The following is an 83,406-nucleotide window of genomic DNA, read 5'->3' on the forward strand; positions in this document are numbered from 1 at the left end:
GTCGTTGAACACGACGCGGGCGCACCCGAACGCCTTCGCCAACGCCCTCTGCTGGCCGGTATCCGGGTACAGGCGAAAGCTGTACCGAAGCTGCACGACCGTCACCCTACGCACTTGGGTTATGGATGAGAGGCAGGAGATCAGAACTGGCCGGCACTGTGTTTTCGTGCGAATGAATTCTGGTAGCGCGGGTCGCCGCCCGCGGCGTAGCGCTCGTGCAGCACCTGGTTGAGAGTCGTCAGCGGCGAGACGGGGTCCGGGTCATGGAGGGCGGAGGCACGCAGGGTGTACCGGGTCAGCGAGGTGAGGGCTGCCGCCTGGGGCCCTTGCCGCAAACGTCGCCGAGGAAGAACCCGAACCGCTTGCCGTCCAGGGGGAAGACGTCGTAGAAGTCGCCGCCCAGCCGGTCCGGGGACGCAACAAACGGTGCCGACAGGGGATGTCTGCCGTGACGTCCGCGCGCGTGACAGTGCCCGGGTGACCAACCCGCGCGGACGTCAGGGTGTGCGCTGGAACCCGAACGGAAGTGAGCGCACTGGAGAGTGGTTCATGAGGGCGTCATCAGGTGGACAGCCCAAGAAGAGGCCCGACCGGGCCCTCACTTACAAAGAGCCAATTCGGGGCCCACTTTTGAAGCGATCCGCCGAGACTGAGAGGCAGGTCACCCGCAGGTCGGAGCGAACCCCTCTACTTACCGGTGGCAGCAAGCGGTCCGGATTCTGCGAGAGCTGCCGAGACCGCGATGCGGCTCACACGACTGTCAGACCCTCGGCCTACCGTGGACAACATGACCCCGCAGGAAGTGGGAGCCCGCTTCGGCGCGATGATCCTTGGGGCAGAACTGAGCGAGGAGCCGCCTCCCGCAGACTCGCCCCTCGGCCGGATCAGGGCATGGGGTGAGGAGTACGGCACGGAGAGGCTGACTCCCGAGCACGTACAGGCAGCCATCGAGGGTCAGCCTCTCCTGCCTCCCGAGTGAGGCCTGAACACGACAGAGCCCCTGCCTCCTCACCTTCGGGGGACAAGGGCTCTCAGCTTGCCGGGGTCAGCGCGTCTGGGTGCGCCGCAGGAACTCGGCCGTCTCCAGCGCCTCGGGGTCGACACCCAGCCGCTCGCCTCGCAGTCGCGCCACCTCGACCGCATCGGCCACGGCGTGCGCCAGGAAGCGAACGGCCATCTTCAGCTCGGCTCGGGATGAGCTCATTTCTTCGGCCACGGAGAGAGCTCGGGCCATGTCCACCTCGGCCGTGGTCAACATCCCCTCTTCCATCGTGTCCGCCATCCTGGCCAGGAAGGATGACCCTTCATCGGTCGACAGGTAGGCGGTCTTGCCGTCCTCGCGCCACGGCAGGCGTCGGAGCTGAGAGGGTGCCGGCTGGCTCTCGATCTCGCTCACGCGGCACGCTCCTCGACCCGGGCCTGTCGGGCTTGCTCCTCGAACGCCAGGAAGTACGGCCGGACGAGCGCCACCTGTTCCGCGTCCAAGACGTAGCGAGGGGACGGCTGTGCGCTCCTGTGGCGGACGATGCGGGCTCCGCGGACGATGGGGGCCAGGGGTGCTGAGAGCGCGACTGTGTGGGGTGCGTGTGCCTTCCTGTGTCTGCCTCTGCCACGGGCGATCAGGGCCAGTAGAGTCCGGAGCATCGTTGTTCGACTCCTTGCAGTCGATCGGCGTAGAGCCTCGGTCGGGTCGCTTCCGGCCGGGGCTCGCTTCGTGTTGGTGCCTGCCCACAGAGTAAATGCGTCATGCTGCGGCTGTCTGCGTCATACCGCAGCCTGCCCAAGCGGGCTCCTGTCTACCGCCGCAGCATGAGTGCATGACCGAGAGCGCAGGACTCCCCATGTACCGGTGGCAGGAGATCGCCCAGGACATCGAGGAGCAGATCAGGAGCGGACGTCTGCCGTTGGGTGGTCGACTCCCTGGCGAGCGGCTGCTCTGCGAGGAGTACGGGGCTGCGCTCGGGACTGTGCGCCGTGCCGTACGAGAGCTGAGGGAGCGCGGCCTCATCGGGGTGGTGCCAGCCAAGGGGACCTACGTCCTCAAGAAGCCGCAGGACAACGAAGAGATTCCGCCTGCCAGCGAGTGACAGACGGGGGCATGGTTACTGCGGGTCGACAGCCGGCCCGACTCTACGTAGTCGCCAGCGCTCGGCCCTTCGCCCACTCGCCGAGTAGCACGGGCCGTGTCAGGGCCACCCTGCCGACGTGCTTGGTCACATCGCCTTCCCTCTGCCCGATCTCCACCAGGGGCAGCACCGGGGGAAGGTCTTCGGCGTGGACGGTGACCCTCACGCCAGCCTCGACAAGTTCTCGGTAGCGCTCCGTCGAAGTCTCCAGCCTGGCCCACATCTCGGCGTAGGTCTCACCCGTAGGGATCTCCCGCCAGGTGTCTGGCACGGTGGGCACGCTGGCCAGCTTCTCCCGTCGCTCCTCCAGCCGGGCGTACCTCTCGCGGCAGTCGCGCTTGCCTCGCTCCGTCGAGAAGATGCCCGCTTCCCGGTCGTCCACCAGGTCGGCGACCGTCGGCGCCGTCGTCACCGCGTGGCGGGGGAGGCCGGCCGACCAGCCCGACGAGTCCGTCGGCGACTGGCGCTGGTGGCCCCTGGACGCGCTGCCGCCCGGCCTGTTCGAGTGCAGCGCGCAGATCCTCACCGCCTGGCGGCCCGGGCTGCCCATCGACCACGCCCCCGCCCACTTCACCCCGTTCGCGGTCGCGCCCTGAGGGGGCCGGCGTCAGGGACGCGGTCCGGCCGTGAGGGCGGTGACCTGCGAGCGGATCACGTCCCAGGCGGGGGCCGGGAGGTCGTCCAGGGCGGTGGACCGCAGCTCGTCCAGGGTCTGCCCGGGGTCGTCCGACGCGGTGGCCTCCGCGCCGACCACCTCGTAGCCGTCGCGGACGGCCACCCGCACGCCGGCCGGGCCGTCGTCCCCCGTGTGTACCGCCGTGGCCACGACCAGCGGCGGCTGCCCGCCCGGCACGCTGTCCAGTTTCTCGAACGTGCTGGCGAGCGGGGGGCGCCAGCTGAGGCTGAGCAGCAGCGGGCGCTTGGCCACCAGCTCGGACAGGTCCGTCTCACGGACCCCGTCGCTCTCCAGCACCGTCGCCCGGGCGTCCAGGACGAGGGCCGCGGGGAGCAGACAGCGCAGTGTGCTGCCGACGACGTTGCCGCCGACGGTGGCGCTGCGGCGGACCGCCCCGGTGCCCACGCCGGCGGCGGCCAGCCGCAGCACGTCCGGGACGCGGTCGTCCATCCTCGCGAGGATCACGGCGCCCCCGACGGCGTCGCGCTCGAGGACGTTGGCTTCGGGCACGTGCCGCAGCGACATGGCCGTCTCGGGGAACCCGTCCCGTTGCCAGGTGGCCCACAGCAGCGTGGCCCCGCCGATCGGCACCGCCCCCTCCGCCAGACACTCCCGCGCTTCGGCCACAGACGTGGGCAGACGCAACAGCACCGTGACCACCCTGCCTCTCTCGAGTTCCGGATCAGGACCGCGGACGGCTGCTTCCGGCCACCCGCCCCGCCGGTAAGACAATCTCCGGGAAGGGGGGCGCGTACAGGGCTCACACGCGCACGCGGTCCTGTCAGCTCCTCGCCTCGTCGGCCAGGAAGGCGCCGAGGCTGTCGAGGAGCATCGTGCTGCCCTGTTCGGACATGTCGCGCTCCTCGGCGGTGGGGCTGGTCTGGCGGACGACGAGGTCGGTGCGGTCGCCGTCCCGGGCCTCGAACTCGACCGTCATCACGGCCGGATCGGGTCGTCCGGGCACGTCCATGCCGACGACCAGCCGCCGGTCGGCGACGACGTCGAGGTAGGAGCCGGTGAGGGGGAACGTGCTGCCGTCGGGGGTGACCATCGTGGCCTTCCACGCCCCGCCCGGCCGGACGTCCATCTCGACCGAGCCGGGCTCGGCGCCCGCCCACCGGCCGTACTGGTCGGCGATGGTCCAGGCCTGCCAGACGGCCTTGACGGGCGCGTCCAGGGTGCGGGTGAGGGTGTAGGAGAAGCCGTCGGCCGGGGTGTTCTGCTGGGTGCTCATGTCCGTCTCCTCGGTACGTCGTGACGTGTGTCGCCCTGGTAGACGTCGGCCGGTCCGGAAACTCATCGGCGCACCGGGTCCTGTCGCTCGTGCGGGGCCGGCCTCACCGTTCGTCGTACACGTCCCCCTGCGCGGTGACGACGACGGCCTCGCGCGGCGGGAAGGCGCCGGGCGGGATGCCGGGAATGGGTCCCGTGGGGGCCGCGTGCTCGTGGGGTGCGGGCACGCCCAGGGTGAGCCGGGTGACGATGCGGTAGCGGTCGCCCCGGTAGAGGGAGTGGACGTACTCGACGGCCCGGCCGTCCGTGTCGTAGGTGAGGCGCTCGAAGAGGAGCGCGGGAGACAGGTGGGGGACGCCGAGGATCTTCGCCTCCGCCTGGCTGACCACGGTCGGCTCCATGGTCTGCACGGCCTCGCTCACCCGGACCCCGTGGCGGTCGTGCAGATGCTCGTACAGGTCGCCGGCCTCCAGTTCGCGCTCGGTGAGCGCGGGCACCAGGCCGGCCGGGATGTGCAGGTGCTCGATGGCCATGGGGGCGCCGTCGACCAGGCGCAGCCGAGCCACGTAGACGACCTCGGCGGCGGGTGACAGCCGCAGCTTGCGGCCGACGCGGGCGCCGGCGGCGATCGTGGTGAACTCCAGCAGGCGGCTGGTCCAGACACCGGGGGCGCGGGGGACGGCCATGGTGCGCTGGTCGGGCACCAGCTCCTGGGTGATCTTCTCCGGTGCCACGAACATGCCGCGCCCGTGCTCACGCACCAGCAGGCCGGCGGCGACGAGTTCGTCGACGGCGGCGCGCAGGGTCGGCCGGGACACCTGGAGCGCGGCGCACAGCGTCCGCTCCGAGGGGATGGCGTCGCCCGGGCGCAGCGACTCCATGAGCCCGAGGATGTGGTCGCGGACGCGCTCCCGCTTGAGCACCGCCCCCGGATCACCCGCTTTCATACCGCCGCCCCCACCCTCGCTCGCCCCGCACACCTGACCAGTTCACCCACTGGTCAGACGCAGTCTAGCCATCAAGTCACCGCCGAAGCAGGGCCGTACGAGATCCGGAACCGTCAACAAAGGCATGTGCGAGGAGGGTTGACGCCTCAATTGGTCTATGCCACCTTCATCGACCAGTGAGAGGTCACCTCACCAGTGGCCCAACTGGTCAAGTCGCTCGGCACAGGTCCACCGAGACGGGAGACATCCGTGCCCGCACCCACGCCTCCGGCGCTGCCGCTGGTCCCCCGCCCCACCCGGGCCCACGCCCGCGGCGGCCGCTTCACCCTGGACGCCGGTACCGGCGTACGCGTCGGCGACGGCGCCGAACCCGCCGCCCGAATGCTGCGCGAACTGCTCGCCCCCGCCACGGGACTCCCGCTGCCTCCCGCCGAGGACGGGGCCGTCGTGCTGACGCTCGACCCCGCGCTCACCGGGCTCGGCGACGAGGGCTACGGGCTGACGGTGGGGCCCCGCTCGGTGCTGCTGCGCGCGGCACAGCCCACCGGACTGCTGCACGGCGTCCAGACGATCCGTCAGCTCCTGCCCAGCGAGGCCCTGTCGGGGGCACCCCGGGCCGGGGTGCGGTGGTCGCTGCCGTGCGCCGAGATCACCGACGTCCCGCGCCACCACTGGCGCGGCGCGATGCTCGACGTGGCCCGCCACTTCCAGCCGGTGGAGTACCTCCGCCGCTACGTCGACCTGCTCGCCCTGCACAAGATCAACGTCTTCCATCTGCATCTCACCGACGACCAGGGCTGGCGGATGCCGGTGCCGGCGTACCCCAAGCTCACCGAGATCGGCGGCCACCGGTCCCGCTCCCCGGTCGGCGCCGAGGGCGATGCCTACGACGACGTGCCGCACGGCGGCGCCTACACCCGGGCCGAACTCACGGGCCTCGTGGCGTACGCGGCGGCCCGTGGCGTCACCGTGGTGCCCGAGATCGAGATGCCGGGCCACGCCCGGGCCGCCCTCGCCGCCTACCCGCACCTGGGCAACCGGCCCGGCCGGACCCTGGACGTATGGACCAGGTGGGGGGTCTGCGACACCGTCCTCGGCGTGCACGACGAGGTGTTCGACTTCTGCCGCACCGTGCTGGACGAGGTCATGGACGTCTTCCCCTCCCCGAGCATCCACATCGGCGGCGACGAGGTGCCCGTCACCGAGTGGGCCACGAGCCCCGAGGCCGCCGCCCGTGTGCGCGAGGCGGGCCTGGAAGGGCCCGGGGCGCTGCACGGCTGGTTCCTCTCCCGCGTCGGCGCGTTCCTGATCCGCAACGGGCGCCGCCCGGTCGCCTGGGCCGAGACCGGCGCCGACCTGCCGGACCACTTCGCGGTGATGGCCTGGCGGGACCCCGCGCACGCCCTCGCCGCCGCGCGGCGCGGCCTCGACGTGATCAACGCCGACCACCGCCGCACCTATCTCGACCACCCCCAGCGCGGCGGGGCGCAGGAACTGCCGGCCCAGCCCGGAGCCGTCGTCACGCTCCGGGACGTCCACGCCCACGACCCGGTCCCCGAGGGGGCGTCCCCGGAGGCCGCCGCCCATGTCCTCGGCGCGCAGGCCCAGGTGTGGACGGAGTACGCGACGACCCCCGCGCGCCTGGAGTACCTCACCTACCCCCGGTTGTGCGCCCTGGCGGACCGCGCCTGGAGCGGACCCACCCCCTGGCGCGACTTCCGCTCACGTCTCGACCGGCACCTCCCGCGCCTGGACGCGCTCGGCGTGCCCCGCCACCCCTGAAGCCGCACCCCCACGGCACGGCCCTGACCTCCCGAGCACGACGAACCCCACATCCCGTCCGGAAGGAATCAGCATGACGTCCCGAACCACTCCGAGCAGACTGCGGGTCGCCCTGGCCGCGGCCGTGGCCACCGCCCTCGGCACCGCCGGTCTCACCGCCCTGTCCGGCTCCGCGAGCGCCGCCGCCGCGGGCGTGACCGTCCAGTACCGGACCAGCGCCACGGGCGCCACGGCGGACCAGGCGGAGCCCTGGCTGAAGGTCAGGAACACCGGCAGCGGTGGCCTGCCGCTGAGCTCCGTCAAGGTGCGCTACTACTTCAAGGCCGACGCGGCCGGAACCGCCTACCGCTTCGCCTGTTCCTGGGCGGTGAAGGGGTGCGCCCACATCACCGGGACGTTCGGGACACCGGCCAACGCGACGGCCACCGCCGACCGTTATCTGGAGATCGGCTTCACCGCCAGGGCGGGCACGCTCGCCCCGGGCGCCGACACCGGGGACATGCAGCTGCGCTTCCACCGGGCGGACTGGCAGACGCTGCGGCAGAGCGACGACTACTCCTTCGGCGCCTCCCAGACCTCGTACGCGGACTGGACGAAGGTCACCGCCTCGGTGTCGGGCAGCACCGTATGGGGCACCTCTCCCGGCGGCGACGACCCGACCGATCCCCCGACCGACCCGCCCACCGACCCCCCGGCGGGCGGGCAGAGCCTGTTCGACGACTTCGACTACAGCACGTCCGGCGACCCGAGGATCTCGGCGAACGGCTGGAACGTGCGCTCCAACGCGGGCGGCCCCGGCGTGCCCGGCGCGACCTGGGCGCCGGAGAACGTCACGTTCGCCGCCTCCGGCGGCAACTCCGTGATGAACCTGCGGACCTCGACCGCGGGCACACCGGAGAGCACCAGGCAGACCGAAGTCCTCACCAAGGCGATGAAGTTCCGCAACGGCACGTACGCGGCACGCGTCCGTTTCTCCGACGCACCCGTGTCCGGGCCGGACGGGGACCGCCTGGTGCAGACGTTCTTCACCATCAACGACCTGAAGGCCCCCATGGCCGACGACTACGCCGAGTACGACTTCGAGTACCTGCCCAACGGCGGCTGGGGCGAGCCCGCCAACATCCTGTACACGACGTCCTGGGAGACGTACGACCCCGACCCCTGGCAGGCCGTCAACCAGCACAGCGAGGCGCGCACCAGCTTCGCCGGCTGGCACGACCTGGTGCTGACCATCGACGACAGCTCCATCAAGTACTACGTCGACGGGCAGCTGTCCGGCACCCACGACGCCGCCTACCTGCCCGAGCGGCCCATGTCGATCAACTTCAACCAGTGGCTCATCGACCTCGCCGGCCAGACCAGCACCACGCCCCGCTCCTACGACGAGCAGGTCGACTACGTCCTCCACGTCAAGGACCAGGTCCTCACCCCGGCACAAGTCACCGCCAAGGTCAGCGCCTACCGGGCGGCGGGCACGACCTTCGAGGACAAGGTGCCCGGCTGACGGCACGAAGCCGCCCGATCGGCGCGCTCCTCCGGGGGGCTCCGGGACGGCGGGACGTCAGGCGGCGAAGCCGATGTCGGTCACGTACTCGTACTGGCCGTTCAGGCGGGCGAGCAGGTGGCGGGCGACGTTGTGGCGGCGTACGGACCGGTACGCCGCCTCGATGTTCTCCAGGTTCCTTAGTGCAGCCGGGCGAGCAGACCCGCGCTGGGTGATCGGCGCGGTGACGAATCCGGCGAAAGCGTCGAGCCGGCGGGCCACCGCCTCGGATCTGCCCTCGGCCGTGAGCTGACCCACCGCGGCGGTGCGCACCGCCGGGGCCACCCGGGTCAGTCGCGGGCGGGACGCCACCCTTCGGGGCCGCCGCCCCGCCACTCGATCAGCGCGGACTGCCGTACCCAGTCGTCGTCCACGTCGTCCAGGCCCGCGAGGCGCAGGAACTCGACGATGTCCAGCAGGCCGTAGGCCATCCCCACGAACTGGTCGTTCACACGGACGCGCCGGCCGCCGTCCTCGGCGGCCGGGTAGATGACGATGGGCTGTGCGCTGACCATGGGACCAGCGTGCGGCCTGGGCCGGGTGCGCGCATGCGGGGCGGCCGGGTTGACCGAGCCGCTGACGACGGCCAAGCCGGTCGACGACATCACCGGCACCCGCTCCTCCAGGACGCGGAAGTCGTCGTGTCGCACGACCTCGCCCTCGGTGGCGTCGCCGGGTCCGTCTCCGCCACGGTCGTCTTCGCCCGGCGCGTCGCCCGTCCGGCCGACGTCCTGACGGCCGCGTGCGGTGCCCGGCGCCGCGCGCTCCGATCGCGCCCCTGCCGCGCCGCGGGTGAGGATGGCGGCAGGAGAGAGCCGGCGCGCCGTCCGCGCGCCGGTCGTCGTACGCCGTCCGTCCGCCGTGGGCCGTCCGCCTGCCGTCAGGGGCCGGACGGCCCGGCCGGTTCGGGAGGTGGCCACGCTGGGCACGGTGCTCCCCGTCGTCTTCGCGGTCTGTGCCGCCCTGAGCAACGCCGTGGCCACGGTGCTCCAGCGCAAGGCAGCGCTCACCGTGCCCAGCTCGCAGGGCCTGCGGGCCGGGCTGATCCTCGATCTGCTGCGCCGGCCGGTCTGGCTGCTCGGCATCCTCGCCGTCATCGGGGCCGCGGTCTGCCAGGCGGTCGCGCTGGCGACCGGGCCGCTGACGATCGTGCAGCCGCTGTTCGTGCTGGAGCTTCCGCTGACGCTGATCGTGGCGTCCCTGCTGATGCGGCGGCGGCTGCCGGGCTCGGGCTGGGTGGCCGTGGCGGTGGTGGTCGCGGGCCTGGCGATCGCGCTCGCCGCCGCCGCGCCCTCCGGCGGCCGCACCCGGGTGTCCCTGGATCGGTGGATCCCCGCGCTCGCCGTGTGTGCGGGCCTGGTCGGCGCCCTCACGGTGATGGCCCTGAGACGCCCGCGGGGGCCCGCCCGGGCGGCCTGTCTGGGGGCCGCCACCGCGATCAGCTACGCGATGACGGCGGCGCTGCTCAAGGCGTCCACGCACCTCCTCGACGAGGAGGGGATCGTCGCGTTCCTGACCGCCTGGCAGACGTACGCCTTCGCCGTGACCGGGGTGTGCGCGCTCTTCCTGCTGGAGAACGCCATGCAGGCCGGCCCTCTGGTCGCCTCCCAGCCCGCCCTCACCCTGGGCGACGCGGCGGTCAGCCTCGCCCTCGGCATCACCCTGTACGAGGAGACCGTCCGCTCCGGCTGGTGGCTCGTACCGCAGTTGCTCGGCGTGGCACTGATCGCGGCGGGGATCGTCGCCCTCTCCCGGACGGCACTCAACCAGTCGCTGGTGGCGGCGGACGAACAGGAACCGGTCGCGTAGGGGCGGGCCCGCTCACGTGGAGCGTGCCTGCCACAGGTCGCGGAGCAGGGCCATCTCCGCCATGTGGTGGATGAACTCCAGGTTGGCTCCCCAGAGCACGGCCGCGTACGGCTCGTCCGGGTCGGAGCCGTACGGGTACTGGGAGAAGCCGATCGTGTCGAGCTGTTCCTGGGTCACCGTGCCGACGTCACGGCGCCAGCGGTCGACCGACTCCCAGAACCGCTCCAGCGCCGTCGCGGCGGACGGGCTGAAGTCGACCATCCGCTTGGGGTCCTGGCGCCGTTCGCCGAAGGCCCACTCCCAGTGCCCGGCGAAGCCGTAGTGCAGATGGCCCAGCCGCCAGGCGATGGTGGTGACCGGCGTCCGGTCGGGCTCCACGGGGCCGGTGTGGGCCAGGACCTCCTCGACCCGCTCGACGGTGACGCTCCAGTCCTCGGCGACCTTCTCGACGCTCATGCCGTCGGCGACCTGCCGGGCGACCTCGGCGTACTCGCTCGCCGGGATGTCGGCGGCACCCAGGTCGAGCAGCCACTCCCCCGGCCCGAACGCCCTGGGGGTCGTCGCCTCGCCCCGGCGGCGGATCGACCAGCAGCCGGGGACGGGCTCCCACAGGTACTCCTCGTCGGTGAGCCCGGTCAGCCGGACCTCCGCCATCTCCCGGGCGCGGTCGAACTGGTCGAGCAGCAGTCCGAGCCGGTCCGTCCTCATGCCGCCGATCTCCATGCCTCGCCCCTTCGCCGGTACGCCGCCCCGCAGTCATGTCCCTCTGTGGGCACGCCACTTCACGGACGGACGGAGGCTAGTGGCCCGCCCCGCCCGGGCGCGAACGATTTCCGCGTCAGGGCACGTCCACCTCGGCGAGCAGCGGATGGTGGTCGGAGTACACGGTGGGCCGCACCCCGTGCTCGACCGGGTCGACGCCGCGCAGGAACACGTAGTCGAACTTGCTCTGCCAGTCCGTGGTCGGCTCGCACGGCCCGGTGGGCGTGGGACGGCACTCGGGGTCGACGTCGGTGGCGACCTTCCACATCGCCCCGAGTTCGGGTGCCTCCGGCACCGCGTTGAAGTCGCCCATCACTATGGCGCGGTCCTGGCGGGCGACCTCGCGGGCGAGCACGGGGACCTGTTCCGCCCGGACGGACTCCTGACGCCGTTGCGCGAGGTGGGTGTTGAAGACCCGGATCGAGTGGCCGTCCACGAGGGTGGTGACCGCCAGATAGCCGCGGTCCTCCGAGCCGCCGTCGGCATACTCCCGCCGCACCACGTCCGTCATCGGCGCGGCGGAGAGGATCGCCTGCCCGAATCCGCCGGGACTCCACGGCACTCCGCCGCAGCGGCTCAGGCTGTCGAGCACCGTCCCGTACGCCACGTGGTACTTGAGGCCGTAGTAGCCCTCCAGGAAGTCCCGGATCCGTGCGACGTCCCGGTCGCACGCCTCCTGCACGGCGATGACCTGAGGCGCGTACGTGGCGATCTCCGCCGCCCGGTCGACGTCGCTCACCCCGCAGGGATTGCAGAGGTTCCACGTCATCACCCGGTTCGGGACGACGGCCTCGGCCGCGTCCACGGGCAGCGTCCTGGCGAAGACGGCCCCGCTGGGCGCGCTGGGGCCGACGAGCACCACGCAGGCCACGATCATGGCGGCCACGAACAACCGCGTGCCCCGTCCCCGCACCCTCGCCTCCTCGCAGCGAACGGACGCGTCTTCGGCGTCCTCAAGGCACGAGGTTAGAAGACGGCCCTGTCAACGCCGCGTGAGAGCGGGGTGCGAGGGCGGGGAAAAGCACTGGCGTGACGCGGGGTACCGGCGCAGACTCCTGCCATGGGTGACATGGGGGCGTTCCAGGAGGCGGTGACCGCGTGGGCGGCCGGCGGGGACGGCGAGCCGGCGCGGGAGCTGGCCGCGCGGCTGCCCGTACGGGTGGCGGTGCTGCTGGAGGGGCCCAGTGACGCGGCGGCGGTCAACGCGCTGGCCGAGCGCCGCGGGCGGGATCTGGCGGCGGAGGGCGTCTGCGTCCTGCCGATGGGCGGCGCCATGAGCGTCGGCCGCTTCGCCGAACTGCTCGGGCCGTCCGGTCTGGGGCTCCGCCTGGCCGGGCTGTGCGACGAGCGCGAAAGCCCCTTCTACGCCCGCGGTTGGCAGCGGGCGGGTGCGGCGGCGCCCGGCTTCTTCGTCTGCGCGGCGGACCTGGAGGACGAGCTGATCCGTGCGCTGGGGGTCGGGCGCGTGGAGGAACTCGTCCGCGAGGAAGGGGACCTGCGTCCCCTGACGACGTTCCTGCGGCAGCCGGCCCAGCGGGACCGCACCGCGCAGCAGCGTCTGCGGCGCTTCTTCGGGACGACGAGCGGGCGCAAGATCCACTACGGCCGGGTGCTCGTGGAGGCCCTCGACACCGACCGTGTCCCGGCCCCGCTGGAGGAGCTGCTGGCCGTCGTCTGAACCGGGCGGCGCGGTTTCGCCATCGCCTCGCAGCGGGGCGGCCGGATCCTCGACAAGCAAGGGGCGCGCCCGGCCGCCAAGATGGGCGGCGTGCCGGGAGCGGTCGGGTTCACGCTGTGGGCCGGCGAGTCGACGGATCGGTCGACGCACGACCAGTGGCCGTACCCGCCCTCCTGTGCGCCCTGCGCCGTCCGGGCCGTGACGGCGGCGGAGCAGGAGGAGTCGGCGCCGGCGTCGCCCGGCGCGAAGCAGCCGGACCAGTGGACGGGTTCCTGAGCGGGGCCGGCTGACGGGTGGCGGGACCCGTGCGGGCGTCAGCCGTCGCCCGACAGCTCCTCCACCCGCCGGGTCGCCTTCTGCGCCTCGCGCTCGGCGTCGCGGACGCGGCGCTCGGCCGCCCTTGTCTCCTCGCGGGCCGTACGGTCGTCCGAGCGGGCCCGGGCGAGATCCGCCTCGGCACCCTTCAGCTCCTTCGACAGGGTCTCCACCCGGTCCCGCAGCTCGGCGACCTTCTCCTTGGCCTCCTCCGCCCGCTGGGCGGCCTCCTCGGCCTGCGCGGCCCGCACCGTCCGTTCCCGGTCGGTCTCCTCGGCCGCCTTCCGGGCCTCGGCGAGCTCCCGGCGGCGCCGCCGCTCCGCCGCGGACTTCCCGGCCTCGGCCGGGGCGGGCCGCTTCGCCCGGTCCGGCTCCACCGGGCGGCGGGGCGGCGCTTCGCCGCTCGTGGCGGGGAACCCCGCCGTGGGGGTCAAGGACTTGGTGAGGCGACCCGAGGCCCACTGCCGGGCGGCCTCGGCGTCGGCGAGGACCGCCTGAAGGGTGTCCTGCACCTCGCGCTGGGCGTCCTGGCCGAGCGGGTGCCCGGCGTCGGCGGCGAGCTGGGCGGCCTGCCGTGCCAGCGCGCCGATCAGCAGGCGCTGCTGGTGGACGAGGTCGCGCAACTGCGCCGCGTCCAGGTCGCGGTGGGCCTGCCGCAGGGCCTCGCCGAGCCCGACGAGGGGTTCGACCTGGTCACGTCGGGCGCGGACCAGGGTGTTGCTGGCCCAGGCGGACAGGCTGGGGCGGCGCAGCCGGCCGATCTCGTCGGCGAGCGCCCGGTTCCCGGCCGAGCGCGCCGCCGCGACACGCTCGTTGCGGGCGGCGGTGAACTGCTCGGGCCGCAGTCCGTACAGCTCGTCGGCCACGGCGTCCAGGTCCACGGGCTCCCTCTCGGCGAACCGACTGCTCACGCGGAGATTTTCCCACGTCACCCGCTGTCCGACAGCGCGGACTCCGGCACCGTGCGCCTTCGCGGGGAGTTTGCCGGACCGGCAAACGCGCTGGCCGCGCCGCCGGGGTGCTCCGCAGGATCGACAGGAGCGCAGGGGCGGAACCCGGCGGCCCCCACGGGGGCCGTACGGGCGAAGAAGCGACGTCCGCAGGAGGGCACATGGCACGGCAGGGCGGCTCGGAACGGCTCATCCATCGCACGGTCCTCGGCCCGGCCGGCCGTATCCACCTGGTGGAGCAGGGCACCGGCCCGCTCGTGCTGCTCGTGCACGGCTTCCCGGAGTCCTGGTACTCCTGGCGCCACCAGCTGCCCGCCCTCGCCGCGGCGGGGTACCGGGCCGTCGCGCTCGACGTCCGCGGCTACGGCAGGTCCGCCAAGCCGGCCGCGACGGAGGCGTACCGGATGCTGGACCTGGTCGACGACAACGTCGCGGTGGTGCACGCGCTCGGGGAGGAGTCCGCCGTGGTCGTCGGGCACGACTGGGGCGCGGCCGTCGCCTCCAGCTCCGGGCTGCTGCGGCCGGACGTCTTCCGGGCGGTGGGGCTGCTCTCCGTGCCGTACACGCCGCGCGGCGGTCCGCGTCCCCGTGACGTCTTCTCCCGGGTCGGCGGGGACGAGGAGTTCTACGTCTCGTACTTCCAGGAGCCGGGCCGCGCCGAGGCCGAGATCGAGCCCGACGTACGGGGCTGGCTCGCCGGCTTCTACGCGGCGCTGTCGGCCGACACCATGGCCGGGCCCGGCGCCCCCGATCCGCACTTCGTCGGCGCGGGCGGCACGCTGCGGGACCGGTTCCCCGAGGGCCGGCTGCCCGGCTGGCTCGGCGAGGCGGACCTCGACGTGTACGCCGGGGAGTTCGAGCGGACGGGCTTCACCGGCGCGCTCAACCGGTACCGGAACATGGACCGCGACTGGGAGGACCTGGCCGCGTACGACGGGGCGCCCCTGACTCAGCCGTCGCTGTTCGTGGGCGGGTCCCTGGACGCCTCCACGACATGGCTGGCCGACGCCATCGAGGCGTTCCCGGTCACGCTGCCGGGGCTCGTCTCCTCCCATGTGCTCGACGGCTGCGGCCACTGGGTGCAGCAGGAACGCCCCGAGGAGACGAACCGGCTCCTCGTCGACTGGCTCGCCGTGTGCCGGGAGCCGGGTGCCTGACCCGCGCCCGGGGCCGGGCGGTCACTGGGGCTGTGTCGCGATCTGGATGAGGTTCCCGCAGGTGTCGTCGAGGACGGCGGTGGTGACGGGCCCCATCTCCAGGGGTTCCTGGGTGAAGCGGACGCCGAGGGCACGCAGCCGCTCGTACTCGGCGCGGACGTCGTCCACGGCGAACTGGGCGAGCGGGATGCCGTCCTCCACGAGGGCGTCGCGGTAGGTGCGGGCGGCCGGGTGGCCGAGGGGCTCCAGCAGGAGTTCGGTGCCGTCGGGCTCCTCGGGCGAGACGACGGTCAGCCAGCGGTCCGTCTCGCCCATCGGGACGTCGTGCTTCGTCCGGAAGCCGAGGATCTCGGTGTAGAAGTGCTGGGCCGCGGCCTGGTCGTCGACGAAGACACTGGTCAGACGGATCTTCATGAGGTGTTCTCCTCGGGTGCGGAGGTATCGGGCAGGGGCCAGCGCTCGGTGATCTGCCGCAGCGGGGCCGTGTCGAGGTCGTGGAACTTGTAACGTCCCTCCCGCCTGGTCGCGACGAGACCCGCGGCCTCCAGCACGGCGAGGTGCTGGGAGACGCCCTGCCGGGAGATGCCGAGTCCGTGTTTCATGGCGAGGCGGCCGCAGATCTCGAACAGTGTCTGTCCGGACCGTTCCGTCAGCTCGTCGAGGATGATCCGGCGGGTCGGGTCGGCCAGGGCTTTGAAGAGGTCGTCGGCCACCCCGCCACCATAGGCAAGCACCTACTTGCCTATCAAGCCGAACCGCGGTGTTCCGTCACCGATCCGGGTCCGGGTCAGTCCTCTGCCGGGTAGACGCTGGCCACCTTGCCGTGGGGGTCGGCCACGAGGTAGCCGGTGCCGTAGTCGTCCGCGAGGTACACGGCCATACCGGCCGGGGTGCCGAAGGTCGTGCTGGGCGACTTGAGGATCACGTAGCGCCGAGTCGGCTTGTCGACGTTCAGCTTCTTCTCCGCCTGGTCGAACAGGGCGGGGACCTTCGTCCAGTCGAAGCCGTCGAGGCGGACGGGCCGGTCGCCGCCGATGATCGTGCCGCTGCTGATGCCCTTCTCGACCCCGCGCCCCGGCCGGTAGGTGTAGGAGTCGTACTTCTTGTCGCTGCCCTCGACCATCAGCTCGGCGGAGGCGTGATCCGGATAGACGGTGAAGTCGGCGTACCGGTCCCGGCCGGTCGCCTCCTCGAACGCCTTGATGGCCGCACGGATGCCGTCCGAGGTCAGCAGGCCGCCCGCCGGGACCGTGTCCGCCACCCTCGACCGGTCTGCGGCCGGGGTCCGCGCGCTGGACGTGGTGGTCCGGTCGGCAGGGGCGGACGTGGTGGTCCGGTCACCGGCGTCCGCCTTGTGGGCGCCGGCGCCGAGCGGCAGCAGCCACCACAGCAGCGCCAGCGCTCCGGCGAGCGAGGCGCCCGTGACACCGAGCAGGACGGCTCGGCCGCGCGGGCTCCCGGTGGCCGGACGCCGGGGCACGGTCATCGCCTGACCCGGCGGCTGCAGGACGGGCGGCGGCCCGAAGGCGCCGCGGGCGGCGGCGGTGACCGGCGGCGCCGGCGGGTACGACAGGGCCTGACCGAGGGGCGCGGGACCGGTGCGGCCCGACTCGACGGCGGCCAGCGCCCGGTCCAGCGCGTCGGCCGTGGGGCGTGCCGACGGGTCCCGTACGAGCACGCCCATCAGGACGTCACGGAGGGCGCCGGCCCGGACCGGCGGCGGCACGTTCTCGTGGAGGACGGCGGCGAGGGTGGCCAGCGTGGTGCCCCGGCGCAGCGGGTGGCGGCCCTCGACGGCGGTGTACAGCATCATCGCCGGCGACCAGAGGTCGGAGGCGGCTCCCGCCTCGTGGCCCGAGACGCGCTCGGGCGCCATGAAGTCGGCGGTGCCGACGAGGGATCCGGTGGCGGTCAGCGTGGTCGTGCCGCGGATCGCGGCGATGCCGAAGCCGGTGAGGACGGGGCGCCCGTCGGGCCGTATCAGGACGTTGGCGGGCTTGACGTCCCGGTGCTCGATGCCGGCGTCGTGCGCGGCGCGCAGCGCGGCCAGCACCCCCCGGCCGATCCGGGCGGCCTCCGGCGGCGTCATCGGGCCCTGTTCCAGCCGGTCGGCGAGTGAGCCGCCGGTGACCAGCTCCATGACGAGCCACGGGTACGTGCCCTCGCCGCCGTCGACGACGTGGTGGACGGTGACGACGTTCGGGTGGTCGAGCCGGGCCAGGGCCCTGGCCTCGCGCAGCACGCGCTCGCGAAGCCTTCGCGCGCCCTCGGGGTCGTACTCGGCGAGGTCCCGGTCGGGCGGACGCACCTCCTTGACGGCCACCAGCCGGTGCAGCACCAGGTCCCTGGCGCGCCACACCGTGCCCATTCCGCCCCCGCCGAGGCGGGCCTCCAGCTCGAAGCGCCCGTCGACCACGCGTCGCGCGGGGTCCGTGCCGTCCTCACTCATGGGCGGGAGCTCAATTGCCCGGCGGGACAGGGCTGTCAGGCGCCCGGTCTCTCATGCGGGGCGAGGCCGGTGCGCGCTTCGAGGGCGTGCAGGACGGCCACCATGTCCTCGGCGCCGTGCCCTTGGGCGACGGTCTCGCCGAACAGGGCGTAGCAGGCGTCGAGAAGGGGCGTGGCCACCTCGGCCTTGCGGGCGGCTTCGGCGATGAGGCGGTTGTTCTTCAGGACGTCGGTGGCGGCCGCCTGGACGCCGAAGTCGCGGGCGACCAGTTGGGCGCCCTTGCCGCGGGAGACGGCGCTGGCCATCGGGCCGGCGTCCAGGACGTCTCGCAGCAGGCCCTGGTCGAGTCCGTGCCGGCCGGCGAAGTGGAACGCCTCGGTCAGACCGGTGACCAGGGTGATCAGGAACAGGTTGACCGAGAACTTCATCAGCAGGGCGCCGGGGACGTCGCCGCATTCGAAGGTCTCGCCGCACATCGGAGCCAGCAGGGGCCGTACGGTCGCCACGGCGTCGCTCTCACCGGCCAGCATCGCCACCAGCCGACCCTGTTCCGCGGGGATCCGGGAGCCGGAGACGGGGGCCTCGACATAGCGTCCGCCCGCGGCCCGGACGGCGTCCCGCAGCCCGGCCGAGTACTCGGCCGAGGTCGTGCCCATGTGGACGACGGTGTGTTCCCCGACGCGGGCCGCGAAGTCGGGGGTGCCGCGCCCGAGGACGGCGTCCACGGCGGTGTCGTCCGCCAGCATGAGGATCACCGTCCCGGACCGCGCGAAGACCTCGGCGGGGCCCTCGGCGACGTGCGCGCCCGCTTCCCGCAGGGGGGCGCAGCGGTCGGGGGTGCGGTTCCAGACGACGAGGGGCGTCCCCGCACGGGCCAGGTTGAGCGCCATGGGCCGCCCCATGACCCCCAGCCCGATGAATCCGACGTTCATACCGCACCGCCGTTCCGCCGCGTCCGGGACCAGCCCGCACCCCGCCACTATGACAGTCGTCATAGTACGGGGCCCGTATGACGCCGGTCATAGGATGGGTGCCGTGAACCGGATCGGGACGGACGGAGGTCGACGATGACGGTGCCGCCCGTACGAGGGCCACGCGAGCGGATGGTCTTCAGCGCCGCCCAGCTCATACGGCGCGGCGGGGTCGCCGCCGCCGGCATGCGGGAGGTCGCCACCCACGCCGAGGCGCCGCGCGGCTCGCTCCAGCACTACTTCCCGGGCGGCAAGGAGCAACTGGTCAACGAGGCGGTGGGCTGGGCCGGGCGTTACGCCGCACGCCGGGTCTCGCGCTTCCTGGCCGCGCTTCCCGAGCCGACGCCCGGCCGGCTGTTCGCGGCGATGGTGCACCAGTGGACGCATGAGTACGAAGCCGCCGGCTTCGAGGGCGGCTGCCCGGTCGCCGCCGCCACCGTGGACTGCGCCCAGAGCACCGAGTCCACCCGGGAGGCGGTCACCGCCGCGTTCGAAGGGTGGACGGGGGCGGTCGCGGACGCGCTGACGGACATGGGGGTCCCACGCCGGCGCGCCGGCTCGCTCGCCACGCTCATGATCAGCTCGCTGGAGGGGGCCATCCTCATGGCCCGGGCCCGGCACGACGTCCGGCCGCTGACCACGGTGAGCGCGGAACTCGGGCCGCTGCTCGACGCGGCGGTGCAGCGGGACGGCTGACGGGGGTGACCCTGGGGCCTTTCGTTGGGATCGGCCCGGCTGTGGCCGACGGGAGATGGTGACGTGCCCGAGCGGGGTCTGGTGCGTGCAGCCGCAAGGCGGAGGAGGGAGTCGACGCGGAGCGTCGGCGAGTGACGACAACGCCGCAGATGCGCGTGCCAGACCCCGCAACGCTCGTGATCAATACACCTAGGCCCCGGAGCCGCCGGCCTGCGCGTGAGCGGCTTTGCGGATCTCTTCCTCGACGCCGCTCCGTGACACGCCCTGGGCCCGGGCGTACTCGGCCACCGCCGTCTGCAGGTCCCTGGCGAGGTCCCGCCAGGCCCGCAGGGCGGTGTTGTACGTTTCCGTCTGGCGGGCGCTCCAGCCGCCGACCTGCGTCGGTGGACCGTACATGCCGCGCAGCGCCTCCACGCGGCTGTGAGCCTGCTCCGCCGCACGCTGCTTCGCCACGAGCTCTTCGAAAATCGTCGTCACACAAATGGAGCATAGGCGGGTGAATGCCATGATGCGCGGCGAGCCGCGCGACGGCTCAGACCTGAGGCGCCGGCAGTGCGACCCACCCCGCCTCCGGAAGAGCGAGCAGCTCCTCCATCCGCTCCCGCTCGGGCAGGGGACCGGTGTGAGGGTGAGCGGCACGGGCTCACGGGAAGGCTGCGCAACCGGGACACGACCGTGGCGGCCATGGTGCGCGTGTCCCCGCGGACGGGAAGGGGCACCGATTGCTGCTCGCGCCGTACGGCGACCCCTACCTGCGGCTGCCGCCCTGCGAGTCCCGGTCGGTCACGCACGCCCGGCCCGCGTCCGCCCAGGGCCCCCGGTCGGCCGGTGATCGGGGTGGAGGGGTGCAACGTCCCGGCGGCGACCGCGAGCGGACGACGGGCGCGGACGGCGGCGGCCATTCAGAGACGGCGTCGCTGAATGCGATGAAAAGGATGCGTTGGACGCGAGAATCGGGCAGGAGCACAGTGAACAGGTCCCCCACCAGGACCGGACGACCCCGACTGCACCTTGCGGAGACCACTCGATGAACCATGTCGCCGACCCCGGGCGCTATGACGGAACCATGCGGTACCGGCGCTCCGGGCGCTCAGGACTCGACCTGCCCGTGCTGTCGCTGGGCTACTGGCACAACTTCGGTGACGACAAGCCCTTCGAGACCCAGCGCGAGATCGCGCTGCGCGCCTTCGACCTGGGCATCACCCACCACGACCTCGCCAACAACTACGGCCCGCCGTACGGCTCCGCCGAGATCAACTTCGGCCGGCTGATGCGGCAGGACCTGGCGCCGTACCGGGACGAGCTGGTGATCTCCACCAAGGCCGGCTGGGACATGTGGCCCGGCCCCTACGGCCAGGGCGGCGGCTCCCGGAAGTACATGCTGGCCTCGCTCGACCAGTCCCTGAAGCGGATGGGGCTGGACTACGTCGACATCTTCTACTCCCATCGGCTCGACCCCGGCACCCCGCTGGAGGAGACGATGGGCGCGCTCGACACCGCCGTCCGCCAGGGCAAGGCCCTGTACGTCGGCATCTCCTCCTACGACGCCGAGCGCTCCCGGCAGGCGGCCGCCATCCTGCGGGACCTGGGTACGCCGCTGCTCATCCACCAGCCGTCGTACAGCATGCTCAACCGCTGGATCGAGCGCGAGGGGCTGCTGGACGTCGCCGAGCAGGAGGGCTTCGGCGTCATCGGATTCACGGCGCTGGCCCAGGGGCTGCTGACGGGGCGGTATCTGGAGGGCGTGCCCGCCGGGTCGCGGGCCACCCAGGGCAAGTCGTTCGACCAGGGCTGGCTGTCGGACGAGATGCGGGGCCGGCTGCGCGCGCTCAACGACATCGCGGCCAGGCGCGGGCAGACCCTCGCCCAGATGGCGCTCGCCTGGGCGCTGCGGGACCCGAGGGTGACCTCTCTGGTGATCGGCGCCTCGCGCACCGAGCAGCTGGAGCAGAACGTGGCCGCGCTGGAGAACCTCGACTTCACGGACGAGGAGCTGGCCGAGATCGACAAGTACGCCACCGACGGCGGCGTCGACCTGTGGCGGGAGGCCAGGACCGGCCAACTCGGCTGACACCTCCGGACAGACGGCACCGCGCGCACCCGGACCTCCGGGTGCGCGCGGTGCCGTATGCGCGCCGGAACGGCATTCTGCGCATGATATGGACCTGACAGGCCGCCCTGGCTATGCTCTGCCCGACCCGATGAGAGCGCTCTCAGATTGCGGTTGTTCCACCCCCACCTTGCTGGAACGACGGAAGGGCAACTCCCTTGAGACGCAGCAGACTCACCTATGCCTGTCTCTCCGCGCTCCTGGTGCTCGGCGGCTGGACCGCGGCCGGCACCGGACAGGCCACGGCGGACGACTCCCCCACCGCGGCGCGCCCGGCACCCGCCTCCGACGGACTGCTCCGGGCCATGCAGCGCGACCTCGGCCTGTCGGAGGAGCGGGCCGCGGCGCGGCTCGCGGCCGAGCGCACGGCGACGGCCGTCGCACCGAAGGCACGCAAGGCGGCCGGATCCGCCTACGGCGGCTCGTGGTTCGACGCGCGCCGCGAGCGGCTCACCGTCGGCGTCACCGAGGACGCCTCCCCCGCGACCGTGCGCCGCGTCGAGGCGACCGGCGCCACCGTCCGCACCGTCGAGCACACCGCACGGGAACTCGACGCGGCCAAGGCCCGCATCGACCGCCTGCGCGCCCCCTCCGGGGTGAGCAGCTGGCACGTCGACCCGGCGGCCGGCACCGTGGTCGTGAACGTCGTCCGGGGCGAGCGAGCTGACAACGATGTCCGCCGCTTCGTGTCCCGCGCCCGGGCGGCCGGTCCGGTCACCGTCCGTACGGTCGCGTCCGCGCCCGCCACCTTCGCGGCCGGCACCGTCGGCGGCGACCCCTACTACACGGGCAACGTCCGCTGCTCCATAGGCTTCTCGGTGCACGGCGGCTTCATCACCGCGGGGCACTGCGGACAGCCGGGCGCCGGCGTCCGGGGCTGGGACGGCAGCTACATCGGCACCTTCCAGGGCTCCTCGTTCCCGGACAACGACTACGCCTGGGTCAGCGTCGGCAGCGGCTGGTGGACCGTGCCGGTCGTGCTCGGATGGGGCACCGTCCCGGACCAACTGGTGCGGGGATCGGGCGAAGCACCCGTCGGCGCCTCCGTCTGCCGCTCCGGCTCCACCACGCACTGGCACTGCGGCACGGTGCTGGCGAAGAACGAGACGGTCAACTACAGCCAGGGCGCGGTGCGCCAGATGACGAAGACCAGCGTCTGCGCCGAACCCGGCGACTCCGGCGGCTCCTTCATCAGCGGCGACCAGGCCCAGGGCGTCACCTCGGGCGGCTGGGGCAACTGCTCCGGCGGCGGCGAGACCTGGTTCCAGCCGGTCAACGAGATCCTGGGCCGCTACGGCCTGACCCTGCACACCGCCTGATCCGGGTCCCGTGCCCGGCCCCGGCTCCGGCCGGGCACGGGACCTGCTCCCGGACACCATCCCATCGGAGTGAGTGCTCACTCATTGACGGAGTGAGCACTCACTCCGTAGTCTGTCCGCATGACTCCCCAAGAGAACCGGACCGCCCGTCGCCGCGCGCCCGCCATGTCGCCGGAGCAGCGCCGCGAGATGATCGTCCGGACCGCGATCCCGCTGATCGCCGAGTACGGCTCCGCGGTGACGACCGCGAAGATCGCCCGCGCGGCGGGCATCGGAGAGGGCACGATCTTCCGGGTCTTCGCCGACAAGGAGGAACTGATCCAGTCCTGTGTCGCCGAGGCGCTCTCCCCCGACCACGCGATCCGCGAACTCGACGCGATCGACATGGCCCAGCCGCTCGCCGACCGGCTCGCCGAGGCAGCCGAGGCACTGCAGGCGCACCTGGCCAGGATGGGCGCCGTGATGGGCTCGCTGGGGCACCGCGGCGGCAAGCACCCCGGTACCGTGCGGGGCGCGGGCCGCGAGGAGTCGATGTCCCGCCTCCGCGCGGCCCTCGCGGATCTCCTGGAGCCCGACCGCGCCACCCTGCGCCGGCCGCCGGAGCAGATCGCGGCCCTGTTCTTCGGCCTGCTGTTCACCCAGCCGCGCACGGACGACGAGCCGGATCTGACGCCGAGTGAGCTGGTGGAGGTCTTCCTGCACGGGGCCCTCGCGGGTGAGGGCCGGTGAGGGCGCGGGGAAGCCGCGCCGTGGTGTGCGGGGCGGCCGTCGCCGCTCCCGTCCTGGTGTGGCTGGTGTCCGACCCGCTGCTGGGCCATCGGCTGAGGATCACCGACGGGGACCGGACCCTCGACCTCGGTGCCGGGCCCGTGGCGTTCGCCGCCCTGGTCGCCTCGCTCGCCGGCTGGGCGCTGCTGGCCGCGCTGGAACGGTTCGGCGTACGGCGCGCCCGTGCCGTCTGGAGCGGGGTGGCCACCGCCGTACTGGCCGTGTCCTTCCTGCCGTTGACCGGGGACGGGATGGACGGCGGCACCCGCGCGTCCCTCGCCCTGATGCACGTGGCGGTGGCGGCGGTGCTGATCCCGGGGCTGGCCGGGCGGGCGACGGGGGCCGCGGTTCCCACCCCCGGCGCCGGCCGGGCCGGAGCCCGGTGACCACGGTCAGGACGCGCTGAAGGTCCGCCCGGCGTGCGCGAGGAAGGCCCGCACCGCCGGGCTCCGGGCAGGCCGCCAGATCAGGGCGAGCAGCGCCGGGGTCTCGACGTCGGCGAGGGTGCGGGCGGTGAGGACGTCGTCGTGGCCGGCGGCCATCGAGGCGCTGAGGACGGCGACACCGAGCCCCCGGGCGGCGAGGTCGGCCAGGGCGTCCGCGGCACTGGCCTGCAGTGCGATCGTGGGCCGCAGACCCAGCGCCGCGCACGCCTGGTCGAACACCGCGCGCAGGCCGGTGCCGGGAGGCATGCACACGATCGGGTGGTCCATCAGATCGCTCAGGACGACCCGGCGCCGCAGCGCCAGCGGATGCCCGGGTGGCACCGCCGCCACGAGCCGTTCACTGACGACCGTGAGGGCGTCCAGCCCTTCGGGTGTCCCGGCGGCGGCGCCGATCAGCGCCGCGTCCAGGGTGCCGTTCCGCACCCCTTCCGTGAGCCGGTCCGAGCTGTCCTCCAACAGGGACAACTCCACTCCGGGGTGCGCCTGGTGGAAGGCGGCCAGGGCGTCGAAGAGCGGTGGCAGCGTGCAGCCGATGACCATGCCGACGGTGAGCCGGCCCCGGATCAGGCCGGTCACCTCGCCGACGGCCTGGCCGACCGCACCGGCCGCGGCGAGCGCCGCCCGGGCGTGTTCCAGGGCGGCCTTCCCGGCGACGGTGAGGGTGACGGTGCGGGTCGACCGGTCGAACAGCTCGGCACCCAGCTCGCGTTCGAGCTGGCGGATCTGGGCGCTGACCCCGGACTGGCTGATGTGCACCCGCTCGGCCGCACGGGTGAAGCTCCGCTCGTCGGCCACCGCCACGAAGTACTCCAACTGCCTCAGCTCCATGACTGTGGATTCTAGGATCCAGAAGATCCATCTGTTGGATTTCTGCTCCCCGGGCGGACAGGCTGGAGGGCGTAGGAGCTTCACCTCGGCCCTCAGGGAGGAAACCGTGCCGGAGTACGAGAAGGCCATGCGGCCGGAGGACATCACACGCCTGTTCGTCGAGCGGTCCAACGCCGGGGACGCGGCCGGGGTCGCCGCGCTCTACGAGGAGGACGCGGTGCTCGCCTATCCGCCCGGCGAGCGGACGGTGGGGCGTGAGGCGATCCGCGCCCTGTGGGAGAAGGTGCTGGCGAACCGGCCCCGCTTCGAGCCGGAGGCGCCGCTGCCGACCCTGGTCAGCGGGGACCTCGCCCTCACCTCCACCCCGCCGAAGGACGGCGCCGGCGCGCGGGCGCAGGTGGTCAGGCGTCAGGCCGACGGGAGCTGGCTGCGTGTGCTCGACCAGCCGGAGTTCGTCGCGCCCGCCCGCTGAGCCGCACCGCGCAGCGCGCCGGAACGGGGCGAAGGCGGCCTTTCACAGCCGGATGTAGGACACTGCGCCCCATGGTCAGGGGTGGGACTCGTCCGGGTCCCCGTTCGACGGAAGGTGTGCTGTGCCCAGTATCGTCAAGATCAACGTGTTGACCGTCCCGCCGGAGCAGCGCGAGACGCTGGAGAAGCGGTTCGCCTCGCGGGCGCACACCGTGGAGAACTCCGACGGGTTCGAGTGGTTCGAGCTGCTGCGGCCGGTCGAGGGCACCGACACCTACCTCGTGTACACGCGCTGGCGGGACGAGGAGTCCTTCCAGACGTGGATGGAGGGCCCGATGAAGGCGGCCCACCAGGGGGGCGGCCAGGAGGGCGGCGAGCGTGCGAAGCCGGCGGCCGCCGGGTCGACCCTGTGGTCGTTCGAGGTCGTGCAGCAGGCGGCGCCCAAGGGCGCGTGACGCCGAGGGGCGGGGTGTCGGCCCCGCCCCTCTTCTCTAGCGACGCGGCCGACGCGATCGGGCGACCGCCGCGAGGACGAACGTGACGCTGATCAGCAGCGACCAGGCGCCGAACTTCTCGACGCCGACCGGCTGCCAGCCGTCGAGCTGGTAGGGGTAGCGCCAGGCGCCGAGGTAGGTGGCGACGTTCTCGGCGACCCACAGGAAGAACCCGATGAGGACGAAGGCCAGGGCCAGCGGCATCCGCAGGCGCCGCCTGCGCACCGTGTAGCGCACCGACGTGCCCGCGGTGACGGCCAGCAGGAGCACGGCGAGCAGCCAGCGGACGTCGGGCAGCCAGTGGTGGGTGAAGAAGTTGACGTACACGGCGGCGGCCACGAGAGCGGTCATCCGGGGCCGGTAGCGGACCGGTTCGAGGTCGAACAGGCGCCAGGCGCGGCAGACGTAGCTGCCGACCGCGGCGTAGAGGAAGCCGCCGTACAGCGGGACGCCGGCGAACTTCAGCACGGCCGGTTCCGGGTAGCTCCAGGAGCCGAGGGAGACCTTGACGATCTCGAAGGCCAGGCCGACCACGTGACAGACCGCGATGACGGCGACGTCCCGTCCGTTCTCCCAGCCCCGCAGCCAGAAGAGCAGGGTGAGCAGCACCCCGTAGACCACGAGCAGGTCGTAGCGAGCCACGGGGAGCCCGTGCAGGAGTCCGGACACGGCGACGCCGGACATCAGGGCGATGGCGAAGGCACACGACCGCGTCTGTATCCACGCGAAGTCGAGCAGGTGGCGCAGGGGCGCGCCCACGGGGCCGGTTGCGGTGAACATGTTCAAAAAGACGATCGCGCCGTGCGTTCGGTTGCCCCGGGCGTGAGGTTCCCGGACGGCGGGTTCCACCGAAAATCCGTTGCGGCGGTCCCCCGCGCCCCTGGACCCTTGGCCCATGCCCTACGCACTTCGCCCGGCCGGCCTCGACGACGCGACCGCCGTGACCGACCTGCTCAATGAGATCGACCGGATCGAGATAGGCCGGCCCGAGACCGACCTGCACACCGTCGAATCCGACCTGAAGCGGCCCGACATCACCCTCGCGCGTGACTCGTGGCTGGCCTTCGACGGTGAACGCCTGGTGGCGTACGGCCTGTTGTGGGACGAGTCGGGCGGCGAGCGGATCGACGTCGACCACTACGTGCTCCCCGACCACCAGCGGGCCGGGGAGCTCCTGCTGGACGCGATGGACACGCGGGCGCTGGCCAAGGCCAGGGAGAACGGCGCGGCCCGGGCGGTGGTCCATCTGCACCTCAACGCCGAACCCACCACCGACAAGGAGCTGTTGGAGCGGCGGGGCTGGCACGTCGTGCGCCGCTACCACGTGCTGCGGCGCCCGCTCGACGCGGCCCGCGACCTGACTCCGTCCGTGCCGCCCGGTGTGCGGCTGCGGGCCTGCGCCGACGAGGCGGACCGCGCGCGGGTGCACGCGCTGCACCAGTCCACCTTCGCCGAGCACTTCGACTTCCAGCCGCGCACCTACGAGCAGTGGCTGCGCGACATCGACGCCGACCTGCTCGACTGGTCCCTGGTGTGGCTCGTCGAGACGGACGACCTGGGCGACAGCGGGTTCCTGCTCGCCCGCGACGACCGGGAGGCGATGGGCTGGATCCGCAGCATCGGGGTGCGGCGCGAGGCGCGGGGGCGGGGCGTCGGCGGCCTGCTGCTGCGGCACGCGTTCGCCGCGTTCGCCGCGCGCGGGCGGGACACGGTCGGACTCGGCGTGGACACCGCCAACGCCACCGGAGCCCCCGCGCTGTACGCCCGGCACGGCCTGGACGTCCACTACGCGGTGGACACCTGGGAGACGGTCCTGAAGTGACGGCCTGCCGGGTGTGCTGACGCGCCCCGGGTCCCGTCACGCGCCGGGCGCGCCCGCGGGCTCCTGCTCCCGCCCGCGCACCCCTCGCCGTTCACGGCGCAGGGCCACGGCCGTGGCCAGCGCGCCGGCACCCTCCCACAGCCCCACCCCCAGGAAGCCGGCCGGAGCCCGGCCGCCGATCACGGCGAGGGTGAAGACCGTGCAGGTCAGCAGACGGAAGGGCACAGTCCAGCGGAAGAACGCCCGCCAGTCCGCGAGGGCCGCCAGCACGTAGTACACGCCCATGTTCAGCGCCGCCATGGACGACGCCGTCACGAAGACCAGGGTGTGGTCCCCCTCGGCGCGCCCCGGTTCCGCCACCGGCGCGAACCCCGTCACCGTCAGCAGGACGTCCGGAGCGAGCAGGCCGACGACGCCCATGACTGCCGCGAGGACTCCGAAGACGGCCATCGTCCAGCCGGCCGGCGAGCGGGGCAGGGAGCGCACGAAGTCCTCCCGGGGGCGGCGGAGTCGGGCCTCAGCGCCGAAGGGCGCCTCGGCGCGCGTTGTTGTACAGACGTAGCAGGTGCTTGGCGACGGCGCACGGGGTCGTGTCGGCATCGCACTGCCGGCAGGTCCGCATGTGCTGCTCGTAGTCGGCGCGCGCCTGCTGCAGCGCCTCTTCGGGAGATGACATCGATGTCCTCGGGAGTGGTCGACGGATGGGACGAGGGTCCACGGGGCGGACGCTGCGGAACGCCGGGGAGACCGCGTGAGACACCCGGGGAGCAAGTTGATCATGTTACTGACGGTAGTGGGAAGTCGTATTTCCCTACTGATCACAAGCTCACGGGTCGCACCCGACGACCGGAAAAGCCTTGGACGGAGCGGGTGTCGGCGCGGGACACTGCCGTACTCACGCCGTGACTCCACGTAGTCGCCTGAACCGAACAGGGGTGGGATGGGAACGCCTGAGACCCGTAGGACCCTGCCGGGCAAGCGCTCGGTTCTGCTCGCACTGCGCCACTACGGCCGGGAACTCGTCCGCCTCAAGTGGCTGACGGCCCCGGCGATGCTGCTGACCTCCCTCGGCAACATCGGCATCAACTACATCGCTCCGCTCATCGTGGCCAAGCTCGTCGGCGACATCGCCGGCGGCGGCCAGGTCACCGTCTCCGCGACCCTGCCGTACGTCCTCGGCTTCATCGCCGTGCTGCTGTTCGCGGAGACGCTGTGGCGCGTCGCCCTGCACTGCCTGAACCGGCTGGACGCCCTCGGCATCGAGCATCTGTACGTGCTCGGGATGGACGAACTGCTCGCCAGGGACGCCGCGTTCTTCCACGACAACTTCGCCGGCTCGCTCACCAAGCGGGTGCTGAGTTTCGCCACCCGCTTCGAGCAGTTCGTCGACACGCTGACGTTCCAGATCATGGGCAGCCTCGTACCGCTGCTCTTCGGGGCCGTGGTGCTGTGGCGGTACGAACCGCTGCTCGTCGTCGGCCTGCTGGTGATGATCTCGGTGACGGCGGTCTGCGTGGTACCGCTCATCCGGCGCCGCCAGGCCCTCGTCGACCAGCGCGAGGAGGCGATCGCGCGGGTGGCGGGCCATGTCGCCGACAGCCTCATGAACATGGACACCGTGCGCGCGTTCGCCGCCGAGGAGCGCGAGGCCGCCGAGCACCGCTCCCGCGTGGCGACCTCCCGCCGGCTGACGCTGCGCTCCTGGGACTACGGCAACCTGCGCATCGACACCCTGGTCGCGCCGATGTCGGTCCTGACCAACGCGCTGGGGCTGCTGCTCGCGGTGACGCTGGGCGGCGGCGGGCACGGCGTGGAGGCCGTGGTGGTCGCCTTCACCTACTACAGCAACGCCACCCGGATCATGTTCGAGTTCAATCAGATCTACCGCCGGCTGGAGAACTCCATGACGGAGGCGGCCCAGTTCACCGAGCTGCTGCTGACGCCGTCGACCGTGCTGGACCCGCCCGTGCCGGAACCGGCGCCGTGCGGCGCCCTGGACGTCCGCTTCGAGAAGGTCACCTTCGCCCACCGCGGTGGCCGCCCGCTGTTCGACGGTCTCGACCTGGAGGTGTCCGCCGGGTCACGGGTCGGCCTGGTGGGCCGGTCGGGCGGTGGCAAGACCACCCTCACCCGGCTGCTGCTGCGGATGACGGACGTCGACGGCGGCCGCATCCTGATCGGCGGTCGGGACATCAGCCGGATGCGCCAGGCCGACCTGCGCGGCCTGATGGCGTACGTGCCGCAGGACCCGGCGATGTTCCACCGCACCCTGCGGGACAACATCGCCTTCGCCCGGCCCGGGGCCAGTGACGCGGAGATCCGCCGCGCGGCCGAGGCGGCGCACGTCACCGAGTTCGCCGACGCGCTGCCGCACGGCTTCGACACCATGGTCGGCGAGCGCGGGATCAAGCTGTCCGGGGGGCAGCGCCAGCGGGTGGCCCTGGCCCGCGCGATCCTGCGGGACGCGCCGATCCTGCTGCTCGACGAGGCGACCAGCGCCCTGGACTCGGAGAGCGAGATCCTCGTCCAGGAGGCGCTGTGGCGGCTCATGGAGGGGCGCACCGCGCTCGTCGTGGCGCACCGGCTGAGCACGGTCGCCGGTATGGACCGGCTCGTCGTCCTCGATCGCGGGCGGATCGTCGAACAGGGCTCCCACGAGGAGCTGATCACCCTGGACGGCGCCTACGCGCGGCTCTGGCAGCACCAGTCGGGCGGCTTCCTGGACGACACGCCCGCGCGGACCGAGGACGCCGCCCCCGCGCGGGCCGAGCTCCCCTGAACACGACCCGCACGGCGGCGACTTCAGCCGCGTGCGGAACGGCGGCGGCGCACCACCAGGACGGCGGCCGCTCCGGCGCCGACGGCGGCGGCAGCGGCCCCGGCGAGGGGCAGGGCCGAGTCGGAGCCGGTGCTCGCGAGGTCACCTGAGACGGCGCCGTCCGTGGAGCCGGTCACGGAGCCGCCCGTGGAGGAGCCGCCGCCGGTGCCGCCGGTGCCGGACCCGCCCGTGGACGAGGAGCCGCCGGCGGACCCGCTGCCGCCGCCGGAGGAGGAGCCGCCGGACGACGAGCCGCCACCGGCCGTGCCCCCGCCCCCGGTCACCTGGAGGGTGATGGCGGCCTTGTCGTTGCTCTGGTCGGTGTCCCAGCCCCCGGGCTCGCCGACCAGCGTCGCCGACCCCTTGGCTCCCGCGACGGCCTTGTCGATGCGCACCTTGAAGGTGCGCGCGTACTCTTCGTCCTCGTCGGCCCAGGGCAGGTCGTAGGGGCAGCGGTAGGTCCCGGAGGACACCTTCTCGCAGCCCTGCTGCTTCGTCACCGTCGTGCCGGCGGGCAACTTGACCAGGACCTCGGCGAGCGGGACACCGTCCCTGTACACCTGCACCCAGGCCGGACCGGCGTTCACGAAGCCGACCCTGAGGTCCACGGTGTCGCCGACACGGCCCTTCAGCGCTCCGCCCAGGACCTGGAAGTCCGCGGTGTTCGCCGCCGTCACGGGCGTCCGCTTGAAGTGCGCGTCCTCCTCGACGGGGGTGCCGGGTTCGTACGGCGTGGCGTCCGGCTGCTCGACCAGCTTCAGGGCGGGGCCGGTTCCCGGCACGGGACCCGACGTGGCCTCGTCCCCGGGGTAGGCCTCGTAGTCGGTGACCGAGACGTCGAGGCGCTCGTACAGCGCCCGGTCCATGGCGCCGATCTTCAGCCCGCCCTCGGGCGCGTAGACCACACCCGGCTTCAGTGGCTGGTCGAACTCGCACAGCGCCATGGCGCCGGTCGGGATCTCGTCGTAGCCCCAGGTCTTGAAGGCACGGCAGTTGGACGGCACTTCGCCCAGGCTCAGCCCGTGGCTGACGGTGTACTTCAGCCACACCTTGCCGAGCGCCTCGGTACCCGTGTACGCGAAGCGGGCGGGCACCGTGAACGTGCCGCCCGGCCGGACCCCGTCGATCGGGGCGATCTTCTCCAGCACCAGGCCGGGTGCGGGGGCCGGGTCGTCCGCGGCGGCGGGGGCCGCGCACACGGCCAGCAGGGCGACGGCACCCACCGCGGCGGCGGTCCTGCGGTGCACTCGAAGCCCGGGGGCGGTGGGGAACATGAGGTCCTCTGATCGAACGTCGGTGACGGAGGGGTGAACTGCGGCGGAACGCCGTTCCACACCCAAGACGTCCGACCGGACCGAAGGGTTGTACGAGCGGCCCCTCACCCGGAGCAGCAGGCGTCCCCGGTACCCGTACCGCCCGTGTCGAGCCGGCAGTAGCAGGACGCCTCCACCGGTACGTCGGCCAGGGCGGCGGCGAGCCGCAGCTGCTGGGCCACCATGTGCGCCTCCCCGGTCCGGCCGAGGCGCACCAGGCACTCGTGGAGGCCGTGCAGGGACCAGACGTTGTTCGGGTGCCGGCAGGGGCGCGGCAGGGTGTCGTCCAGGCCGAGGTCGGCCCGGTAGACCGCCTCGGCCTCGGCGACCCGGCCCTGTTCGAGAAGGAGGGCGCCATAGGCGTGCCGGGTGGGCTGCATCCAGCCCCACGGCTCGTCGTAGGGGAGGTTGTCGTCCAGTGCGATGGAGCGTTCCAGCGCGGCGAACGCGGCGACGTGGTCCCCCTTGCGGTACTTCAGCTCGCCGTCGAGCATCGCCCCGGCGATCTCCAGGATGTCGGCGCAGGTGTTGTTGAAGAGCATGCGGGTGGCGGGCACCCGGGCGACCGCCTCGTGGAAGAGCCTTCGCTCCTCCTCCGCCTCCCGCACGCGACGCGTCGAGGAGAGGGCGACCCCGCGCGCGTAGTGCGTCATCGCGGTGGTGACGCTGTACAGCTCGGGGTCGGCGGGCAGCGGCAGGGCCAGGATGTCGTCCCAGCGGCCGAAGCGGATCAGGGCGTGGACGCGCATGGCGAGGAAGCCCTCCAGCCAGTCGGCCATCGGCGGGCTCTGCACCCTCAGCAGGTCCTCGGGGATGGACGCCTCGAGCTGCGCCACGGTGTCCAGGGCCACCTCGCTCTGCCCGAGGAACATCGCCCCGTAGATCTTGAAGTGGTAGTTGTGCGAGCGGTACAGGGTGTAGAAGTTCATCGCCCCGGCCCGCGCGCGGTACTTCTCGTCGGCCGCGATCGCCGCCGTGTTGTCCGAGACCACGCGCCGGTAGTCGCCGCACAGCACCTCCAGATGGGAGGGCATGTGCAGCAAGTGCCCCGCGTCGGGCACCAGGTGGCGCAGCCGGTCGGCGACGGTCAGGGCGAGCTCCGGCGCCGGGGACATCTCCATGAGGTGGACGTACATGTGCGCCACGCCGGGGTGGTCGCGCCCCCGCGGGTCGGCGAGCGCCCGCTCCAGGACCTCCTTGGCCTCCGAGGTGCGCGCGCCCTCGGCCGGCTCACCGGTCCTGAGATCCCACAGCTGCCAGGGGGTGAGGTTCATCAGGGCGTCGGCGTAGAGCGTGGCGACGTCCGGATCGTCGGGGGCGAGTTCGTGGACGGCGCGCATCCGGTCGGCGTAGGGGGCGTTCCAGACGGAGCAGTCCGGCACCGCCCGGCTCTGCGGGTAGCGGGCGCGCAGCGCGGAGATCAGGGCCTGTTCGACCGGGGTGGCCGTCGCGGCCTTCTCGTGGGCGCGTTCCACGGCGGCGTGGGTGCGCTCGACGGTGCCGGCGAGGTCCTTGTCGTCGAAGGCCTCCCAGGGCTTGTTGTAGTTCGGGCCGAGGGCGTAGGCGATCCCCCAGTACGCCATGGCGCAGTCCGGGTCGGCCTCGGCGGCGGCCTCGAAACAGGCGACGGCCTCCTCGTGGTGGAAGGCGTACGTCCAGGTCAGGCCCCGGTCGAACCAGAGCTGGGCCTGCGCGCGGGACGTGGTCACGGGACGGGTGCGGGTACCGAGGTCGTAGGGGTCCATCGTCGCTCTCCTGCCTGGCGGCGCCGCCACCACCGAGGTGCCCGGGGCCCGGTGGCGGGGCGGGGGTGTCGCACCGACAACGGGAAGGGGGCCGCTCCGGTAGCGGGCCGGGGCCCGTCCCGTGGGGCTCCCCAACGCGGACGGCGCGCGGTGGACGCGGCCGCTCGCCCGCCGTCGGTCCCCCTTCTGCTGATGTGCCCGGCCGGCCGGCGCGCCACGCGCCGGGCCGGCGACCGGCGGACCCCCGGCCGGATCCCGGCCGGGGGCTCGGCCGCGGCCGGGACGAGTACGCGCGCGGCACGCGACGCCATGCGATCCGTCCGGCCGCCGTGGCCGGGCCCTGCCGCCCAGGTGCGGGCGAGGTGTGTCCTGGCGCATTCTTGCTGTGTCGCACGCGCGATGGGTACGGACGAGGTAGGACCGATGACTGGGAGCGCCGAGAGCGCGGATCGGAGGTCCGGCAGGCTGGCGGCACTGCTGATCGATGTCTGCGCACAGGCGATCAGTGCGTCCGGCGGCCACGCTGCCGGGGTCTATCTGCGGTCCCGCACGCCCGGGCTGCTGCGCCTCGCGGTGCTGGAAGGGCTGCCGGGTCCCCTGTTCCGGCCGTGGTGGCGGGTCCACGTCGACCGGCCCTTCCCGGTGGCCGACTCCTTCCGGCTCGGCGTCGAGGTGACCTTGCCGAACGCGACGGAGACGATGCGGCGCTACCCCCAGTTCGCGGCGGCCCTGCCGTTCCAGTTCGGCTCCCTGGCCCTGCCCGTGGCCGGGGCCTCGACGGTCTTCGGCGTACTGACGGTGCTGCGGCCCTCGACGACGGACGCCACCGAACTGATGCCGGTGCGTGAACGCCTGAGACGGCTGGCCGAGGAGCTGGGGGCGGCGCTGGAGAAGCTGGACGGCCAGGTTCCGGACAGGGTCGCCTGGGAAGGCGGCCCGCTGTGCGTGCGCCCACCGGCCAGCCGGCAGCCCTCCGGGCACGTCGGGCGTTTCGCCTGGCGGCCGGAGACCGGCGAGCTCACGGTGGACGCGTGGCTGAACGGCGTACTGGACGTGCCGTCCGCGGACCTGCCCGCCACGGCGGAGTCGTTCGCGGCGGCCCTCGCCCCCGCCGACGCCGAGCGGGTCCTGGCGGTGCTGCGCGAGGCGGCCGGGGGACGGACGCCCGCACTGCCGCTGTACGTCCGCGCCCCGCACGGCGGGCCCCGGCTGGTCGAGGTGTGGGGTCCGCGCACGGACGCGCCGGGCCCCGCCGCGCCGCCGGTGGTGCGCGGCGTCGTCCTCGACCCGCGGCCGGGTTCGGTGGCGGACGCGGCCGCCGATCTGCTGCCGGACGGAGTGCTGTGCCTGGACCGGCTGGGCCATGTCGTCTACGCCAACCCGCACGCGGCGAGGCTGCTGCGCCGCCCACGCACCGAGTTGCTGGGACGCACGCTGTGGGAGGGGGTGCCCTGGCTGAACCAGCCGACCCTGGAGGACCATCTGCGCGGCGCGCTGCTGTCCCCGGACCCGGTGCACTTCCACGTCCGAAGACCGTCCGGGCCGGGGCGCGAGCGCCCCCCGCACCCGTTCTCCGGCGACTGGCTCGCCCTGTCCGTCTATCCGGGCGCCGACTTCCTGACCTGCACGGTCCGCCTCGGGCACCGGGTCACGGACGCCTCGTCGGGTCCACCGGAGGAACAGCCGGCCCCCCAGCCCCCGGGGACCGGCTCGCTCTCCCCGCTGTACCGCCCCATCATCCTCGCCATCGCCCTGACCGAGGCCGTCACCGCCCGTCAGGTGTCCGCCGTGGTGATGCGGGAACTGCTGCCCGCGTTCGGCGGCAACCGGCTGGCGATCTACCTGTTGCAGGAGCGGCACCTGTACCTGGCGTGGGAGACCGGCTTCCCCAAGGGGTTCCTGGCGCCGTTCGAGGGGGTGGGGATGGACGAGCGGCTGCCCGGTGTGGAGACCCTGACCGGCGGCCGCCCCCTCTTCTTCGAGTCGATGCGGCAGCTCGCCGAGGCCTATCCGGGGATCGCCCTGGACGCGGAGGAGGGCTCGCGCGCCTTTCTGCCGCTGATCGCCTCCGGGCGCCTCGTCGGCTCCTGCATCCTCGGCTTCGACCGGCCGCGCAGCTTCAGCAACGAGGAACGCACGGTCCTGACCGCGCTGGCCGGGCTGATCGCGCACGCCATGGAGAAGGCGCAGCGCTACGAGAGCGAGGCGGCCCTCGCCCGTGGGCTGCAGCAGGCGCTGCTGCCCCGGCGGCTGTCGCAGCACCCGCTGATGGAGACCACCGGCCGCTATCTGCCCGGCACCCAGGGCATGGAGGTCGGCGGTGACTGGTACGACGTCGTGGCCGCCGGGGACGGGATGGCTCTGGTCATCGGCGACGTACAGGGGCACGGCGTTCAGGCGGCCGCCACCATGGGCCAGCTGCGCAGCGCCGTCAGGGCCTTCGCGCTCGGCGACCGGCCGCCCGACGAGGTCATGAGCGGCACCAACCACCTGCTCATCGACCTCGACGCCGGGCTGTTCGCCAGCTGCTGCTACATCCGGCTCGACCCGGCGACCGGGCTCGCGCACGCGGCGGTGGCCGGGCATCCGCGCCCGCTGCTGCGCGGCCCCGACGGCCGCACGCGGGTGCTGGACCTCCCCGGCGGGGTGGTCCTGGGCGTGGATCCGCAGGCCCGGTACCCGGTCACGGAGCTGCGTGTCGAGCCGGAGGCCGTGCTCGCGCTGTACACGGACGGCCTCGTGGAGCGGCCCGGCGTCGACATCGACGTCGGGATCAGCGCGCTGCGGGTGGCGCTGGCCCGGTCCGATGCGCCGGGCGGACGTCCGGGCGGGCGCTCGCTGTCGGCCATGGCCGACCGGCTCACCTCGGCGGCCCGGCACACGGCGGACCGCCCCGACGACATCGCCCTGCTGCTCGCGACCCGGCGTTCCATGCCGCTGCGGCCGATGTAGGGGGGGTCTCGCCTCGCGGGGCGCGGCAGTGTAGACATGGGCACATGGTCCGACTACGGGGTCGCTCGGGGGCCCGGTCGGCCCGTCGTCCCGACGGTCGGCGCGCCCGTACGGCGCCCGGCCGCATCGCCGTCGCGCCCGGACGCGGACCCGCCCCGGCGGAGGAGCCGGGGCGGCACCAGGGGTGGTTCTCCGCGGTGCGGTCGACGGTCGGCGGGCGCAGTCTGGCCGGTCAGGTGTTCGTCCTGCAGGTCGTGATCGTGCTGCTGCTGGTCGTCGCCGCGGTGGTCGCGCTGGTGCTGCAGGTGCGGTACGACAGCACGCGGGAGGCCCGCAACCGTTCGGTGGCGGTCGCCGAGGCGTTCGCGAACGCGCCGGGCACACGGCAGGCGCTGGACGAGCCCGATCCCACCGCCGTCCTGCAGCCGAGGGCCGAGGCGGCCCGCAAGGCGACGGGCGTGGACTTCATCGTCGTCATGAACACCGACGGCCTGCGCTACACGCACCCCAAGCCGGACCGCATCGGCAAGCGTTTCGTCGGCACGATCGAGCCGGCGCGGGCCGGTGACGTCGTGGTCGAGGAGATCAACGGGACGATCGGCCCCCTCGTGCAGGCGGTGGCGCCCGTAGAGGATCCGGCCGGCCGGGTGGTGGGGCTGGTGTCGGCGGGGATCACCACGGACACCGTGGGCGGCACCGCCGACCGGCAGCTGCCGCTGGTGCTGAGCGCCGCGGCCGCCGCGCTGCTGCTGTCCACGGCGGGCACGGCCCTGGTCAGCCGGCGGCTGCTGCGGCAGACGCACGGCCTGGGGCCGGACGAGATGACCCGCATGTACGAGCACCACGACGCGGTGCTGCACGCGGTGCGCGAGGGCGTCGTCATCGTCGGCGACGAGGGCCGGCTGCTGCTCGCCAACGACGAGGCGCACCGGCTGCTCGACCTGCCCGAGGGCGCGCAGGGGCGCCGGGTCCTCGACCTGGGGCTCGCCCCCGAGACCGCCGAGCTGCTGCACTCGGGCCGGACGGCCACGGACGAGGTGCACCTGGTCAAGGACCGTCTGCTGGCGGTCAATCAGCGGCCCACACATCTGCGCGGCCGCCCGTCCGGCAGTGTGGCCACGGTCCGGGACTCGACGGAGCTGCGGGCTCTGTCGGGCCGGGCGGAGGAGGCCCGCGAGCGCCTGGACATGCTGTACGACGCCGGCGTCCGCATCGGCACCTCTCTGGACGTCACCCGAACCGCGGAGGAACTGGCGGAGATCGCCGTGCCCCGGTTCGCGGACTACGCGACCGTCGACCTGTTCGACGCGGTGCTGGACGGCGGACAGCCGGAGACGATGACCCTGGTCCGGCGGTGCGCGCTCAGCGGGACACGCGAGGGCGCGCCGCTGTACCCGGTGGGCCGGCAGATCCGGTTCGTGGACTCCTCGCCGCAGGCCCGGGCGCTGAAGGGCGCGCACGCCGTGGTCGAGCCGCGGCTGGAGGAGGCGCCGGGCTGGCGCGCGCAGGATCTGGAACGGTCGGCGCAGGTGGTGGAGTTCGGCATCCACTCGCTGATCACGGTGCCGCTGCGGGCGGGTTCGCTGGTGCTGGGCGTGGTGAGCTTCTGGCGGGCGCACAAGTCCGTGCCGTTCGACTCGGAGGAGCTGTCGCTCGCCGAGGAACTGGTCGCCCGGGCCGCCGTGTCCATCGACAACGCCCGCCGGTACACGCGTGAGCACGGCATGGCGGTGACGCTGCAGCGCAGCCTCCTGCCGCGCCGGCTGCCGGAGCAGAGCGCGCTGGACGTCGCCTACCGCTATCTGCCGGCGCAGGCGGGCGTGGGCGGCGACTGGTTCGACGTGCTGCCGCTGTCCGGGGCCCGGGTCGCACTCGTCGTCGGGGACGTCGTCGGCCACGGTCTGCACGCGGCGGCCACGATGGGCCGGCTGCGCACGGCGGTGCACAACTTCTCGGCCCTGGACCTGCCGCCCGACGAGCTGCTCGGGCTGCTGGACGAGCTGGTGGCCCGGATCGACCAGGACGAGGCGGAGGACGCCGACACCGCCCCGGTGACCGGCGCGACGTGCTTGTACGCGGTCTACGACCCGGTCTCCCGGCGGTGCACGATCGCGCGGGCCGGGCATCCGCCACCGGCCGTCGTCCGTCCGGACGGCTCGGTGGAGTTTCCGGACGTGCCGACGGGGCCGCCGCTGGGTCTGGGCGGGCTGCCGTTCGAGACGGCGGAGCTCGAGCTGGCGCCGGACAGCCGGCTCGTGCTGTACACCGACGGGCTCGTGGAGGACCGCGAGCACGACATCGACGAGGGCCTGGAACTGCTGCGGCAGGCGCTGGCGGGCGCCGGGCGGACCCCCGACGAGACCTGCCGTGCCGTGCTGGAGGCGCGGCTGCCGGACCGGCAGAACGACGACATCGCGCTGATCGTGGCGCGCACCCGTGCGCTCGGGACGGACCGGGTCGCCGAGTGGGAGGTGCCGTCGGACCCGGCGGCCGTGGCTCGGGTGCGGGCGGCGGTGACCCGGACCCTGGAGGAGTGGGGGCTGGGCGAGCTGACGTTCGCCACGGAGCTGATCCTCAGCGAGCTGGTGACCAACGCCATCCGGTACGGCGGGGAGCCGATCCGGGTGCGGATGCTGCGCGACCGCAGCCTGATCTGCGAGGTCTTCGACAGCAGCAGCACCTCGCCGCATCTGCGCTACGCGACGATGACGGACGAGGGCGGCCGCGGCCTGTTCCTGGTCGCCCAGCTGGCGGAGCGCTGGGGCACCCGCTATCTGCCTTCGGGCAAGGTGATCTGGGCGGCGCAGCCCCTGCCGTAGCGGTCCACCGCCCCCAGCCGCACGGCCTCTTTGTGCATAGGTACGAACCTTTGACGCGCCCGCTGTTCGGCATGTCCCGCGTCTGATAGGAAACCTTCCTATCAGTGCACGTACGGCCCTTCCTCCCTCCCCCACGATGAATCGGAGTCGCCGTGAAGCACCCCACACCCGTGCCCCGACGCACCCTGCTGACCGCGTGCGGCGCGGCTCTCGCGTCCGTCCCGCTCCTGAACGCCCCGCCCGCCGCCGCCCGTCACGCGGCGGCCGGACTCGACGACCCGGCGAAGAAGGAGGTCGCCATGCAGCTCGTGTCGAGCGCCGAGAACTCCTCGCTCGACTGGAAGGCGCAGTACCGCTACATCGAGGACATCGGCGACGGCCGCGGCTACACCGCCGGCATCATCGGCTTCTGCTCCGGCACGGGCGACATGCTCGACCTGGTCGAGCTGTACGCGGACCGCCGCCCCGGCAACATCCTCGCCCGCTACCTGCCGGCCCTGCGCCGGGTGAACGGCACCGACTCGCACGACGGGCTCGACCCCGACTACCCGCGGGACTGGGCGCGCGCCGCCGGGGACCGGGCGTTCAAGACGGCGCAGAACGACGAGCGGGACCGGGTGTACTTCGACCCGGCCGTCCGCCAGGGCAAGGCGGACGGACTGCGCGCCCTCGGCCAGTTCGCCTACTACGACGCCATCGTCATGCACGGCGACGGCACAGACCCCACGAGCTTCCGCAGCATCCGCCGCCGCGCCCTGGGCCGGGCCCGCCCGCCCGCCGAGGGCGGCGACGAGACCGCCTGGCTCGACGCCTTCCTGGACGCGCGGGTGTGGGCCATGAGGCAGGAGGAGGCGCACAGCGACACCAGCAGGGTGGACACCGCCCAGCGGGTCTTCCTGCGCGCGGGCAACCTCGATCTGCGGACCCCGCTGGACTGGAAGGTGTACGGCGACAGCTTCCACATCGACTGACCGGGGGCGGGCCGCCGCCTCCGCAGCCGGCGGCCCGCACACCCCGAACCGGTCATAGAATTGATCTATGAGCTCATAGACCGGACCCGTGTACCGGGTAAGGTTTGCCTTAGTTTAGGCTTCCCTCGAGTCGATCTATCGCCTCTCGAAGGGAACCTGATCATGCCCCGCCCCCTGCGGGTAGCCATCGTCGGAGCCGGCCCCGCCGGGATCTACGCGGCCGACGCGCTGCTCAAGTCCGAGGTGGCCGCCGAACCCGGTGTGTCCATCGACCTGTTCGAGCGGATGCCCGCGCCCTTCGGACTGATCCGCTACGGCGTGGCCCCCGACCACCCGCGGATCAAGGGCATCGTCACGGCCCTGCACCAGGTGCTCGACAAGCCGCAGATCCGCCTCTTCGGCAACGTCGACTACCCCAATGACATCAGCCTGGACGACCTGCGCGCGTTCTACGACGCCGTGATCTTCTCCACGGGCGCGACGGCCGACCGCGAGCTGCGCATACCGGGCATCGACCTCGACGGCTCGTACGGCGCGGCCGACTTCGTCTCCTGGTACGACGGGCACCCGGACGTGCCGCGCACCTGGCCGCTGGAGGCGGAGAAGGTCGCCGTCCTCGGTGTCGGCAACGTCGCGCTGGACGTGGCCCGCATCCTGGCCAAGACCGCCGACGAGCTGCTCCCGACGGAGATCCCGCCGAACGTCCACGAGGGCCTCAAGGCGAACAAGGCCGTGGAGATCCACGTGTTCGGCCGCCGCGGCCCCGCGCAGGCGAAGTTCTCCCCGATGGAGCTGCGGGAGCTCGACCACTCCCCCACCATCGAGGTCATCGTCGACCCCGAGGACATCGACTACGACCCGGGCTCGATCGAGACGCGGCGCGGCAACAAGCAGGCCGACATGGTCGCCAAGACGCTGGAGAACTGGGCGATCCGCGACGTCGGCGACCGGCCGCACAAGCTGTTCCTGCACTTCTTCGAGTCGCCCTCGGAGATCCTCGGCGAGGACGGCAAGGTCGTGGGCCTGCGCACCGAGCGCACCGCCCTCGACGGCACCGGCAACGTCAAGGGCACCGGCGAGTTCAAGGACTGGGACGTCACCGCCGTCTACCGCGCGGTCGGCTACCTGTCCGACAAGCTCCCCAAGCTGCCGTGGGACATCGACTCGGGCACCGTCCCCGACCAGGGCGGCCGGGTCGTCCAGGAGTCCGGCGAGCACCTGCGGTCGACGTACGTCACCGGCTGGATCCGGCGTGGCCCGGTGGGCCTCATCGGCCACACCAAGGGCGACGCGAACGAGACCGTGGCGAACCTGCTGGACGACTTCGCGAACGGCCGCCTGCAGACGCCGGCCTCGCCCGAGCCGGAGGCCGTCGAGACGTTCCTGGCCGAGCGTGAGATCCGCTTCACGACGTGGGAGGGCTGGTACAAGCTCGACGCCGCCGAGAAGGCGCTGGGCGAGCCCCAGGGCCGTGAGCGCGTGAAGATCGTCGAGCGCGAGGACATGCTGCGGGAGAGCGGCGCGTAAGCGCGCACACGCGAGCACGACAGGAAAGGGCCGGGGCCGCGAACCCCGGCCCTTTCCCATGGGAACAGCGGGCCGCGAAGATCACCTCCTGCCGGCCTCCCCGGGCGTTCTCGCTTCTCGAACCCGGGACGAAGAGGGACTCGGCACGACGGAGCGGCCGGGCATCGTCCAGGGTGCCGTCGCGGCGGCCGTGCGCGGGGAGTTCGGCGCCGTGCGGTTCACCGAGCCGACCCGGGGCGGCGAACCGTTCGTCAATTCGCTCATGGCGCGGCACTTCCGCCTCGACGCCACCGTCCTCGCCCGGGGCAATCGAGGAGTTCGGCGACGGACTCCCCCGTCGACGGCCGCCGCGGGCATACCCCCACCGAGGCTGCCGCGTCTCACGTTTCCGTGAAGTGGACGGCACAGTCGGCATGGTTGTATACACTCCTGATCTTCACACAAGCTTCATACAGGCGGGATGTTTCTCCATGCGCATACGCACGATCGCCACGACGGCCGTCGCCGCCGGCGCCCTCGCGGCCCTGACCGCCGCCCCGGCCCAGGCCACCGAGTACTCGTCGGCGCTGAAGGTCCGTGGCGTCCAGTACGACGCGCCCGGCAGCGACTCCAACAGCTGCAGCACCGGGAACACCGACGAGGAGTACCTGACGGTCAAGAACTACTCGTCGGGCTCCACGGTCGATCTCAAGGGCTACGTGGTGAAGGACAAGGCCGGCAACAAGTTCACGTTCACCCGCAGCCACTACCTCCAGCCGGGTGACTACGTGAAGCTCCGGGGCGGCCGCGGCACCGACTCCGACGCGGGCAACGTCGTCTACCGCAACAACTGCAACTTCATGTGGAACAACGACAAGGACACGATCTACCTGTACAAGCCGTCGGGGGCGGGTGCCGACTCGCACTCCTACACCAAGAGCCAGAACGACCGGGACGGCAACGGGTACATCACGTTCCACAGCTGACCGGCCGACCGGCCGACGAGGGGACCCGTCCCGATGCGGATGGTGGACGGGTCCCGCTCACCGAGCCATTGTCACGGCCGCCCACGACCCGGACCACGAGTGAGCGCCGGCCGGTCGGTGCGCGCGACACACACCCCGTGTGCACCCCCGCTGACCCGTTCCGGGCGCGCGGTGACGATACTGGACGGAGCACGCGCCCCCGGCCACAGATGGACTCATGCCCAGCTCCTCCCGCACCCGCCCCATGACTCCCCCCACCGTGTGGTCGGCCCGCGGCCGGCACCGAGGACCCGCAGCGCGGGACGACCTGCTGACCGCCCTCACCCGGCACAAGGACAGCGGCACCCTCGACGACTTCCGGGAACGACCCGGCCCCGACGGAAGCGACGCGACGGCCTTCGAGGCCCGCTGGCGGGTCGCCGGCGCGGTGACCGTCCGTGCCCGGCTGGAGCTGGCGGAGAGCGGCGGCGACGCCCGCGTGTGGACGCTCGCCGCGGAGGCCGAGGCACCCTGGGACCCCCGGTGGCCGTCCCCGGCCGCCCTGTTCTGGCCCGAGGAGGACGACGCGCCCTGGGCGCACGACGCAGCCACCGGCCTCCCCCTGGGCACCGTCAACCTCCTGCCCACGGACGACAAGGCCGTACGGCGCCTGCTGCGGGACGCCGTCCGGGACGGCGGGAGCGTCCACGTCCTCGTCCACGAGGCCATGACCACGGACGAGCGCGGCCGCACCCCGCTGGCCGGCATGCTGCCGCCGGGCCTGCGGCACCGGGTGGTGGAGCACCGGGCCGTCCCCAGCCAGCTGCGCGTGGTCAACTACGCCCTGCGCGACCTCGGCCCGCAGCTTCCGCGCGGCGGCGCCGTCGTGCTCCCCGCGACCCCGGCGCCGTCCGGCTACGACCCGGACGACTTCACCGTCCGCACCGTCTTCCTGGACGGCACCGAGCCGGCCGAGCTCATCCACGCCGTCACCCGCTACGCGGCGCTGCCGCACGCGCTTCCGGCCGGCGCCGACGGCACCCTGACCGCGCTGCGCGACGACTGGAGCCTGCTCACCGTCGAGGAGGAACTGCGGCGCGAGCGCGAGCTGGTGCGGATGTACGCCGAGGCGCTCGACGCGATGACGAAGTCACGGGACCTGTACCGGGAGGCCGCCGAGGAGGCGCACGCCGCGCTGGCCGCGTTCCGGGAGTCCGCGGACGCCGTGGCCGCGCTGCCGCCCGCGCCGCCCGCAGACCCCGCCGCCTCCCCGCTCCAGCAGCTGACCCGCACCTTCGAACGGCTCAAGGCCTCGGCGTGGGTCCGCAAGCAGGCCACCGCCCCCGAGGAGGCCGCCGAACGGCCCCGGGAGAACGCCGACCGCTGACGGCCCGCCGTACGGCCTCTGCGCCGGATGCCCCGGGAAGGCGTACCGCAACGGTCGGAGGCGCTTCGGTGGGGCGCTGGACGGTTTCGTACGCCGGCCCGAGCAGGTGACCGGGCTCGATCGCGCGTCTTCCGTCCTGACGGGTGACGTGATGCGGCCGGGTGACCGCCGTCATGCCATGTGCGCGGCGTGAGGGGGAATCCGACTTGCGGAGCGTGTGGCGTGCGCCACCGCCGGGAGGAGGACCCCGTGGAGCTGAGCACCACATGGATCGTCGCGGCGGCGGCCCTGGCGGCCGTCGTGCTCGCCGTGGCCGTCGCGGTCCTGACGCGTCTGGTGCGCACCCGGCGCATGATGCGCCGCGCCGGGCTGCCGACCGGCCCCCGCTGGGTCTTCTGGGGAGCCGTCCTGTATCTCGTGCTGCCCACCGATCTGATGCCCGATCCCGTGTATCTCGACGACGTCGGCGTGCTCTTGCTGGCACTGCGCACACTGCGCCGTTCGCCCGGGACGGGCCACCGGACGCCGTTGGTCACGGAAAGTAAGGAAACCAACCACTCGTTCGATTCGTTTAAGTAAGTGGAAACCGAAGGGCGTCGGGCAGCGTGACGCCGCTGGGTGACCAGGCTCGATCGGAGCAGCACCTGTGAGGGAGAGACGATGCAACCGTTCGCGCTCAACTACGCACGGCCGGCAGCGGAGTTGGATATCGCCGCTGTGTACGTCTACGACTCCGGTCTGCAGTTGAACGTGCTGTGTGACGGGCGCATAGCCGCCAGCGATCACGCGCTCCTGCGGGAATTGGGCACCACGACATCGACTGCGGGTTCCAAGACTCACTTCGACGACTGAACACAGGACGCCGAAGATGACCGTCTTGATTCTGACCAACGAAGAGGACGTGACGGCGGACATGGTGGTCGTGCACCTGAACGCCGCCGGCGTCCCGGTGGTCCGGCTCGACCCCGCCGACCTGACCGGTGATGTGGCGCTGTCCGGCGAGTACGCGCACGGCACCTTCCACGGCCATCTGTCGTCCGGTGGACGGCTGGTGGCCCTGAGCGGGCTGCGGTCGGTATGGGTACGCCGGCCGGGTGCCGCAGCGGCGCGGGCCGCCGCTCCCTCACCCTGGCTCGCGGAGGAGGGCGGTCAGGCCCTGTACGGGATGCTGCGGGCCAGCAACCTGCGCTGGATGAACCATCCGGACGCGGCCCGCCGGGCCCGCTACAAGCCGTGGCAGCTGCGGCTCGCCCAGCGCTGCGGGCTGGCCGTGCCCGCCACGTTGATCACGACGTTCCCGCAGGCGGCGAGGGAGTTCGCCGCGCGTCACCGGGATCTGGTGGTCAAGCCGGTGTCGGGCGCGCATCCGCAGGACCCGCCCCGGGCGGTGCCGACCAGCAGGGTGGCCCCGGACGCGGACTTCTCCGCGGTGGCGTTCGGTCCGACCCTGCTGCAGCGGCGGATCGCCAAGCGCGCCGACATCCGGCTCACCGCCGTCGGCGGGGAGTTGCTGGCCGCCCGCAAGCCGGCCGGTGCCGACGCCGAGGTGGACGTGCGGTTCGCGCCGTCCGACAGCCCGTGGCGGCCCGTCGAGGTGGGGGCGCGGGTCGCCGGGGGCGTCCACGCCTATCTGCGCGGGGCCGGACTCGCCTACGGGGCGTTCGACTTCGCCGAGGACGCCGACGGGACGTGGTGGTTCCTGGAGTGCAACCAGTCCGGTCAGTTCGGATTCGTCGAGGTGGACACCGGACAGCCGATCGCCCGGTCCATCGCCGAGTGGCTCGCCACCCCGGTGCCGGGACGGCCGGCACACAGTGGTGACGCGGACGCGACGATGGTCTGACGGGGCGAGTTCAGAACGACGCGGGCCCCGGCGGCAGGGCGGTGCGCTGCCAGACCGGGGCCGGCGCGGCCTGGCCTCCGGACACCGGCGGGCGGCCCGGGGACCGGAGCGGCTGAAGGACGAACTCCAGGTCCCTGCTCACCCGTTCCGCTTCCCGGCGCACCTGCAGGGGGATGTCGCCGCGCTCCGCGATGAGCCGGTCGTAGATGGGGGAATCCTGGAACACCCGTCAACGCGCCTTTCCTGTCGTAGCCCTGTGTGCATTTTGGGCACGGCGGTGAAGTCTAGGCGCCGACGCACACTGAAGTACGAATTCTGCCAGAGTGCTTGGACGGGCGACGAACCGGTGCTATGTGCCGGGCTCAGGTGCCTGTGGTGGAGCCCGGCCGCACGATCATCAGGACGGTGACCGTGGCCCACAGCAGATTGAAGACGCCGGTGAACAGGGCGAGCCGGACCGTCGCGGGCCGCTCGACGGTCCGCCCGGCGTCCAGTTCCTCCAGCAGTTCGTGCTGCCCGGGCAGGACGAACGCGATGAGGAGCCCGGCGGCCGCCGCCGTCAGTGTGATCGACGTGATGAGCCAGCCGCTGCCGAGCACGCCCATGGCCAGGGCGGTGGCGAGACCGAGCACCGGGACCGATATTCCGAGGGCCGCGTACACCCGGCAGATGCGGTGCAGCAGGCGGACCGTTCCCACCGCGACGGCACCGTCGGCGGCGGGGACGCGCCGCGCCGCGGGCGGGAACATGCTGGCGGCCACGGTGACGGGTCCGACGGCCACGATCGCGGCCAGGACGTGCAGGGTGAGCAGGAACGTGGTCATGGGGAGCCGGGTTTCCTCCGTGTCGGCGGGTGGTCGCGCCGCCCACGCTAGAGGTCGTCCCCGGCCGCGCACAGCGGCGTGAACGACAGCTTCCCACGGGTTCCCGCCAACCGCCTCCACCTGTGCCTCGACGGAGTCCACCTCCTGCGACCAGGTGTTCTGTGGGCGGCGGGAACCCGCCTAGGGTGGCCTCCATGCACACCGTGGCGATCCTGGTCCTCGACGACGTGGTGCCGTTCGACATGGCGGCGCCCTTCCAGATCTTCAGCTGGGCGCGGCTGCCGGACGGGCACCGCCCGTACCGGGTCCGGCTGTGCGCGGAGCGGCCGGAGGTGCGGACGGAGGGCTTCGCCCTGCGCATCGACCGGGGGCTGGACGGGCTGGCGGACGCGGACACCGTCGTCGTGCCGGGCACCGACCACTCCGGGCGGCCCTCGGACGCCGTCGTGGCGGCCCTGCGCGAGGCGGCCCGGGCCGGCACCCGGATCGCCTCCGTGTGCTCGGGCGCCTTCGTGCTGGCCGAGGCGGGGCTGCTGGACGGGCTGCGCGCCACCACCCACTGGATGGCGACCGACGAACTGGCCCGGCGCTTCCCGGCCGTGGCGGTGGAACCGGACGTGCTGTACGTGGACAACGGCTCCGTCCTCACGTCGGCCGGGGCGGCCGCGGGACTGGACATGTGTCTGCACATGATCCGCCGCGACCTGGGTTCGGCGGTGGCCGCGCACTGCGCGCGGATGTCCGTCGTCCCGCTCGAACGGGAGGGCGGGCAGGCGCAGTTCATCGTGCACGAGCATCCGCCGGTGCCGCGCGGCTCGGCGCTCGAACCGGTGCTGGAGTGGATCGAGGACAATCTGGCCGGGGAGCTCACCCTCGCCGTGATGGCGGACCGCTCCGGGATGAGCGAGCGCACCTTCAGCCGCCGCTTCCGTGAACAGACCGGGACCACTCCGCTCCAGTGGCTGCTGCGGGCACGGGTGCGGCGGGCCCAGTACCTGCTGGAGAACAGCGACCATCCGGTCGAACGAATCGCCCGGCAGGCCGGGTTCGGCTCGCCGACGGCGTTCCGTGAGCGCTTCCGGCGGGTGGTCGGCACCACGCCCTATGCCTATCGAGCCGCCTTCCAGGGAAGAACCGTCGCGGGAGCGTCTTCGGTAACGGTGGGATAAATCACCCGAGTCTGTATTGGCCTGCCGACAGTTGGGCAAGAGGTATCGATCCTCCCCCCAAGGACGGTGTAGCCCATGAACTGTTCCAGCCGACTCCTCTGCCTCCTCTACCTGGCCACGAGCGCCGGGCTCGCCTGGGTCACCGTCCTGGAGATCCGTTACGGCCCCGTGTGGGCGGCGTGCCTGTTCGCCGCCGCCAGCCTGGTGCCGGTGATCGCCGTGGTGCGCGAGACCGTGATCGGCGAACAGGACCAGTTGCTGCGGGAGTCGGCCGCTCCGGCCGGGCGGATCGGCGACGCCGCCGAGGCCATCGTGCGGGCCGAGCTCGACGCGGCGTGCTGCGAGCGGTGGTGGACCAGCCTCGGCAGTGAGCACGACCTGACCTGCCGGCACCGGATGCCGGACCGCAGCAGCGCCGCCTGACCGGTGGCCGGCTCAGGTCCGCCGTACCACCTCGACCGCCAGGTCGTTGTCGACCGTGTAGTAGGGGCGCACCGCGAACTCCCCGGCCGTTGCCGCGGGATGGACGAAGATCTCCTTGCGGTCCGCCACGTCGTCGAGCAGACGGCCGGCGCGGATCAGGGGGGCGTCGGCGCCGGCCCGGACGAAGACGTCCCAGACGCGGTCGCCCGTCCGGCCCTCGGGGAGCAGGTCCGTGTGGTCGACGGTGAAGGCGAGGTCGCGGCCGTCCGCCCCGGCCCGCGGTGCGGCGGTCCGCTCGACGCCCTTCCCGCCCCGCAGCCGCAGCCGCACCGAGGCCCCCGCGTCGAGCGAGGCGCCGTGCAGGCGGGCCCGGACGGTGGTGGACCGGTCGGTGACGTCGATGCCGGTGACCTCGGCGTGGGCGTCCCGCAGCCAGGTCCGCAGCGCGAGGTACCCGTCCTTGGTGACGTAGGGGATACGGACGGCGACCGGTGACGGCCGGTCCCGGAGGTGCCCGTCCACGAGGACCCGCAGGTCCCGCAGGCCGGGGCGCAACCGCACCCGCTCCCCGTCGGGTGCGGGCAGCAGATAGAGGTCCCAGCGGCCCTCGGGCAGCGCGGGCAGCGGGTTGAGGACGGCGCTCAGCCGTCCGTCGCCGCCGGCGGTGAGGTCGAGCGTCCGGAGGGTCTTCTCGGGCTCCCCCTTCTTGGGGCGCAGCCGCAGCAGCAGCCGGGGGGACGGGAAGGCCGCCGGGTCCGGCGGGGCGAGGTGGAAGGTGATCCGGCCGTCCGCGTCGGCCGTGCAGGCGGCGCGCGGCGCTGTGGCGAGTGCCGTTCCGGTCGTCTTGGTCATCGCTGTCCTCCGCGGATCGTGCGCCGGGCGGCGGAGGCCGCGGCGTAGGCGGCGTCCCGGGCGGCGAACCCATGGCCGGCCAGGGCCCGGCGCACGCGTGCGGGTTCCGGTGGCGCCGGGGGCCGGCCGGTCCGGCGGGCCGTCGCCGCCGCCTCGATCAGGCGCTCGGCCTGCTCGACCACGGGGGCGGGTCCGAAGCGCCGCGCGTTGCGCAGGGCCGTACGGCCCATGCGGCGGCGCAGTTCGTCGTCGCCTACGAGGTCCAGCAGGGCTGCGGCCAGGGCGTCCCGGTCGCCGACGGGCACGAGCCGTCCGTCGGCGCCGTCCTCGATGATCTCGGCGGGGCCGTAGGGGCAGTCGGTGCTGACCACGGGCAGTCCGCAGCGCATGGCCTCGACGATGGTCATGCCGAAGGGCTCGAAGTTGGCGGCGGTCGCGCCGATCGAGCCCTTGACCCACTCCGCCTCCATCGGGGCGGCGGCGCCCATCAGGAAGGCGTTGTCGCTCAGGCCGAGCCGCTCGATGAGCCGGCGCAGCCGGGTGTGCTCCTCGCCCCTGCCGTAGATGCGGAGCTGCCAGTCGGGGTGGGCGGCGGCGACCGGGGCGAACGCCTCGATGAGCAGGTCGTAGCGCTTGACGGGGACCAGCCGCCCGGCGGCGACGATCACCTTGGCGGTGCCGTCGGCGGGAGGCAGCACGGGGTCGGGCACGCTGTTGGGCAGGGCCTCCACGCGGACGCCGGGCAGCCGCATCTTGCGCCGGTAGGCGGCGGCGTCGGCCTCGGTGACGGTGGTGAGCACGTCGAGCCGGCGATAGGCGCGGCGCAGCGTGGTGCGCAGCCGGGGCGGGTGGTTGTCGAGGGTGAGGTGTTCCTGCCCGATGCGCAGGACGTGCTCGGGTGCCTGCCGTGCGAGGTGCACGTTGAGGCCGGGGCGGGTGCCGATGACGACCTCGGCGTCGGTGGTGGCCAGTGCCTCGGCGATCCGGCGGTCCGTCAGCTCGCTGTACTGGTGGTAGCGGTACTCAGCGACGGGGAAGACGCGGGCCGGCCGCAGATGCAGAGGGTGTTCCTTGTCCTGCCGCAGGTCCACCAGAGGGCGGAGCGACACGCGCGGGTCCAGCGTGTGGTTGGGGTGCTCGCGGTGCCGGAGCACCGAGACGATCTCCACCTCGTGCCGGTCGGCGAGCGCCTGGGCCAGGTTGAAGGTGGTGGTGATCGTGCCCCCTATCCCGTAGGCGTTGTGCAGCAGGAAAGAGATCTTCATGGTGGACTAGACCGCGTCGAGACTCCGTCAGTTGCCTTGCGTTATCGCACTGTTGTCTAGGGCCACATGGCCGCCGTGCAGCGCGGTGTACGCGCCGTCGCGGGCGAGGAGTTCCTCGTGGGTGCCGGTCTCCTGGATCCGGCCGTCGCCCATCACGACGATCCGGTCGGCGCCTCGCACGGTGGACAGGCGGTGCGCCACCACGAATGTGGTCCGGCCGCGCAGCAGACGGGCCAGGGCCTCCTGGACCAGTGCCTCGGAGCGGGTGTCCAGGGCGGAGGTCGCCTCGTCGAGGACGAGGACCCGGGGATCACGGATGAGGGCCCGCGCGATGGCCAGGCGCTGCTTCTGCCCGCCGGACAGGCGTGCGCCGCGCTCGCCCACCAGGGTGTCCAGCCCCCGCGGCAGGCGGTCCACGAACTCCAGCGCGTTGGCGTCCCGCAGGGCCGCCCGCACGGTCTCCTCGTCGGCGTCGTCCATGCCGTAGGCGACGTTCTCACGGACGGTGCCGTCGAACAGGATGGACTCCTGCGGCACGACCGACAGGAAACGCCGGTAGGTAAGCAGGTCGAGGGTGTTCATGTCGGTGCCGTCCACGAGGACGCGGCCGGCGGTGGGGCGGATGAAGCCGATCACGAGGTTGAGCACGGTCGACTTGCCGGCGCCCGACGCGCCGACGAGGGCGATGGTCTCGCCCGGCGCCACGGCGAGCGTGAAGTCCCGGACGGCGGGCCGTCCGCCGTCCTCGTAGGCGTGGGTCACGCCCTCGAAGGCACGGCGCCGCGCAGCGCGGTGAGTTCGTCCTTGCCTTCGTTGTCCTCCAGTTCGGGGGCCTGCAGGACCTCGCCGACCGAACGGACCGACTCCAGGCCCTTGGTGATGACGGGCGCCAGACCGGCCAGCGTGGTCGTGGAGTTGGTGAGGGTGGTCAGGAACGCGCTGAGCATGACGACGTCGCCGGGTGTGACGCCCCACACGCCGTAGTACGAGACCAGTGCCGCGCCGGCGAGGACCAGGACGCCGACCACGTTGAGCACGACCCAGGCGAGCGAGCCGAAGCGGCCGTTGACGAGGTCGAGCCGCATGCCGGAGGTGAGCAGCCGGCGCAGGGTGCCGTCCATGCGGCGCAGCGCCTTGCCCTCCAGGGGGCGGGTCACACGGCGTCGAGCTCGGCGAACTCCTCGACGGTGAGCCGCAGTTCGGCCGCGGCGAACGAGTCCCGGATGGTCACGGGCCGGCTGGAGCCCGGGATGGGCACGACCACCGGGGACTTGGCGAGCATCCACGCCAGGCAGACCTGCTGCGGGCTCACCCCGTGAGCCTCGGCGACCCGGGCGAACGGGGCGTAGGCGGAGCCGAGTTCACGGGCCCGGGAGATGCCGCCGAGCGGGCTCCACGGCAGGAACGCGATGCCGCGTTCGTCGCACAGGCGCAGCTCGGGCTCGCTGGAGCGGAAGGCCGGGGAGAACTGGTTCTGCACGGAGACGAGCCGGCCGCCGAGGATCTCGTCGGCCTCGCGGATCTGGTCGGGGTTCGCGTTGGAGATGCCCGCCATGCGGATCTTGCCCTCGTCGAGCAGGTCGCGCAGGGCGCCGACGGACTCGGCGTACGGAACCCGGGGGTCGGGGCGGTGGAACTGGTAGAGCCCGATGGCCTCCACGCCGAGTCGGCGCAGGGACGCCTCGCAGGCGTCCTTGAGGTGCCGGGGGCTGCCGTCCAGCGTCCAACTGCCGTCGCCCGGTCGCAGATGACCGCCCTTGGTGGCGACGAGGACGTCCTTACCGCGGTCGTGGGAGGCGAGGGCCTTGGCGATGAGGGTCTCGTTGTGGCCGACCTCGTCGGCGTCGCGGTGGTAGGCGTCCGCGGTGTCGATGAGCGTGACGCCCGCGTCGAGCGCGGCGTGCAGGGTGGCGAGGGACCGGGCCTCGTCCGGGCGTCCCTCGATGGACATGGGCATTCCACCCAGTCCGATGGCGCTGACCTCGACGTCCCCGATACGGCGGGTGTGCATGGGCTCGTGACCTCTTTCGCTGTCGCGCGGTGGTGAACGTTCCCGGACCTCACCAGCCTGACCGCCCGTGCCGCGCGAGGTCCAATAGAAGAAGGAGAACGCATTCAGCGACGGCGCCGCTGAATCGCCTGGCGGGTCCCCGCCGCCGGGGGCCGCAAACCGGGCCGCTTGCGCGGCGCCCGGGCCGGTGTGGCACGCTCGCCCGGTGGTTCCCGGCACTGTGAGAGGCGGCGGCATGCGCATCGGACTGCTCGGTACCGGCCCGTGGGCCCGGATGGCTCACGCCCCCGCCCTGAGCGGGCACGGCGAGCTGGACTTCGTCGGTGTGTGGGGCCGCCGTGCCGTTCCCACGAAGGAACTCGCCGACGCCCACGGCGTCCGCGCCTACGACGACGTCGACGCGCTGATCGCCGACGTGGACGCGGTGGCGGTGGCGCTGCCGCCGGACGTCCAGGCGGACCTGGCGGCGCGGGCGGCGCGGGCCGGCCGCCATCTGCTGCTGGACAAGCCGCTCGCGCCGACGGTGGCGCAGGCACGGGACGTCGTGTCGGCCACCGAGGAGACCGGGGTGGCCTCGGTGGTGTTCTTCACCGCGCGGTTCGAGCCGGAGATCGAGGACTGGATCGGCCGGCAGGCCGCCGCCGAGAGCTGGTTCACGGGGCGGGCCGAGTGGCTGGGTGCGGTGTTCGGCGGCGAGGACAGCCCGTTCGCGGACTCGCCGTGGCGGCGGGAGAAGGGCGCACTGTGGGACGTCGGCCCGCACGCCCTGTCGGTGCTGCTGCCGGTCCTGGGCGACGCCCGGCGGGTCGCCGCGGCCGCACACGGCCCGGGGGACACGGTCCACCTGGTCCTGGAGCACGCCGGCGGCGCCTCCAGCACGCTCACCCTGAGTCTCACCGCGCCCCCCGCGGCGGCCGGTGCCACGGTGGAGCTGCGGGGCCCGGCCGGGGTGACGCTGCTCCCGGAGTCCACCGCGACCGCGGTGGACGCGCTGCGCCGGGCCGCGGACGCCCTCCTGGGTGCGGTCCGCACCGGCCAGCCGCACGCCTGTGACGCGCGGTTCGGGCTGCGGGTGACGGAGATCCTGGCGGACGCGGAGGCCCGGCTGGGCGCCGGAAGCTGACGAGCGGGGTCGCCGGCGCGACGCGCCGGCGGCTTCTCGGCTCCTCGGCTCCTCGGCTCCTCGGCTCCTCGGCTCCTACAGGTTGTAGCCCCCGGACACCTCGATGGTCTGGGCGGTGACCCATCGGCTCTCGTCGGAGACGAGGGTGGCGATCATCGCGCCGATGTCGTCGGGCTCCCCGACCCGGCCGAGCGCGGTCCGCTCGGCGAGCGCCGGGACGATCTCCGGGAACCGGGTGAAGGCGTCGTCGCCGAGCCGGGTGCGGGTCGCGCCCGGCGCGACACCGTTGACGCGGATGCCGCGCGGGCTGAACTCCTTGGCCAGGCACCGGGTCAGGACGTCCAGGCCGCCCTTGGCCGCGGCGTAGGCGGAGTAGCCGGGCTGCATCCCGGAGGACGTGACGTTGCTGCTCGTGTTGACGACGGAGCCGCCGTCCGCCAGCAGCGGGAGCAGCGTCTGGGTGAGGAAGTAGGGGCCCTTCAGCAGCACCCGCGTCAGCCGGTCGAAGTCGTCCTCGGTCGTGTCCTCGAACATCGCGGTGTGGGCGATGCCGGCGTTGTTCACCAGGTGGTCGAAGGTGTCGCGCTGCCAGGTGTCCCGCAGGGCGTCCGTGACCGCGTCGCGGAAGGCCGGGAAGGTGGCGCTGTCACCGACGTCCAGCGGCAGGGCGACGGCGGTGCCGCCGGCCTTCTCGATCGCGGCGACGGTCTCCAGGCCGCCCTCCTTGTTCCTGCCGTAGGTGAGGACGACCCCGACGCCGCGCCGGGCGATCTCGAGGGCGGCGCCGCGCCCGATGCCGGAGCTGGCCCCGGTGACGATGGCGACCTTCATGACGTCTCTCCTTCGCGAGAAATGGTTCAAATCTGTCGCCCCGGCTCTCACCGGAACAACCTCGATGCCTCCATTCAAAGTCTCTGACCTGCGTAAACGCTAGAACGATCCTCCCGCGGACCTGCACGATCCTCTCGCGTGCGGGAACCGGGGCCCGCGGCGGTGCTGCAATGGGGAGATGGACCTCACCGAGCTCAAGGCGCTGCTGGCCCGGCACGCACGGCCCGACACCACGACCGCGATCGAGGGCGTCCATGTCGCGCGGATCGACCGGTCCGGGCCCCCGGCCCCCGAGACGTCGGGCACGATCCTCGCGGTCATCGCCCAGGGCGCCAAACGGCTCGCCCTGGGCGACCGCGTCTTCGAGTACGGCCCCGGCGAGTATCTGGTCGCGTCCGTCGACCTGCAGGTCAGCGGCCAGTTCACCCGGGCCGACCCCGAGCACCCGGCGCTGGGCTTCGGCATGGTCCTGGAGCCGTCGGCGGTCGCGGAGCTGCTGCTCCAGGCCGGGCCGGCGGCGGGCGCCCGGACCGGCGGGGGCACGCCCTCGGGGATCGCCGTCAGCACGGCCTCCGACGCGCTGCTGGACGCCGTGGTGCGGCTGCTGCGCCTGCTGGACGAGCCGCGCGACCGCGATGTGCTCGCCCCGCTGGTCAAGCGGGAGATCCTGTGGCGGGTGATCACCGGCGAGCAGGGCGCCACGGTGCGTCAACTGGGCCTGGCCGACAGCGGTCTGAGCCATGTCTCGCGGGCCGTGCGCTGGATCCGCGAGCACTATGCGGAGCCCTTCCAGGTCGAGGACGTGGCCCGGATGTCCGGCATGAGCACCTCCGCGTTCTACCGCAACTTCCAGGCGGTGACCGCGATGAGCCCCATCCGGTTCCAGAAGCAGATCCGCCTCCAGGAGGCCCGGCTGCTGCTGGCCACCCGGCCGGGCGACGTCACGGGCGTCGGCCGCAGCGTCGGCTACGACAACCCTTCGCAGTTCAGCCGGGAGTACCGCCGTCAGTTCGGGACCCCGCCCAGCCGGGACGCCGCCCGGCTGCGGCACGCGGCGCGTGGCGGGGCGGGCGCCCCGTCCTGAGCTGCTCGGCTAACGCGCGCCGGGCGGGCGGAAGTTGATCCGTTCGCTGACCACGGGGAAGCCCGCCTTGGCGAAGTGCGCGGCCATGGGGACGTTGCCCTGGTCGGTGGACGCGGTGACACGCTCGGCCCCGTGCCGGACCAGGTGGTGGGTGCACTCGGCGAGCAGGTCGTAGGCGTAGCCGTGGCCGCGCTGCTCGGGGACGACACCGATGAAGCCGATGGTCGGCCCGGACGGGTTGTGCGCGGGGATGTGGATGCCGGCCAGTTCGCCGTCGGGTGTCCGGGCGACCTGCCACCACTCCCGCGGGGAGGGGCACCAGTGGAAGAAGTCCAGCTCCTCCTGGGCGGCCAGGTCGAGGCCGCCCTCCTCGACGGCCCGCAGCGCGTGGGCGTCGAGGGTGGCGGAGTGGATGCGCCGCAGGGCGTCGAAGAAGACGGCGTCGTCGGGATCGGGCTCGAAGCGCAGCCGTCCAGGGCGCTCGGGCAGCCCCAGGTCGGGCGTCCAGCGGTACTGGAAGCGCTCGACGAGCAGGGTGTAGCCGGCCGCGCGTGCGGCGGCGAAGCGGGCCTCGGCGGCCGCCTCGAGGACGGGATCGTCCCGCCAGCCGCCGGGCAGGTTGATCTCCAGCTCGACCTGCCAGGGCGAGGTGCGCAGCAGCGCGGCGCCGGCCTCCTCCTCGCCCTCGGCGACATCGAACCAGTTGATGTTGACCGGCTCCTGGTCGTCCGGGCCGCCCCACCAGGCACCGCGGGCGACGACGGCCCCGTCGCGCAGGGCCACCCGCTTCCACTGGGGGCGGAACACGGTCTTCCGGTGCCCCTCGGCGGCGGAGAGCGGATCGGGGTGGGCGTCGAAGAGCGCGGCGTCGTCGGCGGTGAGCGTACGGATGACCGGATCGGTCATGAAGTCCTCCGGGTTGCGGACGGTGAAAGCCCCCGGACGGTACGTGGCCCTCCTCCACGCCGTCCACGGCATTTCCCCGGTCATCGCACCGTACGGGCGTTTCCGGGAGCGCTCTCAAGGGCTCGGAATGCCTTAAGGCTGCCTTAGACAAGGATTAAACGATCGTGCACGTTTTATGGCCATGGCCGTTTTCGCAGGTCAGAGCGATTTCGGTTCTGTGCGGACCTGTTGGCCCCTGTGGAAGCGATGCGTAACATCGGGGCCCATCGGCGGCACCGCCCCTTCTTTCAGAGAGCGCTCTCACGAGTGCCGGGAGCAGCCGCCCGATCAAGGCACCCGCTCGACACCCCCGGGAGACCCCCCACATGACATCCCGACACCAGCGTCCCCTCGGCCGCCGCCGGCTCCTGTTCGCCCTCGGCGGCGCGGCGGTCGCCGTCCCCGCCATCGCCACCGTGGCGCCGTACGCCCTCGCGGGGACGTCCGAGGACGGTGAGGCGAAGGCCGCGGCGGACACGCTGCCGCTGACGATCGTCAACGACAGCGGCGAGTTCGGCAACGCGAACGTCCACGTCTATGTCGTCGGCAACCAGGACGGGCGTCAGGTGCGCCTCACCCCGGACGGCACCCTCGCGCCGATCGCCTTGTCGGACAACGGTGCCGACGGCTTCACCGACTACGCGATCAGCCTCGCCGGGAGCGGCGAGACCCGGCTGTCCCTCCCCCACATGTCCGGCCGGATCTACGTGGCCCTCGGCGAGAAGCTCAAGTTCAAGGCCGTCGCCGACGGCAACGGCAACGCCGCGCTCCAGTACCCGGCCGGCTGGGTCTCCTCGGACCCCAACTTCCCGGTGCTGCACGACTGCGCGGAGTTCACGTTCAACTCCTCCGGGATGTTCTGCAACACCACCATGGTCGACATGTTCAGCGTCCCGCTGAGCATCCGGCTCACCGGCGAGAAGGACCAGACGACGGGCAGGCTGAAGGCGGGCGGGCGGGCGGGCGTCTTCGCCGCGGTCCGCGAGGCCGAGGACTTCGCCCGGCTCGTCGTGGACGACACCCGGGTCATCGCCCCCGGCCACGGCCTGGACGCCGGCCTGTTCGCCAAGGACTACTTCGCCCCGTACATCGACGAGGTGTGGAGCACGTACACGGGCCGGGACCTCACCGTGAAGACCAACGCGGGCACGTTCACGGGCCGGGTGCGCGGCGACCGCTTCACCTTCGACGGGCCCGCCCAGGTGTCCTTCGCCAAGCCGTCGACCCGTGACGTGCTGTTCTGCGACGGCAATCTGGCCGCCCCCAACGACGGCACCACCGGGCCGGTGGCGGCGATCCTCGGCGCCGGCTTCAACCGCTCGACGCTCCTGAGCCAGCCGGCCCAGCCGACGGCCGACCCCGCCGGGTTCTACGGCACCGGCCTCACCAACCACTACGCCAAGGCCGTGCACGCGGCCACCGAGGACGGCAAGGCGTACGGCTTCGCCTTCGACGACGTCGCCGACTTCGCCTCGTACATCCAGGACACGGCGCCGACCGGGCTGACGCTGACGCTCACGCCCTTCGCCTGAGCCGTCCGGCGCGGGGCGGCCGGGGTTTCCATCCCGCCCCGGAGAGGTACCCCGAGGGTCCGGGGTATCGGTGCCCAGCGGGCCTGCGGGGTCCTCCGGATGCAGGAGGCGCCCCGGCGATGAATGGTGGGTAGCAGACCCGATGACCGCACCGGGCCCGAACCGAAGATCCCCGGATCCGAGGAGCAGAGATGATGCCGACGTCCCAGCCCGAAGCGTCCGGGCCGTCCGAGGAGCGTTACACCCCGGACGACCTGCTCCACACCTACACCGGCACCGAGGTGTCACCCGAGGACATCGTGCTTGCCTCGGGCAAGGACCTCACCGCGGACAACCTGGAATGGGCCAAGCGCAAGATCGACGAGGAGGGGCGCGTCGCCCTGGAAAAGCTGCTGCCGTAGGAGTCCCCGCGCCCACGACCGCGCGGGCCGCCCCGGGTGGGAGCCGGTGCCCGGGGCGGCCCGCGCGCCGCCGTACGCCTGCCGTGGCTACTCGTCCAGGCAGACAACCGGCACGCGCTGCACGAGGTTGTTGGCGAACCCCCCGCGGTTCCAGGGCTGTTCCAGCGGCTGGGTGCGGCCGTCGGCGTCGGTCGCGCGGGCGCTGAGCACGTGCTCGCCGGGGACCGCGGTCCACGTGTACCGCCAGCGCCGCCAGGCCCAGCGGTGTTCGTTCCCCGGTTCCAGTTCCGCCTCCCGCCAGGTGGCGCCCGCGTCCGTGCCGACCTCGACGCGGGTGACCGGCGCGTACCCGGACCAGGCGCGCCCCTCCAGAGTCACCGGGCCGGGCCGCAGCACCCGGGAGCGGGACATGAAGTCGGGGAAGCCCGGCGGGACCAGCAGGGCGCGGGGGGCGATCCGGGTGACGGGCTCCCCCGGGTCCTCGGGGCGTTGCCGCAGCCGGTAGGCGGCGGTGTGCTGGAACCCGGTGAACGGCTCGTCGGCGACGGTGATGCCCCGCAGCCACTTGACGTGTGCCATGCCGTACCAGCCGGGCACGACCAGACGCAGCGGGTAGCCGTGCTGCGGCGGCAGCGGGGAGCCGTTCATCGCGTACGCCACCAGCACCTCGGGGTCCTCGCCCGCGGCCACCTCCATGGGCAGGGCCCGCTGGTAGTCCTGTTCGACTCCGCGTTCCACGCCGTGGTCGGCGCCGGTGAAGACGACGTCGACGGCCTCCGCCCGGACCGACGCCTCGGCGAGCAGCAGCCTCAGCGGTACGCCCGTCCACTCCGCGGTGCCGACGGCCTCGACAAGCCAGGGCTGGCTGACCGGCCGGGGGCTCAGCAGGGCCCGCCCGTTGCCGGCGCACTCCAGCGTGACCCGGGTGGTCACCCGCGGGAACGACGCGAGGTCGGCCGGGGCGAGGCTCAGCGGGCGCCGGACCCGGCCGTCGACGGTCAGCCGCCAGGGCGTTCCCTCGGGGACGTACGGGATGTCGTAGTGCGTGAGCACGTAGTGCAGGCCCGGCGGGGTGAGGTCGTGGCGCAGGGTCTCCAGCGGCTGACCGTGGTTGCGTGCGGCGAGCGCCAGCTCGTCCGGGCCGACGCCCTCGCCGGGGCCGGCCAGCCGGGCCGGTGCGCTCACGTCGGCGAGTCGGTGACCCATGAGCGCCATTATCCGCGCGGACCGGGCGGGCCGCCCGCCCGGACGGGGCCCGATCGGACGGTTGCCCGCTCACCCTTCCGGAAGGGGCCCACCGGCTGCCAGACTCCTGAGGTGCCCGACTACGACATGCTCGTCATCGGATCCGGACCGGGCGGCCAGAAGGCCGCCATCGCCGCCGCCAAGCTCGGCCGTCGCGTCGCCGTCGTGGACCGCCCCGACATGGTCGGCGGCGTCTCCCTCCACACCGGGACCATCCCGTCCAAGACCATGCGCGAGGCGGTGCTCTACCTCACCGGCCTCACTCAGCGCGACCTGTACGGTCAGAGCTACCGGCTCAAGGACGACATCACCGTCGCCGACCTGACCTCGCGCACCCGGCACGTGGTGGGCCGCGAGGTCGACGTCATCCGCAGCCAGCTCTCCCGCAACCAGGTCGCCCTGTACGCCGGCGTCGGCCGCTTCGTCGACCCGCACACGGTCGCCCTGCGCGAGGTCGCCGGCCAGGAGCGGCTGCTCACCGCCGAGCACGTCGTCATCGCCACCGGCACCCGGCCCGCGCGGCCCGCCAGTGTGGAGTTCGACGGCCAGACGATCATGGACTCGGACAACGTCCTGTCGCTGGAACGGGTCCCGCGGTCCATGGTGATCGTCGGGGCCGGGGTGATCGGCATGGAGTACGCGTCGATGTTCGCCGCGCTCGGCAGCAAGGTCACCGTGGTCGAGAAGCGCCCGGGGATGCTCGACATGTGCGACGTCGAGGTCATCGAGTCGCTGAAGTACCACCTGCGGGACCTCGCGGTGACGTTCCGCTTCGGCGAGACGGTCGCCGCGGTGGAGCGGCACGCCCGGGGCACGCTCACCGTCCTGGAGAGCGGCAAGAAGATACCGGCCGACGCCGTGATGTACTCGGCGGGCCGGCAGGGCCTCACCGACGAACTGGACCTGGCCGAGGCCGGGTTGACCGCGGACGCCCGCGGCCGGATCACGGTGGACGAGCACTACCGCACCGAGGTGCCGCACATCTACGCGGTCGGCGACGTCATCGGGTTCCCCGCGCTGGCGGCCACCTCGATGGAACAGGGGCGGGCGGCCGCCTATCACGCGTGCGGGGAGCCCGTCGGCCGGATGCACCACCTCCAGCCGATCGGGATCTACACCATCCCGGAGATCAGCTTCATCGGCCGGACCGAGGACCAGCTCACGGAGGACCGGGTGCCGTTCGAGGTCGGCATCTCCCGCTACCGCGAGCTGGCCCGCGGGCAGATCATCGGCGACTCGCACGGCATGCTGAAGCTGCTGGTCTCGCCCGGGGACCGCACCCTGCTGGGGGTCCACTGCTTCGGCACGGGCGCGACCGAACTCATCCACATCGGCCAGTCGGTGATGGGGTACGGCGGGACCGTCGACTACCTGGTCGACGCGGTGTTCAACTACCCGACACTTGCGGAGTCCTACAAGGTGGCCGCCCTCGACGCCACGAACCGGCTGCGGCAGATCGACCACATGGTGAACTGAGCGGCGGGCGGCGCCTACAGCTCCTCGTCGTCCACCACGTGCATCGCGGCCTCCTCGGCGCCGGCCGCCCCGGCGTCGATGCCCACGTCGCCGGCGACCTCCTCCTTCACGGTGTCGGTGTGCGCGCCCTCGTCCGGGGCGACCAGGCGGCCGGACCGCTCGTCGCCCGCCTCCGGGTCGACGGGTTCGCCCTCGCCGCCCGGCAGGTCGCCGATGCCGTCGCCGTCGGGCACCCCGATGTCCGGGACCTCCTCGGCGAGCCGCTGGTCGAGGCTCTCGCCCTCGTGCTGCTCGGCCGCGGTGGTGCCGTACTTGGTCACGCCGAGCGGCTTCTCCGGCGGTGAGTAGCCCTCGTCCAGGATGTCGTCGTACGTCCGCTCGTCGAGGGCGTCCTGCATGTCGAGCGGCGCCCCGTCCTCCTGCTCCTCGTTGCTGCCGGTGGGCTGGTACGCGTCGTCGGCCATCGGCTCGGGGGTGTTCTCGCCCATGCCTGCCTCCCTCACTCAGGCGCGGCGGCTGTCGTGCCCGCGCGTGTCCTGAACCGCGTTTCCCGAAGCGCCGTGTCCAACCCAGGAAGATCCCCGACGCCCCCGTACGGCCTCCCACTTGTGGCTATCATCTCTCGCACACACCGCGTGACCACCCTGCGACGCAACGGCGTACAGTGTCCGCCACTCCCATGTCGGCCGCCCCGGCCCGAGGTCATCCCTCGAGGTTGGTGGCGCTGTCCCACCCCCCACACTCTTTACGGCGCCGGGGCCGGGTCCCGTGCGCCGTGCACGACGGAAAGCGGCGCAGCCATGAGCAACCCCAGGGGCAGAGGGCTCCAGGCCAACGCCCTCGGCACCTTCGAGACCGTGGTGATGGCGGTCGCGGGCAGTGCCCCGGCGTACTCGATCGCCGCGACCACCGCGGTCCTGGTGGGCGCGGTGGGGCTCGCCAGTCCCGCCGCGCTGCTGTACTGCGCGATACCCATGCTGGGCATCGCGCTCGCCTTCAGCCGGCTCAACCGGATCGCCGTGCACGCCGGGGCCGGCTACTCCTGGGTCGGACGCACCCTGCACCCCTTCCTGGGCTTCCTCTGCGGCTGGGCGCTGGTCGTGTCGGCGACGATCTTCATGGTGGCGGGGTCGCTGCCGGCCGGCGCGATGACGCTGGCCCTCTTCGACGAGGGGCTCGCCCACGACACCGCACTGTCCACACTGGTGGGCGCCTGCTGGTTCCTGGTCATGCTTGTGGTGGTGCTGGGCGGGGCCCGGCTCACCGTGCGGGCCCAGTTCGTGCTGACGGGGGCCGAACTGCTCATCCTGGGGCTGTTCGCGGTGCTCGCCCTGTTCCGCGCCGACGGGGCCCGCGCGTTCGACTGGTCCTGGCTGGGCTTCGGGCACTTCGACGGGCTCGCCGGGTTCGCCTCCGGGGCGCTGATCGCCGCGTTCTACTACTGGGGGTGGGACGTCGCGAGCAACCTCAGCGAGGAGACCCGGGACAGCCGCCGGACGACGGGGCTGGCCGGTCTGGTCGGGCTCGGCGTCGTCTTCCTGCTGTTCGAGGTCTTCACCATCGCGGTCAACGTCCTCCTGTCGTCCCGGCAGATCCGGGAGAACGACGCGAACCTGCTGGCCGTGCTCGGCGAGGAGGTGTGGCCGGGCTGGGGCGGCAAGGTGCTGATCGGGGCGGTGATGCTCTCCACCGTCGCCACCCTGGAGACCACGCTGATCCAGGTGACGCGCTCCCTGTTCGCGATGGGCCGGGACCGGACGATGCCGGCCGCGCTCGGCCGGGTGCACCGGCGCTGGAACACGCCCTGGGTGGCGATCGCGGTCGTCGGGGTGGTGGCACCGGCGATGTTCGTCGCGTCCAACCTCCTCGGCACGGTGGGCGACATCCTCCACGAGGCGATCGCCGCGATAGGACTGCAGATCGCCGTCTACTACGGCCTGACGGGACTCGCGGCGGTCGTCGCCTACCGCGGGCTGCTGCTCAGGTCGGTGCGGGACTTCCTGCTCGGCGGGGTGTGGCCGCTGTTCGGGTCGCTGTTCATGTTCGCGATCCTCATCGAGTCGCTGGGCGAGCTGAGCGGCTGCGCGATCGGCATCGGCATCGGCGGTCTGGCGGCCGGCGTGATCCCGATGGTCTGGTACTGGCGGCAGGGCAGCGACTACTACCGGCCGGCCGCGCTGGACGCCACGCGGACCGTCGAGGCGGACTACGTGCCCGCCGCCCGTGACGGCTCCTCCTCCCTCGTCCACGAGGGCTCTCCCACCGACTTCTGACGGAGGCCCAGGATGGCGCGAGGCGGTTCCCGACGCGATCTCACCCCCGACTTCGACCCCGACTGCGGCGACGCCGCCCTCACCCGCGCCCGTCAGGACATCGTCATCGGCCGTTGGCAGGGCCTGCGGGAGCTGCTGCGGGACACCGGCTCCGACTGGGCGTCCCGCGGGCACCGGGTCCGCTCGCTGGCGCAGGCGTGCGCGGCCAGTTCGACGGCGGAGTCCTGGCTGGCCGCCGAACCCCGCGACGCCGACGCGCTCGTGCTGCGGGCGGCGACCGAGACGGCCCGGGCGTTCACCCTCGCCGTGACCGGCGGCCGGGGCGTCCCCGTCGACCAGCGGCGCGTCGACGCGGCGGTCCTGGCGTGCCTGCGGGCCACCGAGGCGCACCCGGAGGACCCGACGCCGTGGGTGTCGCTCATCTCCGTCGCGCGGCTGTATCCGTCGGGGGTGCGCCGGCGGGAACTGGGCCGCTGGTGGGACGAGTTGCACCACCGCGACCCGTTCAGCGTCGAGGGGCACCTGCAGGTGCTCCACTACTACTCGTCCCGGTGGCACGGCTCGCACGGACTGATGTACGACTTCGCCCGGGACGCGGCCGGGGTGGCGCCGCCCGGCTGCCCGCTCCCGGTGCTGGTCCAGTACGCCCGGGTCGAGGAGTACCGCTACGCCCTGGACGCCAGTGGCGGGCAGCACGCCTCCATGGGGCTCGGCACGCATTGGAGCGGCGACGGCGCCGTCGGGGACGTCCGCCGCACCTGGGAGCGCTGGATCACGGGTCGCCCCGGGACCGCCGTGGCCCCGGCCGAGGTGCGGGACCTCAACCACCTGGCGCACGCCGCCTGTCAGGCGGGCGTCCACGACATCGCCGGGCCGCTGCTGCGGATGCTGGCCGGGCGCGCCACCCGCACCCCGTGGGCGTACACCGGCGATCCGGCCAAGCAGTTCGTGCGGTGGCGGCGCGAGATCGAGGTACGGGACTCACGGATCACAGCGTCCGGCGCCGGACCAGCAGCGCCAGGACCAGCAGGCCCGGGACCAGCGGCAGCCACACCGTCAGCAGCCGGTAGCCGAGGACCGCGGAGGCGGCGGTGGCCGCCGGCGCTCCGGCCGTGGTGAGGGCGTAGGCGAGCACGGCGTCCAGGGAGCCGAGGCCGCCGGGCGTCGGCAGCAGCGCGGCCGCCCCGCTCGCCGCGAGGTACAGCACGGCCAGCCGGGCCGGGCCGAGGGTCAGCCCGACCGCCTGGGCGACGGCGGTGAGCGCGGCGCAGTGCCCCAGGACGTACCCGAGGGAGCCGCCCCACAGGGCCGCCGCCCGGGCCGGCCGGGCGTGGACGGCGACGCTGTGGCCGCGCAGCGCGGCCAGGGCGGCGCGGCCCCGGGACCGTACGGTGGCGCTCAGCAGCAGGAGGCACAGGGCCGCCGCGCACAGGGCGGCCGGTACTCCCCCGCCGCCCCGCGGCAGACGCAGCGCACCCGGGCAGGCCAGCACGAGGCCGGCGATCAGGACCGCCCGTACGGCCACCCCGGCGGTGCCCTTGACGGCCAGCGCGGTGGCGGCGTGGGCGAGCGGCAGGCCGGCCCGCACGAGGTAGCGCAGGTTCACCGCGCCGGAGCCGAGTCCGGCGGGCAGCACATGGCCCGCGGCGGACGCGGCGAACTGAGCGCCCACCAGGGCCGTGGGCGGCAGTCGCCGCAGCACGGCCCCCTGCTGGGCGAGCGCCGCGCACGGCCAGGTGGTCAGGGTGGCCGCGGCGGCGGCCAGCAGCCAGGCCCGGTCGGCGGTGGCGAGCCGGACGGCGCCGGTGTGCAGCACCGGCCAGTGGCGCCAGGCCAGCCACACCACGGCCGACAGGACGGCGAGGGTGAGGGCGGTGTGCGCGTAGGCGCGTGCGCGCCGGGCGGGGGTGAGGGCCGGGTCCGGCGTCATCCAGAGCCGCCCGCGCCCGGGAGCGGGGCGACGCGGGCGTCCAGGCGGGGCAGGCGGTGCAGTTCCCACGTGCGCGCGTACGCGGGGCCGTTGCCGCGGCGCGGGCTGAGGACCGCGACGGAGGTGCGGCGGGCGGTGTCCAGGATGGCGGCCTCGGAGGTGTCGGCGTTGTGGCCGCTGACGGCGCCGGAGGCACAGCCGGCGTAGAAGGCGATGGGGATGGCCTGCTCCCCGGTGAGCAGGCAGGGCGGGCGTACGCCGAGCCGGTGGAGCTCGGTGGCCGAGCGGGCCCAGGCGAGCCGGGCCTCGGTGGTGCGGTCCACGGTGCTGTCCAGGACGGCGAACTGCACGCCCAGGTGACCGGCGAGCGCCAGACCGATCACGGCGAGGGCCACCGGGCGCCGGCGCCCGTCCTTGCCCACGGCCAGGTGGAACAGCGCGTCCACGACCGGGATGGCGAGCAGCGCGTAGGCGGGCAGCAGGAAGCGGGGGGCGGCGTAGCCGATGAGGAACAGGTAGGGGACGGCGGCCGTGGTGGCGCAGGCCAGCGGGAGCAGGGTGCGCCGGGTGCGGCCGGAGCGGACGGCGACGAAGAGGGCGTAGCCGGCGAGCACCGGGAGCGTGAGCCACCAGGCGTAGATGCCCGGGTGGGGGAGCTCACCGCCGCAGGGCCGGCACAGGGCGGTTCCCATGAGGCTGCGCATCTGGTCGTCGACGGCGATGTTCCAGCCCAGGTCGCCCTGGATGCGGGACGCCTCGTTGAGCCGTTCGCGCAGTCCGCCGAAGGCGAGGAACGCCTCGACGACCCACTCCACGCCCCCGGCGGCCAGACCCCCGGCGAGTGCGCCGCCGAGCCGCCAGTGGCGCCGGACGGCCACGAGGACGAGCAGCGGCAGCGTCACCCACACGGCGTCCGTGGGCCGCATCCAGGCCATCAGCGCGGCGCCGCCGACGACACCCCACAGGGCGGGGGTGTCGAAGCGGTCGGCGCGGACCCGCAGGAAGCAGCCGACGCAGATCAGCGCGCCGAACGCGACCCAGAGGTTGGGCATGGCCTGCGGGCCGTAGAACATCGTGATCCACAGGGTGACGAAGAACGCGCCGGCGCCGGCCAGGACCCGGGCCGGGAACAGCCCGCGCCATACCCGCAGGGCCACGTACAGGCCGAGTCCGGACAGGACGGCGAGGTAGACGCGGAGCAGGATCGTGGACGACGACCAGGAGGCGACGGGCCACACCAGCAGGGAGACGCCGCGCGAGCGGGGGGCGCTGAAGAAGGCGGCGGGCGTGTCGGCGGAGACCTGGCTGACGTAGACGATCTCGTCCCAGCCCAGGCCCATGGCGGGGCCCACGAGCAGGAGTTGCGCGACGGTGAAGGCGCCGGCCACGGCCGCGAGCAGGAGGTCGCCGCGCAGCCGCCGCGGCCGGCCGGTCCCGGTCCGCTGATCGGGCCGTCCCGCGCTCATGAGCATGGGCTTGGTGCCGTGCGCCATCGATCACCCCTCACCCCCGCGCGTCGCGGGTCTTCTGGCCCCGCGGCCCGGCCAGTGGCGCGGGGAGCCGAAAAGATTAAAAACATCGACAAACTAACCCGTACCGGGCATGGGCGGGGGGTGGGTTCCGCCAGGTGCCGCACGGATGGCGCGTCCGCCCCGGTCAGCGCGCCCACCGGGGGTGGACCGACGCCACCCGGATGCCACACTCTGCTGTGTGGCTCCGACTTTCGCAGACCTCCTCGACCGCGCCCGATCCCTGGCCGACGGGGGCGGCCGTGCCGTCCTGGGCATCGCGGGCAGCCCCGGGGCGGGCAAGACGACCCTGGCCGAGACCCTGGTGCGGGAACTGAACGGAACAGGCGACCCCTGGGTGGCCCATGTGCCCATGGACGGCTTCCACCTCGCCGACTCCGAGCTCGAACGGCTCGGCCGCCGCGAGCGCAAGGGCGCCCCGGACACCTTCGACGCGGCCGGGTACGCGGCCCTGCTGCGGCGGCTGCACGAGGAGACCGGCGACGGCACCGTCTACGCCCCTTGTTTCGAACGGGTCCTGGAACAGCCGATCGCCGGTGCCGTGCCGGTGGAGCCCACGGCCCGGCTGGTCGTCACCGAGGGGAACTACCTGCTGCTGGAGACGGGCGCCTGGGCGCTCGTGCGGCCCCAGCTGGACGAGGTGTGGTTCTGCGAGCTGGAGGAGCGGGAACGGCTGCGTCGGCTGATCGCCCGTCACGAGCGGTTCGGCAAGACGCACGAGGAGGCGGTGGCCTGGGTGACCCGCTCGGACCAGCGCAACGCGGAGCTGGTCGCCGCGACCCGGGACCGGGCCGACCTGGTGGTCCCGGCGACCGCGCTGCCCTCGTGACACCGCGTCAGGGTGAACCCGTGCCCCGCCCGAGCCGTACCCCTGGGCACGGCGGAAGGTCTGCCGGTACGACTCCCGAGGCTGGTGGCGTCACCCCGGGTCCGGGGCCGGCGGCACCGCGGAGCGGATGATGGCGCTCGAACAGAACCCGGTCGCGGTCACGTCGCCGGTGCCGGAGGCGCCCTCCGGCACCGCCGGTGAACGGCCCTCAGGGGGACCGCGGTGGCCGCTGCCCCTGCTGGTGGTGCTGCTGCTCGGGCAGATGGCCGTGGCCATGGTGACGACGGCCGTGCAGCAGACGCCGACGATCGACGAGCCCGTCTACGTGGGCACGGCCGCCGAGTACCTGCACACGCACGAACTGGTCCACAACCCCGAGCACCCGCCGCTCGGCAAGCTCGTGATCGGGCTGGGGGTGGCGCTCGCCGATCCGCACCTGGACTCCGGATTCAGCGGCGACCAGGGCGAGTTGGGCCGGCACCTGCTGTACGAGTCGGGCAACGACCCGTGGCGGGTGATGCTGTTCGCACGGCTCCCCGTGATCGTCCTGACGCTGGTGTTCGGCTGGGTCGCCTTCGTCTTCGCCCGCGAACTCGCGGGCCGGCTCGCGGGGTTGGTGGCGCTCGGGCTGTACACCTTCTCCCCCGACCTGATCGCGCACGGTTCGCTCGCCACGCTCGACGTCCCGGCGGCCGGGTTCGTGCTCATGTCCGCATGGCTGGCGTGGCGGGCACGCCGCCGGCCGCGCCGGTACGTGCCGCTCGCCGGAGCGGCGCTGGGGGCGGCCCTGGCGACGAAGATGAGCACACTCCCGGCCGTGCCCGTCCTGCTCGCGCTCACCGCGCTGTCGGTGTGGTCCGCGCGGCCGCCGTCACTGCCCCGGCGCCCGGCACTGCGCCGGGCGGCCGCGGCCGCCGGCGTCATGGCGCTGGTCGCGGTCGCCGTCGTCTGGGTGTCCTACCTGCTGGTCGATCCGCGGCTGCGCTGGGACCCGGACCAGCCGGTGCCGGTCGTGCACGGCCTGCGGGGTCTGGCGGTGGACCTGCTGCCGTTCCCCGAGTCCTACCGGGACGGCATGCGCGTCCAGTTCGCCTTCGAGAACCACCCCTGGCAGGGCTTCCTGTTCGGCCGGCTCTACACCGGGGCGCTCTGGTACTACCTGCCCGCCGCGCTGCTCGTGAAGACGCCCCTCGGCATGCTCGCGCTCGGGGCGGCGGGCGCGGCGGCGGCGCTCGCGGTACGGCGGCTGCGGCCGGCGGCGCCCTATCTGCTGGTGCCCGCCGCCGTGCTGCTGGCCGCGGCGATGCTCGGGGCGCGCAACTTCGGGACGCGGTACGCCTTGTTCGTGCCGATGTTCCTGGCCGTGGCCGCGGGGTGCGCGCTCGCCGTGCGACGGCGGTGGGTCACGGCCGGGGTGGCGGCGCTGGTGGCGTTCGTCGCGGTCAGTTCGCTGCGGACGTTCCCCTACTATCTCCCCTACTCCAACGAGGCGTTCGGCGGTCCGGCGCAGACCCGGCTGCGGCTGCACGACTCGAACGTGGACTGGGGCCAGGACCTGGGACGGCTGGCCGACCGGCTGCGCGAGCGGTACCCGCACGAGCGGGTCTGGCTGGTCTACAAGGGCAGCGGGGTGCCGTCGTACTACGGCATCCGGGCCCGCGATCCGCGCGAGGTGCCGCCGCACGAGGTGCGCGGACTGCTCGTCGTGTCCGACTCGGCGGCGGCCAAGGCGACCGGCCGGCTGGCCCGGCTGATCGCCGGCAGTCGCCCCGTCGATACGATCGGACACTCGATCACCCTCTACCGGCGGTGAGCGGGCGCCCGTTCGATCCCTGGTCACCACGGTGTGTGGGCTATGTTGAGGCACTGTGGAAGACAATGGAGGCACGCCTTCGCCCTCGCCCCAGCAGGCGCGTGCGCAGGCGTCCGCGATCACCTCGGGAAAGACCGCTCCGGAAGCGGAGGCTTCCCCGACTTCCCAGCTCCGGACCCTCTTCGACCAGCCCAGACTGTCGCCCGGGCAGCGCCGGATCGCCCAGTACCTGATCGAGCACCTCACGGAGGCGGCGTTCCTGTCGATCACCGATCTCGCGGAGCGGGCCGGGGTCAGCCAGCCGTCGGTGACGCGGTTCGCCGCGGCGGTGGGCTTCAGCGGTTACCCGGCGCTGCGGGAGAAGCTGCAGTCGATCGCCCTGGGGACGTTCGCGGGCGGTCCCGCGTCCGAGGAGAACGGCGCCAACGAGCTGCAGGCCGCCGTGGACGCCGAGATCGAGAACCTGGAGAACCTGCGGCGGGACTTCGTCGACCCCGACGAGGTGATCGACGTCGGCCGCAAGCTGTCCCGCTCCACGCCGCTGACCATCCTCGGGCTGCGCATCTCCGCCTCCCTCGCCGAGTACTTCGCCTACGCGGCCCGCCGTATCCACCCCGACGTACGGCTGGTCACCCGGGGCGGCAGTGTCGCCTACGACGCCCTGCTCCAGTCGCGCGAGGCAGGCGGCACCTGGGTGCTGGCGTTCTCGATGCCCCGGCACGCCCAGGAGACGCTCACCGCGGTGCAGGTGGCGCGCAGCGCCGGCCTGAAGATCGCCCTCGTCACCGATCTCGCGCTCGGCCCGGTGGCGGACGCCGCCGACGTCGTCTTCGCCACGGGCACCGGCTCCCGCCTGGTCTTCGACTCCTACGCGGCGCCCGGCGTGATGGCGGCCGCGCTGCTCCAGGCCATGACCGACGCCGACCCGGAGCGCACCCAGGGGCGCCTGGAGGACTACGAGCAGATCTCCGAGGAGCACCAGTTCTTCCTGCGGGACTGACCGGCCCGCTCTCCCACCCCACCTGCCGAACCACGGCACACGGGCAGCTTTCACTTCAAATCACGCATGAATGTTTTCATACGCCTTGCAAACCAGACGGCATATATAAATACTGCACACGTATCACCCGCCCGACAGAAGGCAGCCGGTCCGCTCATGCACACGTCGTCCCATCCGTCGTGTGCGTCCCGGCAGCCGCGACGGGCTCCACAACGAACAGCGCCTGCCGCCGTCTCCTACCCGCGTCGGCGCACGGGCTGTTCGGTCGGGCACCGCCTGCGCGTGTGCCCGGTGGCGGCGGCCCCGGTCATCCCCTAGGCCGGGGCCGCGCCGAAACCCCGTCGGACACCCCGGACGACGCCGCACACCCGTGGAAGCGATGATCATGCCCCTGACGACGACGCGCATCAGCCCGGACTGGCCGTGCCAGGTCAAGACCCCCGGCTCCTACGACTGGGAACGCTCCGCGGCCAAGTGGCTGCGCGACCTCGTGCCGGCCCGCTACGCCAGCTACCCCGCGCTGATCCGCCACCCCGTCCTGCTGGCCCGGCACGCGCAGATCCAGGTGCAGCACGAGATCCGGGTCGCACGCACCGCGCTGCAGACCGCCCGGGCCGACCTGCCGGCGCTGGGGCTTCCCGAGTCGGTCATCGAGCACACCATCAAGATGTACGCGGCCGAGGTCATGCAGTTGCAGCACATCGCGCGCAGTGTCCGCGCGGTGTCGCAGGCGCTGGTCGAGCGCGGGCGCTGACGCGGCGGCGGGTCACCGGTCAGGGCTCCTCGCCGCGTGCCGCGCAGCTGACCTCCGCCGACGGCGAGGCGTCCGACCCGGTCGCCGCCAGGAAGCCGAAGGTGACGCTCGCGCCCGGTGCGAGGCTGCCGTTCCAGTCCGCGTTGGCCACGGTCGCCGAGCCGTCGGCCCCGGTGGACAGCGTGCCGTCCCAGACCTGGGTCAGCCGGGCGCCGCCGGCCGGTACGACCGTCGCCGTCCAGGCCGAGACGGCCGCGGACGGGGCACCGGTCACCGTCACCTCCCCCTGGAAGCCGCCCTGCCAGCTGGAGACGGTCCGGAAGGACGCCGCGCAGCCCGCGTCGGCTCCGGCCGCGTCCCCGCCGGTTGCCTCGGACGCCGGGGCGGAGGGCTTCGCGGACGCGGCGGGTTCCCGGGCCGCCCCGCTGCCGCCGCCGTCGCGTCCCGTCAGCAGGAGGGCCCCGCCGAAGCCGAGGACCGCCGCGGCCGTCACGGTCACCGCGAGGACGGTACGGCGAAAGCCCGCGCCGTGCGCGACCGGAGCGGGACCGGCGCCGCCGTACGGGACGGTCTCGCCGTCGCCGGGGACGGCCGGCAGCTCCTGCGTGGCGTCCTCGGCGCCGGGGGCGGGCCGGGGCAGCGCCACCGTCTCGTACCCTCGGCCGGCGTCCTCCTCCCACTCGCGGAAGAGTTCCGCGAGCGCGTCGGTACGGCGTGGGCGCAGCACGTGGATCGGTTCCAGGGCCGGTCCTTCGCCGGGTTCCGCGGGGTCGGGCTGGGTGGGCACACCGCTCTCCTTCCGTCCCGTCGTGCACGGGTTGGCCAATCCCCGGGAAGAGATACGGCGGTGCCGCCCCGCCGGTTCAGGCGCCCGCTGGAGCGGAACCGGTGACGAAACGGCGCAGCGACTCCTTCATGGCGGTGACGAAGGCGTCCCGCCGGGTGTCGTCCACGGCGTCCAGGGAGAGATAGGGGTTCAGGTCCTCCAGCTCCACCAGCAGCAGGGCGCCGTCCGGGGCACGGCAGGCGTCGACGCGCTGGATGCCGTGCCCGATGGTGTTCCACTCGACGAAGCGCCGGGCGAAGTCCAGGTCGGCGGCGCTCGGTTCGTACGGTTCGAGCTGCCAGCGCCGGTCGGTGTGCGGCGCGTACAGGGCGTACTGGAAGGCGTCGTCGACGAAGTAGAACGACACCTCGTAGGCGAAGTCGACGTGCGGCTGCACCAGGACGGTTCCGTCGGCGGCCTCGCGTGCCTCGGCCCCGGAGACCATCCGCAGCCCGATGGAGTCGGCGCCGAGCCTGGGCTTGACCACGTACCGCCCGGCGCCGGGCAGCAGGTGCAGGTCCTCGGCCCGGTCCACGGTGGGGATGACCGGGAACCCGGCGGCGGTCAGGTCGAGCAGGTACTGCTTGCCCGCCATGTCCCCTTTGCCGGTGAGCGGGTTGTACACGCGGGTCCCGGCGGCGAGCGCGCGGCGCCGGAAGTCGTCGTACACGTCCTGGTAGCCGAGGACGGGGCCGCTGTTGCGGACGACGACCGCGTCGAAGGCGTCCATCAGCGCCGCCGCGTCGCGGGGGTGGCACAGCGCCAGGTCGAGGTCCTCGCGCAGCCGGGAGGTGAGATGGATGTCCTCGTCGCAGTAGCGGCGCCCGCGGGCCGGGTACGCGAGGTCGCTGACGTACAGGATGCGGGGGCGGGCGGCTGGCATGCGGGGCTCCTGGGGCTGCGGTGGCAGCCGATCGTAAGCGGAGCCCCGATGTCCGGACAAACGCCGGACGGGGCTGTCCCGGGCCGGGGGCGCTCTGCCCTCGGCCGATCTGCCGCAGGCAGAGAAGGCCACCGGTGGCACCCGGCCCGGCCGACAGTGGGAGGCGACGGCATCCCATCACCGAGGAGGACCGATGACCCCACCTGTCACGCTCACGCCCCGCGCGGAGGAGGGCGAGACCCCGCCGACCCGGTTCGACGACCAGCTCGCCTCCCAACTGCTGGGCCAGCGCATTGTGTTGCTGGGCACCGAGGTCACCGAGGCGTCCGCCAACCGGGTGTGCGCCCAACTGCTCCTGCTGTCGGCGGAGGACCCGCGCACCGACATCAGCCTGTACATCAACAGCCCGGGCGGCTCGGTCCACGCGGGCCTGGCCGTCTACGACACGATGCGGCTCATCCCGAACGACGTCTCGACGCTCGCCATGGGCTTCGCCGCCAGCATGGGCCAGTTCCTGCTGAGCGTCGGCACGGCGGGCAAGCGGTACGCGCTGCCGAACGCGCGGATCATGATGCACCAGCCGTCGGCGGGCATCGGGGGCACCACCGCGGACATCGAGATCCAGGCGGACAACCTGGACTTCACCAAGCGGACCATCGAGCGGATCACCGCCGAGCACACCGGTCAGACCCCGGAGACCATCTCCCGGGACGGGGACCGCGACCGCTGGTTCACGGCCGAGCAGGCCAGGGAGTACGGCATGGTGGACCGGGTCCTGGAGTCCCTCGCGGACGTCCGCCCGGCCGCGTCCAGGCGACGGATGGGACTGTGATCATGGGGAACTACACGATTCCGTACGTCACGGAGCGCACCGCGCACGGTGAGCGGTCCTCGGACGTGTTCAGCCGGCTGCTGTCCGAGCGGATCATCTTCCTCGGCACCGAGATCGACGACGGCGTCGCCAACGTCGTCATCGCGCAGCTCCTGCACCTGGAGTCGTCGGCGCCGGAGAGCGAGATCTCGCTCTACATCAACTCCCCGGGCGGCTCGTACACCTCGCTCATGGCGATCTACGACACCATGACGTACGTCCAGGCGCCGATCTCCACGTTCTGCGTGGGACAGGCGGCGTCCACGGCCGCCGTGCTGCTGGCCGGAGGGGACCCGGGCCGGCGGTTCGTGCTGGAGCACGCCCGGGTCCTGCTGGGCCAGCCCGCGACCGGCGGCAGCCGGGGTGTGGTGTCCGACCTGGCCCTCCAGGCCAAGGAGATGGTCCGCATCCGCTCGCAGGTCGAGGAGGTGCTGGCGCGGCACACCCACCACGACCTGACGACGCTGCGCGCGGACATGGACCGCGACAAGGTGTTCACGGCGCCGGAGGCCGTCGCGTACGGGCTCGCCGACGAGGTGGTGAGCCGGCGCCTCGTGCGGGTCTGAGGCGCCGGCACCGCGTCACGCGGCCAGGCACAGCAGCCCGTCGTGGGGCGAGCCGGTCCCGCCGCGTCCGGACGGGGGCACCCGGCGGGAGGTGACCCGGGTCAGCTCGGTCTGGACGAGCGTCAGCAGGTCGCCCAGACCGAGGCCCAGGGCGCGGGCGGCGGCCGCGAGGACCTCGGAGGAGGCCTCCTTGCGGCCGCGCTCGACCTCGGAGAGGTAGGGCATGGAGATCCGGGCCGCGTCGGCCACGTCCTTGAGCGTGCGCTCCTGGGCGAGGCGTTCCCGGCGCAGGACGTCGCCGACCAGGTCGCGCCACAGGGGCTCCCTGGGCGTGGCCGCCGGTGGTGCGGCGGTGGGCGCGGCGGTGCCGGGCGCGGTGGACGACCGGGCGGGCGCGGGCCGTTCGGACGGGGGGCGGGTCGTCCCCGGGCGTACGGCGGCCGGACGCTGGACCGCTCGGCGCAGGGGGATGACGCGGGCTTCGTTCGGCGCTTGTTCGCTCACCGTCCCAGCCTAGGAGCCGGGGGCGTCAGGGGAAGGCGGGCGCGTTCCGCCCTGGACGAAATCGGGCGGGGCGCCCGTCACTCGGCGCCGAGGCGCATGACCGCACGGACGCGCTTGCCGACCGGGACGCGTTCCACGACGACCTCGGCGGCCAGCGCGTGGACGATCTCCAGTCCGTGCCGGCCGATGCGTTCGGGGTCCTTGGGGAAGCGGCGGGGCAGCGCGGAGCTGCTGTCGTACACGCAGACCGACACCGTGTCGTCGGTGCCCTCCAGGTCCAGGATGTACGGGCCGTTGCTGTGCCGGTCCGCGTTGGTGATCAGCTCGCTGACCACGAGAAGCACCTGTTCCTCCACGGGCCGCCCGATGGTGGCGCACCATTCGGTCCTGAGCCGGCCGAGGAACAGCGCGGCGAAGGACCGCGCCTCGGCGATGCAGCCCTGTTCCCCGCTGAAGTGCGCCGTGCGCCGCAGCGGCTCCACGGGCACGTCGAAACCAGTCGGAATCACTGCCTCGTCCACGTGGTCGATCATCGTTTCTCTCTCGGTAGCCGGCATCGCCGGACACTACTGCACCAGTCCTCGTACCCAGTGCGGCGCCGAGCAGTCCAACTCCGTGAGGCGCCGTACGTCACAGCCACGAGGAGTCCGTCCCCGGTCCGGTGGAGGCGGAGCCCGTGGCGGTCGTACGGCCGTCCGGGGGCGGCTCGGACGTCGTGGTCCCGGGCTCGGGGGCGGCTCGGACGTCGTGGTCCGCCGTGCCGACGTCTCCGGCGTGGAGGTGCCCGGACTCGCCGGCGTGCCCGTGCCGGGTGAGGTCGGGCAGGACGCGCCCACCGACGGCGGGGGCTTCCCCGGGCGGTGCGCTCCGTTCTCGTTCCGTGCTCCGGCTCATCGAGGCTCGCGGGCCGACGCGGACGGCCCTCCCGGCGGGCGAGGCACCCGGGTGCTGCTTAGCGTGGGCAGCGTGAGCGCGCAGACCCCCTCCCGCCCGGCCGTCGCCGCCCACGGCTGGGTGCAGGCCCTCGTCGTGGTCCTGGCCACGGCCGTCGCCATGGGGGTGGTCGCGGCGCTGGGTCTGTGGGCCGCCGGGGCCGCGGACCTGCCGGACGGTGCATTCCCGCGGGTGGTCGCCGCGACCTTGGTCACGGCGGTGGGCGGCACGGTCGAACTCACCGGCAGCGCCGGGGGTCTGGCCTCGTCCGACGCCGAGCTGACGGTGATCCCGCTGTCCGTGACGCTCACCGGGGCGCTGGTGGCGGCGGCCGGGTTCCTGCGGCCGCTGCGGCGCCGGGCGGTCGCGGGCGCCGGGGAACTGGCGGGCTGGGCGGCCCGGATCGCCGTCCTGTGGGTCCTGGCCGTGGTGGCCCTGTCCTTGGGGGCGCGCCAAACCTTCACCCTGTCCCTGGGCGACCTCGGCGAGGACGCGCTCGGCGATCTGGTTGACCTGTTCGGCATCCAACCCAAGGTCGGCTTCACGACGGACGTGGCGCTGAGCGTCTTCTTCGGCACGCTGTGGCTGCTGGGCGTGCTGGTGCTGGCGCTGCTGGCCGCGCGCGGCGCCCCGCTGCCGGCCCGGCTGCTGCGCTTCCAGGAGTCGGTGCGGCCGGCCGCGTACGCGATGGTGGTGCTGCTGCTGGCGTACGTGGTGCTGGGTGTCGTGGTCGGCCTGGTGGTGGCGGCGACGCGGGGCCATGTGGCGGAGACGTTCGCGGTGCTGCTGCTCGGGCTGCCGAACCTGGCGTGGCCGGCGCTGACGATCGGGCTCGGCGCGACGTGGAACGGCCGCGTGGAGGGGCCGTTCGGGCTGCCCATGCCGCATGTCCTCGACGAGGTGCTGCGCGGCCGGGACGTGTCCGAGGTGAACCTGGGCACGCTCGCCGAGCAGGACGTCCGGATGTGGTGGCTGCTCGTCGCCGACGCCGTGCTGCTGCCGGCCGCCGCCGTCGTGATGGCCCGGCGCTCACCCGCCCGGGTGCGCCCCTGGCAGCACGCGCTGCGCATGGCGGTCGCGCTGGCGCTCACGGTGCTGATGATCTGCCTCGTCGGGCGGATCTCCGCGCACTACGGCCTGTCCATCCTCGGGATCGGCGACCTGGGCGGCGGCCTGGCCGGGGAGCTCTTCCTGAAGCCCCGGACCTGGGGCGCCCTCGGCCTGGCCCTGCTGTGGGGCCTGGTCACGGGGTTCCTCGGCGGCCTGCTGGCGCGGCGCCTGCGGCATCGCGGCGAGGTCCCGGCGACGGCGGGGCCCGGGGTCCGGGACTGAGGCGGCGGTGGGCGTGGGGCGTCCGCCGAAGGGGGCGGGCGCCTGTCGGCACTCCGGATGCCCGCGGGGAGGGTCCGACCTGAGCGGAGGCGCACCCGCGGGGAGGCCGGCGCGGCGGCCGGCGTTGGGCGCGGACCGCCCCCCGCGTCCCACGGCACCGCACAGAGCCGCGGGGCCCGAGCCTGCGACATCGGTCAACTCAGCGCCGGTGGGCGGGCCGTGCCTGATCGTCCGCCTTCGGGGCGCCTGCCGAGGGCTAGCCCACGGGCACGATCAGAGCGGGGACGGTGCGCTGCATGCGCAGGGCGTCCACCGACTCGGCGAGCAGTTCGTACTCGGTGGTGTCGTCGCTCACGGCGATCCGCACGAGCCGGCCCGCCGCCAACTCGTCGGCGATGAGCTCCTGTTGATCCACGTCACCGCACCAGGCACGCAGCACGGCGGGGACGTCGGGCACGGTGTCGGCGACCGGGACGAGCGCAGCGGCGGGGATGCGCTCGGACTCCGGTCGCGGGTCTAATCGCTCGGCCATCCAGGACGCCCGGTCCCGCAGCCACCACAGGGCGAGGGCCAGGGTGGGCGCGCGGTAGGTACCGAGGGGTACGCCGATCCGCCGTCCGTCGCAGACGCCGTACGCGGTGACATGGCAAAGGAACTCGTCGTGCACGCAGCCTCCCCCGTGATGCCGTTTTCGCCTGTCGGCGGACCTCGCTTCCTGTGCGGCTCATGAGCGGTGTGTGAGCGCGCCGTCGCCCCACGTGAAGCACCCTCGCTGTCGAGTATGTTCACGACTGAAACACTGTCACCATGACTTTCCGGCCAGTCTGCTGGCATATTCACGGTCATCTGTGGCCTGAACCGGACGGAGACCTGGTCAGCCTCCGGGACACGCGACAGCGCCCGCGGACCGGTCGAGGTCCGTGGGCGCTGTCGAAGCCCTCGGGGAGGGCAGGGTCAGCCCTTGATCACCGCGTCGATGCGGGCCAGTTCCTCCGCGTCGAAGTCCAGGTTGCGCGTCGCGGCGACGCTGTCCTCGATCTGGCGGGGGCTGCTCGCGCCGACCAGCGCCGACGTGACCCGGCCCCCGCGCAGCACCCAGGCCAGGGCGAGCTGGGCCAGCGTCTGGCCGCGGGACGTGGCGATCTCGTCCAGCGCGCGCAGCCGGCCGACCAGGTCCTCGGTGACGGCGTCGGAGTTCAGGAACGGGCTGTCGCTCGCCGCGCGCGACCCCTCGGGGATGCCGTCGAGGTAGCGGCCGGTCAGCAGGCCCTGCTCCAGCGGGGAGAAGACGATCGAGCCGACCTGGAGCTCGTCGAGCACGTCGAGCAGGCCCTCGTCCTCGGGGCGCCGGTCGAGCATCGAGTAGCGCGGCTGGTGGATGAGGAGCGGGGTGCCCAGCTCGCCCAGGATCCGGGCGGCCTCGCGGGTCTGCTCCGCCGAGTAGTTGGAGATGCCGACGTACAGCGCCTTGCCCTGCTGCACCGCCGAGTGCAGCGCGCCCATCGTCTCCTCCATCGGAGTCTCCGGGTCGGGGCGGTGCGAGTAGAAGATGTCGACGTACTCCAGGCCCATCCGCTTCAGGCTCTGGTCGAGCGAGGACAGCAGGTACTTGCGCGAGCCCCACTCGCCGTACGGGCCGGGCCACATCAGGTAGCCGGCCTTGGTCGAGATGACCAGCTCGTCCCGGTAGGGCGCGAAGTCCGCCTTCAGCGCCTCGCCGAACGCCGCCTCGGCGGCGCCGGGCGGCGGGCCGTAGTTGTTGGCCAGGTCGAAGTGGGTGACGCCCAGGTCGAAGGCGCGGCGCAGGATGGCGCGCTGGGTCTCGGCGGGGCGGTCGGGCCCGAAGTTGTGCCAGAGGCCGAGCGACAGCGCGGGGAGCTTGAGGCCGCTGCGTCCGGTGCGCCGGTAGGGCATGTCCGCGTAGCGGTCGGGGTGTGCGGTGTACAACGCGACTCCAGAGAGGTGGGCACACGGGGGGGGCGGCTCGCGTGAGACGCCGTTCCGGTCGTCGTCCATGCTGTCGCGACCTGCGGGCAGTGGTCCAACAGGTAAATCAGATGGGATTCAGCGGCTAGGCTGCTCAATCATGGAACTGCGCCATCTCCAGCACTTCGTGGCGGTCGCCGAGGACCAGCATTTCACCCGTGCGGCCGAACGCCTCATGGTGTCCCAGTCCGGTCTGTCGGCCTCCATCCGGGCCCTGGAGCGGGAGCTGCAGACGCCGTTGTTCGTGCGGACGACCCGCCGGGTGACCCTCACCCCGGCCGGCCGGGCGCTGCTGTGCGAGGCGGAGCGCATCCTCGCGCAGGTGCGGGCCGCGCACGAGGCGGTGGCGGCGGTGCAGGGCGTGCTGCGCGGGATGCTCGCGCTCGGCTCCGAGCAGTGCGTCGCCGGAGTGCATGTGGCGGGGCTGCTCGCGGCCTTCCGGCGTGCGCATCCGGACGTGGAGATCTGTCTGCGGCAGGCGGGCTCCGGCGCGCTCGCGGAGGAGGTCGCGGCCGGGCGCCTCGACCTCGCCTTCGCCGTGCGGACCGCCCGGGAGGAGACCGACCAGCTGCGGGCCGTCCCGCTGACCAGCGAGCCCATGACCGTGCTGTGCCACCCGAGCCATCCGCTCGCCCTGGCCGGCGCCGCGGTCACCCCCGAGGACCTCGGCGGCGAGGTGTTCGTCGACTTCCACCCGGACTGGGGGCCGCGCCGGGCCACCGACAGCGTGTTCGCCGCCGCGGGGGTGCGCCGGACGGTCGCCCTGGAGGTCAACGACGTGCACGGCCTGCTGGACCTGGTCGACGAGAACCTGGGGATCGCCGTCGTACCGCGCCACTTCCGGCACAAGCGGCCGTCGCTCACGGCCCTGCCGGTCAAGGGCGCGGGCGACACCGTGTACCGGACGGTCGCCCTGCTGCCCCCGGAGCAGGCCACGAGTCCGGCGGCACGGGCGCTGATGGGGTTGCTGGATACCGGGGGCGCCTGACGCGGACATGCGCGATGGTGGACCCATGCATGCGAAGGACATCCTCATCGAGGGCTACGGCCGGATCCGCGAAGAGGTCCACGCGGCCGTCGAGGGCCTCGGCCCCGACGAGCTCGGCACCCGCCCCTCCCCCGACGCCAACTCCATCGCCTGGCTGATCTGGCATCTCACCCGGATCCAGGACGACCACATCGCCGACGCCTTCGGACTCGAGCAGGTGTGGCTGGCGCAGGACTGGCACCGCAAGTTCGGGCTCGACCTGCCGCGCCACGACACCGGCTACGGCCACACCCCGGCGAAGGTCGCCAAGGTCCAGGTGTCCTCGGGCGACCTGCTGACCGGCTACTACGATGCCGTGCACGAGCAGTCGCTGGGCGCGCTGCGGACCGTGACCGCCCAGGACCTGGAGCGGGTCGTCGACGAGAACTGGGACCCGCCGGTCACCCTCGGGGTCCGGCTGGTCAGCGTCCTGTCCGACGATCTCCAGCACGTCGGACAGGCCGCCTACGTCCGCGGGCTCCTTCAGAGCGCGTAACCCGGGAGCCTTCAGAGCACGTAACCCGGGAGCACGACGTCCTCCAGGAGGGCCTTGCGCTCGTCGAACGGGATGAACGCGCTCTTGACGGCGTTCACGGTGACCGTGCGCAGGTCCTCGACCGTCCAGCCGGCCTCCTCGGCCAGCAGTGCCATCTCGCGGGTCATCGTCGTGCCGGAGACGAGCCGGTTGTCGGTGTTGAGGGTGACCCGGAAGCCGAGGTCCTTGAGCGCGGTGATGGGGTGCCCGGCGATCGACGTGGCGGCACCGGTCTGCAGGTTGGAGGTGGGGCACATCTCCAGGGCGATCCGGCGGTCACGCACCCAGCCGGCCAGCCTGCCGAGCTTGCCGTCGACGATGTCCTCGGTGATCCGTACGCCGTGGCCGATGCGCTGCGCGCCGCAGACCTGCACGGCCTGGTGGATGCTCGGCAGGCCGTGCGCCTCGCCGGCGTGGATGGTGAAGGGCACGCTCTCGCGGCGCAGATGCTGGAACGCGTCGAGGTGGTCGGCGGCCGGGAAGCCGTCCTCGGCCCCGGCGATGTCGAAGCCGACGACGCCGGAGTCCCGGAAGGCGACGGCCAGGTCGGCGGCCTCGCGCACCCGGTCGAACATCCGCATGCCGCACAGCAGCGTGCCCACCCGCACGGGCGTGCCGGCCGCGGCGGCCTTGGCCATGCCGGCGGCCAGGCCCTCCTGGACGGTCTCCACGACCTCGGCCATGGTCAGCCCGCCCCGTGTGTTCAGCTCGGGGGCGTAGCGCACCTCGCCGTAGACGACGCCGTCGGCGGCGAGGTCCAGGACGTACTCCTCGGCGGTGCGCAGCAGGCCCTCGCGGGTCTGCATCACGGCGAGGGTGTGCTCGAAGGTGGCTATGTAGCGGACCAGGTCGCCGGAGTTGGCTGCCTCGAAGTACCAGGCGGCGAGCTCGTCGGGGTCGGTGGTGGGCAGGGTGTGCCCGATCTCCGCCGCGAGCTCCACCACGGTGGCGGGGCGCAGGCCGCCGTCGAGGTGGTCGTGCAGGACGGCCTTCGGGAGGCGGCGGATCACATCGATGTCTACGCGCGTAGCGGTCATGGTGCGGTCTTTCTCGGTCGGGCGGGGTGCGACGGGGCGGGGCGGGTCAGCCGGCGGGCTGGAGCAGGTCCCAGCGGTTGCCGTACAGGTCCTGGAAGACGGCGACGGAACCGTACGGTTCGTGCCGGGGCTCCTCCAGGAAGGTCACGCCGGCCGCGAGCATACGGGCGTGGTCGCGGCCGAAGTCGTCGGTGTGCAGGAAGAACCCGACCCGTCCGCCGGTCTGGTCCCCGACGCGCGCCCGCTGGCCGTCCCCCTTGGCGCGGGCCAGCAGCAGTCCGGTGCCCCGGCCGTCCGGCGCCACGACGACCCAGCGGGAGCCGTCGGGGCGCGGGGCGTCCTCGACGAGCCGGAAACCGAGGGCGTCGGTGTAGAAGCGGATCGCCTCGTCGTAGTCGTCGACGACGAGGGTGACCAGGGCGAGATGGGACATCGGGGCCTTCCGGGACGGGTGGTCGACGGGAGAGGTTATACGTAAAACGTGGGCGGCGCCAGTCTCGGGAGGGGACGTTCTGGTGAGCGGGTGACGCGGGGCCCGGCGCGGACGTCCCGGAGGGAGGCGGGCGTGCGGGCTCCCGCCCCGGGGCCGGCGCACCCGCCGGCGAAGGCCCGCCGGCGTGGCACTCCCCCGGGCAGGGACCGCACGGGTCTCAACCTCCCTGCCCGCGCCCCGCGTTCAGCCGGTCCAGCTCCTCTCCGGTCAGGCGCAGGGCGCCGGCGGCCACGTTCTCCCTCAGATGGCCGGGGTTTCCGGTGCCGGGGATGGCGAGGACGTGCGGGCCCCGGCTCAGGGTCCAGGCGATACGTATCTGGGCAGGGGTGACGCCGTGGGCCCGGGCGAGGGCCAGGACGTCCGCGTCGTGCGCGTCGGTCGCGCCGTGCTCCCCCACGTCTCCGGCCACCGTGTAGAAGGGCACGAACGCGATGCCCGCCGCGCCGCACAGGCGCAGCAGTTCGTCGGCGTCCGGGTCGGGCCGGTCGAGGGCGTAGCGGTTCTGGACGGCGACCACGGGGGCGATGGCCCGGGCCTCGGCGAGGTGGCGCGGCCGGACGGCGGAGATGCCGAGGTGGCGGACGAGTCCGGCCTCGCGCAGTTCGGCCAGGGCGCCGAAGTGCTCGGCGATGGAGTCCTGCCGCATACGGCGCAGGTACACGAGGTCCAGATGGTCGCGGCCGAGCTGGCGGAGGTTCTCCTCGACGTGGCCGCGCAGCTGGTCGGGCCGGGCGGCGGTGCCCCATTCGCCGTCGTACTCGCGGTGGGGACCGACCTTCGTGGCGATGACGAGGTCGTCGGCGTACGGCGACAGCGCGGTGTTGATGAGTTCGTTGGCGGAGCGCAGGGCGGAGAAGTAGAAGGCGGCCGTGTCGATGTGGTTCACGCCGAGTTCGACCGCGGTGCGCAGGACGGCGATCGAGCGGTCCCTCCGGCTGGGGACGCCGTGGTGGAAGGCGGCGCTGCCCGTCAGCCGCATCGCGCCGAAGCCGAGGCGGTTGACGGAGCGGTCACCGAGATCCCAGGTGCCCGCAGCGTGCGCGGTGATCGTTCCGGTGGTCATCGGCGGAGTGTCGCACACGCCGCGGGACCCGGGAGGGTGGTCAGCAGTAGAGGTTGGCGCCGGGGGAGACGCCGAGGATCTGGGTGAAGCGCTGGTAGGCGTCGACGCGGCTCTGGACCTGGGCGGGGTTCTTGCCGTCGCATTCCAGGGAGCCGTTGATGGAGCGGATGGTCTGGCCGAAGCCCGCCTGGTTGACCATGGCGTTGTGGGGGGTCATGGAGCCGGGGCCGTTCTGGGTGTTCCAGTACCACAGGCCGGTCTTCCAGGCGACGGCCGCCTCGTTCTGCACGCGCCAGGGGTTGTTGAGCAGGTCGATGCCGAGGGCGTCGCCGGCGGCCTTGTAGTTGAAGTTCCACGACAGCTGGATGGG

The 83,406-nt window shown here is 73.0% G+C and carries 85 protein-coding genes and 7 pseudogenes; 46 read left to right on the forward strand and 46 right to left on the reverse strand.

From position 1 onward, the window contains the following. Together ABZ899_RS31690 and ABZ899_RS31695 are read right to left on the reverse strand one after the other, a co-directional pair. Window positions 1-96 (reverse strand): helix-turn-helix domain-containing protein (locus ABZ899_RS31690; protein ID WP_361353079.1); only part of this gene is annotated, 96 nt, incomplete at its 3' end. Window positions 97-182: 86 nt separating this feature from the next. Continuing rightward, window positions 183-418, reverse strand: a pseudogene (locus ABZ899_RS31695) (SpoIIE family protein phosphatase); the annotation flags it as partial. 369 nt (window positions 419-787) lie between these two features. On the opposite strand from ABZ899_RS31695, the gene ABZ899_RS31700 reads away from it, so the two are divergent. After that, window positions 788-979, forward strand: coding sequence for a hypothetical protein (locus ABZ899_RS31700; protein ID WP_361352871.1), 192 nt, complete (start codon window positions 788-790; stop codon window positions 977-979). A 66-nt stretch (window positions 980-1,045) separates the two neighbouring features. Here ABZ899_RS31700 and ABZ899_RS31705 read toward each other — a convergent pair whose 3' ends face one another. After that, on the reverse strand, window positions 1,046-1,396 hold the full coding sequence (locus ABZ899_RS31705; RefSeq protein ID WP_361352874.1) for a hypothetical protein: 351 nt from the start codon (window positions 1,394-1,396) through the stop codon (window positions 1,046-1,048). Between the two features lie 421 nt (window positions 1,397-1,817). Here ABZ899_RS31705 and ABZ899_RS31710 point away from each other — a divergent pair, with 421 nt between their 5' ends. Then, on the forward strand, window positions 1,818-2,087 hold the full coding sequence (locus tag ABZ899_RS31710; RefSeq protein ID WP_361352877.1) for a GntR family transcriptional regulator: 270 nt from the start codon (window positions 1,818-1,820) through the stop codon (window positions 2,085-2,087). A gap of 43 nt (window positions 2,088-2,130) precedes the next feature. Here ABZ899_RS31710 and ABZ899_RS31715 read toward each other — a convergent pair whose 3' ends face one another. Then, window positions 2,131-2,508: a hypothetical protein gene (locus ABZ899_RS31715; RefSeq protein WP_361352880.1), complete on the reverse strand. Its 378-nt coding sequence runs from the start codon at window positions 2,506-2,508 to the stop codon at window positions 2,131-2,133. Between the two features lie 10 nt (window positions 2,509-2,518). Between ABZ899_RS31715 and ABZ899_RS31720 the strand changes: the two are divergent. Next, window positions 2,519-2,722: pseudogene (locus ABZ899_RS31720) on the forward strand (methyltransferase); the annotation flags it as partial. A gap of 11 nt (window positions 2,723-2,733) precedes the next feature. On the opposite strand, the gene ABZ899_RS31725 reads toward ABZ899_RS31720, so the two are convergent. The 3 genes from ABZ899_RS31725 to ABZ899_RS31735 all read right to left on the reverse strand — a co-directional run bounded on the left by ABZ899_RS31725 (window position 2,734) and on the right by ABZ899_RS31735 (window position 4,982). Beyond that, window positions 2,734-3,453 carry an FAD binding domain-containing protein gene (locus tag ABZ899_RS31725; protein ID WP_361352882.1) on the reverse strand — a complete coding sequence of 240 codons (720 nt, stop codon included), beginning with the start codon at window positions 3,451-3,453 and terminating at the stop codon, window positions 2,734-2,736. Window positions 3,454-3,583: 130 nt separating this feature from the next. After that, complete coding sequence (locus tag ABZ899_RS31730) at window positions 3,584-4,036, reverse strand: SRPBCC domain-containing protein (protein ID WP_361352885.1); 453 nt, start codon at window positions 4,034-4,036, stop codon at window positions 3,584-3,586. A 103-nt stretch (window positions 4,037-4,139) separates the two neighbouring features. Then, window positions 4,140-4,982: a GntR family transcriptional regulator gene (locus ABZ899_RS31735; RefSeq protein WP_361352888.1), complete on the reverse strand. Its 843-nt coding sequence runs from the start codon at window positions 4,980-4,982 to the stop codon at window positions 4,140-4,142. Between the two features lie 249 nt (window positions 4,983-5,231). On the opposite strand from ABZ899_RS31735, the gene ABZ899_RS31740 reads away from it, so the two are divergent. Continuing rightward, window positions 5,232-6,764, forward strand: a complete 1,533-nt coding sequence (locus ABZ899_RS31740) for a beta-N-acetylhexosaminidase (RefSeq protein ID WP_361352890.1) — start codon at window positions 5,232-5,234, stop codon at window positions 6,762-6,764. A gap of 73 nt (window positions 6,765-6,837) precedes the next feature. Beyond that, on the forward strand, window positions 6,838-8,268 hold the full coding sequence (locus ABZ899_RS31745; protein ID WP_361352891.1) for a cellulose binding domain-containing protein: 1,431 nt from the start codon (window positions 6,838-6,840) through the stop codon (window positions 8,266-8,268). Between the two features lie 99 nt (window positions 8,269-8,367). On the opposite strand, the pseudogene ABZ899_RS31750 reads toward ABZ899_RS31745, so the two are convergent. Both ABZ899_RS31750 and ABZ899_RS31755 read right to left on the reverse strand, forming a co-directional pair. Next, window positions 8,368-8,592, reverse strand: a pseudogene (locus tag ABZ899_RS31750) (transcriptional regulator); the annotation flags it as partial. 5 nt (window positions 8,593-8,597) lie between these two features. Next, window positions 8,598-8,822, reverse strand: coding sequence for a hypothetical protein (locus ABZ899_RS31755; protein ID WP_361353082.1), 225 nt, complete (start codon window positions 8,820-8,822; stop codon window positions 8,598-8,600). Between the two features lie 406 nt (window positions 8,823-9,228). Here ABZ899_RS31755 and ABZ899_RS31760 point away from each other — a divergent pair, with 406 nt between their 5' ends. Next, window positions 9,229-10,116, forward strand: coding sequence for a DMT family transporter (locus tag ABZ899_RS31760; protein WP_361353085.1), 888 nt, complete (start codon window positions 9,229-9,231; stop codon window positions 10,114-10,116). Between the two features lie 12 nt (window positions 10,117-10,128). On the opposite strand, the gene ABZ899_RS31765 is transcribed toward ABZ899_RS31760, so the two are convergent. Continuing rightward, complete coding sequence (locus tag ABZ899_RS31765; protein ID WP_361352894.1) at window positions 10,129-10,839, reverse strand: DinB family protein; 711 nt, start codon at window positions 10,837-10,839, stop codon at window positions 10,129-10,131. A gap of 115 nt (window positions 10,840-10,954) precedes the next feature. Next, a complete protein-coding gene (locus tag ABZ899_RS31770) occupies window positions 10,955-11,755 on the reverse strand; it encodes an endonuclease/exonuclease/phosphatase family protein (protein WP_361353088.1) in 801 nt (266 codons plus the stop codon). 183 nt (window positions 11,756-11,938) lie between these two features. Here ABZ899_RS31770 and ABZ899_RS31775 point away from each other — a divergent pair, with 183 nt between their 5' ends. Further along, complete coding sequence (locus ABZ899_RS31775; RefSeq protein ID WP_361352896.1) at window positions 11,939-12,556, forward strand: TOPRIM nucleotidyl transferase/hydrolase domain-containing protein; 618 nt, start codon at window positions 11,939-11,941, stop codon at window positions 12,554-12,556. A gap of 12 nt (window positions 12,557-12,568) precedes the next feature. Continuing rightward, a pseudogene (locus tag ABZ899_RS31780) lies at window positions 12,569-12,721 on the forward strand (MFS transporter); the annotation flags it as partial. A 149-nt stretch (window positions 12,722-12,870) separates the two neighbouring features. On the opposite strand, the gene ABZ899_RS31785 reads toward ABZ899_RS31780, so the two are convergent. Continuing rightward, window positions 12,871-13,782 (reverse strand): hypothetical protein, encoded by a 912-nt coding sequence (locus ABZ899_RS31785; protein WP_361352899.1) that lies wholly within the window; start codon window positions 13,780-13,782, stop codon window positions 12,871-12,873. Between the two features lie 200 nt (window positions 13,783-13,982). On the opposite strand from ABZ899_RS31785, the gene ABZ899_RS31790 reads away from it, so the two are divergent. Next, window positions 13,983-14,978 (forward strand): alpha/beta hydrolase, encoded by a 996-nt coding sequence (locus tag ABZ899_RS31790; protein WP_361352902.1) that lies wholly within the window; start codon window positions 13,983-13,985, stop codon window positions 14,976-14,978. A gap of 21 nt (window positions 14,979-14,999) precedes the next feature. On the opposite strand, the gene ABZ899_RS31795 is transcribed toward ABZ899_RS31790, so the two are convergent. The 4 genes from ABZ899_RS31795 to ABZ899_RS31810 all read right to left on the reverse strand — a co-directional run bounded on the left by ABZ899_RS31795 (window position 15,000) and on the right by ABZ899_RS31810 (window position 18,359). Continuing rightward, on the reverse strand, window positions 15,000-15,392 hold the full coding sequence (locus tag ABZ899_RS31795; protein WP_361352905.1) for a VOC family protein: 393 nt from the start codon (window positions 15,390-15,392) through the stop codon (window positions 15,000-15,002). Beyond that, window positions 15,389-15,691, reverse strand: a complete 303-nt coding sequence (locus tag ABZ899_RS31800) for a metalloregulator ArsR/SmtB family transcription factor (protein WP_361352908.1) — start codon at window positions 15,689-15,691, stop codon at window positions 15,389-15,391. Before ABZ899_RS31800 ends, ABZ899_RS31795 begins: the two co-directional genes overlap by 4 nt. 74 nt (window positions 15,692-15,765) lie before the next feature. Then, window positions 15,766-17,427, reverse strand: a complete 1,662-nt coding sequence (locus ABZ899_RS31805) for a serine/threonine-protein kinase (protein ID WP_361352911.1) — start codon at window positions 17,425-17,427, stop codon at window positions 15,766-15,768. 35 nt (window positions 17,428-17,462) lie between these two features. Further along, on the reverse strand, window positions 17,463-18,359 hold the full coding sequence (locus ABZ899_RS31810; protein ID WP_361353091.1) for an NAD(P)-dependent oxidoreductase: 897 nt from the start codon (window positions 18,357-18,359) through the stop codon (window positions 17,463-17,465). A gap of 135 nt (window positions 18,360-18,494) precedes the next feature. Between ABZ899_RS31810 and ABZ899_RS31815 the strand changes: the two genes are divergently transcribed. Beyond that, the gene (locus tag ABZ899_RS31815; protein ID WP_361352914.1) at window positions 18,495-19,094 is read left to right on the forward strand and encodes a TetR/AcrR family transcriptional regulator; all 600 of its coding nucleotides are present in this window, start codon (window positions 18,495-18,497) and stop codon (window positions 19,092-19,094) included. A 189-nt stretch (window positions 19,095-19,283) separates the two neighbouring features. On the opposite strand, the gene ABZ899_RS31820 is transcribed toward ABZ899_RS31815, so the two are convergent. Next, window positions 19,284-19,571, reverse strand: a complete 288-nt coding sequence (locus tag ABZ899_RS31820; protein WP_361352917.1) for a hypothetical protein — start codon at window positions 19,569-19,571, stop codon at window positions 19,284-19,286. Window positions 19,572-20,121: 550 nt separating this feature from the next. Here ABZ899_RS31820 and mgrA (ABZ899_RS31825) point away from each other — a divergent pair. The 4 genes from mgrA (ABZ899_RS31825) (at window position 20,122) to ABZ899_RS31840 (ending at window position 23,677) form a co-directional block, all read left to right on the forward strand. Beyond that, complete coding sequence (gene mgrA / locus ABZ899_RS31825; protein ID WP_361352919.1) at window positions 20,122-21,165, forward strand: L-glyceraldehyde 3-phosphate reductase; 1,044 nt, start codon at window positions 20,122-20,124, stop codon at window positions 21,163-21,165. Window positions 21,166-21,362: 197 nt separating this feature from the next. Further along, window positions 21,363-22,523, forward strand: coding sequence for a S1 family peptidase (locus ABZ899_RS31830; protein WP_361352922.1), 1,161 nt, complete (start codon window positions 21,363-21,365; stop codon window positions 22,521-22,523). A 120-nt stretch (window positions 22,524-22,643) separates the two neighbouring features. Next, a complete protein-coding gene (locus ABZ899_RS31835; RefSeq protein ID WP_361352925.1) occupies window positions 22,644-23,252 on the forward strand; it encodes a helix-turn-helix domain-containing protein in 609 nt (202 codons plus the stop codon). Continuing rightward, window positions 23,249-23,677, forward strand: coding sequence for a DUF6069 family protein (locus ABZ899_RS31840; RefSeq protein WP_361352928.1), 429 nt, complete (start codon window positions 23,249-23,251; stop codon window positions 23,675-23,677). Before ABZ899_RS31835 ends, ABZ899_RS31840 begins: the two co-directional genes overlap by 4 nt. A gap of 6 nt (window positions 23,678-23,683) precedes the next feature. Here the strand turns inward: ABZ899_RS31840 and ABZ899_RS31845 are convergent, their stop codons facing one another. Next, entirely contained in the window at window positions 23,684-24,565 is an 882-nt protein-coding gene (locus tag ABZ899_RS31845) for a LysR family transcriptional regulator (protein WP_361352931.1), read from the reverse strand. A gap of 106 nt (window positions 24,566-24,671) precedes the next feature. Between ABZ899_RS31845 and ABZ899_RS31850 the strand changes: the two genes are divergently transcribed. Together ABZ899_RS31850 and ABZ899_RS31855 are read left to right on the forward strand one after the other, a co-directional pair. Further along, entirely contained in the window at window positions 24,672-25,037 is a 366-nt protein-coding gene (locus ABZ899_RS31850; protein WP_361352934.1) for an SgcJ/EcaC family oxidoreductase, read from the forward strand. A 121-nt stretch (window positions 25,038-25,158) separates the two neighbouring features. Next, window positions 25,159-25,491 (forward strand): antibiotic biosynthesis monooxygenase, encoded by a 333-nt coding sequence (locus ABZ899_RS31855; RefSeq protein WP_361352936.1) that lies wholly within the window; start codon window positions 25,159-25,161, stop codon window positions 25,489-25,491. A 36-nt stretch (window positions 25,492-25,527) separates the two neighbouring features. Here ABZ899_RS31855 and ABZ899_RS31860 read toward each other — a convergent pair whose 3' ends face one another. Further along, the gene (locus ABZ899_RS31860; protein WP_361352939.1) at window positions 25,528-26,310 is read right to left on the reverse strand and encodes a DUF817 domain-containing protein; all 783 of its coding nucleotides are present in this window, start codon (window positions 26,308-26,310) and stop codon (window positions 25,528-25,530) included. Between the two features lie 115 nt (window positions 26,311-26,425). On the opposite strand from ABZ899_RS31860, the gene ABZ899_RS31865 reads away from it, so the two are divergent. Then, window positions 26,426-27,352 (forward strand): GNAT family N-acetyltransferase, encoded by a 927-nt coding sequence (locus ABZ899_RS31865; RefSeq protein WP_361352942.1) that lies wholly within the window; start codon window positions 26,426-26,428, stop codon window positions 27,350-27,352. A 36-nt stretch (window positions 27,353-27,388) separates the two neighbouring features. On the opposite strand, the gene ABZ899_RS31870 is transcribed toward ABZ899_RS31865, so the two are convergent. Together ABZ899_RS31870 and ABZ899_RS31875 are read right to left on the reverse strand one after the other, a co-directional pair. Further along, complete coding sequence (locus ABZ899_RS31870) at window positions 27,389-27,802, reverse strand: hypothetical protein (RefSeq protein WP_361353094.1); 414 nt, start codon at window positions 27,800-27,802, stop codon at window positions 27,389-27,391. Window positions 27,803-27,869: 67 nt separating this feature from the next. After that, window positions 27,870-28,028, reverse strand: coding sequence for a hypothetical protein (locus tag ABZ899_RS31875; protein ID WP_361352945.1), 159 nt, complete (start codon window positions 28,026-28,028; stop codon window positions 27,870-27,872). Window positions 28,029-28,292: 264 nt separating this feature from the next. On the opposite strand from ABZ899_RS31875, the gene ABZ899_RS31880 reads away from it, so the two are divergent. After that, window positions 28,293-30,131 (forward strand): ABC transporter ATP-binding protein, encoded by a 1,839-nt coding sequence (locus ABZ899_RS31880; RefSeq protein WP_361352948.1) that lies wholly within the window; start codon window positions 28,293-28,295, stop codon window positions 30,129-30,131. 23 nt (window positions 30,132-30,154) lie between these two features. Here ABZ899_RS31880 and ABZ899_RS31885 read toward each other — a convergent pair whose 3' ends face one another. After that, complete coding sequence (locus ABZ899_RS31885; RefSeq protein WP_361352951.1) at window positions 30,155-31,444, reverse strand: hypothetical protein; 1,290 nt, start codon at window positions 31,442-31,444, stop codon at window positions 30,155-30,157. Between the two features lie 104 nt (window positions 31,445-31,548). Further along, window positions 31,549-33,228 carry a hypothetical protein gene (locus ABZ899_RS31890; RefSeq protein ID WP_361352954.1) on the reverse strand — a complete coding sequence of 560 codons (1,680 nt, stop codon included), beginning with the start codon at window positions 33,226-33,228 and terminating at the stop codon, window positions 31,549-31,551. A gap of 423 nt (window positions 33,229-33,651) precedes the next feature. Between ABZ899_RS31890 and ABZ899_RS31895 the strand changes: the two genes are divergently transcribed. The 10 genes and pseudogenes from ABZ899_RS31895 (at window position 33,652) to tgmB (ending at window position 45,671) form a co-directional block, all read left to right on the forward strand. Beyond that, on the forward strand, window positions 33,652-36,180 hold the full coding sequence (locus ABZ899_RS31895) for a SpoIIE family protein phosphatase (RefSeq protein ID WP_361352957.1): 2,529 nt from the start codon (window positions 33,652-33,654) through the stop codon (window positions 36,178-36,180). A gap of 44 nt (window positions 36,181-36,224) precedes the next feature. Further along, window positions 36,225-38,999, forward strand: coding sequence for a SpoIIE family protein phosphatase (locus tag ABZ899_RS31900; RefSeq protein ID WP_361352959.1), 2,775 nt, complete (start codon window positions 36,225-36,227; stop codon window positions 38,997-38,999). 152 nt (window positions 39,000-39,151) lie between these two features. Continuing rightward, window positions 39,152-39,970 (forward strand): chitosanase, encoded by an 819-nt coding sequence (locus ABZ899_RS31905; protein WP_361352962.1) that lies wholly within the window; start codon window positions 39,152-39,154, stop codon window positions 39,968-39,970. 162 nt (window positions 39,971-40,132) lie between these two features. Further along, a complete protein-coding gene (locus tag ABZ899_RS31910) occupies window positions 40,133-41,497 on the forward strand; it encodes an FAD-dependent oxidoreductase (RefSeq protein ID WP_361352965.1) in 1,365 nt (454 codons plus the stop codon). A gap of 157 nt (window positions 41,498-41,654) precedes the next feature. Then, window positions 41,655-41,862, forward strand: a pseudogene (locus ABZ899_RS31915) (hypothetical protein); the annotation flags it as partial. Between the two features lie 105 nt (window positions 41,863-41,967). Further along, window positions 41,968-42,462 carry a lamin tail domain-containing protein gene (locus ABZ899_RS31920; protein WP_361353097.1) on the forward strand — a complete coding sequence of 165 codons (495 nt, stop codon included), beginning with the start codon at window positions 41,968-41,970 and terminating at the stop codon, window positions 42,460-42,462. A gap of 217 nt (window positions 42,463-42,679) precedes the next feature. Further along, window positions 42,680-43,828, forward strand: coding sequence for a hypothetical protein (locus ABZ899_RS31925; protein ID WP_361352968.1), 1,149 nt, complete (start codon window positions 42,680-42,682; stop codon window positions 43,826-43,828). Window positions 43,829-44,077: 249 nt separating this feature from the next. Then, window positions 44,078-44,407, forward strand: a complete 330-nt coding sequence (locus tag ABZ899_RS31930; RefSeq protein ID WP_361352971.1) for a YkvA family protein — start codon at window positions 44,078-44,080, stop codon at window positions 44,405-44,407. 81 nt (window positions 44,408-44,488) lie between these two features. Then, entirely contained in the window at window positions 44,489-44,680 is a 192-nt protein-coding gene (tgmA, locus tag ABZ899_RS31935) for a putative ATP-grasp-modified RiPP (RefSeq protein WP_361352974.1), read from the forward strand. A gap of 16 nt (window positions 44,681-44,696) precedes the next feature. Beyond that, on the forward strand, window positions 44,697-45,671 hold the full coding sequence (tgmB, locus tag ABZ899_RS31940) for an ATP-grasp ribosomal peptide maturase (protein WP_361352976.1): 975 nt from the start codon (window positions 44,697-44,699) through the stop codon (window positions 45,669-45,671). Between the two features lie 10 nt (window positions 45,672-45,681). Here the strand turns inward: tgmB and ABZ899_RS31945 are convergent, their stop codons facing one another. Both ABZ899_RS31945 and ABZ899_RS31950 read right to left on the reverse strand, forming a co-directional pair. Further along, a complete protein-coding gene (locus tag ABZ899_RS31945; protein ID WP_361352979.1) occupies window positions 45,682-45,897 on the reverse strand; it encodes a hypothetical protein in 216 nt (71 codons plus the stop codon). A gap of 136 nt (window positions 45,898-46,033) precedes the next feature. After that, the gene (locus tag ABZ899_RS31950) at window positions 46,034-46,495 is read right to left on the reverse strand and encodes a DUF2269 family protein (protein WP_361352982.1); all 462 of its coding nucleotides are present in this window, start codon (window positions 46,493-46,495) and stop codon (window positions 46,034-46,036) included. A 194-nt stretch (window positions 46,496-46,689) separates the two neighbouring features. On the opposite strand from ABZ899_RS31950, the gene ABZ899_RS31955 reads away from it, so the two are divergent. Both ABZ899_RS31955 and ABZ899_RS31960 read left to right on the forward strand, forming a co-directional pair. After that, the gene (locus tag ABZ899_RS31955) at window positions 46,690-47,664 is read left to right on the forward strand and encodes a helix-turn-helix domain-containing protein (RefSeq protein ID WP_361352985.1); all 975 of its coding nucleotides are present in this window, start codon (window positions 46,690-46,692) and stop codon (window positions 47,662-47,664) included. A gap of 75 nt (window positions 47,665-47,739) precedes the next feature. Beyond that, entirely contained in the window at window positions 47,740-48,087 is a 348-nt protein-coding gene (locus ABZ899_RS31960) for a hypothetical protein (protein ID WP_361352987.1), read from the forward strand. 12 nt (window positions 48,088-48,099) lie between these two features. Here the strand turns inward: ABZ899_RS31960 and ABZ899_RS31965 are convergent, their stop codons facing one another. From ABZ899_RS31965 to ABZ899_RS31980, 4 genes and pseudogenes are all read right to left on the reverse strand, one after another. Further along, a complete protein-coding gene (locus ABZ899_RS31965) occupies window positions 48,100-48,939 on the reverse strand; it encodes a transferase (RefSeq protein WP_361352990.1) in 840 nt (279 codons plus the stop codon). Further along, a complete protein-coding gene (locus ABZ899_RS31970) occupies window positions 48,936-50,204 on the reverse strand; it encodes a glycosyltransferase family 4 protein (protein WP_361352993.1) in 1,269 nt (422 codons plus the stop codon). The genes ABZ899_RS31965 and ABZ899_RS31970 overlap by 4 nt, the downstream gene beginning before the upstream one ends. A 27-nt stretch (window positions 50,205-50,231) precedes the next feature. Beyond that, window positions 50,232-51,349, reverse strand: a pseudogene (locus tag ABZ899_RS31975) (ATP-binding cassette domain-containing protein); the annotation flags it as partial. Between the two features lie 8 nt (window positions 51,350-51,357). Continuing rightward, window positions 51,358-52,215, reverse strand: a complete 858-nt coding sequence (locus ABZ899_RS31980) for an aldo/keto reductase (protein ID WP_361352995.1) — start codon at window positions 52,213-52,215, stop codon at window positions 51,358-51,360. 235 nt (window positions 52,216-52,450) lie between these two features. Here ABZ899_RS31980 and ABZ899_RS31985 point away from each other — a divergent pair, with 235 nt between their 5' ends. Then, a complete protein-coding gene (locus ABZ899_RS31985) occupies window positions 52,451-53,338 on the forward strand; it encodes a Gfo/Idh/MocA family oxidoreductase (protein WP_361352997.1) in 888 nt (295 codons plus the stop codon). A gap of 75 nt (window positions 53,339-53,413) precedes the next feature. On the opposite strand, the gene ABZ899_RS31990 is transcribed toward ABZ899_RS31985, so the two are convergent. After that, entirely contained in the window at window positions 53,414-54,169 is a 756-nt protein-coding gene (locus tag ABZ899_RS31990; RefSeq protein ID WP_361353000.1) for an SDR family oxidoreductase, read from the reverse strand. Window positions 54,170-54,347: 178 nt separating this feature from the next. Between ABZ899_RS31990 and ABZ899_RS31995 the strand changes: the two genes are divergently transcribed. Then, window positions 54,348-55,253, forward strand: coding sequence for an AraC family transcriptional regulator (locus ABZ899_RS31995; RefSeq protein WP_361353003.1), 906 nt, complete (start codon window positions 54,348-54,350; stop codon window positions 55,251-55,253). A gap of 9 nt (window positions 55,254-55,262) precedes the next feature. Here ABZ899_RS31995 and ABZ899_RS32000 read toward each other — a convergent pair whose 3' ends face one another. Next, on the reverse strand, window positions 55,263-56,159 hold the full coding sequence (locus tag ABZ899_RS32000) for a GNAT family N-acetyltransferase (protein WP_361353006.1): 897 nt from the start codon (window positions 56,157-56,159) through the stop codon (window positions 55,263-55,265). Between the two features lie 365 nt (window positions 56,160-56,524). On the opposite strand from ABZ899_RS32000, the gene ABZ899_RS32005 reads away from it, so the two are divergent. Both ABZ899_RS32005 and ABZ899_RS32010 read left to right on the forward strand, forming a co-directional pair. After that, complete coding sequence (locus tag ABZ899_RS32005) at window positions 56,525-57,730, forward strand: glycoside hydrolase family 64 protein (protein ID WP_361353008.1); 1,206 nt, start codon at window positions 56,525-56,527, stop codon at window positions 57,728-57,730. Between the two features lie 194 nt (window positions 57,731-57,924). Continuing rightward, window positions 57,925-58,131 carry a hypothetical protein gene (locus ABZ899_RS32010; RefSeq protein WP_361353010.1) on the forward strand — a complete coding sequence of 69 codons (207 nt, stop codon included), beginning with the start codon at window positions 57,925-57,927 and terminating at the stop codon, window positions 58,129-58,131. Between the two features lie 87 nt (window positions 58,132-58,218). Here ABZ899_RS32010 and ABZ899_RS32015 read toward each other — a convergent pair whose 3' ends face one another. Continuing rightward, window positions 58,219-59,337, reverse strand: a complete 1,119-nt coding sequence (locus ABZ899_RS32015; protein WP_361353013.1) for a sulfite oxidase — start codon at window positions 59,335-59,337, stop codon at window positions 58,219-58,221. Window positions 59,338-59,448: 111 nt separating this feature from the next. On the opposite strand from ABZ899_RS32015, the gene sthA reads away from it, so the two are divergent. Continuing rightward, complete coding sequence (gene sthA / locus ABZ899_RS32020) at window positions 59,449-60,852, forward strand: Si-specific NAD(P)(+) transhydrogenase (RefSeq protein WP_361353017.1); 1,404 nt, start codon at window positions 59,449-59,451, stop codon at window positions 60,850-60,852. Between the two features lie 14 nt (window positions 60,853-60,866). On the opposite strand, the gene ABZ899_RS32025 is transcribed toward sthA, so the two are convergent. After that, window positions 60,867-61,340: a DUF5709 domain-containing protein gene (locus ABZ899_RS32025; protein WP_361353020.1), complete on the reverse strand. Its 474-nt coding sequence runs from the start codon at window positions 61,338-61,340 to the stop codon at window positions 60,867-60,869. A 312-nt stretch (window positions 61,341-61,652) separates the two neighbouring features. Between ABZ899_RS32025 and ABZ899_RS32030 the strand changes: the two genes are divergently transcribed. Together ABZ899_RS32030 and ABZ899_RS32035 are read left to right on the forward strand one after the other, a co-directional pair. Further along, complete coding sequence (locus ABZ899_RS32030; RefSeq protein WP_361353023.1) at window positions 61,653-63,125, forward strand: APC family permease; 1,473 nt, start codon at window positions 61,653-61,655, stop codon at window positions 63,123-63,125. Window positions 63,126-63,137: 12 nt separating this feature from the next. Beyond that, complete coding sequence (locus ABZ899_RS32035; protein ID WP_361353026.1) at window positions 63,138-64,244, forward strand: hypothetical protein; 1,107 nt, start codon at window positions 63,138-63,140, stop codon at window positions 64,242-64,244. Here the strand turns inward: ABZ899_RS32035 and ABZ899_RS32040 are convergent. After that, window positions 64,216-65,055, reverse strand: a pseudogene (locus ABZ899_RS32040) (lysylphosphatidylglycerol synthase domain-containing protein); the annotation flags it as partial. The gene ABZ899_RS32035 and the pseudogene ABZ899_RS32040 overlap by 29 nt on opposite strands. Then, on the reverse strand, window positions 65,052-66,548 hold the full coding sequence (locus ABZ899_RS32045) for a hypothetical protein (protein ID WP_361353029.1): 1,497 nt from the start codon (window positions 66,546-66,548) through the stop codon (window positions 65,052-65,054). The gene ABZ899_RS32045 and the pseudogene ABZ899_RS32040, both read right to left, overlap by 4 nt. A gap of 217 nt (window positions 66,549-66,765) precedes the next feature. Here ABZ899_RS32045 and ABZ899_RS32050 point away from each other — a divergent pair, with 217 nt between their 5' ends. From ABZ899_RS32050 to ABZ899_RS32065, 4 genes are all read left to right on the forward strand, one after another. Then, complete coding sequence (locus ABZ899_RS32050; protein WP_361353032.1) at window positions 66,766-67,413, forward strand: nucleoside/nucleotide kinase family protein; 648 nt, start codon at window positions 66,766-66,768, stop codon at window positions 67,411-67,413. Between the two features lie 262 nt (window positions 67,414-67,675). Then, window positions 67,676-69,226 carry a phospholipid carrier-dependent glycosyltransferase gene (locus tag ABZ899_RS32055; protein ID WP_361353100.1) on the forward strand — a complete coding sequence of 517 codons (1,551 nt, stop codon included), beginning with the start codon at window positions 67,676-67,678 and terminating at the stop codon, window positions 69,224-69,226. 55 nt (window positions 69,227-69,281) lie between these two features. Further along, window positions 69,282-70,226, forward strand: a complete 945-nt coding sequence (locus ABZ899_RS32060) for a MurR/RpiR family transcriptional regulator (protein ID WP_361353035.1) — start codon at window positions 69,282-69,284, stop codon at window positions 70,224-70,226. Between the two features lie 379 nt (window positions 70,227-70,605). Further along, complete coding sequence (locus tag ABZ899_RS32065) at window positions 70,606-70,980, forward strand: hypothetical protein (RefSeq protein ID WP_164492250.1); 375 nt, start codon at window positions 70,606-70,608, stop codon at window positions 70,978-70,980. Window positions 70,981-70,999: 19 nt separating this feature from the next. Here the strand turns inward: ABZ899_RS32065 and ABZ899_RS32070 are convergent, their stop codons facing one another. After that, window positions 71,000-71,767, reverse strand: coding sequence for a cellulose binding domain-containing protein (locus ABZ899_RS32070; protein WP_361353038.1), 768 nt, complete (start codon window positions 71,765-71,767; stop codon window positions 71,000-71,002). A gap of 76 nt (window positions 71,768-71,843) precedes the next feature. Then, the gene (locus ABZ899_RS32075) at window positions 71,844-72,689 is read right to left on the reverse strand and encodes a hypothetical protein (RefSeq protein WP_361353041.1); all 846 of its coding nucleotides are present in this window, start codon (window positions 72,687-72,689) and stop codon (window positions 71,844-71,846) included. 193 nt (window positions 72,690-72,882) lie between these two features. Between ABZ899_RS32075 and ABZ899_RS32080 the strand changes: the two genes are divergently transcribed. Both ABZ899_RS32080 and ABZ899_RS32085 read left to right on the forward strand, forming a co-directional pair. After that, window positions 72,883-73,521, forward strand: a complete 639-nt coding sequence (locus tag ABZ899_RS32080) for an ATP-dependent Clp protease proteolytic subunit (RefSeq protein WP_361353044.1) — start codon at window positions 72,883-72,885, stop codon at window positions 73,519-73,521. A gap of 2 nt (window positions 73,522-73,523) precedes the next feature. Continuing rightward, on the forward strand, window positions 73,524-74,126 hold the full coding sequence (locus ABZ899_RS32085; protein ID WP_361353047.1) for an ATP-dependent Clp protease proteolytic subunit: 603 nt from the start codon (window positions 73,524-73,526) through the stop codon (window positions 74,124-74,126). Between the two features lie 15 nt (window positions 74,127-74,141). Here ABZ899_RS32085 and ABZ899_RS32090 read toward each other — a convergent pair whose 3' ends face one another. From ABZ899_RS32090 to ABZ899_RS32100, 3 genes are all read right to left on the reverse strand, one after another. Further along, window positions 74,142-74,630 (reverse strand): helix-turn-helix transcriptional regulator, encoded by a 489-nt coding sequence (locus ABZ899_RS32090; RefSeq protein WP_361353049.1) that lies wholly within the window; start codon window positions 74,628-74,630, stop codon window positions 74,142-74,144. A 77-nt stretch (window positions 74,631-74,707) separates the two neighbouring features. After that, on the reverse strand, window positions 74,708-75,163 hold the full coding sequence (locus ABZ899_RS32095) for an ATP-binding protein (RefSeq protein ID WP_361353102.1): 456 nt from the start codon (window positions 75,161-75,163) through the stop codon (window positions 74,708-74,710). A gap of 97 nt (window positions 75,164-75,260) precedes the next feature. Beyond that, window positions 75,261-75,524 carry a hypothetical protein gene (locus ABZ899_RS32100; protein ID WP_361353051.1) on the reverse strand — a complete coding sequence of 88 codons (264 nt, stop codon included), beginning with the start codon at window positions 75,522-75,524 and terminating at the stop codon, window positions 75,261-75,263. A 72-nt stretch (window positions 75,525-75,596) separates the two neighbouring features. Here ABZ899_RS32100 and ABZ899_RS32105 point away from each other — a divergent pair, with 72 nt between their 5' ends. Further along, complete coding sequence (locus ABZ899_RS32105) at window positions 75,597-76,895, forward strand: streptophobe family protein (RefSeq protein ID WP_361353054.1); 1,299 nt, start codon at window positions 75,597-75,599, stop codon at window positions 76,893-76,895. A gap of 256 nt (window positions 76,896-77,151) precedes the next feature. Here the strand turns inward: ABZ899_RS32105 and ABZ899_RS32110 are convergent, their stop codons facing one another. Together ABZ899_RS32110 and mgrA (ABZ899_RS32115) are read right to left on the reverse strand one after the other, a co-directional pair. Further along, window positions 77,152-77,562, reverse strand: coding sequence for a hypothetical protein (locus tag ABZ899_RS32110; protein ID WP_361353057.1), 411 nt, complete (start codon window positions 77,560-77,562; stop codon window positions 77,152-77,154). A gap of 287 nt (window positions 77,563-77,849) precedes the next feature. After that, the gene (gene mgrA, locus ABZ899_RS32115; RefSeq protein ID WP_361353060.1) at window positions 77,850-78,842 is read right to left on the reverse strand and encodes an L-glyceraldehyde 3-phosphate reductase; all 993 of its coding nucleotides are present in this window, start codon (window positions 78,840-78,842) and stop codon (window positions 77,850-77,852) included. Window positions 78,843-78,981: 139 nt separating this feature from the next. Here mgrA (ABZ899_RS32115) and ABZ899_RS32120 point away from each other — a divergent pair, with 139 nt between their 5' ends. Together ABZ899_RS32120 and ABZ899_RS32125 are read left to right on the forward strand one after the other, a co-directional pair. Continuing rightward, a complete protein-coding gene (locus ABZ899_RS32120) occupies window positions 78,982-79,869 on the forward strand; it encodes a LysR substrate-binding domain-containing protein (RefSeq protein WP_361353062.1) in 888 nt (295 codons plus the stop codon). A 25-nt stretch (window positions 79,870-79,894) separates the two neighbouring features. After that, window positions 79,895-80,404: a DUF664 domain-containing protein gene (locus ABZ899_RS32125; protein ID WP_361353065.1), complete on the forward strand. Its 510-nt coding sequence runs from the start codon at window positions 79,895-79,897 to the stop codon at window positions 80,402-80,404. A gap of 11 nt (window positions 80,405-80,415) precedes the next feature. Here ABZ899_RS32125 and ABZ899_RS32130 read toward each other — a convergent pair whose 3' ends face one another. The 4 genes from ABZ899_RS32130 to ABZ899_RS32145 all read right to left on the reverse strand — a co-directional run. Further along, complete coding sequence (locus ABZ899_RS32130) at window positions 80,416-81,480, reverse strand: adenosine deaminase (protein WP_361353068.1); 1,065 nt, start codon at window positions 81,478-81,480, stop codon at window positions 80,416-80,418. 46 nt (window positions 81,481-81,526) lie between these two features. Next, window positions 81,527-81,913 carry a VOC family protein gene (locus tag ABZ899_RS32135; protein ID WP_361353070.1) on the reverse strand — a complete coding sequence of 129 codons (387 nt, stop codon included), beginning with the start codon at window positions 81,911-81,913 and terminating at the stop codon, window positions 81,527-81,529. 217 nt (window positions 81,914-82,130) lie between these two features. Continuing rightward, window positions 82,131-83,036: an aldo/keto reductase gene (locus tag ABZ899_RS32140; RefSeq protein WP_361353073.1), complete on the reverse strand. Its 906-nt coding sequence runs from the start codon at window positions 83,034-83,036 to the stop codon at window positions 82,131-82,133. A 40-nt stretch (window positions 83,037-83,076) separates the two neighbouring features. Further along, window positions 83,077-83,406, reverse strand: a 330-nt coding sequence (locus ABZ899_RS32145; RefSeq protein ID WP_361353076.1) for a chitinase, incomplete at its 5' end; no start/stop codon positions are given.

It is taken from the genome of Streptomyces sp. NPDC046859, assembly GCF_040645135.1.
Taxonomy (GTDB): domain Bacteria; phylum Actinomycetota; class Actinomycetes; order Streptomycetales; family Streptomycetaceae; genus Streptomyces.

What these genes read in the sequence shown, in the direction of transcription:
- ABZ899_RS31700 (WP_361352871.1), top strand. Translation starts at nt 788, where the DNA reads ATGACCCCGCAGGAAGTGGGAGCCCGCTTCGGCGCGATGATCCTTGGG.
- ABZ899_RS31710 (WP_361352877.1), top strand. Translation starts at nt 1,818, where the DNA reads ATGACCGAGAGCGCAGGACTCCCCATGTACCGGTGGCAGGAGATCGCC.
- ABZ899_RS31730 (WP_361352885.1), bottom strand. Translation starts at nt 4,036, where the DNA reads ATGAGCACCCAGCAGAACACCCCGGCCGACGGCTTCTCCTACACCCTC.
- ABZ899_RS31735 (WP_361352888.1), bottom strand. Translation starts at nt 4,982, where the DNA reads ATGAAAGCGGGTGATCCGGGGGCGGTGCTCAAGCGGGAGCGCGTCCGC.
- ABZ899_RS31745 (WP_361352891.1), top strand. Translation starts at nt 6,838, where the DNA reads ATGACGTCCCGAACCACTCCGAGCAGACTGCGGGTCGCCCTGGCCGCG.
- ABZ899_RS31755 (WP_361353082.1), bottom strand. Translation starts at nt 8,822, where the DNA reads ATGGTCAGCGCACAGCCCATCGTCATCTACCCGGCCGCCGAGGACGGC.
- ABZ899_RS31765 (WP_361352894.1), bottom strand. Translation starts at nt 10,839, where the DNA reads ATGGAGATCGGCGGCATGAGGACGGACCGGCTCGGACTGCTGCTCGAC.
- ABZ899_RS31770 (WP_361353088.1), bottom strand. Translation starts at nt 11,755, where the DNA reads ATGATCGTGGCCTGCGTGGTGCTCGTCGGCCCCAGCGCGCCCAGCGGG.
- ABZ899_RS31775 (WP_361352896.1), top strand. Translation starts at nt 11,939, where the DNA reads ATGGGTGACATGGGGGCGTTCCAGGAGGCGGTGACCGCGTGGGCGGCC.
- ABZ899_RS31790 (WP_361352902.1), top strand. Translation starts at nt 13,983, where the DNA reads ATGGCACGGCAGGGCGGCTCGGAACGGCTCATCCATCGCACGGTCCTC.
- ABZ899_RS31795 (WP_361352905.1), bottom strand. Translation starts at nt 15,392, where the DNA reads ATGAAGATCCGTCTGACCAGTGTCTTCGTCGACGACCAGGCCGCGGCC.
- ABZ899_RS31805 (WP_361352911.1), bottom strand. Translation starts at nt 17,427, where the DNA reads ATGAGTGAGGACGGCACGGACCCCGCGCGACGCGTGGTCGACGGGCGC.
- ABZ899_RS31810 (WP_361353091.1), bottom strand. Translation starts at nt 18,359, where the DNA reads ATGAACGTCGGATTCATCGGGCTGGGGGTCATGGGGCGGCCCATGGCG.
- ABZ899_RS31815 (WP_361352914.1), top strand. Translation starts at nt 18,495, where the DNA reads ATGACGGTGCCGCCCGTACGAGGGCCACGCGAGCGGATGGTCTTCAGC.
- mgrA (WP_361352919.1), top strand. Translation starts at nt 20,122, where the DNA reads ATGAACCATGTCGCCGACCCCGGGCGCTATGACGGAACCATGCGGTAC.
- ABZ899_RS31835 (WP_361352925.1), top strand. Translation starts at nt 22,644, where the DNA reads ATGACTCCCCAAGAGAACCGGACCGCCCGTCGCCGCGCGCCCGCCATG.
- ABZ899_RS31845 (WP_361352931.1), bottom strand. Translation starts at nt 24,565, where the DNA reads ATGGAGCTGAGGCAGTTGGAGTACTTCGTGGCGGTGGCCGACGAGCGG.
- ABZ899_RS31860 (WP_361352939.1), bottom strand. Translation starts at nt 26,310, where the DNA reads ATGTTCACCGCAACCGGCCCCGTGGGCGCGCCCCTGCGCCACCTGCTC.
- ABZ899_RS31865 (WP_361352942.1), top strand. Translation starts at nt 26,426, where the DNA reads ATGCCCTACGCACTTCGCCCGGCCGGCCTCGACGACGCGACCGCCGTG.
- ABZ899_RS31870 (WP_361353094.1), bottom strand. Translation starts at nt 27,802, where the DNA reads ATGGCCGTCTTCGGAGTCCTCGCGGCAGTCATGGGCGTCGTCGGCCTG.
- ABZ899_RS31875 (WP_361352945.1), bottom strand. Translation starts at nt 28,028, where the DNA reads ATGTCATCTCCCGAAGAGGCGCTGCAGCAGGCGCGCGCCGACTACGAG.
- ABZ899_RS31880 (WP_361352948.1), top strand. Translation starts at nt 28,293, where the DNA reads ATGGGAACGCCTGAGACCCGTAGGACCCTGCCGGGCAAGCGCTCGGTT.
- ABZ899_RS31885 (WP_361352951.1), bottom strand. Translation starts at nt 31,444, where the DNA reads ATGTTCCCCACCGCCCCCGGGCTTCGAGTGCACCGCAGGACCGCCGCC.
- ABZ899_RS31890 (WP_361352954.1), bottom strand. Translation starts at nt 33,228, where the DNA reads ATGGACCCCTACGACCTCGGTACCCGCACCCGTCCCGTGACCACGTCC.
- ABZ899_RS31895 (WP_361352957.1), top strand. Translation starts at nt 33,652, where the DNA reads ATGACTGGGAGCGCCGAGAGCGCGGATCGGAGGTCCGGCAGGCTGGCG.
- ABZ899_RS31900 (WP_361352959.1), top strand. Translation starts at nt 36,225, where the DNA reads ATGGTCCGACTACGGGGTCGCTCGGGGGCCCGGTCGGCCCGTCGTCCC.
- ABZ899_RS31910 (WP_361352965.1), top strand. Translation starts at nt 40,133, where the DNA reads ATGCCCCGCCCCCTGCGGGTAGCCATCGTCGGAGCCGGCCCCGCCGGG.
- ABZ899_RS31920 (WP_361353097.1), top strand. Translation starts at nt 41,968, where the DNA reads ATGCGCATACGCACGATCGCCACGACGGCCGTCGCCGCCGGCGCCCTC.
- ABZ899_RS31925 (WP_361352968.1), top strand. Translation starts at nt 42,680, where the DNA reads ATGCCCAGCTCCTCCCGCACCCGCCCCATGACTCCCCCCACCGTGTGG.
- tgmA (WP_361352974.1), top strand. Translation starts at nt 44,489, where the DNA reads ATGCAACCGTTCGCGCTCAACTACGCACGGCCGGCAGCGGAGTTGGAT.
- tgmB (WP_361352976.1), top strand. Translation starts at nt 44,697, where the DNA reads ATGACCGTCTTGATTCTGACCAACGAAGAGGACGTGACGGCGGACATG.
- ABZ899_RS31950 (WP_361352982.1), bottom strand. Translation starts at nt 46,495, where the DNA reads ATGACCACGTTCCTGCTCACCCTGCACGTCCTGGCCGCGATCGTGGCC.
- ABZ899_RS31955 (WP_361352985.1), top strand. Translation starts at nt 46,690, where the DNA reads ATGCACACCGTGGCGATCCTGGTCCTCGACGACGTGGTGCCGTTCGAC.
- ABZ899_RS31960 (WP_361352987.1), top strand. Translation starts at nt 47,740, where the DNA reads ATGAACTGTTCCAGCCGACTCCTCTGCCTCCTCTACCTGGCCACGAGC.
- ABZ899_RS31965 (WP_361352990.1), bottom strand. Translation starts at nt 48,939, where the DNA reads ATGACCAAGACGACCGGAACGGCACTCGCCACAGCGCCGCGCGCCGCC.
- ABZ899_RS31970 (WP_361352993.1), bottom strand. Translation starts at nt 50,204, where the DNA reads ATGAAGATCTCTTTCCTGCTGCACAACGCCTACGGGATAGGGGGCACG.
- ABZ899_RS31980 (WP_361352995.1), bottom strand. Translation starts at nt 52,215, where the DNA reads ATGCACACCCGCCGTATCGGGGACGTCGAGGTCAGCGCCATCGGACTG.
- ABZ899_RS31985 (WP_361352997.1), top strand. Translation starts at nt 52,451, where the DNA reads ATGCGCATCGGACTGCTCGGTACCGGCCCGTGGGCCCGGATGGCTCAC.
- ABZ899_RS31990 (WP_361353000.1), bottom strand. Translation starts at nt 54,169, where the DNA reads ATGAAGGTCGCCATCGTCACCGGGGCCAGCTCCGGCATCGGGCGCGGC.
- ABZ899_RS31995 (WP_361353003.1), top strand. Translation starts at nt 54,348, where the DNA reads ATGGACCTCACCGAGCTCAAGGCGCTGCTGGCCCGGCACGCACGGCCC.
- ABZ899_RS32000 (WP_361353006.1), bottom strand. Translation starts at nt 56,159, where the DNA reads ATGACCGATCCGGTCATCCGTACGCTCACCGCCGACGACGCCGCGCTC.
- ABZ899_RS32005 (WP_361353008.1), top strand. Translation starts at nt 56,525, where the DNA reads ATGACATCCCGACACCAGCGTCCCCTCGGCCGCCGCCGGCTCCTGTTC.
- ABZ899_RS32010 (WP_361353010.1), top strand. Translation starts at nt 57,925, where the DNA reads ATGCCGACGTCCCAGCCCGAAGCGTCCGGGCCGTCCGAGGAGCGTTAC.
- ABZ899_RS32015 (WP_361353013.1), bottom strand. Translation starts at nt 59,337, where the DNA reads ATGGGTCACCGACTCGCCGACGTGAGCGCACCGGCCCGGCTGGCCGGC.
- ABZ899_RS32025 (WP_361353020.1), bottom strand. Translation starts at nt 61,340, where the DNA reads ATGGGCGAGAACACCCCCGAGCCGATGGCCGACGACGCGTACCAGCCC.
- ABZ899_RS32030 (WP_361353023.1), top strand. Translation starts at nt 61,653, where the DNA reads ATGAGCAACCCCAGGGGCAGAGGGCTCCAGGCCAACGCCCTCGGCACC.
- ABZ899_RS32035 (WP_361353026.1), top strand. Translation starts at nt 63,138, where the DNA reads ATGGCGCGAGGCGGTTCCCGACGCGATCTCACCCCCGACTTCGACCCC.
- ABZ899_RS32045 (WP_361353029.1), bottom strand. Translation starts at nt 66,548, where the DNA reads ATGGCGCACGGCACCAAGCCCATGCTCATGAGCGCGGGACGGCCCGAT.
- ABZ899_RS32055 (WP_361353100.1), top strand. Translation starts at nt 67,676, where the DNA reads ATGGCCGTGGCCATGGTGACGACGGCCGTGCAGCAGACGCCGACGATC.
- ABZ899_RS32065 (WP_164492250.1), top strand. Translation starts at nt 70,606, where the DNA reads ATGATCATGCCCCTGACGACGACGCGCATCAGCCCGGACTGGCCGTGC.
- ABZ899_RS32075 (WP_361353041.1), bottom strand. Translation starts at nt 72,689, where the DNA reads ATGCCAGCCGCCCGCCCCCGCATCCTGTACGTCAGCGACCTCGCGTAC.
- ABZ899_RS32080 (WP_361353044.1), top strand. Translation starts at nt 72,883, where the DNA reads ATGACCCCACCTGTCACGCTCACGCCCCGCGCGGAGGAGGGCGAGACC.
- ABZ899_RS32085 (WP_361353047.1), top strand. Translation starts at nt 73,524, where the DNA reads ATGGGGAACTACACGATTCCGTACGTCACGGAGCGCACCGCGCACGGT.
- ABZ899_RS32095 (WP_361353102.1), bottom strand. Translation starts at nt 75,163, where the DNA reads ATGATCGACCACGTGGACGAGGCAGTGATTCCGACTGGTTTCGACGTG.
- ABZ899_RS32100 (WP_361353051.1), bottom strand. Translation starts at nt 75,524, where the DNA reads ATGAGCCGGAGCACGGAACGAGAACGGAGCGCACCGCCCGGGGAAGCC.
- ABZ899_RS32120 (WP_361353062.1), top strand. Translation starts at nt 78,982, where the DNA reads ATGGAACTGCGCCATCTCCAGCACTTCGTGGCGGTCGCCGAGGACCAG.
- ABZ899_RS32125 (WP_361353065.1), top strand. Translation starts at nt 79,895, where the DNA reads ATGCATGCGAAGGACATCCTCATCGAGGGCTACGGCCGGATCCGCGAA.
- ABZ899_RS32130 (WP_361353068.1), bottom strand. Translation starts at nt 81,480, where the DNA reads ATGACCGCTACGCGCGTAGACATCGATGTGATCCGCCGCCTCCCGAAG.
- ABZ899_RS32135 (WP_361353070.1), bottom strand. Translation starts at nt 81,913, where the DNA reads ATGTCCCATCTCGCCCTGGTCACCCTCGTCGTCGACGACTACGACGAG.
- ABZ899_RS32140 (WP_361353073.1), bottom strand. Translation starts at nt 83,036, where the DNA reads ATGACCACCGGAACGATCACCGCGCACGCTGCGGGCACCTGGGATCTC.